Genomic DNA, 115,343 nt, shown 5'->3' with positions numbered 1-115,343 from the left:
GCCGTGGCCCGGCGGTGCATTCAGTGCGGCCAGTAGATCGGCGCTGGTCTGCAGGAAGCTGATCACCGGAAGCCATTGCGGCACAGGGGCGTCCACTCGCACCCCGCGGAGTTCGGGTGCGCGCCACAGCAGCGATGGCGACCAGTGCACCACCGGATCAGAGCTGTTGGCCAATACGGTCGCGCCCGCCCGGTGCACCTGACCAGCGGGCGGACCCGCCCAGAGGGTCGCGCAGGTACGGCGGTCCTGATCGGCGTCGTCGGCGAATATCGAGCTGCCGCCGAGTGCGCCGAGGCTCTGCCCGTAGACATAGAGCTTGGGCTTGTGATCGAGCGTGCCTACGCGGCGCTCCACGGCATTGAACAGCGCTCGCGCATAGGCGACCGCACCGTCGCGCCCGAAGACGAAGCTCACCCAACTGGGTGCGTAGGAGTACTGCATCCCGACGAGGGCGACATCACCGCCGAAGCGTTCGTAGAATCCGCCAACCGCATTCGCATCGATCCATCCGGACCCGGTCGGCACCGCGAGCACGATATTCGACCGTTCGAATCCGCCGGACCGCTCCAGTTCTCGAATGGCTAGGGCCACACGGGAATCGAGATCCGGTGCGGAATCGAGCCCGACATACACCCGAATCGGTCCGGCGGGCGCTCCGGTGACGAACTTACGTCCCTCCGCACCTAGTGATGTCCAGCTGATCGCGGATTCGGCGCTACCGGATCGGGCATACGAAACCGGTCGCACCAGTGCGGGATCGATCGTCGCATTCGCGGCGGCATAGGCGTTGCGTCGCCAGTCGACGACCGCGGGTACCCCGATGAGATAGAGCACCGACGCCGCCGCTACGCACACCGCAATACCGCGCGCCCAACCCAACTTCCGGACGAACAACCCGCTCGCTCGCGCGATTGCGACGAATACACCGACGATAACGACGGATACGAGTCCCCAGCGCAGCCAGTAATCCGGACCGATCAGCGCCGTACCCATCGCCATCCGCAACCGGTTCTGCCAATGGGTTGCGTGCGCGACCATGCCAAGAACCGCGACCGTGGTCAAGCCGAGCAATGGGGCACGGAATTGATTCGGCCGCCCATTGATATGGAAGCGCCGCAAAGCAAATCGAAGAACTCCCGCCACGGCCAGCGCGACAACGACGAGCAACCCGGTCACCATGGCCTGGGCGCTCGATGTGCGCGGAAGTAGGCTGGGTGCCAGCGACATCGTAGTGCCGAGACCGACTGCGAGCGTCGTGCCGATCCGCGGCCGCACAGCACTATGAAACCCTGTGGTGGTAAGCCTCTTCCAGTGGTGTCTCTGGCGAGTCGACCGACCCGTGTCATATACCTCACCGGATGGGTTCGTGCCCGGGGCCGACACCGGTCTGGTCGTGGTCAACGTGCTCATGCCTGAACCCCCACAACGCCTATACGATCCGAAACTCGTACCGAAGCACGACGACGATCCCGCGCACCCGCGATCCGCCGCCTGACCGACGGCAGGACCCCGGCCGCCCCGAGCGCGACCAGACCGCCACCGACGATGAAACCGCAATCCCCCGCCCCGAAACCGGGTTCGACAACCGGCACCCCATAGTCCTGCCGGCGCGAATTCAGTTCGACGAACGTATTCGCGATACTCGCCATCGCATCGCACCGGGCCCGCGAAAACCCGTCCTCACGAGCCGCGCACGCCTCGTGCATGTGCACGGCCAGCGTCGCATCAAGTGCCTGCCTGGCCCAACCTCCGAGTGGCTGACCGTGCGCGTCCGCGTAGCGCAGCAGGTCATAGCCCAAATCGTGTGCCTTACACGCAGTTTCGAACTCGCTGGGCAATGTCACCGGCGACGAACACTCTCCGTTCGGATCCACCACCAGCCCGTCGGCGACAGCAGGGCGATAGCCGAACCGTTCCGCGAAATCGGCGGGAATCGCATCGACGGACCCCGGCCCACCCGAGGTCAGCTCGACCACCGCCGCGCCGGCCGAGGCATTCTCCACCGGTCGCTCGACGGTGGCGGCGTGCGCGGCGGGCGCCAACATGAGAGCGGCCGCGAGGGTGGTCAGCGCGGCCGCGGTCAATGCGGCACAGCGTTGGGCGATGGGTTGGATTCGGGCGCCGGCATCGATGGTCGGTGTGCTCATGGTGCTCGACGCTAGAAATCCATCCCGCTACGCCACCTCACGCCGCAGAGCGGTTTACCGGCCCGTGCCGCTGGGGGAGCGCAGTCGAGTCCTCCCACTGCGGTACTGGAGCGGAATTCACCCGTGGGTATGAGGACCACGACCGCTCGGCTTCCTACTGTCGTAGCCATGAGGGAACAACGTCGTAGCTGGATCAAGGGGATGAACGCGCGGATGTGGTTCGACGCGTTCACCGTGCTGCTCGCGGTGATCTTCTACGCCGTCGCATGGCCGACACTGCACCTCACCCATCACGTCCCGGTCGCGGTGCAGCCGTTCATCGCCGCACTCGCCGCGTTCCCGATCCTGCTGATCCGGCTCAACCCGGCCCTGGGGTGGGCGATATCCGCTGGCTCGGCGCTGCTCATCGCGCTGGCCATCCCGAATCAGCCGGACAATGAGATCCCGATCCAGGTCGTGCACATCCTGTGTCTGTTCGCGCTGCTGTTCGCGGTGGCCCTGCGCGCCACGGTCCCGATCGTCGCGGTCGCCTGGGGTGCCACCTCGTTGCTGCTGGCCACCACGATGACCAGCGACGGCGATATCTCCGGCGCCGCATGGGCCTGGCCGATCGCCTTCGCCGCGGTCGTGCTGTTCGCGATGCTGGTGCGCTGGCTGGTGCAGTCGCGGCAACAGTTGCTGGCCCAGGAGGAGGAGAACGATCTGGAGCGGGCCCGGCGCGCCATCCTAGAGGAGAAGGCCCGGATCGCTCGTGACCTGCACGATGTCGTCGCCCACCACATGTCTCTCGTCGTGGTGCAGGCCCAGACCGCGCCGTACCGGGTCGAGGGCGTGAGTCCCGCCGCACGCGCGGAATTCGAATCCATCGGCTCGACCGCCCGCGAGGCATTGAACGAGATCCGCGGCATGCTCGGCGTACTGCGCAGCGATGGCCAACTGCCCGAACACGCGCCACAACCGAAGGCGGCCGATGTGCTCGGCCTGTTCGAGGGCGCCCGCCGGGCCGGTGTGCGCATCGACTGGACTGTCGATGGACTGCTCGATCTGGTGCCGGATTCGGTCGGCCTCGCGCTGTATCGGATCGTCCAGGAATCACTGTCCAATGCCTCCCGGCATGCCCCGGGCGCGCCGGTGCGGGTATCGATCGTGATCGGCGGCGACGCGCTGCGGTTGAGCGTCGGCAATGCGCTGAGTGCGACCGTCGCCCGTCCGGTCGGCAACGGCGGCCACGGCATTGCGGGCATGCAGGCACGTGCGCTCGCGGTCGGCGGTGAGGTATCGGCGGGCCCACGTGCGGACGGCGGTTTCGAGGTCGTGGCTCGGCTGCCGATCGCTTCGACTCCGGGACCGGGCTCCAGACCGGTGACACCCGCGGCAATGGGCGCTGCCAACGACGTCTGACCATCGGCACGACAACGGAATACCGGCATCTGCGCGACTATCTGTATTGTGACTCTTTGCCTATCGGGCAACTGATTTCGTTAGTGCATGGGTAACTCATCGGGTACGCCCGAACTGGTGCTGCACCTGCCGCAGGACCTGAAGGCTCCCGATCACGCGCCTGACTGATATGGCCTGAGTACGCGGAGAGGCGGACGAGCTGTCAATTACTGTTCTGATCGCCGACGACCAGGCCATGGTGCGCCAGGGTTTCGGCGCCCTGCTCGCCGCCCAATCCGATATCAGCGTGGTCGGTGACGCGCCGGATGGGAAGGTGGCAGTCGCGGAGGCGAAGCGGCTGCGCCCGGATGTGGTGCTGATGGATGTGCGCATGCCGGAGATGAACGGACTCGACGCCGCACGCGCCATCCTCGCCGCCGGTTTCGACCCGCCGGTGCGGGTGCTCATGCTGACCACCTTCGATATCGACGATTACGTCTACGAGGCGCTGAGCATCGGCGCCAGCGGCTTCCTGCTCAAGGATGCGCCCGCTGAGGAGTTGGTGCGTGCGGTGCGCGTGGTCGCTGACGGGCAGGCACTGCTCGCCCCGACGGTCACCCGCCGCTTGATCGCCGATGTCACCCGCCGCCGCACCGCGAGCCGGGTCAAGCCGACACCCGCGCTGGCGTCACTGACGCCGCGTGAACGTGAGGTACTGGAGTTGATCGCCAAAGGTATGTCCAATACCGAGATCGCCACCGCACTGTTCGTCGCTGAGCAGACCGTGAAAACCCATGTCTCCAAGGTATTTTCGAAGTTGAATCTACGCGACCGCGCGCAGGCCGTTGTGCTCGCCTACGAATCCGGTCTGGTCACCCCGGGCTAGCGCGGCTGCTGCTGGCACTTACCGCCGTTGAGATCGTCGAGGTGTCGTGAAAGCAGCCGGGCCAGCCGGTCGAGCAGCTCGGTCGCGTCCTCGAAGGTGCCCGACTCCGCCTGTGCCGCAAGCGCGACCGCGACACCGCCCGATCGCGTCGGCACGATGCCGAACTGGCGGACCGTGTAGACGCCGGTTTCGTCGTCGGGCCCCCAGCCGCCCTTGAATTCGGTGCCCTCGATGGTGCCCAGCCCCCAGCGCTGCTCCGGCGTGATCTGTTCCATCAGCTCGACCACGGTGGCGGATTCGGGCAGGCACGGCAACTGCGAGGCGAAACGCACCTGATTGGCCAGCGTCCATTCGGTCGCGCCGAATGCGTTGTAATCCAGATTTGTCTTCGGTCCGTACACATTGGTCAGCGCGTCACCGGCCTCGTCGAGGACCCCCTGGACCGCCCGCGCGGCCTCTTCACCGTCACCGAGCGACTGCCACAGCGCTTCGGCCGCATCGTTATCCGAGACGGTGATCGCCTCGTGCGCGTATTCGACGACGCCGGTCGGGTCGTGCCGCAGCGCCGCGATGGCCAGCGGCACTTTGATGGTGGACCAGGCGATGCCGCTGGTCCAGTCGCCGAAGATGGTCATCCGGCCGCCGCCGACCGGCATGATCGCCATCCCGACCTGTCCGAGCAGATTCGGCTGTAGCTGGGTGAAGTCGGCGGCCAGTGAATCGGGCCGTGAGATCGACCAACCGGGATGCCAGGAACCGGGCCGTTCGACGGGTAGCGCCGGCTCCGCGGGCGCGTCGTGCGTGCTGGGTAAGAGCGAACAGGAGGTGAGTGTGACCAAAACCGTGAGTGCCGCGCCGCGCAGCGCCACCCGATAATTCACCATCGTTGTTGTAGACCTCACCGCCGCGTTCTTCCCACCACCACAACCAGACACCCGTTGTTCCATCGGCGGTGCGAAAAACATCCTCGTCACACCCGCCCGGTCGGTGACCGGGCGTCGCGCGATCAACACCGGGTCGGGCCAGCGGCTGACACGGTGAAGACGCCCTGTTGATAGTTTCGCCGATTTTCCCGGAGAATTCGAAACGGCGTGGCCAAGGGGCTACCCGGTAGGCTCACAACTCTGTTTACGCGTTTGGACGACCGATGTCCGAGGGCCGCAGTCACCTGAAGGGGGTCGCGTTGCTGAACAGCGGTGAGGTGTTCGCCGGGTTCACCGTGGAGCGGCTGCTCGGCCAAGGGGGGATGGGCTCGGTATACCTGGCAAGACACCCCCGACTCGGTAAGCAGACGGCCCTGAAGCTGCTGAATCGGGAACTGTTCGCCGACGCGGAGGTACGTGCGCGCTTCGAGCGGGAGGCCGATCTGGCCGCGCATCTGGACCATCCGAATATCGTCGCCGTCTACGATCGCGGCTCCGAGGACAACCAGCTCTGGATTTCCATGCAGTACATCGACGGCGTCGACGCGGCGACCGTCGACCCGATGACGCTGCCGCCGGAGCGGGCGGTGCAGATCATCGAGGGAGTCGCGGCGGCCCTGGATTACGCGCACGGCATGGGCGTGCTGCATCGGGATGTGAAGCCCGCCAACTTCCTGCTGGCTCGCTCCAGCGGTGGGCAGGGCGAGCGGGTCTTCCTGACCGACTTCGGCATCGCCCGGTTGCGCGAGGACTCCACTCACCTCACCCAGACCGGCATGTTCAGCGCGACCCTGTCCTATGCCTCGCCGGAGCAGATGACCGGTGCCGAGCTGGACAACCGTACCGATCAATATTCGCTGGCGTGCGCACTGTACTGGCTGTTCACCGGCATGGCGCCATTCGACGCCCCCGATCCGAACGACATCATCCGCGGCCATCTGCAACACCTCGCCGCGCCATTGGCAGCCCGACGGCAGGGAGTGAATCCCGCACTGGACGGGGTGCTCGCCAAGGCGATGGCCAAACGTCCTGAGCATCGGTTCGCGACATGTGTCGAATTCGCCGCCGCGGCCCGCAAAGCATTGACCGCGCCGCCGGTCGCCACCGTGCAGGTGAATCCCGGCTTTCCCCCGGTGTATCAGGGACAGGTCGTTGGCTCCGCGCCGCCCGCACCGGGATTCGGTGCGCCCGCGGATCAGGCGGCCTTCGTACAGTCCACGCAGGCGGTCGGTCCTGCGGGATATGGTGCGCCGCAGGCCTATCCACCGGCACCGCAACCGGGGGCGCCGCAGGCAGCGGGTTACCCGGCGGCACCTGCGCAGCAGCCGGTGCCGCAGCCGGCTGCACCGGCGACGCAGGGGCCATCGGCGCAAGCAGCGGGGTTTCCGGCAGCTCCACTTCAGTCGGGGGCGCCGCAAGCTGCGGCATATCCGGCGGCACCGCAGCAGGCCGTTCCGCCGCAGCAGGGCGTACAGGGGCCAGCGGCGCCGGGGCAACAGATGCAGGGCGTGGCGGTCCACGGTCAACAGATGCAGGGCGCACCGGTACCGGGCCAGCCGATGCAGGCCCCAGCTGGGCAGGGCTCGCCGATTCCCGGCCAGCCGACGCAAGGACCACCGATTCCGGGTCAGCCGACGCAATCGCCGCCCGGTGCCGCGCCGACCCCCTTCGCACCGAATGCCGTTGGCCCGCAATCGACTCCGGACCACCGCCGGAGCACGGCGGTGCTGGTCGGCTGGATCGCCGTCGGCATCGTGGTCGCGGTGATCACGGTAATGGGCACGCTCGTGGTCGTCGGCTGGGAGTCGCAAGGTCCGTCCGATGTCGCCGTGCCGCCACCGGTTACCGCCACGACGGCGGCCGCTGCATCCGATGCACTTGCCAAGAGCCGTAGGCTGTTTCCGAATCTGGTACCACAGGGCAAGGAAGACTTCGGCGAGGCATATCAAGACGCGCGCTGCATGGCATCGGAGGCCGGGGAACCGCTGAGGATCGAGGACGAACCCCTGAAATCCAGTCCCTGGATCACCGCCTGGGAATGCCACCGCGAAACCCAGACCACCACCCAGATGAGCTACACCATCCTCGAATACGCCTCCGCCGCCGACGCCCGAGCCGTGGTCCAGGCCCTACCCGCCAATGTCGCGACGGCCGGCAAGAAAAGCGGAATCCCGGTCAACACGCACCGCTGGACCGTAGAAGACCCACCGGGCCCACTTCAGCCCTTCTACCAGACAGCCAAACTGGTGGTGAGTTTCGAATCCGACCCCGCCCGCGCGAATTTCCTGGTGTACGTGAGCAACCATGGCACGGTTGGAGGGGTACAAACCGTCCCGCCGACCCCAACTGCCCAGGACGCACTAACCGCATGGTGGGACGCAGCGCCGTTGTAATAACTTGCAGGACAGCTGAATTGCGTAAGTTATCGGGCCTCCGGAAAGAATCTACGACCCAGCCGGCTCAGTCGACCGCCAGCGCGTCCACGATCGGCATCCGTGCCGCACGCAACGCTGGCGGAATCGATCCGAGCAGCGCCAATGCCAATGCGGCGGTGCCGTACACCAGCAGCATTGGGCTCGGCTGGTACGTGATGTCGATTGTCAGGGCGTGCCCGACAGCGACGGTCGCCAGATATTGGATGGCCGCGCCGGCGGCGAGACCTATTGCCGCGCCGATGAATCCGATGCCAACTGCCTCGGCGAGCACCGAGCGCGTCAGGAATTTGCGGCTGGCGCCCATGGCGCGCAGGACGCCGAGTTCGCGGCGGCGTTCCAAGACCGAGAGCATCAAGGTGTTCAGCAGTGCCACCGTCGCCACCAACACCACGATCCACAGGATGGCGTAACTGATCGCCGAGCCCTGCCGCAGGCTGGAGGAGATGGCGACGACCGCCTGCGCGCCGGTGTCGACGTGGATATCCGCGGGCACCACGCGCCGCACGGCAGCCTGCACCGCGGACTTGTCCACGCCCGGTCGGAAATGCACCGCCAGCACGGTTTCGCCCGGTCGCTGGTACCACGCGCGCATCTGGTCGAGATCCATCACGACCACACCCGAGATGGCCGAGATGTAGGGAATTACGTCCAGCACCCGCACGGTGTGGTTGCCGGTCGGGGTGGGCAGGGTCAGTTCGGCCCCGGTGCTGACGCCGAGCGATCGCGCGACATCCCGCGATATCGCCACCCCTGCCCCAGTGGCAAAGTGGGCCATGACTTCTCGACTCACCGAGCCGGTCTCGGATTTGTCCGCCTCGCTCGGATAGCCCTGCAGCATCACCCGCCCGGTGCCGAGGGTGGCGAAGGCCATCTGCGCTGGCCCGACTTTCTCGACTCCGGGCACCTGGGCGATCTTCTCGCGTAATCCATTGGGCAGCAACGGTCCCGTCGGGAACTGCTCCATCGAGCTGGTGCTGACGAACAGATCGGTATCGCTGAAACCCGCGAAGGATGCGGTTGCCGAATCGACCATATTGCGCGAACTCCCGCCCATCGCGACGGTGGCGGCTACGCCGATCGTCACCGTCATCGCGGTGGCCCACACTCGTCGCGGTGCCCGTTCGAGGGTGGTGGCCCCGAGCGTGCCCGGTGCGCCGAAGCGTCCGGCGATCGCCGCGGCGGCCCGCACGATCGGTCCGGTGGCGGCGAAGCACAGCGTCACCGCACCGGCGAACGACATCGAGATCGAGGCCAGTGACACGCGTCCCAGATCCGCCTCGGCAATGACAATCGCGCCGACAATCAGCCCGACACCCAGCACGATCGAGGTCCAGCGCAGCGCCGCACTTGTCGTATCGGTGCGCGCCACTCCCACCGGCGCCAGCGCCTCGATCGGTTCGACCTTGTACACCTGCCGCGCCGCGATGGCGGCGGCCAGCACACTGGCCCCCATACAGGCGCCGATCGCCACCGGAATCGCGTACCCGGGCACCATATATTCGGTGCGTGCCTCCACCGATTGCATGATGGCGGTGGGAAGTCTGTCGATCGTGACGCCCCCCATGGCTGCCCCCACCGCCGAGCCACCGACACCGCCGAGCACGCCGAGCAGCGCCGCCTCGACCAGCAGATCACGCACCATCGGCCCGCGCTTGCCACCGATCGCCCGCAGCATGGACAGCACCGGCCTGCGTTGGGCGACGGCCATACTCATCGCGTTGTAGATCAGAAAGGCCGAAACGATCAGGGCGGCCGCCGAGGCCATGAGCGTCGAGTACCGCACGATCTGGATGGCACCACCGGCTTGCGCGGTGCGCAGTCCGGGATCGGCGACCACAGCGCGGCCGTCGACCACCGTGGTCAGCGTCTCGCGCAACTGGTCGGCATCGGTGCCATCGGCCGCGATGATCTGAATCGAGTCCAGCCGCCCGACGCGGTCGGTGAGTTTCTGCGCGAGCCCGAGCGGGGCGGCGATGATGTGGCCGCCATTGAGTTGCTTCGAGGTCTTTTTATCGAGAACTGCTGCGACGGTGACGGTTCCGGTGCCGAGCGGGAATTGTTCCCCTTCGGCGCGTCCCATCCCGGATCCGACCAGGACACCGTTCGGCACGGTGAGCATCTTGCTCGCCTGCGCGGCCATCGGCCCGCCCAGATCGCTGCCGAGTGCGGTGATGCTGGTGTCCGCGCCGATCAGCAGCGCCTTATCGGCACCGGAGCCGACCTGCGCGCGCAGCATCGGCACCGCCTTGTCGACGCCGGGAGTGGTCGCGATCGGTTGCAGTTCCCGCTGATCGAAGCCCGCATCGGTGATCCCGGTGACCTCCAGCACCGCCTTGCCGCCGAGACTGCGGGTGAGCCGGTCCACCGAACCGGTGACCGAACCGGAAATGCTGAACACCGCGACCAGCAGCGATGCCGAAATCGACATCACCGCCAGTGACATGAGGGTGCGGCCGCGGTGGGCGAGCAGTTCACCGATATTGAACAGCCGCAGCCGATCCCATGCCGCGCCGATCACGCGCGTACTGTCCGCGTGGCGTTATCGACCTTGTCATTGGCGCCGATTCGCCCGTCGCGCAACGTGATCACCCGGTCGCAATATTCGACCGCGCCCATATCGTGGGTCACCATAACCACTGAATTACCGTTGCCCGCGATGTCGCCGAGCAGTTTCAAGATGGACGCACCGGTCTTGGAATCCAGGTTGCCGGTCGGTTCATCGGCCAGGATCAGCGGCGGATCCATGATCAATGCCCGCGCTACCGCGACCCGCTGCATCTGACCGCCGGACAATTCGGCGGGCCGATGGGCGGCGCGATCGCTCAGCCCGACCAGGTCGAGCAGTTCGAGTGCGCGCGGTTTGGCTTTACGTAATCCGGTGCCGTCCAATAGCTTCGGGATCGCGACATTCTCCCAGGCGGTGAGGGTAGGCAGCAGGTTGAAGAACTGGAAGATGAAACCGACGCGGTGGCGGCGGAATTCGGACTGCCGCTCGTCATCGAGGTTGCCGATCTCCTCGCCTTGGAAGCGGATCGACCCGGAGTCGGGGGTATCGAGTGCGCCGAGCAGATGCAGCAATGTGCTCTTACCCGAGCCGGAGGGTCCGATGATCGAGGTGAATTCACCGGACTCGATGCGCAGGCTTATACCGTCCAGTGCGCGCACCGCCTGGTCGCCGACCCGATATTCCTTGGTGATCTCGGTCAGTTCCAGCATGGCCCGGTCCGACATGGCGGTCCCCACCCTCTTTCTCAACTATCCGATCTTGGATTGTGGCGCACCACAGTGTCGCACTGGCGCGTTACCGCGCCATCGCCTCGGCTGCTCGAACTCGGCGGCGATATTGCGCGTCCAGCACGGCGCGCAGGACAGGTTGTTCGGCGGCGAGTTCGAGATAGGCCTCCACCGCGGATTGGCCCTGCACCAGTGCCTGCTCCAATTTCGCGTCGAGATGGATATTCCACCGATATCGCAACGCGAGCAAGAGGCCCTCCGGTCCGCCGAACAACCGGTCCAGTTCCGGGATCTCCGCGAACAGGTCGGGACTTGCCGGATCGATCGCCGCGCGGGTGAGTACGGTGTGCACGATCTCGGTTCGACGGTGATGATCTTCCCATCCATTGCGACTGTTCGGTCCCTCGAAATGTTCGCCGTAGCGATTGTTCGCAGGCCGTTCGAAATGATCGGACATCGCCTATGTCCTTCCGTGATTTGGTAGATCTCACGCTACGGATGGCGAAATACGGTGTCTTCGTGCCAGGGACGCGAATCGATCTCCTACCGGGGTAGGAGCCGCGGCCCGCTCTGAGCACGATGCACCGGTTCCGACCTGGTGGCGCTGGAGACCGAGTGCTGGCCGGGTTCGTGCCGCGCGAGCGTCGCCGGGCTGTCGGACGCGACGATCAGCTCGGATGTGAACCACATCGAGCACACGCGAGCGTGGTCGGGTCGGCGCGGTCGCGGCGCGCTTTGTCAATGGATGTTAAAGATTTTTCGGTAATTCGAAAGGCCGCCGCTACGTCGGACTGGAGCTGGTCCAATCCTCGCGCCGCCACCAACAGCACCGAATCCGCAGAACAGGACACCACGTGCACAGCATTCACCGCCTGACCGACAACCGGATCAGCGGTGACCGCCCTGATACGGCACGCCCCCGCGGGCTTGACCGGATCGGCTCGGATCGATACCGTCGCGACCCACGATTCGATGGCGAAAAATCTTCGCTGCTCGCTATCTCTGACCCCGGAAAGTCGTTCATGGTGACCAACAATCCGATCGCGGACAGGCACACGACCGAGCCTGGCACGGGTTGGTATGGAACGGCGGCGAAGCTCGCGGCGTTACATGATCTGACAGCCCGGTCCAGATCCCCTGGAACACCGCGTGCAGTTGCCAGGCAACGTTCACGTGGCAAGAAGACTGCCAGGGAACGCATTGCACTACTGCTCGATCCTGGCTCCTTCGTCGAACTCGATGCCTTCGCACGGAACCATTCGACCGATTCGGATGTGGACGACCATCCGAACGGCGACGGCGTGGTCATCGGCCATGGCACCGTGGATGGCAGGCCGCTTGTGGTGTTCGCCCAGGACTTCACCGTCTTCGGTGGCACGCTCGGAAAGGCGCATGGCGAAAAGATCTGCAAGATCCTCGATCTGGCCGCCAAGGCGGGTTGTCCGGTGGTGGGCATCAACGATGGAGCCGGTGGGCGAATCCAGGAGGGGGTGGTCGCGCAGGCGCTCTATGGTGAGATCTTTTTCCGGAACGTCAGCATGTCGGGTGTCGTTCCGCAGATTTCGATCATCATGGGCCCGTGCGCTGGAGGCGCGGCGTACTCGCCGGCGCTCACCGATTTTGTCGTGATGGTGGACAAGACCTCACATATGTTCGTCACCGGCCCCGATGTACTGGCCGTCGCCGTGGGCGAGCGGGTGGGGCTCGAGGAACTCGGCGGCGCTCAGGTGCACAACTCTCGTTCTGGCAATGCGCACTATCTCGCCGAGGACGAGGAAGACGCGATCGATTATGTGCGGGATCTGTTGTCCTACCTACCAGGCAACAACTACAGTCTCCCGCCCGTCTATGCCGCGGGGAAGAGTCGGGCCGGGTCCACGCTGGACTCGCTGGTCCCCGACTCCGCGAACCAGCCGTATGACATGTATGCCGTGGTCGATGCCATCGTGGACGATGGCGACTTCCTCGAAGTACAGCAACTGTTCGCGCCCAACATCATCTGCGGTCTGGGCAGGATCAACGGGACTTCGGTCGGGATCGTGGCAAATCAGCCACTGAAATCCGCCGGGTGCCTGGACATAGACGCATCGGAAAAAGCCGCGAGATTCGTGCGGACCTGCGACGCATTCAATATCCCGATCGTCACACTGGTCGACGTACCCGGATTCCTGCCCGGCTCCGACCAGGAATGGAATGGCATCATCCGACGTGGTGCGAAACTGCTGTATGCCTACGCGGAGGCCACGGTTCCGAAGATCACCACGATTATTCGTAAGGCTTACGGCGGAGCGTACGTTGTCATGGGCTCCAAGCACCTGCGCGCGGATATCTGCTTCGCCTGGCCGACCGCCGAGATCGCGGTGATGGGCGCGGCGGCCGCAGGAAATATTCTGTACCGCGACCAAATCGTCGACGCAGCGGATCCCGAAGCTCTTCGCAGCAAGCTGATCGACGAATACGACCAAACCCATTGCACGCCTTATCGAGCCGCCGAACGCGGATATGTCGATGCGGTGATCGCGCCATCCGAGACGCGGCGGAATATTGCAGCCGCACTTTCCATCATGAACGACAAGCGCGAGCCATCGCATCCGAAGCGGCACGGAAACATACCACTGTAGAGAACCCCCCTGTTGCGCCGGTACCAGTCGGAGTAGTTGTTTGAAAGGAAATGCCGATGGTGATCGGTGACATCGCACATCTGCTGATGGACGAGCCGCGGCGACTGGACGAACCTATCGCGGTCGTTGGGATGGCCTGCCGCATGCCGGGTTCGGTCGAGTCGCCGGACGATCTTTGGCGGTTGCTCATCGAGAAGCGGGACCCGGTGCGTGAGGGCCCCTTCGACCGGTGGGACGTCGACGCCTTCTACGACCCGGATCGAGAGGTGCGAGGCCGCTCCAACACTCGTTGGTCGGCCACACTCGACGACATCACCGGCTTCGATGCCGCATTCTTCGGTATTTCTCCTGCGGAGGCCGCGTCGATGGACCCGCAGCATCGGCTGCTGCTGGAGGCCTCTTGGGAAGCACTGGAACACGCCGGCATCCCACCACGCGATGTCGCGGGATCCCAGGGTGGTGTGTTCGTCGGACTGTGGAGCCAGGACAACGCCGTGCGCCTCGGCACACACTACGACGCGATCGATGCCTATGCCGCGACCATCGGAAATGTGCACTGCACCGCGGCAGGGCGGGTCTCTTATGTGCTCGGGTTGCACGGCCCCTGTGTCGCCATCGACACCGCCTGCTCGTCATCGCTGGTCGCTACCCATTTGGCCGTTCAGAGCCTGCGAACCGGGGAATCCGATTTCGCGCTGGCCGGTGGTGCGAACATCATGCTGACCCCGGAGTTCATGCTCTCCGGAACGCAGTGGGGGATGTTCTCACCCACCGGGCGCTGTCATGCTTTCGACTCGCGCGCTGATGGTCTGGTGCGCAGCGAGGGCGTCGGAATAGTTGTCCTCAAACGGCTTTCGGACGCGCAACGCGACGGTGACCGGGTGCTCGCGGTCATTCGCGGCTCCGCGATCAACCAGGACGGACGGTCGCAGGGACTCGTTCACCCCTCCGAAGATGCCCAGCGCATGGTCTACGCTGCCGCGGTCGCACAGGCGGGCATCGATCCCGGCCTGGTGGGGCTGGTGGAGACCCACGGCCCTGGGACCCAGGTCGGCGATCCGATCGAATTCCGCGCGCTGACGCCGATCTACGGCAGCGGCGCGGGACGATGCGCGCTGGGTTCGGTGAAATCGAATATCGGCCATCTGGAATCGGCCTCGGGAATCGCGGGCTTCATCAAAGCCGTCCTCGCGCTCCAGCACGGTGTCATCCCGCCGAATCTGCACTTCCAGCAGTGGAATCCGAAAATCTCTCCGGACGGCACCCGCTTCTTCGTGCCAACCGAGCCGACCGAGTGGCCGGTAGACGCGCCGACGCGGCTGGCAGCAGTGTCGTCGTTCGGATTCAGCGGCACCAACGCTCATATTGTTCTGGAGGAGTACACGGATCCGTCCACCTCCGAGATGGCGACCGGCTCCACACCGCGTCCGGTCTTGGTGCCGCTCTCGGCGACGGCGCCCGGGATGCTCGGTGCGACCGCCGCGCGGCTGTCCCGCTGGCTCACCGACAACCGCGATGGGGTCGAACTGGGCGATGTGGTGCATACGCTCGCGGTGCGGCGGTCGCATCACCGGTCTCGGACGGGTGTGGTTGCCGAATCGGTGGACGAGCTCATCGACGGGCTGGACCGAGTTGCCGCGGGCGATGACCAGGATGATTCGCTCGGCGACACGGTTCGCGCCGCCGCCGCCGAAGGGGCGGTGTGGGTGTTCTCTGGTCAGGGTTCGCAGTGGGCGGGTATGGGACGTCGGCTGCTCGACGAGGATCCGGTCTTCGCCGCGACGATCGCCGAACTGGAGCCACTAGTAGCCGCGGAGGCCGGCTTCTCGGTGACCGAGACGCTGGGCGCCCCGACGGTGGTCACCGAGATCGACCGCGTGCAGGTCGCACTGTTCGCCACCCAGGTGGCGCTCGCCGCGGTGTGGCGGTCCCTTGGTCTGCGACCGGCGGCGGTACTCGGGCATTCGATGGGCGAGGTGTCGGCCGCGGTGGTCTGCGGTGCCCTGTCGATACCGGACGGCGTGCGAGTCAGCTGCCGCCGCGCCGCCCAGCTGGTCCCCTTGGCGGGCACCGGTGCCATGGCATCGGTGGACCTTCCGCACCAGGAGGTGGCGGAGGAACTGCGTCGGGTCGCCGACGTTACGGTGGCGGTCATCTCGTCACCGCGTGCCACCGTGATCGCGGGCGGCCCGGAACCGGTGCGACAGATTGTCGAGGACTGGCAGCAGCGTGGGCTCATGGCCAGATTCGTCGCGTCCGACGTGGCGGCACACGGACCGCATCTGGACCCCTACGCTCCTCAGCTGATCGGAGCGCTCTCCGATATCCGGCCGAAACGCCCCACTGTGCCGTTCTACTCCACCGTCACCGACGATCCGCGGCAAACCGTGCTGTTCGACGGTGCTTACTGGGCGGACAATCTGCGCAAACCGGTCCGGTTTGCCCATGCGGTGCAGGCGGCCGCCGAGGATGGGCATGCCGTATTCCTCGAAGTCTCGGTACACCCCATAGTCGGACACGCGATGCGTGAGACGCTGCAAGAGATCGACGGCGACGCGGTTGTCACGCATACCATTCGCCGCGACAACGACGACCTGCGCACCATCACCGGCCAGTTGGCCCGTCTGTACCGCGTGGGTGTTCCCATCGACTTCGGCCAGCGTCATGGGCACGGAACCCTCGTCGCAGCGCCGGCGACCACATGGAACAGGATCCGCCACTGGATCGATCTGCCGCTGCCGCACCCGGCGCGACGGCTGGCGGACGAGATTCGGCCACCGCTGCTCGGTATACACACAGTCGTTCCCGAGGCCGGGCGCAGGCATCTGTGGCAGGTCGATGTGGGTACCGGGGCGCAAGCATGGCTGGCCGATCACCGAGTAGAAGGCGTCACGGTACTGCCGGGAGCGGTGTACTGCGAGACGGCACTGGCAGCCGGAATCGAATTCTTCGACTGCACCGTAGAGCAGCTACAGCTGTCCGACATCAGATTCGTCCGGCTACTGCCGGTCCGCGAACACACCACGCTCCACACCTCGCTCAGTCCACGCGGTGATCACACCGCGATCGTGGAGATGGTCAGCAAGGGTGATGGCGACGACGAGTGGATCACCCACGCGACCGCCGAGTTGCGGTACCTGCCTCAGGGGATCGGTTTCGAGCCGGTCGATCCGGCTGCCCTGGATGCGGTCTACCCCGAGCACATCGACGTCGAGGGTCGCTATGCGGAACTTCGCGCGGACGGCTACCACCATGGCCCGGCGTTTGCCGGACTGGAAAGTCTGCGCCGCGCCGGGGACGGGAGGATGCTCGCGCGTGTCGCTGTACCGCCCGCCGCCCGTGCCCTCGCCGGCCCGGTGAGCCTGCATCCGGTCCTGTTCGACGCCTGCCTGCAGACTCTGCTCATCTCGGCAGTCGCTGCCACCGGCAGTGCGGGTACCAGGATGCTGTTCCCAGTGGGTGTCGGATCACTGCGGGTTTTCGCCGCAACCAGTGCGGCAGCATATTGCGAGGCGGCACTCGTTTCGGCTTCGGCGGACGGCGCGATCGGTCAGCTGCGAGTATTCGCGGCGGACGGCTCTGTGCTGGCCGAGGCAACCAACGTGCGGTTCGCGCCAATGGAGCGGAAGACCCCCACCCGCGGTCACGAGCGATTGTTCCATGAGATCCGGTGGACATCTGTGCCACTGGAAGGGAAGACCAGTGCACGCGGGACATGGCTGCTGCTCGGTGACGACGACAACCCACTGTCGGCGGCTCTGTCTGCCGAACTGACCGCGTCAGGAGCGACCGCGACACTGCTGAACGCCCGAGCGTCGGGTACGTCGTCGCCCGCGCCAGCAGTGACGAGCGCGCTCACCTCTGTGACGGACGTCGTCTTCCTCGCGACCTCATCGGCTTCAGCAGAGCCGGATATCGCGGACTTGTGCCGTGACGAGGTGATGCGTCTGATCGATCTGACCGTGCTGTTGTCCGAGTCCGAGACCGGCACACCTCGGCTGTGGATCATTACCCGAGGTGCGCAGGCGATCGCCGGAGACGAGGTGCCTACCCTCGAGCACGCTGGGTTGCGCGGTGTGAGCCGGGTGGCGATGTGCGAGCACCCGGGTCTGCGCACGACCTTGATCGACGTGGAGCCGGGCACCAGCGACCTGCGCAATCTCGTCGCCGAGCTGTTCGCCGACGGTCCCGACGACGAGATCGTATGGCGAGGCGGACAACGCTGGGCGGCTCGGCTGGTCAACGCTCGGATCAGCGACGAAACCTGGCGAACACGGCCACAGCGGATCCAGCGGTACGGTCGTGACCGGATCTCGCTCGACATCGCTCGCCCGGGTGATCTGGACACGATCGGCGTAGTCGCCCGACCGCGTCGCGCCCCGGGGCACGGCGAGGTCGAGATCCGGACCACGGCCATCGGACTGAACTTCGCCGACGTCATGCACATGCTCGACATGTTCCCCGACCTGCACGGCACCTCCGGCCGACTCGGCCTGGAATGCGCCGGCGTCGTCACCGATATCGGTCCTGGAGTGCACCACGTGCGGGTCGGCGATCGGGTCATGGCGTTCCACGACGGCACGGCCGACACTTTTGTCACCATGCCCGCGGAAGTTGTTGTTCCCGTGCCCGAAGCGATGACCGACATTCAGGCGGCCGGTGTGCCCGCCGCCTACCTGACCGCCTGGTACGCGCTGACCCGGATCGCCCGCCTCGGCGCCGGCGAGCGAATCCTCATCCACGCGGGCACCGGTGGAGTCGGCTTGGCCGCGATCGCCATCGCGCGCTCGCTCGGCGCGGAAGTACTCGCCACGGCGGGCAGCGATCGCAAGCGCTCCTACCTCCGCGAACTCGGCGTGCAGCACGTGATGGACTCCCGGTCACTGGACTTCGTCGACCAGACCCTCGCTGCCACCGGCGGCGAAGGAGTGGACGTCGTGCTGAATTCGCTATCCGGACCCGCACTCTTCGCGGGCCTGGAAGTGCTGAACCTCGGCGGGCGATTCCTCGAGATCGGCAAACGCGATATCTACGCCAACGCCAAGTTGGGACTGCTGGCGTTGCGCCGCAACGTCACGGTGGCCGCCGTAGATCTGGCCGTCCTCGGACGAGAACGTCGGCCGCTGATCCGGGATCTGCTCAACGAACTGGTGCGGGAGTTCACCGCCGGTCGTATCGACCCGCCGACCTGTACCGAATTTCCGTTCACCGAGGCGGCCACCGCGTTGCGATACATGGCCGCCGCCAAGCACATCGGCAAGCTGATCCTGACGGTTCCGCAAGAGGGCGAGATCGAGGTCGCGGCTGCGGAGGGCAGCACGCCGGTCGTGCGCGAAGGCGCGAGCTACGTCGTCACCGGCGGACTCGGCGGGCTCGGCCTGGAAATCACCCGTTGGCTCGCCGACCGCGGCGCCGGCCGGATCGTGCTCAATGGCAGATCGGCGCCTTCCGAATCGGCGCTCGCCGTGCTGGCCGACATTCGCGCGGCGGGTACGCAGATCGATATCGTCCGCGGCGATATCGCCGAACCTGGTGTCGCCGAACGACTCGTCACAGCGGCAACGGCGGACGGGCGGCGTTTGTCCGGGGTACTGCACGCGGCGACGGTCCTCGATGACAGTGCTCTGAGCCAGCTGAGTGCCGACCGGCTCGATCGGGTATGGCGGCCGAAGGCGACCGGCGCGTGGCGGTTGCACGAGGCAACCTGTGAGCTACCACTCGACTGGTTCGTGCTGTTCTCCTCGGTGGCCTCGCTTCTCGGCAGTCCAGGACAGGGCAACTATGCCGCCGCCAACGATTGGCTCGACTCTTTCGCCAGATGGCGACGAGCGCGCGGACTGCCAGCACAAGCCATCAACTGGGGCGTGTGGGGAGAGGCCGGCCGGGCAACGGAGCTGGGCCAGCACGGGTACGCGGCGTTCGGTACCGCCGAGGGTCTGCGCTGCCTGGCGGATCTGATCGACCACGAGCGGGCCAACGCGGGCGTCTTCATCTACGACCCCGAACACTGGTTCCACGCTTCACCCGGTGCGGCCGAATCTCGGTTCTTCGCCGACATGCCGGAGCGAGCGGCGGGGGAATCCGACGTGAGCGGCAACGACGGCATCAACTCCCGGCTGCGGACCGCCGCGCCCGATGAGCGGATCCGGCTCGCGCTGAGCTACCTCGGTGTGTGCATGCACACAATACTCGGACTCGGCAGTGCCTCGGTCGACTCGAAGACGGTGCTGTCCGACCTCGGATTCGACTCGCTGACTGCGCTCCAGTTGCGCAACCGGCTCGAAGCGGACCTGCAGGTGAAGATCCCCGCCACCATCGTGTGGACCCATCCCAGTGCTGGCGAGCTGGTCGACTATCTCTTGGAACGCCTCGATCTGGAGGCGGGGACAGACGATGAGCAGACGCATACCGTTCCTACCGACACCGTCGTCGCGGCCGGACGCTGGTTCAAGACGTTTGCGCCACGGCCCGACGCGGCGACCCGGTTGTTCTGTTTCCCACACGCTGGAGGTTCGGCATCGACCTACCTGCCGTGGAGTGATCTGCTTCCCGAGCATGTCGAGTTGCACGCCGTCCAATTGCCTGGACGCGAAGACAGGGCCGAGGAGGAACCACGGCGCGATCTGTTCGCACTGGCTGAAGAACTCGCGGCAATGATCGCGGCGGACCCGGATCGTCGTCCGTTCGCATTCTTCGGGCACAGCGGCGGTAGCCTGCTCGCGTTCGAGACCGCTCGTGCGCTGTGGGTTGGCCACGCCATCACTCCGGTGACGCTCGGGATCTCGGCCGTACCAGCACCAGACGGCCCAGGAATGGCCCAACTATCGGAACGCCTTTTCCGTCACCCGAGTCCGGAGGCTCTGGAGGCTTTGGCCTTCATACCGCAGGAAATCAGGCAGGAACCCAGTCTGCTCGAACGAGCCACACAGGCCTTGGGCTACGACTACACCATGTACCGCGGTTATCAATACACTGCCGCATCGGTTCCGCTCGACTGCCCTGTTGTGCTGTTCACCGGCGACGATGACCCGCTCTGCAAGCCCGAGCACCTGGCGGGATGGGATAAGCAGACGACCGGTCCCGTAACAACCTACGTCTACCAAGGAGATCACTTCTATCTCCGAAACCACCTTCCGGAATTGATCGAACAGCTGACGAAAACGCTCGAACGAAACCCGCTCCACGGCCGGGCCATCCGGGCCGGATAGCTGTTCCGGCGTTCGGTAGATCTCCCGCCACGGACGGCGAAATACGGTGTCTTCGTGCCAGGGATGCGAATTGATCTCCTACTGCGGTAGGAGCAGCGGCCCGCTCTGAGCACGATGCACCGTCCCCGACCTGGCGGTTAGCCTTACAGGATGGATGTGACCCACGCCATCGGCTCGTCGGCGGGCGCCCAATCGGCGATACCGTTCCGCGAGAGTGGGCGCGTCCGGGATCGGTTCGTGGCCTTCGTGCGCAACCCGGTCGCGATCTTGCGTCGCAATCTCGAAGAGCTGCCGTTCGACTATCCGCCGTCGGTCATGATCAGCGCTGATGCTGCCCTGCTCGTGGTCGGTGTCGGCGCGGTCATCCAGCGGCACGAATATTTTCCGACCGCGCTGCCGATTCTGGCGCTCATCCTGGTCTTTGTTTCGGTGCCGCTGTTCTGCTTCTTCGGTGTGGCGCCGAGTCCGATCCTGCTCGCCGTCTCCGGCCTGGTCGCGACGGCCATCATGCTCACTCAGCCGGTGTCGTCGGACTTCTCGCCGTTCATCCTGGTGGTGATGGTCGGCGAGGTCGCGGCCATCGTGCGCACACGCTTCAGCGCATTGTTCGCGGTGATCGCGGTGTTCGAGTTGACGGCCTTCGACGCGGCCGGTCACCTGATGTGGAGCGTGACCGGTGAGCGGTTGCAGGGCATCCAGATGTACATCGTCGGTATCGCACTGGGCTGGCTGGTCGGCGTGATGCTGCAGTACCAGCGCAAATTTCTCTATCAGGAGCGCCAGAGCCAGCAAATCCGGGCCGAACGCGCCGCCGACGCGGAACGCAGCCGAATCGCGCGTGAGGTGCACGATGTCATCGCGCATTCGCTGAGCATCACCCTGTTGCATCTGACCGCCGCCCGGCACGCGCTGCAGACCGACCGCGACGTGGACGAAGCAGTGGACGCACTGGTCGACGCCGAGCGACTCGGCAGGCAGGCCATGGCCGATATCCGCCGCACCATCGGCCTGCTCGATACCCGGCCGTCAAAACTCGTTCCGGAGCCCGGTATCCGCGATATCGATGACCTGGTCGGCGATTTCGCCGGGGCCGGATTGGATGTTCGCTACACCCGTACCGAGGATTTGTCCGCGGTATCCGCGGCGGTCGGGCTCGCGCTCTATCGGATCGGTCAGGAGTCCCTGGCCAATGTGATCAAACATGCGTCCGGCGCGACCGCGACCGTGCGGTTGGAGGTGGACTCGTCGATGGCCCGACTCATCGTGGACAACTCGCTGCCTAAGGGATTACCGCCGGATCCCGGCGGCGGGATGGGACTGTCCGGTATGCGCCAGCGCGCCGAACTGCTCGGCGGCCGCATCAAGACCGGCCCCTTCGACGACGGTTGGACGGTGCGGGCCGAATTCCCGCTGAGCAGCGCGCGGGCCTTGTCGATGTCGTGCGGTCTGCCCGAGGTGATCCACGGGGCCGCGAGTGCCGTGCGTGAGATGCGGCGCGACGGTGCGGTGGGGGAGGGCGCGTGACGGCAGAGGCTGGGGCCAGTGGCGAGCCCGTCACCGTGCTGGTCGTCGACGATCAGGAACTCGTCCGCGGCGGCCTGCGGCGCATTCTGCGCCGCCGCGACGGTTTCGTGGTCACCGAATGCGCCGACGGCGACGAGGTGCCCGCCGCGATCGCGGCCAACCGCCCCGATGTCGTACTGATGGATTTGCGCATGAAGCGTATCGGCGGCATCGACGCGACCCGCATGCTGCGTGCCCGCGACGGTGCGCCACCAGTGCTGGTGCTCACCACCTTCGACGACGACCAACTGCTCTCGGGTGCGCTGCGCGCCGGGGCGGCCGGATTCATTCTCAAGGATTCGCCCGCCGAAGATCTCATCCGGGCGGTCCGCACGGTCGCCGTCGGCGGAGCGTGGCTGGACCCGTCGGTGACCGGCCGCGTGCTCTCGGCATATCGGACGGTTCGCCCCGCCGTCACTCGCGACGACAGCCGACTCGCCGAACTCACGGCGCGCGAGTACGAGGTGCTCGAATTGATCGGGCGCGGCCGCGTCAATGCCGAGATCGCACGCGACCTCGGCATCTCGGAAGTCACCGTCAAGAGCCATGTCGGACATATATTCGGCAAACTGGAGCTGCGGGACCGTGCCGCCGCTATCGTGTTTGCGTTTGACCACGGGGTGGTTGCACCAGGACAATCCACGGGTTGACGGGCAGCCGGATCGCGCATACCCGGAGCTGGTGATGGGCGATTTTGCCCGGGATGTGGAGGAATGACGGGGTGGACGGACCTGGATGGAGAGTCGGCAGTCGGTTCGGGCCGTACGAGCTCAGAGCGCTGCTCGGCAAAGGGGGTATGGGCGAGGTCTACGAGGCGTACGACACGGTGAAGGACCGCGTGGTCGCGGTCAAACTGCTGTCCGATGAACTCGCCAGGGACCCGGTCTACCAGGTGCGCTTCCGGCGCGAATCGCAGGCGGCCGCCCGGCTGGCCGAGCCGCACATCATCCCGATTCACGACTGGGGCGTGATCGACGGTGTGCTGTTCATCGATATGCGGCTGGTGCCCGGCACCGACCTGCGCGAAATCCTGCGCGATCAGGGGCCGATGAGCGCCGAGCGCGCGATCGGCATCATCGAGCAGATCGCCGCGGGCCTGGATGCCGCGCACGCCGACGGTCTCGTGCACCGCGACGTGAAACCGGCCAACATCCTGATCACCGAGGCGGACTTCGCCTACTTGGTCGACTTCGGCATTGCCCACACCGAGGGCGACAGCGCGGTGACCCAGGCGGGCATGGCCATCGGTTCCTACACCTATATGGCGCCCGAGCGGTTCGATTCCGGACCGGTGACCGGTCGCGCCGATATCTACTCCCTCGCCTGCGTGCTGCACGAATGCCTCACCGGAGCGACACCGTTTCCGGCCGGAAGCATGAGCGTGCTGATCCGGGCGCATCTCACCGCGGCGCCGCCGCGACCGAGCGTGCGGCGGCCAGGGGTTCCCGCGGCGATGGACGAGGTGATCGCCCGCGGCATGGCCAAGGAGGCCGCCGATCGCTTCCCGACCGCGACCGATCTGGCGCGCGCGGCCAGGGCCGCACTCGCCACCGCGCCCGCCGCGAACACACCGACCTTGATCGTGCGGCCGCCCGATCCCTCGCGCGGACCCTCGGATCAGGCTGTGGTGCACCGCAGTCCGGCGACGCCCGCGGAGTCGACGGGAACGATTCCCGCGGTCATCCATCCAACCGCGCCGACGGTGGTCTCGCTCGCGGATCTGCAGTTCACGCCGTTGCCGCCGCAGCCGCCCGCCGGACCGCCGACCGGGACGCCCGGCCTTGGTCGGCCGGTGCGGCCGTTTCCGGATGCGCATTTGTACGAGGAGTCGCCGCCGGAGTCCCCGCAGCACTTGCCGTTACCGGGGTACCCGAGTGATCCGGCGGCTCCGCCGACTCGGCGGTATCCGGACCAGCCGCAGTACTCGGAGGCGTCGCGGGCCGAGCAGACTCAGCGGTATCCCGAGTCGCATTACTCCGCCGCCCGGTATCCGGAAAACTATGGCGCGCAACAGGATTCGTCCGCACCGGAGACACGCCGTGTCCCGCTACCGCAACCCTTCTCCGGCACACCGCCGTTCGAGCCGCCGCGCGGTCCGGCCCATGCGGCGCCCAATCCCTACCGGTCCTCGGCGCAACCCGCCGAATATTCGCCGCAGGGCTATGCCGCGCCCGACTACGAAGACGATTACTACGCACAGGATCCCGCCGCGGATCCGTATCGGCGGGATCGATCGGTCCTGTTGCCGATCATGGTCACCGTCTTCGTCATCGTGGTGCTCGCGGTCGGCGGCGCCATCGGCTGGCAAGTGCTCGGGTCCGGCAAGTCCGGGGATTCCACTGTGCAGGCGGGTGCGCAGGTGACCACGACGGCCGCCATCGGCACCTCCGGCCGTTCGACCGCGTCGCCGTCGACCTCGACCACCAAGGCCGCACCCACCTCGGTCACCCTGCCCGCTGGCGCGACGAACTGCACCAACGGTCAACCCATTTCCGGCAGCTTCACCCAATCGGCCACCGGATCATCGGTCACCAGTTGCGGTTTCGCGGAAGCCGTCCGCAAGGCCTACGCCGAATCCGCGGCCACGAACGTCTCGCGCTCATCACGCTCAGTAGTCGCGACAAGCCCTGTCACCGGCCGCAGCTACACCATGAACTGCGTCGCAGACGGACAATTGGTCACCTGCACCGGCGGTGAAAATGCGGTGGTCTACGTCTACTGACACAGCAGCCGCGGTGAACACGCAATGAGTTCGTGTCCATAGGATTCCCGCATTCCATCTCCTGTGCGTCCACGCTATCTCGGGCCCAGTGGACGTCGGCTATCTCGAGGTAGCGGGTGTGGTTCTCCGGTGAGTGCCGAGAGTTTTTCGGCGATCTCGACGATGCTGGATGCGACGTAGGTGAACGTCGTACGGGCGCGTGCTGTGCTTGTGCTGGTCCGGCGTAGGTATAGGCGATGGCGACGCCGAATTCCCGCTCGATCCACGTCAGGGTGGTGTGGCGCAACCAGTGCACGCTGAACTGGAGTCCGGCGGCCACAACTCAGGTGCGTGCGAAACGCGCAGTGACAGAGGTAGCGGCGGGAGTGTTCACTCGATGGAACCGTTTCGAAAGACGGTGCGTCCATTACTGATAGAAGTGCCTTAAGCCGACCGGAACTCAGGTCTCACTGCGCGAAGCGCCCAGCACGGACCGGCGACCTGAGCTCCTGGGTCGGCATGTACATGACCTTTTGTGAAGGAGAGTGTTGACTTGGCCGGGTTTCTGCAGGTGGACATCGATGTGTTGAGTAAGACAGTTCAGTCTCTACGCGGCGCCGAGCAGGTTCTCAACGATGCGATGAACGCGATGAAGGAGGGCGGCCACGGCGACATCGGGACCAAGACTCTCAACGACGCCGCCGACAGCTTCCAACGACGATGGAAGTTCGGCATCGAGCGGATCGGCGAGTCCGCCAAGGCAACCGCGGACGGTGTCGCGCAATGTCTCGATGCGTATCGACAGACCGACCAGGCATTCGCAAGGTGGTCGAGCAAGCCACGAACGTCGTCGACGGACAGCCGAGCACCTCGGTCACAGCATGAGCCAGAACCCGTACCCCTACCTCGGTTTCAACCCCGTTCCGGGCGCGCCTGACGACGTCGCAGGGCTGCGCGGGCAGATCAGCACAGCCGCGGAGGCGGTGAAGGAGACCAACCAGCTGTTGAACAGTCTGCGCAACAGCAACGAGAACGTCTGGCAGGGTGAGGGCGGCGACGCTTTCCGCGCCGACTTCGATGCCACGCTCGCCCAAGACCTCGGCTACGCACAGAACTCGCTCGAAAAGGCCGTTGGCCTGCTTGCCGAATGGCACACGGATCTGGTGGGTTTCCAGGGTGAACTCGGAGAATTTGCGCCTGCTATCAGGTCGTTCACTGAGGGAGCGCAAGCGCCGGGGATAGCAACGAAACTTATTGATGGTGTTCCGAATGTTGTCGATAAGATTCCGCTGATGCCGTCGGCCGTGAGCCGATCCATGGGCGACTTCACCAGCTTCTTCGAAGACTTCGGCCAGGCCAGCAAGTTGGAGGCGGGGACCTCGGCGGCTGGTATCGAACTGTTCTCGCGGGCCGGGAAGGCTGGCCTCGGGCTCTTCAACATTGGGAACATAGGAAATGGCTGAGACAACCGTAGACTGGATTCCGCACGGCTTCATGGCAATGCCGCTGACCGATATCGAGAGTCGGATAGGGGTGGCGCAAGAGATCGTTGGAGAAATGCGGCCGTCGACCATGAAATCCATGGCTCAGGCTATCTTACCCACTGCGGCAACGCTCTTTGCAGAACTGGCGCACAGGGATGCGAGGTATTGTGGCATAGGTCGGCACCTGACGTCGGACGGAAACCCGATCACATCATGTATCACCATTTGCGTGTATGAAACCGGCGGAGCGAAGATCAACCCACGCTTGGCCTTAAAGAATCTGGTCGAGTCCAGGGCCGAATCCGGCGAAACATACGATATCGAAATGGTGGATATGAACGGTCGGCCAATGATGTTCGCTGAACGAGTGACAGAGCTCCCGACGCCAGAGCTTCCGGGGAGGCCGTATGTGAGTAACACAACGGCCACGTACCAACTCGAAGCGGTAGTGCCGTCGAATGACGGGTCAGCCCTGGCTGCTGTCGAGTTATCGACCGCAGCGGTCGACTATGGCCCGGAATTCCGAAAGATGATGGTCGATATGGCGCAGTCGATCGAATTCCGGGCGCACCGTCGGTCGACGTCTCGCCCCTCGTCGCTGGACTTGTGAGGGCTTTCATCGTGGAAACATCATCAACGGCCGCATCCTGGCCAGCGACCCGCGCCGCGTTGCGAAAGGGCGCGCTTTTGCCGTGGATGGCGCTGGCCGTCGGGATCGTCAGCATTCCAGCATTGGTAATCTTCATAAGTATGGGCGATCCTGGCAACAGCCCTTGGGGCCACCGCCTGTCCGCTCCCGGGTGCATATTTTCGGTAATACTGTTCTGCACAGGGATTATCGGAGGGTGCATGGTGTGGATCAGGCGACGGACAAGGCGGATATTGCTGCGGCACCCCTGGTTGGAATACCGAGTCGGCCATGTTACCAACGGCCGGTACGAGTGGGTTGAGCTGAAAGACGCAAATGGCGCTCGGATCTCACAATTGATCGTCAGCAGTTGGGTTCATCAAATAGGAAAAGTGATCGATAATAGCTCTTCGGTAGTGTGGTTCGCAGGTGATCCGCGCAAATGCGGGGTCATCTCGACACCAGGCGGAGCAAATCTGCGATACGCTTATTATAGAGGAGATGTGCCAGCAGGACGTCAGCGTGCGGAAAATATAGAAACCAGCCAGTCGCGACACGGTGGTAAAGATGATCGCCGTTACCCATCGCCTCGTACGCTACGTCGAGTCTGTGCCTTCGTCATCGACTGGTCATTACATTTCGGAGCCGCCGCTGCAGTCGTCATTTTTGGTAAAGGTGTGATCCCGCTTGCCGGCGCCGCTGCGCTCGGCGCGTGGTTGACGGCCTCCTTTGCCAATCGAGTGATACTGCAAGGAGCGTTTCATACGACGGTCGGAAAAGCGCTGTTCGGTCTGTGTGTGATTCAGCCTGGTGACGGTTCGTTTCCGGCCTATGGCAGACTGACAAAAGTCTGGTTTATGACTTTGTATTTTTCCGTTATGCTACCCCTGGCATTATTCGGCGGGGACGGCCCTGGCCCCGACAATCTCAGTGACTACTTCCTGCCTGCAGTGCGTCGTCGCGACCTTCGTGCGCAGCCCTAATTCCAGTAGCAGTTCCGGAAGGGTGCGCCGAGTTGGGCTCGAACCCGTTTGCGTCCGGTCGGCTTGCCTCGCTGATGATCGGTGTCAGTCTGTTGCCCATGCAGGCAGGGGCTCACGTGCCGCCAACCATTGTTGCGGTATTCCGCGTATCGTGCCTCGACTTCCGATCCCGGTGTGTGCTGCCACGATTCCACCAACGATCGCGGCCGTGGTGTCCACATCCCCACCGGCCTCGATGCACGCGGTGATGGCGGCGGGATAGTCACAGAGATAGGTCGCGGCTGCCCACAGCGTGAACGGCACCGTGTCCTGGGCGCTGACCTGTGCGCCGTTGCCGAGTTCGTAGGCTGCTTCGGCTACCGATCGGCCGAGTAGATCTCGAGCTCGCCGGACACCGTCTGCCGTCCGACCATCAACCAGATACGGCTCTACCACGTGCAGCAATTCACTTGGTAGACAGCCTTTTCCACGAGTCGCCGCAGCATGGCTCGCCGCGACGGCCACCGCCATGGCGCCCACGATCGCTTCTGGGTGCCGATGGGTGACCTCGGCGGACAACGCCGCCTGTGCTGCAGCTCGGCGCAGGTCTCCAGCGAAGTACGCCCCGAGCGGGGCGACCCGCATCGCAGCTCCGTTTCCCCATGATCCGCGCCCGTCGAAAGCATTTGCGGCAGCTTCCTCCCAGGGGCGGCCGTCGCGGATCTCGTGCAGCACAACGACTGTGCCGCCGCCATAGCCGCGATACGGTTCGCAGCGATCGGCGAAGACGCCCGCTAGCGCGTCGCGGTCAACACCGCCGCGGCCGCGGATTTCCGAGTACACCGAACAGGCCATCTCGGTGTCGTCGGTCCACGGCCACGGGGCCGCTGGCGGTCGTCCGGCGAGCAGATCTCCGACGCGGTGGCCGGGCACGAAGTACTGAGCACCCAGCGCATCGCCGACGGACAACCCCTCGAGGCTGTGATACGCGGAATCAGAAACCAACGGCATACGGTGGCCAATACTGCCAACCACAATCAGCTACCGCAACACCCGGCAAGAGGTAACGGCACAGGTCCGGAGTCGCATTCCACAGCTGTTATTGGCCCGACGGCTCACCCGTGCCGGGGTACCAGCGGTGCGGAGTTGCGTGCGGCGGACCGCCCACCTCCGGCGATATCCAAGGGGCGGGGTCAGAATGCATCGCGGTGAAGACGGAGGCAGAGTGTCGAGAGGAACTACGTCGCCGTTGACTAGTTGTTCTGTCTCAGAGGATTTTTCACGAGGGTGATCTCGAAGGCGGGTTCTTCGGGTTGTCCGCGCTATTGATCGCGTACTGCGTAGTAGCGCGCAATGACCAGGGCGACAGCACCGATCCTGGTGTCGCAACGGCTCACGCCTGTGCGCGGTCTCCTTTCTGTAGAAGTGTACTTCTTAGAAGTATATTTCTATTCATGACTGCCTTGGTGAAGCCGGACCGGGTGTTCGACCGTGACCGCGAATGGGATGGATTGGTGCGGTTCGTGACGTCGCCGAGTCCGGATGTGCGGTTGGGGATCGTCAGCGGGCGGCGGCGGCAGGGCAAGACGTTCCTGCTGGATGCGTTGGCCGATGTGGTCGGGGGTTTCTTCTTCACGGCGACCGATGCGACGGAGGTCGAGGCGCTGGCGGGTTTCGGTGTGGCTGTGGCCGCGCATGCCGGTGGCGGCCGGTATGCGTTCCGGGATTGGGATGAGGCGTTCGAGCGGTTGTTCGCGGTCGTGGGGGACGGGCTGGTCGTCATCGATGAGTTTCCGTATCTGACCAAGGCCAGTCCGTCGTTGCCGTCGGTGTTGCAGCGTGCGCTCGACCCTCGCGGTTATGCGCGGCGGGCGGGTTCGCGGGTGTTGTTGTGCGGGTCGGCGATGTCGGTGATGGGGCGGTTGCTCGCCGGCAGTGCGCCGTTGCGTGGGCGGGCGAGTTTGGAGTTGATCGTCAAGCCGCTCGACTATCGGGAGTCGGCGCGGTTCTGGGCGATCGAGGATCCGCGGTTGGCGGTGTTGGTGCATTCGATCGTGGGTGGGACGCCGGCGTATCGGCGTGAGTTCGCCGCGGGTGATGCACCGGCGTCTCTGGAGGATTTCGATTCCTGGGTGTTGCGGACGGTGCTCAATCCGCAGGTGCCGCTGTTCCGCGAGGCCCGGTATCTCTTGGCGGAGGAGACCGAGATCCGCGATGTGGCCCTGTACCACGCGGTGCTGGGCGCGATCGCGGGTGGGCACACGACACGGGGTGGTATAGCGAACACCATCGGCCGCAGTTCCACCGACATCGGGCATCCGTTGTCGGTGCTCGAGGATGCGCAGCTGGTCATCCGGGAGGCGGATCCGTTCAATCGGGGCAAATCGGTGTATCGGGTGGCCGAGCCGCTGATCGTGTTCTACGAGGCGATCATGCGGCGGGAATGGACTCGGTTGGAGCGTGGGAATCCCGAAGCGGCATGGCGTAATTCGCGTGCGACGTTCCTGTCGCATGTGGTGGGCCCGCATTTCGAGGGGATCTGCCGGGACTGGGCGATGTCGGTGGGCCCAGAGGTGTTCGGCGAGTTGCCTGGGCATGTGGCGGCCGCGACAGTCAGCGATCCACGTGAGAAGCGGCAGATTCAGGTCGATGTCGCGGTGCTGGCGCCAGAGGAGACCGGACGGCCGCGGCGCATCCTGTCTTTGGGTGAGGTCAAATGGGACCGCACCATGACCATGGGGCATGTGGACCGCTTGCGGCGTGCGCGAGAATTATTGGCGGCCAAGGGATATGACACCAGTCGAACGATCCTGGCCTGCTATGGCGGAGCGGGATTCGATGAGAACCTGCAGGCTGTCGGCGTCGGCGTAGGGCGGTGGCCGAAGGAAGCCGACAGCCCCATGCTGGTCGACCTGAACACCGTCTACGCCGAGGTGTAGCAGCGGCGAGCGGTTCTGGTGGACCCGAGGGCGCCGACTCCGAGGCGCATTCCCACTTGGCGATTTCATCAGTGCCGCAGTGTGATTCACCGCGGCGCATTTCCAGGTGTGTGAGGTCGTGCCGTTATTGCGGCACTGCCGAACGCACGGCGGTCCGCTAGTTTGGTGTTCGATACCCGTTCGGCGATCAGGAGATACGGTGGAGTTCAAATCGGTGCTTCGGCCTGTTGCGCGCGGATTCAATGCGGGCGTCATGGCGTTGACCAAGGCACCATGGATCGGGCCTCGGGTGGGTCGGGCGATTACCGAAATCACTTATGTCGGCCGACACTCCGGAAACACCTTCAGTACACCGGTGGTCTTTCGACGCTCTGGCGACGAGATCACGATCGCGGTCGGCATGCCGGACCAGAAGACCTGGTGGCGCAACTTTCTCGGCACGGGTGGGCCCATCTCGTTGAAGCTGGACGGCGCCGAACGGTCCGGGCACGCCGTCGCCCGACGCGATGACAAGGGCCGTGTCAGCGTCATCGTGCACTTGAACGAGGTCGATTAGCCCATAGCAAACGGTTCCGCTGGGACCGCGTCGTCGACACTGCTGCGTTTCTATGTCGCTCCACGGCGGCAGACCGGTCGAGTAGTTGAATAGCTGCTGCCCTGTGCCGGTGCCCGGCTTGTGCGCGAATCACAACATCGACTGATCGGTCGGGATCGGCTCGGGCGACCGGCGTGGCGAGGGCAGTGCCATCGCGAGTTCTCCACGTCGGGCAGCCCGCCACCAACGCTGTCCGGAGTCGATGGCACGCCGGATCTTGCGCACAGTGGGTACCTGTGTGAGCAGGTGTAGCTGGTATCGCCACGGCATTTGTACGCCGTGCCGAGCCGCCATCGCATAGGCGAACTGCACGGCGCTGCGGTCGAGATACCGGTCGGCGTGTTCGAACCAGATCATGCTGGTACGGGCGGCGGCCTGGATCGGGCGCAGCGCGGCGCGCCGCTGGGCATCGTAGTTCTCCAGCGCGTCGGCGACCTCGGCATGCTCGTACAGGTTCTGTGCGAGTACGACGGCGTCGATGATTGCCAACCGGGTGCCCGAACCGATGGTGAAGTGCGTCGTGTGCGCTGCATCGCCGAGCAGCACCACGTTGTCGTGATACCAGGTCTTGTTGGTTATCTCGGGAAAGCGACTCCACCTTGCGAACTCGCCTCGGGTCTTGCTGATCAATGAGTGACCGTCGAGGGGGCGCGTGAATATGTTTTCCAGAACACGCAAGTTCTCCAGGTCGTCCAGGGAATCGAATCCCAGTGCATGCCAAGTCTGGGGTTGGCACTCGACGATGCAGGTGCTGATTTTCTCGGCGACCGATGGGTAGGCATGGAACCAGATCCAGCCGGCCGAGGTGTGTTCGAAGGCGAAGGTGAATCGGGTGAAGACCTTGTCCGTACCCAGCCAGATATATCGATTCTCGCCGAGTGTGATGGACGTGCCGAAATGCGGATTACCCAGTTGCCGTACCCGGCTGTTCGCGCCGTCGGAGGCCACGATCAGATCGGTGTCGTCGAAGCCGGACAGATCGTGGACCTCTCGTCCGTGCGCGACCTCTACGCCCAGGTCGCTCGCCCGTCGGGAAAGTACGTCGAGCAATGCGGCGCGCCCCATGCTGAACCCGTAGCCCGCGAAATGCGCGGTCTGGTTGTCGTGCACATGGATTGCCTGTTCACGCCATAGGACCGATCCGGCACGCACCGCTTGGGCGCTGTCGGGGTCATTCCGATACAGAAGGTCGAGCAGGTCGTCCCAGTACACGACGCCCCAGCCATAGGTGGACCCGGGAGGATCGCGGTCGATCACCGTGATGTCATGGGCCGGGTCGCGCCGCTTCATCGAAATAGCGAAGTACAACCCGGCCGGCCCGCCGCCGATACACACAATCTTCATCTCGCTACCAGCTCCAGCCCGGCTGGTCGATCCTGGCTCCACATGATCGATACCCGATGCGACCGAGCCCGGCACGCTGTGCGTGTCCGGGCTCGGTCACCGGCGCTAGAAGCTGCCCCAGCCACCCCAGCCGGGGTTCCACCAATTCCACCAGCCGGGATTCCATCCCCAACCGCCGCCGCCCCAGCCGCCGCCGTGACCCCAGCCGCCGCCGCCCCAGCCGCCGCCGCCCCAACCGCCGCCGCCCCAACCGCCGCCCCAGCCGCCGCCGTGACCGCCGCCGCCCCAACCACCGCCGCCGCCCCAACCGGGGCTGTCAACAAGTTGGGTTGCGGACGTGGACGTCGTTGCGTGCGCGGTAGGCGCTTGCACGGCGGCTGCGACGACCGGAGTCGCCGCAACTGCGGCTATACCCGCGGCAGCCGCCAACCGGGCGAACTTCGTGTGTGAATTCTTTCTCTCAGTCATGATAGGACTCCAAAATGCTGTCCCGACCTGCTGGAATTCTACGCGTTTTCGCCCAACTCCAGAAGCCGCCGCGTTGACTGATCTATAATCCCGCCACATTTCCCGCTGTTGCCCAACCCAAGGATGCCCGCGTAGTGCCTCTCCGTGCCCAGCGAGGGATTGTGACGGCCATCATGGGCGTCATTGTGTAGAGGACGTCTCCGTCTCAGGGACACGAGTGGCCACGACGGGCCGCGTAACACGGGAAGCATGGTGATCTACCGGATGGATCACGCCCGCGTTGCGATCAGAGAATCTCGCGGCTGCAATCGCGTTCTTCGTCGAGTTGGGCCTGGAACTAGAGGGCGAGGCGGCAGTCGAGGGTGAATGGGTGGCTCCGCTCCTCAGGCTGGACGGCCTTCGAGCCGACATTGCCGTCGTGCGGACCCTGGACGGCCACGGCCGGGTCGAGCTTCCAGGGGCCGCTTCGACCGAATGTGCTTCCAGCCCCGCGGTGCCTGAAGCAGGACCAGTCCATTAGTACTAATGTATCCTGTGGCCATGATGGTTCGGCCAGCACCCGGGCTCGGGGAACTCCTCCATTACGTCGGCGAGCTGGTCGATCGTGGAGCAGGGGAGGTGTACGACTCCTTGGGGATGTCGTATCGACCGCGGTACACGCCGGTCTTGCGGGCGATGAGTCTCGGGGCCACGACCGTTACCGACATCACCGCCCTCACGCACGTAACGCAGGGGGCTATCAGTCAAGCCGTTGGACTGATGGTTGCCGACGGCCTGATCGCGCGGGAGCAGCTACCGGACGGTCGCAAGAGCGGCCTGAGCCTGACCGTCAAGGGGTGCGAGCTGCTCGAGTTGCTCCAGCCGCATTGGGAAACCACCTTCGCCGCGATCGTCGGTCTGGAGCAGGAGGTCGGTTTTCCGCTGCGGCGAGTCCTCGGCGATGCCGCGACAGCGCTGGAGAGCAAGGGTTTCGCGGCGAGACTCCAAGAGGCGCGGCAGTTGCGAAACCAGCGGGGCACACCGCTGCTGTCAGCGGGCGCGGCGCCGGTGCGGAACTGGTTTGATCGCGGAGGTCAGACATACGCGCGTTTTCGTCCCGAGTATCCGGCTCGACTCTCGATGTTTCTCGCGTCGCTGGCTCCTTGTGCGGCTCTCGCAGTCGATGTCGGGTGCGGCAGTGGTCAACTGACCGCCCAGCTCGCTCCGTATTTCGATACCACGATCGGGGTAGACCCAAGCGGTGACCAGCTCGACAATGCGCGGCCGCGGGAACGGATCCGATACCTCCGGGCATCCGCCGAGGTACTCCCGGTTCCGGCTCGCAGTGCGTCTCTTGTCACGGCGGCCCAGGCAGCGCACTGGTTCGACCGACCCGCGTTCTACTCGGAGGTCCGCCGAATCGCGGTCCACAACGCGGTGCTCGCGTTGATCAGCTACGGGGTGATGCAGCTCGAACCCGACCTCGACGGACGGTTCGAACGTTTTTACCGCAGCGAGATCGGACCGTATTGGCCACCGGAACGCAAGCTCGTCGACAGCGGGTACGCCGATATCGACTTCCCATTCGACGAGTATCCGGCGCCCCCTATGCAGATCAGGAAGGACTGGGACCTGAACGAGCTTCTCGGTTACCTGTCGACTTGGTCGGCGGTTCGCCGGGCCGAGGAAGCCGGCAAATCCGAAGTCCTGCAAGCATTTGCGGCGGACCTGACCGACCTGTGGGGCGACCCCACAACACCACGGCAGGTCACCTGGCCTGTCAACATGCGATTGGGGATCATGTGACAACGCCGCAACGAGCACGCTCACTACAGTCAGGATTGACACACCGCGAGAGCATGATCGTCGCCGCACGCCACACCGTCCCCCGTGTGGTGCCGGACTGGCCTGGGTTTGTCGACATGCCGCCCGTGTTCGCGACCGCGATGATGATCGGATTCATCGAGCAGACCTGCATCAACGGATTGCGGCCGCACCTGTCGGATGCTCAGCGGACAGTCGGCACCCATGTCGATGTCAGTCATGTCGCCGCGACGCCGGAAGGCATGACTGTCACCGCGACCGTCACACTGGTCGAGGTCGACGGTCGAAACCTGCGCTTCGATGTGTCCTGCCATGACGAATCCGGTCTGATCGGAGCGGGAACTCACCGTCGCGCTGTTGTCGATTTCGACGCCTTCATGAGGCGCGTAGCCGACAAGACGGCACCCATTCCCACCAGAGACTGAGCTTGCCCCAGGACTCCGCGCTCGCCGGTTCAAGTGCGTGGCGAACGTTTCGCAGTGCGTGAAAACTGGTGGCACAACGGCATGCTGTGTTGGCTTCGTTGACGAAGCCTCCGTGAGGTCCTCTACGACGAACCGCGCGTCGTGCTCATGCCGGTGGACCATCGGTTGGCAGGCAAGGAATACGTCACCCTCGACGACATCGCCGACGAACCCGTGCCCCGACTACGGCAGTCGAACCCGGACTGGAATGCCTACTGGCGCATCGATCCCCGCCCCGACGGCCGCCCCGCCCCGACGGCCCGATCATCGACGCCCTCGAGGACAAACTCGAAGTCATCGCCGCCGGTGAGGCCATCGCCATCGCCGCCGGCCACCACCTAGCGGTGCGTCCCGACGTCACCGCGATCCCGCTGCACGGCGTCGACCCGGCTCACGTCGTGCTGGCCACCCGCCGCGACGACCGCAACCGCCTGGTCGCCGCATTCCGGAAATACGCCCGAGACCGGCTCACAGGCCCTGAGCCGGGCAGGCTCACCGATCCGTGATCCCAAGACAGAGCATGGCGGGCGTGGCGGGGGCTTTCTGGCCGGTCACCGATGAAATCGATCGCCCCGTGGCGTCGAAATCAGTGATCCACCGGAGAGGAGAGCGCGATGAACCAGTCCACCAACGAACTTCCCGCCGTTCACCGACGAGTTCGAAGTAGCGGACCGAGTGTCCGCAAGCATCGGCGATGCGCTCGACAGCGATGCGGCAGTGGCCACTCGCGCTCGCCGCCAAAGGATTCCTCGCCGATCAGGAGGGGAGGGTGTCGAGGTAGGCGCGGTAGGTGCCGAAGGGGAGAGTGGCGTCGTAGACGAGGTCGCCGGTGGGAGTGAATTCGGAGATATGGGGGGCCATGCCCCAGCAGACCAGGGTGTTGCCGTTGGGGAGTGCTTCGGCATTGCCCATCGCGAAGGAGACCAGGCCCTCCGGGTGTTCTTGGTTGCGCAGCAGGGTGGCACGGTTCGCGGCCAAGTCGATGTTGATCCATTCGACGCTGGAGTGACCACGGGATTCCGGGCCGTCGGAGTTGTTGTTGAACAGCCGCAACGTGGTGGCGTCGGTGAATTCGGCGTCGTGTTGGAAGGCGAATTCGACGCCGGGATCGGCGGCAAGGGTCGGGTGCTTGCCGCCCAGCTGCCAGCGGATATCCCCGGTGCGCGGGTGCACGTCGTACACAGCGGCGGTGTTTCGCAGGGACACAAGCAGATTCCCGGACGGATCGAGACTGATCGAGTTCATGTGGTACGGGTCGTACACGTCACTGTTCAGCTTGCCGGAGGTCTGCGAATCGGCCAGCGGCACATGCTCGGCCGCACTCCAGCGGAACAACTCCTTGCCCGAGGCCACATCCATCACCAGCGCGACGGTGTCGAACATCTTGCCGTTCTTCGGCCCTCCGATGGCGGTCAGATCGGCATCCACCTGGGGGTAGGAGGTGAGTAGCGCGTGGCCGTCCGGGGTCAGCCGGAACTCGTGCACATCCGCGCCAGCGCCACCCGGATCGACCGTGGTCAGCACGTTGAAGTTCTCGTCCGCGATGATCCCGACACCGAAACCGTGCCCGGCCACGGTGCTTCCCTGCCACCAGGTGAGCACCTTGCGACCCTGGTACGTCTGCGTCCGGAAGTTCGAAACATCTTGTCCCACAGGCGGTTCGTACCGCTGGATCGGCTTGCCGGACCGGTCGGCGATAACGTTCGCGGGCTTCCCGCCCGGCAGCGCCCGCGCCACCGCCCCAAGCCCCGGCACCAGCGCCGCCGCGCTTACCCCGACCGTGTAGTACAGATACCCGTCGCTCACCCCCGGCTTCTCCACGTTCACGGTGTAGGCCAGTCCGCCGAACGGCACGGTCGGCAGCACCGGCTCGGCGGCGGCGGATCCGCAGGCGGCAGCGACGAGCGTGGCCGTGGCGGCCAACGATATCGGCAGGTGACGCCGCATGATGGGTGAGGACTGTCGAACATCGGAGTCGGAAACGCCCGTGACCTTCAGAACAGCGAGCGGTCGGCGCCAACCAGATGTTTTTCCGCCGGGGGGTGTAGTCGGCGGAACGGGGGCATGATCGTCGAACACGTGAAGTGCTTGCGTCTCCGAATACACCGTCGCTAGTTTAGTACGGCACTGTTTCGTTTCATATTCGAGGGTTTCAATGAGCGACGACCAGGTCCAGCGCCCCCGCGTAACGCTTGATCGAGTTGCTCCACGCGGCGCTCGATGTCCTGCGTGCGGTTATCAACTGCTGCCTGAATTTTGGCAACATTGGGGACGTGGTCATGAACACCTTCGAATGCGATCGGTGACGAATTGACGATTGGACCGTAGGCAATCGGCACAACTCTGTCAACTTCCGACTTCCTTTCTTTAACCCCTTGCGGCTGAAGCCTTTTCATGACCTACAGCGGTTCGAATAATTTACCGAACTTGTTGTTCAATCTATTGCCGCTGGAGGGACCTTATGGCATGTGCGGGTTTCCGAGACTGTGATGAGTGGTGCGGTGCCTGCCTTCTGGAGCCGGGGCGACATCCGGAGCCCGGGCAGTGAGGTTTCGATATTTCAGCTGGTAGAGGGGTTTTCAACCCGCAGTGCCGCGGCGATACCGGACGTGCGGAACGCTGGAACGCGAAAAGTTGGCCTTTGGTTGGTTTCAGACAGTCCCAGGAGATCAGACGCCATCGCGCTACATGATCTGCAATCGGCATCATCACGCGCACACCGCTATTCAACTGGTCGGTCGCCGCCGCTTTTCGAGCAACCTACTGCTGCTAATGGGTTCACGCACGACATGGGTTTGTATTTCGATGTGGACACGATATCGAGGACTTTCACTCGAGCTCGCCGCGCCCCAGCACACACTCGTACGGGCTCGAAGATCCAGTAATCACCTTTCATGCTTGGACACCTGTATAGGTTTGCTGACTCGAAAGGAACTGTGATATGAGCGTTCTGGGCACTCCACTCAAAAAGATTGTCGCCACCAGTGCGATTATCGGTGGGACCGGCATGGCATACATCGGCCAAGCTTCCGCCGCTACCGATCAGCAATGGGACAGCCTCGCCGCGTGTGAGTCCGGGGGTAATTGGAGTATCAACACTGGCAACGGGTTTCAGGGCGGTCTGCAGTTCTCGCCGGGCACATGGGCCGCATATGGCGGTGCCGCGTATGCGCAGACCGCCGACAAGGCCACCCGTGAGCAGCAGATCGCCGTCGCCGAGCAGGTACTCGCCGCTCAGGGCTGGGGCCCGTGGGCGGGATGTTCGGCAGCGCTCGGCCTCCGGTGACACCACAGAGCTGTCCAGCGGGTACGACCGAGTCGTGAGACTGTCATCGTCCGGGTCCCCGTGCTCGACCCTGTCGAGGCCATGGTCGGAAGTGCTGTTCGCGGCAACAACAGTGGCGGTCGCGGGCACTGCGACATGGTCAACTGTCGGAAAGGACTCCGTCGACCACGACGCTGACCAGCTTTTCCGGAAGGTCCGGCGTTATCGGCCTACCCGTCAGGACGACCCGCATCTGGATCGTGGCGAATAATGGCTCGAGCACATCAATGGCGGCAATTCCGGACTGCACCTCACCGCGGGTGATCGCGCGTTCGACGACAGGCTCCATCGCCCGAAGGCGGGTATCGAAATACAGCCGTCGTGCCTCGCTCGCCGCCGGGTTGTCCGCCGCCGCGACACTCATTTGCAGAAGCGAACGTCCGACCGGGCTGCCGAGGTAATCACACGCCTGTTTCATGAGATCGGTCAGATCTTCGCGCAGCGAGCCGTGGTCGGGTACGACCAGCGATGCCTCGCTGCGCGTCGTCAGCGCGTCGAGGATCATACGTTCGCGCGTCTTCCACCGTCGGTATACCGATGTCTCGTGTATACCGGCGAGCCGTGCGACGGCCGCGACGGACACGGCGTGTACCGGGGTGCCGTTCATGATTTCCGATAGCACCGCGTTGCGCACGGAAGTAACGATGTCCGGTATGTCGGTGACCTGGGGCACGCTGAACTTGTCGGGCATTTTCGCAGTATAACGGCGCAAGTGCATTGTTCCCGCCGCTGGCATTCCATCGAGATTTCACACAATGGGCCGGAGCCGAGAGCACATCGAGCCGGATGCATTCGGATAAATCGTGGTCTCGAATTCGACTGCGGGGCAAGTCGATCCGAACGTATTGGGGAAGTCGTCGCCGAGCTTGTCGTGGCGCGTCCGATGCTCTGCGTCATCGTTCGGTCGGCTGGTGCTCGGCCCTGGAGGGCGCTCGGCGGTCGACGACCGTAGCGCTCTCGGCGAGCACTCGTGGTGTTGGTATCCGCGCGCGGCAGCCCGGGGATGTGCGGCGGCACCGGACCCATATGGCGGATCCGCTTCGCGGCCACCAGGTTTCACTCCCGTGAGCATGTGTCTTCGCGACATCTAACTATAGATTTCTATAGTTACAGAAACTCGTGTTGCGCAGTCGGGCGGACCCGATTATGGTCGTACGCAAGTCGACTTGCGCAGTGCCGGGCGGGGCCCGGTGATGGGGACCCTGAAGCGCTTGTCGTGTGTATATACGGTGACGATGCGGCGGGGAGTGCTGCGCCCAAAAGAAAGTCGACCAGAGCGCGACATTGCGGTCGCCGCGTTCGACAATGCTGTCGCTACGTGCATTGCAAATAACTGGCCCGAGGGCCGTTCTGCACAGTGAAGGGGATATCCAGATGAGCCTCGAAACGGACGTGTACGGCGATATTGCCGACTACCTGGAAAATCACTACAGCATCGAGGTCGATAAGGTAGACCCCGCCGCGACATTCGAGGAAGTGGGCTTGGATTCGCTTGGGCTGCTTGGCATTGCGGAGATCCTGGAACGCAAGTACACGATTTCGCTGAATGACGAGCGCATCGCAAGCATCAAGACGTTCGGAGAACTCGTCGATGCCGTGCGGTCACGCTCGGAGGAATCCAGCGCGAAGTCCCTATAACGGACTGAGCTACACATTCAACAGCATTGGAGTTTCCGGTGACCGCATATATCACCAGTACTGGCCGATTTCTACCAGGCGATCCGGTAACAAACGACGAAATCGAAGATTTCATCGGCAAAGCGGGCAACGCGAGTTCCGACCTTCGGGACACGATTCTTGCCAATAGTGGAATCAAGACACGCTATTACGCCTTGGATCGGGAACAGCAAACTGTGTTCTCGAATACGGAATTGGCCGCTCGGGCGGTGGAGGACGCCGTCGAACGATCGGAGATCGCTGCCGAGGATCTGCAGTTACTCGCCGCCGCCACGACGTTGCCGGACCTGATGGGGCCGGGTCACGCGAGTATGGTCCATGGCCGCCTCGCCTATCCGCCTTGCGAGATCGTCACCGCGCACGGCATCTGCAGCTCGGGAATGATGGCGCTGAAGAACGCCTACCTGCAGGTCGCGATCGGGGAGAAGTCGGCCGCCGTCGCGGTCGCCAGCGAGTTCGCTTCCCGTGGCTTCAAGAGCAGCCGATACAAGGCACTCGAGAGCCGGACGGAAGACGGTTCGCTGCCCATGGAGACCGCGTTTCTGCGGTATATGCTCTCCGACGGCGCGGGAGCGGCGGTCGTACAGGACAAGCCGAGGTCGAACGGGGTGAGCCTGCGCATCGACTGGATTTCGCTGACCTCGTATGCCAATACCGAGAAAGCATGTATGTATTTCGGCAGCGAGTCCAACGATGCCGAGAAGAGCTGGATGGACTACGCCGACGCCACCGAGGCCGCGGTAGCGGGCACTCTCGTTGCCCGCCAGCGCCTCTCGCTGCTGCCGCATCTGGTCAAGGTCGGCATCGACGAGTACGAGCGGCTCCTGAACGCGGGCAAATTCGACCCGACCACCTTGAAGTGGATTCCGGCGCACTATTCGAGCGAGCGCATGAAGTCGATGGTGCTCGGCGAGTTGTCGCGGCGCGACGTGCGACGACCGGGACCGGAAGTGTGGTACAGCAACCTCACCCGCGTCGGGAACATCGGTAGCGCAAGCATTTTCGTGATCCTCGACGAGATGCTGCGCGAAGAGCTCGTCACGCCGGGCGACACCATGCTCTGCATGGTCCCGGAATCGGGCCGTTTCGCGATTTCGTACATGCACCTCACGGCCGTGGACGGCGGCACGAGCGCATGAGTACCGCGCCAGCGGATCTACCCGTGCGGGAGGTCGGCGCTGAACCCGCCGTGATCGCGGTCTACTGGTACTCGCAGACCGGGCAACTGCGAGAGTGTCTCGAACATTTTCTCGAGCCGCTCGTTGCCGCGGGCAGCGAGGTCCGGTGGATCGAAGTCACCACCTCCGCTGACTTTCCGTTTCCGTGGTCACTCGGTCGCTTCTTCGGCGTGTTCGCGGAGGCCGCCGATGCCGAGTCGACCGTGGATATCTCCGTCGGAGACGGCAGTCGGCAAGTCGGCGATCACGTGGACTTGGTGCTGGTCGCGCACCAGGTGTGGTATCTGAACCCATCGATCCCGATGCGATCGTTGGTGCGGCGCTACCCCGAGCGGGTGACCGGTCTGCCGGTTGTGCAGTTCATCGCCTGCCGCAATATGTGGGTGTCCGCGGCGGTGAGTATGCGCAGCATGCTGACCGCCGCGGGTGCTCGCCCGGTCGGCGTGATCGCGGTGACCGATACCGCGAATCAGCTCGTGTCGTTGTTCACCACCCTGCGGTGGCTGCTGTTGGGACGGCGGGAGGCATCGTTCGGTCTGCGTGCCGCTGGTGTGCCCGATGCCGAGCATCAACGGCTACGCAGGCTCGGACAACAAGTGGTCGAGGCCGGCGCGGATACGGGGCATCGGGTCACCGCGGTGCTGCCCGAGGTGTTGGCGCAGGCCGAGTCGGCCCGCGAGAATGCCGCGGTTGTCGGTCCGGATCTGTTGGCGGGCATGGCTTTTCGGTTCGCATCCCGACTGATCCGCCGGTACACCGAACCGGGTGGTCTCGGCGAGAAATCAGCGCTGGCCGCTTTCGTCGGTGCGCTGGGTACGGGGATCGCACTCGGCCTGCCGGTGGCCACGGTGCTGCGCATCGTCTTCCGTCGGCGCGTGGACGCCGCCATCACAAGCTATCTCGACCGCGCGCTGTACGCGGTCGCCGACGACGCTGTGCCGGCCCGGCGCGGACACGAGGTGTCACCATGACTGTCGACCATTGCGAAGTATTGATCGTCGGTGCTGGTCCGACCGGCCTGATCGCCGCACATCTCTTGGGCCGCGCGGGGATTCGCACCCATCTGGTGGAGCGCCGATCAAGTGCGTCCACGCATCCGCGGGCCACGATGGTCAATGTTCGTACCGCGGAAATACTGCGCGACCTCGAGCTGCTCGGTCCGGCGCAGGAGGTCGGTACCAGTCTGGAGGCGTCCGGTCGGGTCAGTTTCCACACGACTCTGGTCGGTGCCGAGCTCGGCGAGATCGACATGGTGGGAGACGCCGAGAAACTCATGCGGACGGTGTCGGCGAGTCCGGTGCTGCCGCTGATCTGTCCGCAGAACGAGTTGCAGACGCTCTTGCTGCGCGAGTTGTGCAACTACCCCTCCGTCAGCGTCGAGTCGGGTGTGGAGATCACCGATCTGATCGTCGACCCCGATGGGGTCGGCGCGGTCCGAGCGGACAATTCCGCGCTACGCGCTTCCTACGTGGTCCTCGCCGAGGGAATCCACGGTCGGTTGCGTGAGCGCGTCGGCATCACAGTCCAGGCCTGCGCACCGCTCGGAACGATGTTGGACATCCATTTCACCGCTGATCTCGGCTCGGCGGTCGCAGGCAAGGAGAGCGCCCTGTACTGGGTCATCAACGATGACATACAGGGCGTGCTCATCACCGTCTCGCCGCAGCGCGGTACCTGGCTGCTCGAGCTGACCGGCATCGACGTCGACCCATCGGCGATGCCCGACACAAGCGAATGCGAGCGCCTGGTCCGAATGGCCATCGGCGCGGCCGACATCGACCTCACGATCGAGTCGGTCCGAACGTGGGCGATGGGTACGACGGCCGTCGACCGGTGGAGTGACGTCCACCAACGGGTATTCGTGGCAGGCGACGCGGCGCACAGCTTCCCGCCGACCGGTGGCTTCGGCATGAATACCGGCATCCAGGACGCGCACAACCTCGCGTGGAAGCTGCACGGTGTGCTGCGTGGCTGGTCGAGTCCGCGGCTGCTGAACACCTACGAAGCCGAGCGGCGGCCCGTCGCGGATTTCAACGCCGAGCGCAGCGTGCACAACGCCGTTGCCATGGACGAGTTCTTCACATCGGCACGGTCGCTGATCGGATCCGGAAACGGATCGGGCCCCCAGATCAGCGATGCCGCCGCACTGGCCGTCGGCATCGAACGACAACGGCCGCATTTCGACTTCTACGGTCAGGCAAGGGGATTCGTCTACCGCACCGACGAAGACAACCCGCAGCCGGTTGTCGCGGACGTGGTCGACTATCACCCCAGCGTGCTAGTCGGTGCCGTCGCACCGCACCTGTGGCTGGAAGAGGATGGCCGGCGCACGGCCGTCGCCGACCTGACCAACGGGGCCTTCGCGCTGCTGACTTCCGTCGAAGCCGCGCCCGAATGGCAGGATTCGTTCGGTGCGTGGGCGTCGGTGCTCGGTGACATACCGCTGCGGATATGGCCGGTGTCGCCGATACCGCGTCCGGACGCCTTACACGATTTCCGCGACGACGCCATCGGGGTCTTCGGTTTGTCCGACGCGGCGGCGGTCGTCGTGCGTCCCGACGGCCACATCGGCGCGATATTGCCCGGTGCTGATCCGCACGGCGAATTGGCCCGATACCTCAACTCGATACTCGGCGAGAAAGCGGTAACCGCATGACCGACATTTCCCAGGATGACACCTCCGGCGTCGATCCGCAGCTCGCGGCGGATCTGCTCAGCAATGACCGGGGTCGGGTCAAGCGCGCGATCGAGAGCATCTCCGCACAGCGGCTCGCGGACCATCTCGAGACCGACACCGGCACAGCGGGTCTGGTCGCGGCATTCGATTTGATGCCGACGTTCTATCGCGGCGGTATGCCCGAGCGTGCGGTGATTCGCTGGGCCGTGACCCGGCCCTCGCACGGCAAACTCGAACGCGACGTCGAGCTGACCCCCGACAGCTGCACAATCGGCGAAAAGGGCGCCTTCGCCACGCAACCGGCGGCGACACTTACCGCGCCCGCATCGGCGTTCGTCGCGCTGGCCTGCGGTGCGACGCGCGGTGTCGAATTGATGTCGCGGGGTGATCTGCGGGTGGCGGGCAACGTGCAGCTCGCCATGAAAATGGAGCGCCTGTTCGATCTCGAGCCGAATGCGACATCGTCATGAGCGCGCCGAGCCCGCCGCGCCCGGTGACCGCCCGCCGCAGGGTCGCCATCACCGGGATCGGTGTGGTGTCCCCGGTGGGAAACTATCCCGGCGTGCTGTGGGACAACCTGCTCGAAGGCCGCTCGGGCGTCGGTCCTGTCACCACGTTCGACGTCTCGAACAAACGGGTTCGGATCGCCGCGACGGTCGATGATTTCGCGGCGACGGACTGGATGGAGCGCCGGGATGCGATCCGGTTCGATCGTTTCTGTCAGCTCGCGATGGCAGCCTCCGACCTGGCACTCAAAGACGCCGGCGAGCTCAGCGCCGATCCGTGCGACGTCGCGGTCATCATCGCCAGCGCACTCGGTGGGGCCGACACGATTCGCGCCACCGTCGGCAATGACCCGGACGGTGAACGGATTCCACCGACCTTCATCCCGGTGTCGATGTCCAATGTCGCCGCCTCGGTGGTGGCCCAACGCCACGATTTCGCCGGGCCGAGCTACGCGCCGAGCAGTGCGTGCGCGTCCTCGGCCGACGCCGTCGGCCAGGGCATGCGGATGATCAGGGACGGATACGCCGACGCGTGCGTTGTCGGTGGATCCGAAGCTTGTGTCAATCCGGTAATCATGGCCGGTTTCGCCAGTATGCGGGCATTGTCGCGGCGCAACGACAGTCCCGAGCAGGCCGCGCGCCCGTTCGACGCCGACCGCGACGGATTCGTGCTGGGCGAGGGCGCGGCGGTGCTGATTCTCGAGGATATGGATCGTGCCCTCGCGCGGGGAGCGACCATATACGCCGAGATCGCGGGCTATGGTCAAACGAATGACAGCCACCATCTGACCGCACCGAGGGCCGATGGTTCCAGTGCCGCACGGGCGATTCGCATCGCGCTGCGCGACGCGGGTATCACGACAACCGATGTGGACTACGTCAACGCACACGGTACGGGCACGATTCTCAACGACCGCGCGGAAATGGCCGCGTTGCGTACTGTTTTCGGTGCTGATCTCGCGAAAACCATTGTGGCTTCTACCAAATCCATGACCGGCCACCTCCTCGGCGCGGGCGGCGCGTTGGAGGCCGCCATCGCCGCCCTGGCTGTCAAGACATCGATGATCCCACCGTCGGTCAATCTGGACCGAGTGGCCGAGGACTGCACGGGCGCGTCGTTCGTCTCGGCAGCGACCGAGTCCGATATCGCTGCCGTGCTGACGAATTCCTTCGCATTCGGCGGCCACAACTCGTCATTGGTCCTGCGCCGTAACGACCCTTACCGCACCGAGGAGTAGTCCATGGAATTGAAGTTCGAAGGTGAAGTCACCGCGTCTCTGCATCCTCCTCGCATGGTGGGCAACACCCCGCACGGAATTCGCATGTTCATCGAGGTCGGTGAGGGAAAGCTGGAGGGTGAGCGCATCAACGGGCGGGTGCTGCCCGGCGGTGGCGACTGGGTGCTGATCGGCACCGACCAGTGGGCGCGCGCCGATGTGCGCGCGCAATTCGAGACCGACGACGGTGCGATCATCTACGCGCAATTCGATGGGCTGATCGAGATGACCGACGCCGTGCAGACAGCGTTCGCGGACGGGGTGCCCACCGCATTCGAGGACCAATACTTCCGGGTGCTGCCGCGCCTGGAGACCGGTGATCCCGACTACGAATGGATCAACCAAACGCTTTTCGTCGGTGAGGGCCGATTCACCGAGGGCTTCGGTCTGCAATACCGCTTCTACCGGATCACCTGACCCGACTCGGCCGCCCCGCACAGTGTCACATCCTTCCACTGTCTGAAAGTGAGGTGATCGGCCCGATGAATTCCTCGGATGCCGACTCGTCGTCGCGTGCGATCGACGTCCGGTCGGTGACTGTGCGAAGGAGGCGGAAAACGATCCTCGACGACATCTCGTTCACCGTCGGCCAAGGCTCGGTGACCGGTTTGCTCGGGCCAAGCGGCTGCGGCAAGACCACCCTGATGCGCACCGTCGTCGGCGTGCAGAAGTTCTCGTCGGGCACGATCACCGTGCTCGGTCAACCGGCCGGGCATCGGCGGCTGCGCCGTGACGTCGGCTACGTGACCCAGTCGCCGTCGATCTACGACGATCTGACCGTTCGGCAGAATGTTCGCTACTTCGGGGTGATGTACGGGGCGAAGTCCGAGTCGGTTGATCGGGCCATCGAGGACGTCGGGCTGCTCACCTACCGAGACACGCTGGCCGCCAAGCTTTCGGGCGGACAGCGTGCACGGGTGTCGCTGGCGTGCGCGCTGATCGCTCGGCCCAAGCTGCTGGTGCTCGACGAGCCGACCGTCGGCCTCGACCCGGTGCTGCGCCGTGACCTGTGGGCCTCTTTTCACAGCCTGGCCGAGGGCGGCACGACATTGTTGGTGTCCAGCCACGTGATGGACGAGGCCGAACGCTGTGATCGCCTGCTGCTCATGCGAGAGGGCAGCGTGCTCGCCGATTCCGACCCCTCGGACTTGCTGCGGCGAACCGGAGCCGACACATTAGAGGGCGCTTTCCTGCGGCTGATCGAGTCCGGCGACGGAGCACGATCGTCCACCACCGTGAATTACGTTGCGACTCATCAGGTTTCCGAAGAGACCCGGCCGGAGGTTTCGCTGTGAATGCCCACATGCTGTTGCACACCACCGCGCGTGTGCTCACCCAGATTCGCCACGACCGCCGCACGGTGGGGCTACTGCTCGTGGTGCCGAGCGTGCTGCTCACCTTGCTGCGCTTCGTCTTCAACGGTCGTCCCGACATCTTCGACCAATTGGGCTTGATGCTGCTCGGCATCTTCCCGTATGTGTCGATGTTCATGGTCACCAGCGTCGCCATGCTGCGTGAACGCACCACCGGCACGTTGGAACGACTCATGAGCACGCCACTGTCGAAGATGGATCTACTGCTCGGCTACGGACTGGCCTTCGCCGCGGTCGCCGTGGTGCAGGCCGCGGTTGCGGCCACGGTCGCCTATCAGTTCCTGGGGCTCGAATCGCAGGGGTCCATCGCCGCAGTGCTGCTGATCGTCATCGCGACGGCTGTGCTCGGCTCGTCGACCGGTCTGCTGACCAGTGCGTTCGCGCAGTCGGAGTTCCAGGCAATGCAGTTCATGCCCGCGTTGGTGATTCCGCAGCTGCTGCTCTGCGGTCTTGTTTGGCCACGGGAGCAGATGAGCGGTTTCTTGCAGGGATTGAGCAACGTCGTGCCGTTGCGCTATGCCGCGCAGGGACTCACGGAAATCGGCACATACCCACACCCGACCACCACGATGTGGATCGATCTGGCTGTCGTGGCGGCCTTCGCCGCGGCCTCCTTGCTCACCGGCGCGGTAACGCTACGCCGACGCAGTTCGTAATCACCACTCGATCGCAGCAGGAGCTCCCACGTGACAGCACTTCGCGTTCTTCGCCGAATACTGCCCGTGCCCACCCGAGCCGACGCGCTGTTCGCGCGGCGCGGCTTCCCGACCTCGGCGCCGATAACCAACACGCTCGAACAGGTCGGCGTAGCGGTGATCCGGGGTTTCGAGATGGGCGCGGACATCGCCGACATCGACGACCTCGCAGCGGCCCTCGACCATATCGACCCGTTCTATCGCAGCCTGGCCTACGAAGGGGCGGTGACCGCGCTCGTCACCCGCGACGTCATCGGCCTTCGGCGGCGACATCTGGCCCGGCGATTCGTCGAGGGCCCGGGCGCCCCACACGCATATATGGCTTATGTCGGCTATGGGCTGTTGATGCCGCGCCTGCCGAGGTTCCTGTGGCGACGGTGCACGCCGAACCTCGGCGAGGATGCGGTGTTGTCGCAGCTGACCTGGCTGGCGGCCGACGGATTCGGTTTCGACGGCGCGTTTTTCCACACGGCACGATGGATCGATAGGCAGTGGCGGCCCAAGCCGTACTCGTGGGAGGGGGACAGTTCCTACTTCCTGCGCGCAGTCGATCAGGGCGTCGGACGAGCGTTGTACTTCGTCAACGACGCGGACTTGGCGGCGATCGCCGACCGGATCGACCGCATGGATCCACTCCGCCGAGCCGACCTGTGGAGCGGCATCGGCGCAGCCATCGCCTATCTCGGCGGAGTCGCGGAGTCCGACGTGCGCACGGCGCAGCGACGCGCCGGGCTCGCGGCCGCGGATATGGCGCAGGGTGCCGCGTTCGCCATCAAGGCCAGGGCGCATGCCGGGTACATACCGGAATGCTCGGTGTCGGCGGCACGAGTGCTCTGTGGTCGCGATGTCGATGCGGTCGTCGCGGTTGTCGACGAGACGAGCACCCAATCGTTCAGTGCCGGCGAGCCCGGCTATGAGCAATGGCGACGCCGGTTACGTGAGCGCCTCGCGCCACCGACGCTATTGCACGCGGTCGATCAACCACGAGGAGCTTAGATGTCGCGCTTTATCGATGACGTACTGTCCAACAGCACCTCCGACCGGGGCTTTTCCTACGGCGAGCCCGATGCGCTGCGCCGCAAGACGTGGTCGGAGTTGTTGCGGCACAGTCGATGTGCCGCGCAGTCGCTGACCGACCATGGTGCGTCCATGGGGTCGCGGGTCGCCATCCTCGCCGGTGAACCAGAGGACGTCGTGGTATCGGTCCTGGCCTGCTGGTTGCTCGGAGCCTCGGCCACCATGCTGCATCAACCGACGCACCGAACCGATCTCACCGTCTGGGCGCGTGACACCGTCAGATCCCTCGATGTCATCGACGCCAAACTGGTGTTGATCGGAACCCCTTTCGACAGCGCGGCGACCATACTCGCCGAGCACGATGTGCCGAGTGTGTCGATCGCGCGGCTCGGCGCGTCGACACCGTTGGAGCCTGCCGATGTTCCGGATGACACCCTGGCGCTACTTCAGCTGACCTCGGGGTCCACCGGTACCCCGAAAGCCGTTGCCATCACCCACGCCAACCTGTACGCCAGCGGCCACGCCATCGCGCGGGGCGCCGACATGGATCCGGCCAACGAGATCGGTGTGAGCTGGCTTCCGCTGTTCCACGACATGGGCATGGTCGGTTTCGTGGCGACGCCGGTGCAGTTCGGGGTCGAGGTCGTGTGCGTGAGTCCGACGCATTTCCTGCGTGCACCGCTGGTGTGGATGGATCTCATCACGCGGTATCGCGGCACGATGACCGCCGCGCCGAACTTCGCCTACGAGATCGCGGCCCGGCGAATGGAATTGGCTCCGGACGGGGCCTTCGACCTGTCGAGTATGCGGTTCGCATTGAACGGCGCCGAACCGATCGATGCGACAGCGATCGCGCGATTCATCGAGGCCGGAGCGCGCTTCGGCCTTTCCCCCGGTGCGGTGGTGCCCGCGTACGGTATGGCGGAGGCCACGCTCGCGGTGTCGTTCAGTCCGGTTGGTCTCGGTGTGCGAACCGATGCCGTGCGACCCGACTCCATCGAGACGGCGGGTTACGCGCAGCCGACCGACGATGCGGACGCGCGGATGTTCGTGACGCTCGGTACGCCGGTGCCCGGTGTCGAGGCACGAGTGCTGGACGACACCGGAGCACCTGTCGGGCCGCGTACGGTCGGCGAGATCTTCATCTCCGGTGCCGCGGTCACCGATGGCTACTTCACCGAAAACGGTTACAGCTCAGCACGAAACGACGCGGGATGGTTGCCGACCGGCGATCTCGGCTACCTGACCGAATCGGGAGAGATCGTCGTCTGTGGGCGCAAGAAGGACACCATCATCGTCGGCGGCCGCAATATTTTCCCCACCGACATCGAGCGCGCCGCCGCGACGGTGGCGGGTGTGCGACGCGGCAACACTGTCGCCGTGCGACTCGAACCCGGGGAAATCCGCGAAGGTTTCGCGGTCGCCGTCGAGTCCGCCGACTGGAACGACGACAAGCACGTCGCACGCATCCAACGGGAGGTGACCCGCGTCGTCCGCGACAGCGTGGGGGCGACACCGCGCTCGGTTGCCGTTGTCAGTCCGGGGTCGATACCGAAGACTCCGTCGGGCAAGGTGCGCCGAACGAACTCCGCCCACCTGATCCGATGACCGGCCGACGCGCCGGTATCGGCATCGTTGCGGCCGCCATGCTGTTGCTGCTCGGCGGCACCGCGTGTACCGCGGATGGCGGTCTGCCACGGCCCGCTCAGTTACTGCGCAACGCCGCCGCGGCGGCGCGTGCGACGACAAGCGCGCACGTCACCTTGCAACTCAGCGGCGCGCCCCTGACCGGAGTGAGTGTGCGGGCCATGTCGGCCGATGTGGTCCGTCACGGTGACGCGCGAGCGAAAGGACAGCTCGTGGTGCCGTCGGCATTCGGTGATGCCCGCTTCGATTTCGTCGAGATCGACTCGACCATCTACACCCGCGATGCCTCCGGGCGATTCGCGCCGGCGCCGCCACAGCAGAACGGGGCGGCCAATCCGTTGCCCACCACGCTGATCGACCCGCACCGAGGAGTCGCGAACCTACTGTCATCGATGACTTCCGTGCAGACCGAGGCCAGGGAGACGGTGGGCGACGTCGATGCGTTCCGCGTCACCGGACTCGTCGCCGCCCACGACATCGCGCAGGTGGTACCGAGCGTCATCACGGACGGCACATTGACCGTGTGGTTCAAGGTGGGTGGCCGACACGAGCCGGTCGCGACGCGGCTGGTCATCGGTCAGGGGGAGCCCGCATCGCAATCCGTGCTCGATGTGCGGGTCAGCGACGTCAACCGTCCCGTCCATGTCGCCGATCCGCGCAGCTAGCTCGACATCTCGACACGGCCATGAACACCGTCACAACGAACGCGCCGCAGCCATTCGGCGGCCGATGGAGGGAATCCGATGGACGACATCACCGAGATCGACCCCGCGCAAGTCTCGCCGGGCGAGTTCAAGAACCTCATCACCAGTACCTCCGATGAACAGTTGCGCGCCGCGCTGGCTGATCCGGAGTTACGAAGCACCATGCTCGACACCGTTTTCCTGCGCATGCCGGACCGATTGCGTATCGAGGAGGCACGCGGGGTCGATGCCACCGTGCTGTGGCGAGTAGGACAGACTCCCGACGAGTGGTTGGTGACGATTCGCAACGGTGCGTGCACCGTGACGAAGGCAACGGCAGGGGTCAAACCGACAGTGTCGTTGACGCTGGGCGATGTGCTGTTCCTGCGATTGCTGTCCGGGCAGGCGTCGGGAACGAAATCGATGCTTTCGGGCAAGCTGCGTGTCAAGGGTGACGTACTGTTCGCCAGGCGAGTGGAGAAGCTGTTCAACACGGATTAGTCGGGTGCGTCCGTCGTAATCAGCGTCCGGTCTTCCGGGTCAGTTCCGCTTCAGGGTGCCGACACTCAGCGATCCGCTCGCAGCGATCCGCGGCTTCTTCTCCGCTTCGCGGATATAACTGACGGGATCCTTGTCCACGGGCTGGACGCCGGCGTAGTTGCGCGCCTCGTAGGCGGCGAACGCGACGGCCAGCTGGTGGCGACGCGCCAGCCCGGCCAGGCGGCGGAAGTCGGTGAGGCCCTCGCGTTCTTCCTCGGCCATGTGATCGCTATTGGCCGCGTTGGCCGCCGCGACGGCCGCGTACCAGCCATCGGTGCCGACCTGATGATGCGCCACTTCGGCGATCGCGTCCCTGATCTGGTTGTGGTCGTGGATGGCGTCGAGTGTTTCGTCTTCCACCCCGCCCGCGCGCCGGGCCGCGATACCCGCCTGGAGCAGCGCGGGATAGAAGATCTCTTCCTCCGCCTGCGCGTGCAGCTCGAGGAAGGCGGCAAGCCTGTCCCAGATCGCGGAAAGCGCCCCGGTCTCCGCGCGATCAATCTGCTCCAGGATCGCGAACAGCCGCCGCTGTTCATGGTGGTCATCGAGGATCAGCTCGGTAATATCCACAATTCCTCCCTGATTCCGCATTGCAGGTCAGTACTGAACGTCAGGACAGACTGCCTTCGAGCAGCTGGCATATCCCTTAGGGAGCCGACGATAACGCACCTCCGAGACGCCCCGCTGCTAACGCACCAACGTGCCGTCACGCTATCCGCGTCGGCCGCACCGTCCAGGGATCGAGTGCCCACCGGCAGACCAATGCGATGGATGCAGTACTGCGACATCCACGACATGTCGCCGGCGCGCTTGACATTGTCACTGTGTGAAGGCCTTCACTGGCTGCCGGAGGTGGTCCCCATTAATTCGACACACAGCAATCCCCAGGACATGCGACTGCTCGACGCATTGGCGGCTGGGAACTCGTCGACACGGCTCGCGGCGGCTCTGGCACTCGGCACGCGGCCCGAGCCCGGTTTCATCGATGCGCTGGTTGAACGGTGCGCGATCGAGCCGGACTTCTTCGTGCGCGACATGCTCACATGGGCCCTGACCCGTCTTCCGTCGCAGCTCACGGTCCCGAAACTGCGCGCGGAACTCCGTTCCGAACGTGCACAGGCCCGCAGCCAAGCGTTGCACACGCTGTCCAAGATCGGGGACAGGGACGCATGGTCGGCAATCACGCGGTCATTGCTGCAGGACGCCGACGACGAGGTCGCGCGGAGCGCATGGCGCGCTGCTGTGGTTCTTGTGCCCGACCCGGAGAAGCACGGGCTGGCCACGCAGCTGGCCACCCAATTCGGCCGCGGTGACCGGGAGGTACAACTGAGTCTGAGCCGTGCCCTGGTCGCGCTCGGTGACGTGATCGAGCCGGTGCTGCGCAAGGCGATGGCAAGTCACGACCCGACGGTGCGTGCGCACGCGAATGCTACCGACAGGCTCCTGAGTGACCCGGATGCCGGATTCGACCTCGCCGTCGGTGCGGCGAGACGGGTCGTCGCGCTGGGGCCGGACCGGCAGGAGACAACTGCGTGCTGATCGGCGAGGTGGCGCACCGCTCGGGAGTCAGCGCCCGGATGCTCAGGCACTATGACGCCCTCGGGCTGGTACGACCGACCGGCCGCACCGTGGGTGGCTACCGGGAATACTCTCCCGAAGACATCCGGCGGATTTTCCATGTGGAGGGGTTGCGCTCCCTGGGACTGTCACTGAGCCAGATCGGACGCGCGCTCGACGGCCCCGGCTTCACCCCGTCCGGACTGGTCGGCGACCTGATCCGAAAGACCGAAGAACGATTGAGCCGCGAGCGAGAACTGCTCGAGCGCCTCCGTAGGGTCGATGCAGCCGAGCCCTCCGACTGGCAAGACGTCTTGCGCATCGTCGAGCTTCTACACGGACTCGGTTCGCAGAGTGCGGCCCGGCGGCAGCAGGCCGTCCTGGCATTGGCCGACGATGTGCCGGTGCCCGCCGAGCTGCTGGCCGAGGCGGTTCTCACCGAATCCGATCCCAACGTTGCCGGGGCCCTGCGGTGGGCCCTCACCCGGGCCGGTGGTGACGGGGTGGCGAGGGTGGCATCCGGCATGGCCTCGGAGGATGTCGACGTCCGGCGGCGCGCGGTCCTGGCGCTCGCCGAGCTACCGGGTGACGAGGCGACCGCGGTGCTCACCGACGCGCTCGAGGACCCGGACGCGACGGTCCGTAGACATGCTGCCCTCGCACTGGGTGCGCGGGGCGTGACCCGGGCGGTGCCCGGACTCGTCGGCACCGTGGTCGAGGGTCCGAACGATGTCGAGGCGGCCGAGCTCTTGGGAACGTTGGCGCGGGACGCGGACTGGGCGGACCGGATCATGAGCGCACTGGTCGACGAGTTCACCGCACACGCAGCGAACTCGGCGGTGCGGATACGACTGACCCAGGCACTCGCCGAGATGCCAGGAACCATCGCGCTGGATACCCTGCGGCAACTGGCCCACGACGATGATCGCGCCGTCGCCCTCATCGCCTCTGCCCTCGTGGAAACGCTCGAAGCACGGTCCGACGATGGCGCGTCGTCGCCTCACCGCTGCGGGACGCTGAGCGCTCCTTACTCCGATCCGCGCCCACTCCGGCCTTCTGACGCGACCGGTGAGGGCGGATAGTCCTCGACGGTCATCGAGTTGTAGAGACGTGCGCTCTTGGTGGCGAGGCGGACGAAGGCGCGGCTCGGCCCTGCGGGCAGGGCGGAAATCAGGCGGGTGGCCTGGACCAGCCCTGACACGCCGAGGCGGGACGTGGGGATCAGGGTCTTCGCTGCGCTCAGTGCGACCGCGTGGCTGCCGCGCACGTGCTCGGCCATCCCGCGCTCGTAGGCAGGGAAGGCGCGCTCGTGGTCGCCGCCCGCCCGCGCCAGCTCCCCGGCCAGGACGTACGCGCCGACGACGGCCAGGGTGGTGCTGCCGCCGACGGCGGGGCCCGGACAGTAGCCCGCGTCGCCGACGAGCGTCACCCGCCCCCGCGACCATGTGTCCATACAGAGCTGGGTAATCGAGTCGAAGTAGAACGCCGGGGTGCGTTCGAGCTCATCGAGCCAGTGGTCCACCTCGGCGTTCATGCCGCCGAACGCATTGCGCAGCAACTCCTTCTGCCGGGGCACGTCGCGGTGGTGGAAGTCGAGCTCGCGATCGCTGCGGAACAGGAACAACGCCCGCGCTTCGCCGAGGTGCCGCGCGCCGTACATACCGGCGGTGCGGCCGACACCGACGTGCATGCGGAGCTCCCCGTCGAGACCGAAGCCGTTGGGCAGGGTCAGCACCCCGAGGTATGCCCCGATGAAGGCGCTGAAGCGGGACTCGTCGCCGAAGACGAGGCGGCGCACGTTGGAGTGCAGGCCGTCAGCGCCGACGACGAGGTCGAAGCGGCGCGGCGCGGCGTTCTCGAACCGCACCTCGCCCTCGGGTGAGATCGCGGTGATCGAGTCACCGAAGACATACTCGACGTCCTCGCGGGTGGTGTCGTAGTAGATCTCGCTCAGGTCGTCACGCATGATCTCGACGTGCCGGTCGGAGGTGGCGCCGAAGATCTTGGCCACATCCACCCCGACGGGACGCCGTGCGCCCTCGCGGTAGAGGGTCATCCGTTTCGTGCCGGTGGCCCGCTCCTCGACACGTGGGAGCACGCCCATCTTCTCCGAGATATCCATCGCGGGCCGGAACAGATCGACCGCGTGGCCGCCGGTCTTGCGCAGCGCCGGCGCGCGCTCGACAACGGTGACCGAAAAGCCGTGCCTGGTGAGCCAATACGCCAACACCGGACCGGCGACGCTGGCACCGGAAATGAGAATCCGCATGAGCAGTTTCCTTACTTGACCAGAATTCTTGATCGACGGATGTGCCGCGGTTCTTGCCATCACGGCGCTCGATCCGGGCTCAGGAGATCTGGATGCCCGTGAAGGACAACAGGATTTCGGCGGTTCGGGTGGGATCTTCGACCAGGGGGGAGTGACCGACCCCCGGCACGGTTACCACCGTCGCGCCGGGAACGGTGCGGTATGCGGCGGTGGAGGTGGAGTAGCGCCACCGGCGATCCTGTTCACCGAAGATCACCAGCAGGGGTTTGCCGAGGGCGGTCAGCCGGTCCGGAAGGGTGCGCTGGTTCAGATAGTCGCTGCTGGCCGCCGCGGTCGCGGTCAGGGCGTGGTAAGTCATGCCACTCAGGTCGTCGACGAACTGCTGCGGGATCGGGAAATCGTCGGTGGCGAAGGCGTTGGTCATGGTTTGACGAAGCAGGCCGTCGGTGCGTAACCGCCACAACGCTTCCCCGACAGCCGGAGTCGTGAGCAGCCGACTGGCGGGAGTTTCGGAAATGTCGTCGCCGAGGGTGGGGCCGGTGCCGATGAGCGCCAACGCCGTCACCAGGTCGGGGTGTTGTTCGGCGAGGGAGGTGGCGACCGCGCCGCCGGTGGAGTGGCCGATAACGATGGCGTGTCGGATACCGAGCTGTTCCAGCACCGCGGCGACTCGGTTGGCGTGCTGCGGGATCGAGTAGTCGTCGCCGTAGGGTTTGGCCGAGCTGCCGTGTCCGAGCAGGTCGATGCGGATGACCTGGTAGGAGTCGGTCAGCAGCGGTACCAGCCGGTCCCACCAGTGAGTGGATGCGGCGAGCCCGTGGATCAGGACCAGGACGGGGGCGCCGGCGGGTCCATCCTGGCTGACATGGATGTCCTGACCGTCCACGGTCAGTGTCGATTCGCCGGTGGCTGCGGCGCTCTGGTGCGCCGTCAGCACCGAGTTACCCAGCAGCAGCACGACAATCGCGCCGACAATCGCCGCGGCGACGCAGCGGTGCCTTCGGCGTTTTCCTGCGTGCCGGTGGGTGTACGAATGGCCGTCCAGTACAGGTGAAATCACCCTTCGACTGTCGCCCCTGGTGGGGGACAGTGTATTGAACAAATGTTCCCGAGCGTCCAGCATATGGGGGTGCGCTTCACACGGCCGGAACCTGTGTGGGATGTCGTCTGTCCGTCGCGACCCAGCCGGATACCCGGCGTCGTTATGGCCGGATTCCGCGATCATGGGGTGAATCCTGTTGACCAGCGGACACTTCCGCATCCCGCTGCGACACTTGTGCTGGACTTCGGTGCGCGTTCGCCCATCGTGGATGACAGCGCCGGACAGTGCCGGGGCAGCCTCGCCACCGGTCTCGGAGCCGGGACGCGGCGCGTGCGCGGCGAGCAGATCGAATGCGTGCAAGTGCGGTTGTCACCGTTGATCGCGGGTGCCGTGCTCGGCGCCTCCCTCGCCGAATTGACCGATGCTGTTGTACTTCTGGACGACCTGTGGGGCCGGGAGGCAGCACGGATCCGCGAGCGGCTGGCCGAAACCTCTTCGTGGACAGAGCGTTTCGCGCTCGTCGAGGCGCTGCTCGCGCGCCGCCGCGGCGCCGGACCGGCACCCGATCCGGAAGTGGTCCTGGCCTGGCGGCGGATCCGGGCCGGGCACGGCCTGGTCCGGATCGATACGTTGGCCGACGAGGTCGGTTGGAGCCGCAAACGACTGTGGTCCCGGTTCCAAGCGCAAGTCGGTTTGGCGCCCAAGCGAGCGGCGACGCTGATCCGCTTCGACCGAGCCGTCCACGGCCTCGCCGCAGGCATCGACCCGGCCCGGGTCGCGGCCGACAGCGGTTATGCCGACCAATCCCACCTGCACCGCGATATCGTCGCATTCACCGGCGTCACACCGACGGCCGTGGTCGGCGAATCCTGGCTGGCCGTCGACGACATCGCATGGCCGCCACGTGCTGACGTGCCTTCGACCCATTGACCGAGCCGATGACCGGCAGTCCGGGCGGTGCTCAGCACGAGCGGGCGAGTACATGACCGGGCGGCGATAAGCAGGTATCCGGGGCGGTGCTCGCGCCGGGGTCAGCATTGGTTCAGGCTGGTGCGGATCGCGTCCACCGTTGCGTTGAGCCGGACCTGATGCGAGCCCTGCCAGTAGATCCGCCCGCAGTCGCGGCACTGGCGAAACGTGTCGTAATGGCGGCGGGTGAGTGGTTGGAGTCGATCTTCGACTTCGGCTTTGGCGACGGCGACGACGGCGCCACCGCAGCGCAGGCAGCGGGTGAACGGCGCCAAGCGTTCGGCGAGGTCCAGCCGTCGGATCAGCTCGACGATCTGGTCGAGCGGCCGGTCCGACCGGATGTAGACGCCGTGCGTTATATTCCGCCGCTTCAGCAGTCCACGGTCGCGGGTCAGCAGGATCCGGTGCTCGGCCGCCGACAGCTCGGCGAGCGCGGCATCGTCGGCGTCCCATCGGCAGTGCACGTCCAGGCCCATCAGCCGCATCAGCTTGGCGAGGCCGCCGAGATTGACATCGGCGAGGAAGCGCGGCTCGCGCAGTGGGTGTGGGCGCACCCTGGTGACCCGGCCGATGTCCAGGGTCTCGAATACGGGATAGGCGGTGATCCGGTCGTCGTCGCGCGGGTGTTGGCCGAAGGTCACCGGTTGGCCGTTGACCAGCACCAGGTCGACCTCGGTATGCGGGATGCCGGCCGCCTCGATGACGTCCTTCACGCTCTGGTGCGGACGGTACGGTCGACGCAGTAGCGTGTACTGCTCGTCGGGCCGGAGGAAATCGTTCAGCTCGGCATAGACCCGCAGGTCGACGCTCATTCGACGAATACCGCCATCGATGCGGTGAATCCGTGCAACGCATTGCGGCCGGCGATGGGGCCGATCTCGCCCGCGGCGAAGATGCCCGCCAGCGGTATGCCGTCGAGCAGGTCCTCGATCGCGGCGGCGTCGTGGTTGGCGACCCCGAACATCCGGCGACCCCGTCCGTTGCAGGTGAACAGCAACGCACCCGCCGGGCGTCCTGGCAGCTCCGAACCCACTCGGACGAGGGCAGCACGCAGATCTTCATCCGCCCCGACCGCGTCGCGGACCTGGAACTGTACGGTCGTGCCGACCTCGACGAGCTCGCCGATCTCGATCGCGCCGCTCGTCGGGTCGGCACCGATGAGGCCGCGGATGAGGAAATCGCCCTGCCCGGGTACGGCCAGATGCTCGTCGACCACGATGCCGATCTGCAACCCGTTTGCCACGAGTTCCTGCTGGTCGAACGGCAGCATCTCGACGATATCGCGCAACCGCGCGATCGGCGGCCGGCCGCCTAATTCGGTGATCAACGCACCACGCGCGCCAGTGACGATATATGGATAGCCGATCGGTCGGCAGCCCTGCGACACGATGGGAACACCGTGCAGTCCGGGAAGTCGCACGCCGACCGCGCCGGAGGTCAGCACATCGTGGTCGTGGAACAGCCTGCAGCCGCCCGGCCCGCGCGCGCCGCTCACGAGACCGCCCATCACGGTGATACCGGGCAGATCGGTGTTCAGGTGCTCGAGCAGAATGTCGGCCGGGAACGAGAACGGGTCGGGCAGCAGCAGATGGAAGTCGCGTGCGGCCTGGTCGAAACGGTAGCCCGCGAGCAGCCCTCCGGTCGCCGTGCGGACGAAGTCGAGCTGGAATGTCTCGGCGGCGGGCAATCCGGATGCCAGCCATACCACCACGGCGGGCTCGTCCTCGATCTCACGGCGGCCCGCCACGATCGCCTGCGCCACACATCCGACGAGTGCGGGCACCCGGACCGTCTCGTGGACCGCGGCGAGCACGGCCCTGGCATCGTCGGTATGTGCTCGTGATGCCAACAGCACAGCAAGCGACGGCGACTCGCCCGCGATCTGATCGCGTGCGTGCGCTGCGGCTTCCACACCTGCCTGCCACGCTCCCGGCGCGGTGGAGAGCCCTACTCCGATCCGCACCTCTCCATCGTAGCGAACCCCGCTGCGAGCGCAGATAATGTTGCTGCACAAGGTATTTCAGAGGTAGTAGGGCAAAACGCGCCGTCAGAGCGGTGGATGTGGAGATCGCAGGCGTGTGCATCGATAGGCGACCCCGCGTCTCCGGCTGATCTGGCGCGATTCCGCGTCCCGCAGCTGGTTCCGGTCTCACAGTTCGGAGGGTGGGGACCGGACGCGGTCGCAGAGGTCGCCGCGCGCTGCCAGCGCGCCGGGGATTACCGGGTTCTCTGTGCCGGGCTGCAGACTGGTTGGCAATGAAACTCCCCGAACTTCCCGATCTGCCGGTGCGCGGCGCGCTCGATCACATCGTCGCGACATTGATCGAGCGTGGCACCGCCGTATTGCTCGCGCCTGCGGGAACCGGGAAGACGACGTTGGTGCCGTTGGCGTTGGCGACGGTCGGGCGGGTTGTGGTGGCCGAGCCGCGGCGGCTGGCGGCGCGGGCGGCAGCTGGTCGGATGGCCGCGTTGTTGGGTGAGCCGGTGGGGGAGACGGTGGGATATTCGATCCGCGGAGATCGGCGGGTAAGTGCCCGGACCCGGATCGAGGTGGTCACATCCGGGTTGTTGGTGCGCAGGTTGCTGGGCGATCCCGAGTTGGCGGGCGCGGATGTCGTTGTCCTCGACGAATGTCATGAGCGCCATCTCGATGCGGACCTGCTTTTGGCGTTGCTGCTGGATGCCCGGGCCGGTTTGCGGCCCGATCTACGGGTGCTTGCTACGTCGGCAACCGTTGCGGCCGATCGTCTTTCGGCGCTACTGGGTAGTGCGCCGGTGGTGGAAGTGCGGGGGCGGGCCTATCCGGTGCAGACGGCGTACGTTCCGCCGTTGCCGAGGGAGCGCAGCGAAGCGCAGGTGGCCCGTGCGACCCGGGCGGCGCTCGCCGGGGTGGACGGGGATGTGCTGGTCTTCCTACCCGGAGCAGCCGAAATCCGCCGGACCATGGATCTGCTGGCCGATGTAGAGGTTGATCTGATTCCGTTGCACGGCAGGCTTTCCGCTGCTGGTCAGGATATTGCGTTGCGGCCCGGTTCACGGCGGCGTGTGGTGTTGTCCACGGCGGTGGCCGAGTCCAGTTTGACGGTGCCCGGTGTGCGTGCCGTGGTCGATTCGGGGCTTGCTCGGGTGCCGCGCATCGATCGCGGGCGCGGGTTGTCCGGCCTTGCGACAGTTCGGGTTTCGGCCGCGGTGGCCGAGCAACGCGCTGGGCGCGCGGGACGTGAGGCGCCGGGGAAGGTATGGCGCTGCTGGCCGGAGTACGAGAACGGCACGTTGCCTGCCTACCCGGAGCCGGAGATTCGTTCTGCCGATCTGACGCGTCTGGCATTGGAACTCGCCTGCTGGGGCACCCCCGATGGCCACGGCCTCGCATGGTGGGATGCACCGCCGCAAGGTGGACTGGCTGCTGGCCGAGATGTGTTGCGCGCGTTGGGTGCGGTGACCGGATCAGGAGAGGTCACCGAGCGCGGGCGACATATGGCGCGAGTCGGATTGCATCCCCGATTGGCGCGAGCGCTACTGGATGGTGCCGCCGAGGTCGGCAGCCGGTCCGCCGCGGAAGTGGTGGCGGTCCTCGACGATGACACCCTAGTGCCCGGTGTCGATCTCGTCGCCGGTCTGCGCGCGTTGCGGCGTGAGCGGCCGCCGCGCTGGCGACGCGAAGTCGAGCGCCTGTCGCGGTTGGTCGCCGTGACGGACGGCGGCGACGATCCGGCTTTCGTCGTCGCACTTGCGTATCCCGAGCGTCTGGCACGGCGGCGCAGTCCTGGCTCGACAAGCTATTTGATGGCCGGGGGCACGGCGGTGACCCTGCCGGCGGGTTCCGGGTTGGGTGATGCGGAATGGCTGGCAGTCGCGGTGGCGACACGGGATCCGGGGCGTTCCGAGGGGCTGATCCGGTTGGCCGCGGTCGCCGACGAAAAGCTTGCCCGCCGTGCGGTGTCGAATCTGCTCGAGATCGCGGATGAGGTGGATTGGGACGACGGTGACGTGGTCGCCAGGCGGGTCGAACGACTGGGTTCGATTGTTTTGTCGGAGCGTCCTATTCGCGATCCGGATCGCCAATTGCTCAGCGCGGCCCTGCGACGCGGGCTGAACTCGATCGGACTCGCTCTGCTGCACTGGGATTCCGACGCGATCGCCCTCCGTCAGCGCCTCGACTTCCTGCACCGCACCTTCGGGGCGCCCTGGCCACCGGTCGACGACGAATCGCTGCTGGCCGATGTCGACGCCTGGCTCGGCCCCGAACTCGCCACCGCGCACCGCCGCGCCGACCTCGCCCGCATCGATGCGGGACAGGCGTTGCGTCGCCTGCTGCCGTGGCCGGATGCCGCGCGCATGGACGAGCTCGCGCCGGAGCGCCTGCCGGTGCCCTCGGGCAGCCGAATCCGTCTCGATTACTCGACCGACCCGCCAGTGCTTGCCGTCAAGGTGCAGGAAGTGTTCGGCTGGACGCGGACACCGTCACTGGCAGCTGGACGAGTGCCGATCGTGCTGCACCTGCTATCACCCGCCCAACGCCCGGTCGCGATCACCGCGGATCTGGCGTCGTTCTGGCGCACCGGATGGCCGCAGGTACGCAGTGATCTGCGTGGTCGCTACCCGAAGCATGCGTGGCCGGAGGACCCGACGAGTGTGCCAGCTCACCGTGGTACCGCCCGTAACGCCGGCTAAGGGATCAGTCTGGCGAGTTGGATTCTGTCGCAATCCATTTCGCGAGAACGGCGGCCTGGCTGTGGTCGACGTCGCGGGTGGCGGTCAATAAGGTCACCGGATGTGCGCGAGCAATCTCACGCAGTTGCGCGACGGCCGCGCGGTGCTGGTTATCGCGCAGTTCGGCCAGATATCGGCGACGGAATTCGGCGAAGCGCTCGGGCTGGTGTCCGTACCACTTGCGCAGTTCGGTCGACGGTGCGATATCGCGCATCCACTCGTCCAGGTGCGCGTCCTCCTTGCGGATTCCGCGTGGCCAGACCCGATCGACGAGTACGCGAGTCCCGTCCGACGAAATCGGTGCTTCATAGATTCTGCGGTAGGTGACGTGCTTGCTCATCATGCTCCCGTCCTGAGCTGGTCTTTTCTCCTCGCGTGGAGCTGTAGAGATAGCTCCCATGCTAAGCCTGTCGTAGTTCGCCCATCATCGATTCAATCAGTGATTGAATCGATGATGGGAACGTGGTTGACTACGGTCATGGTGGAACAGGCGGCCGCGGCGGGCACACGTGAGCGGCTCTTGCTCGCGGCCGAGCGGCTCTTGCTGACCGAGCGGTACGACGATGTCTCGGTGCGAGCGATCTGCGCGGCAGCCGGGGCCAATCCCGCTGCGGTGCACTATCACTTCGGCTCGAAGGAAGCGCTGGTGGCGGCCCTGCTGGAGGATCGGCTCGGGTCATTGTGGGCCGAACGGCTGACCGAGGTGACGGCTGCCCACGGCTCGGTATCGATGCTGGTGGATGCGGTGATCGAGCCGTTCATCGGATTGGCGGCCGATCCTGTCGGGCGGCTGCATCTGCGGCTGCTCGCCCAATTCGTCCTCGGTCGGCACCCGACGATGTGGCGTCGGCACTGGTTCCGCATGGACGCCTGGATCGGTTTGCTGCCGGAACTGAGTGAACGCGAAAGTCGGCGGCGCTGGGGATTGGCATTCGACTTGATCATCGTGCAGTTCGGCGGCATCGGCACCGGGGAGCGCGAACTGTCCGATGAGGCGGTGCGCACACTGCGCGATTTCGTGGTCGCCGGACTGACCGCGGCGGGAGAGAAATGATGAACGAAGTATTCGCACCAACTGAGCTCGGCCCGATCACCTTGCGCAACAGAGTGATCAAGGCCGCCACCTTCGAGGGACGAACACCAGATGCACTGGTCACCGATGACTTGATCGATTTCCATCGGGAAATCGCAGCTGGCGGTGTGGGTATGACGACGGTCGCCTACTGCGCGATATCGCCGGGCGGCCGCACCGACCGGCACCAGATCTGGATGCGCCCGGAAGCCGTTGCGGGACTGCGCGAACTCACCGACGCCGTGCATGCCGAAGGTGCCGCGGCCAGCGCCCAGATCGGACATGCGGGCCCGGTGGCCAATGCCGCATCCAATCGCGCACCCGCGCTGGCGCCGAGCCGAATGTTCAGCCCACTCGGTATGCGTCCCATGCATGTTCCGGACATGTCCGAAATCGCCACGGTCATAGCCGATTACGCGAATGCCGCGCGACTGGCCGAGCAGGCGGGCTTCGATGCGGTGGAAATCCATTTCGGCCACAACTATTTGGTGAGTTCGTTCCTGAGCCCGCTGCTGAACCGGCGCAAGGATCGATACGGTGGATCGCCGGTCAACCGCGCTCGGCTCGCCCGGGAGGTCGCACTGGCCGTGCGGGAGGCGGTCGGCGACCGCTTGGCCGTAACCGCGAAACTGAATATGGAAGACGGTGTGCGCGGCGGACTTTCGCTCCCGGCGTCATTGCAGGTGGCCACCTGGCTGGAATCGGACGGCGCACTGGACGCCTTGGAACTCACCGCGGGCAGCTCACTGCTCAACCCGATGCTGCTCTTCCACGGCGACGCCCCGCGCAAGGAATTCGCGAAAGTCCTTCCAGCACCGGCACGCTGGGGCTTCCGCCTCCTGGGCCGCGCCTTCCTCCGCGAATACCCGTACCGCGACGCCTACTTACTGGAACGCGCCCGCGAGTTCCGTAAAGAACTGTCGATGCCGCTGATCCTGTTGGGCGGCATCACCGACCTCGACACAATGCGCACGGCAATGGCCGAGGGTTTCGAATTCGTAGCCATGGGTCGCGCACTCCTGCGTGAACCAGACCTCCTGCTGCGAATCCAAGCCGACCAAGCCACCCGCTCGGCCTGCATCCACTGCAACGAATGCATGCCCACCATCTACACCCGCACCCACTGCCCGCTCGTCTGACAATTGGCCGAGGATGTATTGGTGGCGGACCGCTCTCGAAATCCACCGCCACCGCTACGTGGGTGTTCGGGGTGTCCCAGGACTGCTCGCGCCCAGAATTGACCCGCTGGTGCTACAGCTTGTAACCGATTTGCCGCAGTAGCTGTTTGCGGGCTTCTTTGTCGCTGGATCCTTCGACGCCGAGTGGCGCACCACCGTCGACAATTCCGATGATTCCGCGCCCCAATTCGGTTTCGGCAATCAGGACCTCGACCGGATTTGCCGTGGCACAGAAGATTCCACAAACTTCGGGAACCTGTCGTATCGCATTGAGCACATTTACTGGATAACCTTCACGCAGGAAGACGATGAACGAATGTCCCGCGCCGATCGCGACGGCGTTCTTGGTGGCGAGCTCGGTTAGATCCTCGTCATTGCCGGAGGTTCGGATCAGTCGCGGCCCGGATGCCTCGGCGAATGCCAACCCGAAACGCAGATGCGGACTGATCCCGACCAGTGTCTCGTGCAGGTCCTCGACAGTCTTGATGAAGTGTGCCTGCCCGATGATGACATTGAGATCGTCCGGTTTATCGATGTGTACCGAAGTCAGCTCCATCGAACTATCCTGCGCCGCCTTCGAGGCTGCGCGCCAGGGTGACACGCCCGTCCCTTCATGACGCGCAGTACCTCTGGTACCAGGAAAAATGGGCTGTGCCGGATTTGTCGAGTACGTTGCGAAGCGATGTACACAAGAAGTTCGCGGATGAGGGCGGCAGCGCGCGGTCGTGCACGACCAGCGGCGCCCGGTGGGCACATTACGGTGTACATGCCGGTTGACCTCGCTGTAAGCCGTTGTCGCTGTTCAAGGTTCGGCGGTGTCGGCGCGGTTGCGGTGGGCGGTCGGTATCAATGCCAAGTACGGTGTCGGGATGCCGTGTTGACATCGGAACCTGGGCGAGTTCGAAACGAGAATGTGTCGAAGTATGTATTTTGAGCTATCCCGGCGCCTGCGCAAAGCGGTCGGCGGTACCGCGCTGGCCGGACTTCTCATGGTGGTCGGCTGCGGCTCCGACGCGGACAAGCATTCCGCGGAGCCCAGCATCACCGCGGCCGCCGCGCACACCGACCAGCAGCACCTATCGATCACGGTGCCCGGCACACTGGCCGCCGGTTTCCAGGAACTGCAGTTGAGTCTGCACGCGAAGCTCGGCATGGCGATCATGCCGGTCGGCGGCGAGAAGATGGTGACCTTCGGCGATTGGACCACCGGACCCGCCTGGTCGACGATGAAGGTGCCGCTGGTCATCGCTTCGCAACGCAAGAGTTCGGCGACCTCGAATTACGCGGCGACAGCGGCGATCACCCAGTCCGATAACGCCGCCGCCGATACGCTCTGGCAGTCCCTGGGCACCGCTCAGGACGCCGCCAAGGCGGTCGAGGCCGTGCTACGCGAAGGTGGCGATACCAAGACCACGGTGCCCGCCACCAAGACCCGCTCCGATGCCTCCGCATTCGGACAGGCCGATTGGGCGCTCACCGAACAGGTTCGGTTCGCCTCCCGGCTGCCATGCCTGCAAGAGAGCTCGAGTGTGATCGACCTGATGGAGCAGATCACGTCGAGTCAGCGCTGGGGACTCGGCGAACTCACCGGCGCGGAATTCAAGGGCGGTTGGGGGCCCGACACCTCCGGCTCCTACCTCGTCCGCCAATTCGGTCTGATCCAGGGGCCGGGCGGTCAGATCGCGGTCGCCGTCGCCACTCAACCCGATTCGGGCACCTTCGCCGACGGCATCAACATCCTCGACAAGCTCGCCACGGTGATCTCCCAGCATCTGGACGAACTCTCCGGCGGCAGCTGTTCCTGATCCGAGTCCGCGCCCACGGGATCCCGTGGGGGCACACTTGACCGGGTAACAGTGGCACCCGAGAATCCCGACTAACGGGTGAGATCGCAGGACCACGCCTGTGCGGCGGTTCGGCGAGGTGGAGGTAACGGGGTGGACGAAACGCAGTCGCGGGCCGGTACGCGATTCGGCCCCTACGAATTGCGTGCACTGCTGGGCCGCGGCGGGATGGGGGAGGTCTACGAGGCGCACGACACGGTCAAGGACCGGGTGGTCGCGGTCAAACTGCTGCCCATGGCGCTGGCCGATGATCCGCGGTTCCAGCAGCGATTCCGGCACGAGTCGCGGGTCGCCGCGCGGTTGGCCGAACCGCACGTCATCCCGATTCACGACTGGGGCGAGATCGACGGTGTGCTCTATATCGATATGCGGCTGGTCCGTGGCAGCGATCTGCGCTCGGTGCTGCGCGACAAGGGCCCGCTGAGCCCCACCCGCGCGGTCGGCATTATCGAACAGGTCGCGGCCGCGTTGGATGCCGCGCATGCCGAGGGTCTGGTGCATCGCGACGTCAAACCCGCCAATATCCTGGTCACCCCTTCGGATTTCGCGTACCTCGCCGATTTCGGCATCGCCCGTTCCGAGCGCGACCCCAGCGTGACCGCGACCGGCCAAGCCATCGGCTCCTACAGCTACATCGCGCCGGAACGATTCGACACCGCCCCGATCCGCGGTACCGCCGACGTCTACTCCCTCGCCTGCGTACTGTTCGAATGCCTCACCGGCACACAGCCTTTCCCACCCGACGGAATGAGTTCGCTCATCCGAGCCCACCTCTCGACCCCGCCACCCCGCCCGACCACCAAACGAGCCGGACTACCCGGCGCACTGGACGAGGTCATCTCCCGAGGCATGGCCAAGGAACCCGCCGATCGCTATCCAACAGCCGGTGCACTCGCGTCGGCAGCCAGAGCTGCCGTGTCGGGCACATCATCCCTCCCGAACTCGGACTTGCCCACCGCCCAGATCTCCAAGCACACCCCCGCCCCAGCGACCATCATCTTCCCGACGTTCGGACCGGAATCGCCGGTCGGTCCGCAATCGGCGAACTGGCCACAGCAGTCGGGCGGGTCGCAGTCAGCAGGCGGGTCGGAGCAGGCGGGTGGATCGGAGCAGACGGGTCCGCCGCAGTCGGCAGTTGGGCCGCAGCAGTCGGGGCACGAGCAGCCGGGTGGTCCGCGGCAAGCAGGCGGCCGGCCAGGGGCGCATGGTCCACTGCAGCCGGATGGGTCGCAGTCGGCGGGTGGTCTGCGGCAGTCGGGTGGCGAGCCCGGGACGGGCGGTCCGCAGCGGGAGAGTGGTCCGCCGCAGGCAAGCGGGGCGCCGCAGGCAGGTGGTCGGCAGCAGTCTGATGGTTCGCAGCAGTCGGGTGGTTCGCCGTCGGCGAGTGGGCTGCAATCGGGGAGCCCCCAATCGGTAGGCGGGCCTCGGCATTCAAGTGACCAGCACGAGTCGGCCGGCTCGTGGCAGGTGGGCGGTTCGGCGTCGGCAAGCCGTCCGCAACGGGCAGGTGGGGCGCCCGCGGAGGCGAGCGGTCCGCGATCTAGGGGTGCCCCGCCGCAGGCGGGCGGATCGCGGTTGGCGAGTGGGCCATACCAGGTAGGCGGGTCGCAGTCAGCGGGCGGGCCGTACCAGGTAGGCGGGTCGCAGTCAGCGGGTGAGCCGTACCAGGTAGGCGGGTCGCAGTCAGCGGGTGAGCCGTACCAGGTAGGCGGGTCGCAGTCAGCGGGCGGGCCGTACCAGGTAGGCGGGTCGCAGTCAGCGGGCGGGCCGCACCAGGCAGGCGGGTCGCAGTCAGCGGGCGGGCCGCACCAGGCAGGCGGATCGCAGTCAGCGGGCGGGCCGCACCAGGCAGGCGGATCGCAGTTGGCGGGTGGTCCGCAGCGGGCGGGCGGCCAGCTGCACACCAGTCGCCAGCCGCAAGGGAGTGGTTCCCCACTGTCGAATAGATCTCAATCGCATGTCGGGCAACAGTCCACCAGCGGACCGCAGCAGGTCACCGGGCTGGAGCCGACGTTCGTACCCCGGCACCCATCGGATCCGATGCGCAGCGATATTCCACCGCATGATGCGACCACCGAGTCATTGTCGAGAACCATCGGCATGCCGATGCCGCGACCCGACCCACCGTATCCGCCTGATCCGACGCCCGTGCCCGCGCGTCGATCGATCCGAATCGTCTGGATCGGCGTGGTGCTTGTGGTTGTGGCGATCGGGGGCATTGTCGGCTGGCAGGTGCGCAACAGCGCCGAGCATTCCGGCCAACCGACAACCACCATGCCCGCACATCTGCCCGCCGGTGCGAAACCTTGCGCCCAGGTGTATCCGGCGCTCGGCCGCTTCACCTCGTCCGCGATCGGCACCACGGTCACCAGTTGCGCCTTCGCCGAGGAGGTGCGCAAGGCGTATGCCAATGGCGGTGACAGCGCCATTACCGATCGATCGGTAATGGCGCACAGCCCGATCAACAATCGGGATTACAAGATGAATTGCACGGCCGGTGATCAATTCGCGACGTGCAGCGGCGGGGAGAACGCCATCGTCTACGTGTATTGAGTCGTAGCCGTTACCCGGTGTTCACGGGGGTGCGGCCACGTCATCGCGCGAAGCGGGGCAAGATATGCGCCATGCGCATCGGAGTCTTGACCGGAGGCGGCGACTGTCCAGGACTGAACGCGGTCATCCGTGCCGTCGTTCGCACCGCGAACGGACGCTACGGCGACGCGATTATCGGCTTCCAGGACGGTTGGCGCGGACTACTCGAAGACCGCAAAATCACCATTCAGAACGACGATCGCACCGACCGCCTGCTCACCAAGGGCGGCACGATGCTCGGCACCGCACGCACCAACCCCGACAAACTGCGTGACGGACTCGACCAGATCAAACGCACCCTCGACGACAACGGGATCGAGGCGCTGATCCCGATCGGCGGCGAGGGCACGCTCACCGCCGCGAGCTGGCTGTCCGATGAGGGCGTCCCCGTGGTCGGTGTCCCGAAGACCATCGATAACGACATCGACTGCACCGACGTCACTTTCGGCCACGACACGGCACTGTCCATTGCCTCTGAGGCCATCGACCGGCTGCACACCACCGCCGAATCGCATCAGCGCGTCATGCTGGTCGAGGTGATGGGCCGCCACGCGGGCTGGATTGCGATCAACTCGGGCATGGCTGCGGGCGCACACCTCACGCTGGTACCCGAGGAGCCCTTCGATGTGGACGAGGTGTGCACGATGATCAAGCGCCGCTTCCAGCGCGGCGATAAGCACTTCATCTGCGTGGTCGCCGAGGGCGCGCACCCGGCCCCCGATTCCGGATTCGCGCTGCGCGAGGGCGGTATCGACGAATTCGGCCACGAACGGTTCACCGGTGTCGCACAGCAACTCGGCACCGAAATCGAGCGCAGGATCGGCAAGGAGGTCCGCACCACCGTGCTCGGTCACGTGCAACGCGGCGGCAGCCCGACCCCGTACGACCGGGTGCTGGCCACCCGCTTCGGTCTGCATGCCGCCGAGGCGGTGCATGCCGGACGATTCGGCCAAATGGTTGCTCTGCACGGCACTGCCATCGAATTGGTTCCGTTGTCCGAGGCCACCAAGCAGCTCAAGCGGGTCCCCACCGCGCGCTACCGTGAAGCGGAGGCATTTTTCGGCTGATTCCGGCGGTTGTTGCACAATCGAGACCTGCCGAATTCCTTGTCGCACAGCTAGTCTGGTCGTCGTGGCTCAACTCCAGGTATCCGACCTGCCCACCGATGCTGTTGCCGTGTTCCGCCGCCGTGCTCGCATCGCGGGCATATCGATCGAGGCTCAGGTCCGTCAGGAACTGATCGCGATGGCGCGCAGGCGAACGTCCGTGGACACGATCGTGGAATTCCTGGAAGCCCAGGGCCGCGATCTGACTCCGGAATTCGACTCCGACGCGGTAACCCTCATCCAGGTCTACGATCTGCCCGCCGATGCCCTCGGCATGTTCGGCCGCCGCGCCCGCGCCGCCGAACTCCCCCTCGGCGCCTACGTTCGCCGGGAACTTCTCGCCATCGCCCGCCGCGGCGGCGTGTCCGACGCAATGCTGGAATTCCAAGAGGCCGAAGAAGACGACCCGACCCTCGAACTCGATATGGACGCAATCGCCGCCGCGGTCCGATACGCCCGCGGGGCCTAACCGTCAGCTATCCGTTGGAAGCGTTCGGGCTGCCGAAACGGCGATTGCCTGGATCGAATGGAGCGATTGTCGCGTCGGTTCGACACGCGTGATGGGTATCGGCATTGCCCCGCATTCCGTCCGTCCGGGCTGCCCGTCTCAGGATGGTCGAATGGCGGGTCAAGATCAGAGAACGACCATATGACTGCTATCGGCGGGCGGGACGACTGCGCAGGCGGGCGACAGTGGTACCGGGAAGTGGCGGGAATGCTGGTGTGGACCGGACCGTTGTGCGCGTCCGAGTTTCGTTCGAAATGTCCGCGCGGATCGGTAGTGTTGCGGCATGCGCACTGGGCGATGGCTCGTCTCGGTTCTGGTCCTGATCGTTGCGTTGGTTGCGGGGTGTTCGTCGGATAAAGGCGAGACGCGGTCGCTCACCGGGGATTGGCACGGGGCCATCCCGGTGCCCGGCGCACCGTTGGCGGTGGGGGTGAGTTTCGCCGATAACGGCAGCGCCACCATCGACATCCCGTCCCAAGGCGTGAGCGGCGCACAGCTGAAAGATGTTTCCGCCGAAGCGGATCGGGTGGCCTTCGCGATTCCGAACACTGCGGGCGATCCCGTGTTCGAGGGCAAATTCGACAAGGGTGCCAACCGGATCAGCGGTGAGTTCCGGCAAGCGGGCCATAGCCTGCCGTTGACGCTCGAGCCAGGAAAGATCGGGGCGTCCGCGCATCCGCAGGAGCCGAAACCGCCGTACCCTTACCGCTCCGAAGACGTCACCTACCGCAACGGTGATATCACCATCGCGGGCACGCTGACCCTGCCCGAGGGCAACGGTCCCTTCCCGGCGATTCTGATGATCTCCGGCAGCGGCCCCCAGGACCGCGACGAAGAACTCATGGGCCACAAGCCTTTCCTGCTGCTGGCCGATACCTACACCCGCGCGGGCTACGCCGTGCTGCGCACCGATGACCGCGGCGTCGGCGGCACTGGCGGCAAACTCGACGACGCCACCTACAACGATCTGGCCGAGGACGCGGCCGCTGGTGTGCGCTTCCTGCGTGCCCGCCCGGATATCGATCCCGCTCGCGTCGGACTGTTCGGTCACAGCGAGGGCGGTTACCTCGCCCCGCTGGTGGCATCGCGCCCGGACAGCGGTGTCGCCTTCGCGATCCTGATGGCTGGCCCCGCGGTACCGGGTTGGGATGTGCTCCTCGAGCAGAACCGCGCACTGCTCACCGCGTCCGGCGCACCGCAATCCCGAATCGATGATCAGGTCAGCTACATCACCGACTGGACCAACCTGATCCGCTCCGGTGACCTCGCGGCGGCCAGGGATCTCGCGAACCGCCACAACGAATCCCTCCCGCCGGACCAGCGCGCCTCCGCGGAAACCCTCGACGCTTACAACACCACCTATATGGCGTCTTTCATCACTTACGACCCGGCCCCCGCGCTCTCCGCCCTGCGTATCCCGGTCCTCGCCTTCTTCGGCACCAAGGACAAGCAGGTCCTCGCCACCCAGAACGAACAACCGATGCGCGACCGCCTAGCCGCCGACCCGGATGCCACCGTCCACGTCTTCCCCGACCTCAATCACCTCATGCAACCCGCCAACTCCGGCCTCCCCAGCGAATACACCGGCATCGAAACCACCATCGCCCCCGATGTCCTCACCTACACCACCACCTGGCTCACCCAACACGCCCAACCCCGCTGACCGAACCGCCCGGCCAGAGCGCTAGCGCATATCCAGTGCGCGCCGCGCAGAAGTTCCACCTGCTGCGCGGCGCGCACTGGATATGCGCCAGCTCAGCCGTCACCGGGCCGATGCGGTCGTGACAGGCACGGCGGGTGCGACCGCTTGGCGGGGGCGGCGGACGGGTCAATAGACTGATCGCTATGAGTGCACCCACCGTCGACTTGATGGACTATGCCGATGTCATCGACCGGTTCGAGCCGGTGCTCGGCATGGAGGTTCACGTCGAGCTGAACACAGCCACCAAGATGTTCTGCGGTTGCCCGACCGAGTTCGGCGCGGAGCCGAATACCCAGGTGTGCCCGGTGTGCCTCGGTCTGCCGGGTTCGCTGCCGGTGGTCAACGAGCAGGCCGTGGAGTCGGCGATCCGGATCGGGCTGGCCCTGAATTGCGCGATCACCCCATGGGGCCGGTTCGCGCGCAAGAACTACTTCTACCCGGACCAGCCGAAGAACTACCAGATCAGCCAGTACGACGAGCCGATCGCCACCAATGGCCACCTCGATGTGGTGCTCGATGACGGCAGCAGCTTCCGCGTCGAGATCGAGCGCGCCCATATGGAGGAGGACACCGGCAAGTCCACCCACATCGGTGGCTCCACCGGCCGCATCCACGGCGCGAGCCACTCGCTGCTGGACTACAACCGGGCTGGTGTGCCGCTCATCGAGATCGTCACCAAGCCGATCACCGGTGCGGGGGAGCGCGCGCCGGAGGTGGCGCGCGCCTACGTGACCGCGCTGCGTGAGGTCCTGAAATCACTGCAGGTCTCCGACGTCAAAATGGAGCAGGGCTCGCTGCGCTGCGATGCCAACGTTTCGCTGATGCCCATCGGCGCAACGGAATTCGGCACCCGCACCGAGACCAAGAACGTCAACTCGCTCAAGAGTGTCGAGGTCGCCGTTCGCTTCGAAATGCGCCGCCAGGCCGCCATTCTCGCCGACGGCGGTTCGATCGTGCAGGAGACCAGGCACTTTCACGAGAGCGACGGCACCACCTCGCCCGGCCGCCGCAAGGAGACCGCCGAGGACTACCGCTACTTTCCCGAGCCGGACCTGGAACCCGTTGCGCCCGATGAGGATTGGGTTGAGCAGCTGCGCGGCACGATCCCGGAGTACCCGTGGCTGCGCCGCGCGCGCATCCAGTCCGACTGGGGGCTGTCCGATGAGGTTATGCGCGACCTGGTGAACGCGGGCGCACTCGATCTGATCATCGCGACCGTCGATGCGGGTGCCCCGGCCAACGAGGCGCGCTCGTGGTGGGTTGCCTACCTCACCGAAAAGGCCAAGGAGCGTGAGGTTTCGCTGGAGGAGCTGCCGATCACACCCGCCCAGGTAGCGGAGGTGATCAAGCTTGTGGAATCGAAGACGGTCAACAACAAGGTCGCCAAGCAGGTCGTGGATTTCGTCCTGGCGGGTGAGGGTGATCCGGCGAAGATCGTGGAGACCAAAGGCCTCGGCATGGTCAGCGACGAGACCGCGCTGCAGGCGGAGGTGCGCAAGGCGCTCGAGGCCAATCCCGACATCGCCGAGAAGATCCGCTCGGGGAAGGTGCAGGCGGCGGGCAAGATCGTTGGTGATGTCATGAAGGCCACACGCGGCCAAGCCGATGCGGCTCGCGTGCGCGAGCTGGTGCTCGAAGCCTGCGCCTGAGTTCCGCACCGGCGACTACCGAACTGAAATGGGCGGGTCCCTGAGGACCCGCCCACTTCGTTATCGGCGCGATTAGTCCGGCCCGGTGCCCTGCGACGGCGGCGGGATCTTGATCACCCGATCGTCGAATGGCCCGTGATTATCGTCATTATTGACGGTGGTCGCCCAGATGGTGCCGTCCGCACCGGCCGCCGCACCGCCGAGCCTGCCGTACTTGTCCTGCACGGTGAACGTCGGCGCCGCGGTGATCGCATGGGTGTTCGCATCCGGATTCGCGATCGCCAGCGCCTTCGCCCCGGACATCGCGATCGCCACCACATCGGGTCTGGCCGCGCAGCCACCGACGCCGGGCCGATCCGGCCAGGTCCACGCGGTGGTGATCGATCCGTCCCGGCCCAGGCGCTGCAGACGATCCTCGGTCGGCGTGCGATCGGTGATCCAGACGCTGTCCTTACCGTCGTCGCACAGATCGCCCGCCGTGCCCAGGCCCGACACCACGACGTCCGGACTGGCTCCCGGCGACGGCGAATTGATCCGCAAAACCTTGCCCGCCAGCGACGATGGCGCACTGGCCAAGCCGGGATTGCCCGCATCGCCGGTCAGCACCAGCAGCTCGGTCGGCGAAATGAATTCCAACGCACCATGATTGCCGACCGACCCCTTCGGAATTCCGGTCAGGATGGCCTTCGGCGGGCCGTTCTCCGCGATGCGCACGACCCGGTTGTCGGATCCGGTGGTGATGTAGGCGTAGATGAGTCCGTCCTCGCGGTAGGTCGGCGAGAGGGCGATGTCGGAGATGCCGCCGTCACCTGAGCTGTCCACGTCCACCTGACCGACCAAGATCGGCGGCGACTGCGGATCGCTCGGATCCACCGCGACAGTCTTGTAGATGCGTCCGGTGCGTCGCTCGGCGACCAGCGCGTCCTCGCCGAGGGAGATGATGCCCGCGGTGGAATCCAGGCAGGTCGTGATCACATTCGGGTCCGGATCGATGCACGGTCCGGTCGGACGCGGGCGCTGCGAGGGGCCCTGCTGCGGCGATTTGGGTTCGGCGGGGTTGAAGGTCGGTTCGGGTGTGAACGGGCTGGAGGCGGAATCGTCGAACCGAGCGCAGCCGACCAGCGCGACGGTGCTGAGCGCCAAGCTCAGGGCGATACGCCCCGCGACAACCAAACTCATGGTTCAGACGTTACGGAAACCGCGGCCGATGTGCCGCTCCGGGTCGATTAACGGACACGCCGTCGCGTCGAGACCGCACACGCGCGGGCGCGGCCGCATAGGGTATCGACCGTGACCGAAGAGCCCAAAGACACATCCGTGCCCAAAACCGAGGGCGCGGCAACGTCCACGGAGGAGCAGTCGGCGGTGTCGTCCACCGGTCGTGGCGTGACCAGTCCCTATGATTCACCCACCGGCGTGCTGCCCAGAATGTCCTCCGATACCGCGCCGAGCGGCCCACAATTAACCAAGGATGTGCCGCGCACCGAGGAGGAACTCGGCCTCGATCCGGAGATCCCTTCGGTCGGTGAACAGACCAGGGCGAACGAAGCAGCGGCCTACGCCTACGCCAGCATCCCACCCGCCCCGAGCGCATCCGGCGAGCCGAGCCGTCCCCTGCGCCGTCGCAATGGCGACACCCGCCGCGGCACTCTCGATCTCGGCCTGTTCGTGCTGCGCCTCGTCGTCGGTGGCACCTTCATCTACCACGGCTTGCAGAAGCTCACCGGCTGGTTCCACGGAGCGGGGCTGGACGGCACCCGCGACATGATGGCGGCTGGTGGCTGGGATCACGCGACCCTCTCGACGATCCTGGTCATCGCCGGCGAAGTCGGCGGCGGCGCACTGCTGGTACTGGGCCTGGCCACCCCGCTCGCCGCGGGCGCGGTGCTCGCGGTGATCATCGACGCGTGGCTGTGGAAGCAGGGCATGATCCCCGGCCTCCAATACAAGTCCTCGGTCAAGAGCGGTGTGGAATTGGAGTCCATCCTCGCGGGCACCGCCGTGGTCCTGCTCCTGACCGGCCCCGGCCGCCTCTGCTTCGACCGCAACCGCGGCTGGGCCACCCGCCCCGCCTACGGCTCCTTCGTGGTCCTCATCCTGGCCATCGCCGCCGCCATCGGCACCTGGTACTGGCTCCACGGCGGCAACCCGCTAACCGGTATCGGTCCCTTCAACTAACCTGCCCCCAAAACAGCCGGCGCCCTTCAGTATCGGAGGGCGCCGTGCGTCTTTCGGGTCAAAGTTTGGTGAGGCACAAGGCATGCCACGTCTGGCGCACCGGCGCCGTCACACCGTCCGACAGTTATCCACCGGCGCGCAGCGGTGCGGTGGAACGGAAACGGCGTCCCTCATGTGGTCACGAGGGACACCGTTGGTGTTCATGACGGGACTAGGGCACCTGGCGAACGGCGCCCTTATCGGCTGAGGTGGCCAGTGCGGCATACGCGCGCAGGGCCGTGGTGACCGGGCGGACGCGATCGAGGGGCTGCCAAGGCCGTTCGGAGGCATCCATTTTCGCGCGACGCTCGGCCAGGATCGCGTCGTCGACCAGCACCTCGAGGGTTCGAGTTGCAACGTCGATGCGGATCTGATCGCCGTCTTCGATGAGTCCGACGGCACCACCCGCTGCGGCCTCGGGCGACATGTGGCCGATCGACAGGCCGGAGGTGCCGCCGGAGAAGCGGCCGTCGGTGATCAGTGCACACTGCTTACCGAGTCCCGCACCCTTCAAGAATGCGGTGGGGTGCAACATTTCCTGCATGCCTGGCCCGCCCTTGGGGCCCTCGTAGCGAACCACGATCACATCGCCCGGCTTGATCTTTTTGCCGAGGATCGCCGAGACCGCCGCCTCCTGGGATTCGACCACGACGGCTGGGCCCTGGAAGGAGAACAGCTCCTCATCGATGCCCGCCGTCTTCAGGATCGCGCCGTCGGGGGCGATGTTGCCGCGCAAGACAACCAGGCCGCCCTCGACCGTGTAGGCATGCGCCTTGTCGCGGATGCAGCCGCCCTCGGCGTCGGTGTCGAGTGAGGACCATCGGTTGTTCGTGGAGAAGGGCTCGGTGGTGCGCACGCCACCGGGCGCGGCGTGGAACAGCTCCAGCGCCTCATCGGATGCCTTGCCGGAGCGGATATCCCAGGTGTCGAGCCATTCGTCGAAGCTCTTGGTGTGCACAGTGGTGACGTCGGTCTCGAGCAGTCCGGCGCGGCGCAGCTCGCCGAGGATCGCCGGAATGCCACCGGCGCGGTGCACATCCTCCATGTGGTAGTCGGAGTTGGGGGAGACCTTCGACAGGCACGGCACTTTGCGAGAAATCTCGTCGATGGTGCTCAGCTCGAAGTCGATCTCACCCTCCTGTGCGGCGGCTAGGGTGTGCAGCACCGTATTGGTGGAACCGCCCATCGCGACGTCCAGTGCCATCGCATTGCGGAAGGCCTTGGCATTGGCGACATTCCGCGGCAGCACCGACGCATCGTCCTCGCGGTACCAGCGATTCGCGATATCGACGATCACCGTGCCCGCCTTCTCGAACAGGGCGTGGCGGGCGGCATGGGTGGCCAGCGTGGATCCGTTGCCGGGCAAGGCGAGTCCGAGCGCCTCGGTGAGGCAGTTCATCGAATTCGCGGTGAACATGCCCGAGCAGGAGCCACAGGTCGGACACGCGCTGCGCTCGACCTCGGACAGGCCGTCCTCGCTGACATTCATATTGGCACTGGCCGCGATCGCGGTGATCAGATCGGTCGGCGCCTGTGCCACACCGCCGACGACCACGGCCTTACCGGCCTCCATCGGACCGCCGGAAACGAAGACGGCCGGGATGTTCAGGCGCATAGCGGCATTGAGCATGCCGGGTGTGATCTTGTCGCAGTTCGAGATGCACACCAGCGCATCGGCGGTGTGCGCGTTCACCATGTATTCGACCGAATCGGCGATGATTTCGCGCGAGGGCAACGAGTAGAGCATGCCGCCGTGGCCCATCGCGATGCCGTCGTCGACCGCGATGGTGTGGAATTCCCGCGGTACACCGCCCGCGGCGCGCACCGCGTCCGCGACGATCTCACCGACATTCTTCAGATGCACGTGGCCCGGTACGAACTGGGTGTAGGAGTTCGCGATGGCGACGATCGGCTTACCGAAGTCGGAGTCGGTCATACCGGTGGCGCGCCAGAGTGCGCGCGCGCCCGCGGCATTGCGGCCGACGGTGGTTGTGCGTGAACGAAGCGGTGGCATGTGGATCCTCGGGAGGTCGCGGGGGCTGATGTGCGACTGCGCGGATTTCGCTCATCGAGCGAAATCAACGACCGCCCACGTTACTCCCGCGCGTCGGCGGGGCTTTCGCGGCGGTCGACGGCGCTGATCGCCATCGGTCGGTTCGGGATGGTGTCGCCGCGAGGGTGGTCGTCGGCGCGGACGGTGTCATCGGTCGTGTCGGTTCCGGCACCGTCGGTATCCACTGGTCCGGTGTGTGCGGGCGGGGATTGTCCGTCCGACGCGGTCACCGGATCGCGCATCCGGCGCCGAGCCTACCGGCGACGGTTGCTATCCCCATCACCGGTGAAACGCTACGAGTGCAAGTCGTGCGCTTCGGCGTCGGAGTCGCGCCCGTCGGTGGAAGGTGCCTCGGCATCAGCGCTGGTCCCCGCCGCTCCGGCATCCGCTGTGCGCGGTTTCGTCCTGGTTTCGGTCTCGGTTGCTTTCGACTCGGCTTCATCGTTAGTCGATTTCGCCCCGGCTTCTGCCTTGGTCGGTTTCGTCCCGGTTTCGGTCTTGGTCGGTTCCGTCCCAGCTTCGGCCTTGGTGACCTGGGTCTCGTCCTCACCCTTGCGCGCCTCGTATTCCGACTCCCGAGCCGCCGCCTCCGCCGCGAACAGATCCGGAATCCGACCGTTCGACGCGCGGATCAGATCCCGCAACCGGTCATAGCTCACCGCGGGCAGCTTCACCTCGGTGTCATCGTTGAGATGCGCGCGCACGAACCCGCGCTTCGGAATGCTGACTCCCGCTACCTGCCCCCAGTCCAGGTGCCGCGAACCGAAAACGGTGCGCAGATCCAGTCCATCTTCGGACACCGTGGTACGCGTGCGTTCGATCCACACCGCTGCCGCGACCGGGAGCAGCAGCAGCCACCACAGCCCGATCGGCCAGCCGACGAAGGCGAAGAAGACACAGAACAGCAGTACCAACACACCGAGGTGGGCCATCTGGGTAATGCGGATGACCTGCACCGTCTGCTTCGGCTCGGATGGTTGCGGCGAACTACCCGTCTCCGATCCCGCCTCGGACGTGTGGGACGATTTAGCCGGTGGCACGGACTGATGCGGTGATGACACACCACCATCCTCGCATCATGGTGAACGGACTCGAGCACCCGCTCGGTCTCACATAATGAGACCTGTTTGACTGATCGACTCGCGCACACATACCGTCATGCGCGTGAATCGAAACGAGTTGCTCGTAATCGGCCGGCGCGTCCAGCGTTGAGCCTGACTACCTGAGTCGAATACGTCAGCTCGCGTTGCGACGCGCCACCCTCGAACAGCCATGCGCTGTCGGGGGCTTTTTTGTGTTCGGGACAAAAGTCCTGGCATGTGGCCGCTTCGCAAGGCACCACGTGCAAGCACAGTTGTCCGGGGTCTAGTACGAGCAGTTAGGAACGAAGACGGTGAGTGCACCAACCGCACGGCCCGGGCCCTCGGCCCGCAGGCCGGCGCCTTCGGCGAATCAGCAGGCCGCGCCCGCTGGCGGTCCGACAAACGCGGCGAACCGCCGCCAGGTCCCGCCCGAGCGGGTCACCGGCGCGCAGTCCGTCGTCCGCTCCCTCGAGGAGCTCGGCGTCGACACGGTATTCGGCATTCCCGGCGGCGCGATTCTCCCGGTCTACGACCCGCTCTTCGATTCCACCAAGGTCCGTCACGTCCTCGTCCGGCACGAACAGGGCGCAGGGCACGCCGCGACCGGTTATGCGCAGGCCACCGGCAAGGTCGGTGTCTGCATGGCCACCTCGGGTCCGGGCGCGACCAACCTGGTCACGCCGATCGCCGACGCGCAGATGGACTCGGTTCCGATCGTCGCCATCACCGGTCAGGTCGGGCGCGGACTGATCGGCACCGACGCCTTCCAGGAAGCCGATATCTCCGGCATCACCATGCCGGTCACCAAGCACAACTTCCTGATCACCGAGGGCATCGACATCCCGCGCATCATCGCGGAGGCCTTCTATCTGGCCTCCTCCGGACGTCCCGGCGCGGTGCTCGTCGATATCCCCAAGGACGTGCTGCAGGCGCAGACCACCTTCAGCTGGCCCCCGGAGATGCGACTGCCCGGCTACCGCCCGGTGACCAAACCGCACGGTAAGCAGGTGCGCGAGGCCGCACGGATGATCTTGGAGGCCAAACAGCCGGTGTTGTATGTCGGCGGCGGCGTGATCAAGGCCGACGCCTCGCCCCAGCTGCTGGAATTGGCCGAGCTCACCGGCATCCCAGTGGTCACCACCCTGATGGCACGGGGTGCGTTCCCCGACAGCCACCAACTCAACATGGGTATGCCGGGCATGCACGGCACCGTTGGCGCGGTCGCCGCCCTGCAGAAGTCCGATCTGCTGATCACCCTCGGCGCGCGTTTCGACGACCGCGTCACCGGTCAGCTGGACTCCTTCGCGCCCGACGCCAAGATCATCCATGCCGATATCGACCCGGCCGAGATCGGCAAGAATCGGCACGCCGACGTCCCGATTGTCGGCGATTGCCGTGAGGTGATCGTCGAACTGATCGAAACGCTGAAGGGCGACCCGTCCGGCGCGCCGAAGCTGAAACTCACCGACTGGTGGCAGTACCTCGACGGCATCCGCAAGAGCTACCCGCTCGGCTGGTCGACACCCAGCGACGGCTCACTGTCGCCGGAGTTCGTCATCGAGGCGCTGGGCCGCCTCGCTGGACCCGACGCGGTCTACTGTGCGGGCGTCGGTCAGCACCAGATGTGGGCCGCGCAGTTCATCAAGTACGAAAAGCCACGCACCTGGCTGAATTCCGGTGGTCTCGGCACCATGGGCTACGCCGTACCGGCGGCCATGGGCGCCAAGATGGGCGTGCCGGAGAAAGAGGTGTGGGCGGTCGACGGTGACGGCTGCTTCCAGATGACCAACCAGGAGTTGGCCACCTGCGCCGTCGAGGGCGTGCCGATCAAGGTCGCGCTGATCAATAACGGCAACCTCGGCATGGTCCGGCAGTGGCAGACCCTGTTCTACCAGGAGCGATACTCCAACACCGATCTGGGCACGCACACCCTGCGCATCCCCGATTTCGTCAAACTCGCCGAAGCCCTCGGCTGCCACGGCATCCGAGTGGAGCGCGAGGAAGACGTGGAGGCCGCGATCCGCGAGGCGCAGTCCATCAACGACCGTCCTGTGGTGATCGACTTCATCGTCGGCAAGGACGCCCAGGTGTGGCCGATGGTCGCCGCGGGCACCAGCAATGACGAGATCATGGCCGCGCGCGGCATCCGCCCACTCTTCGACGAGGACGAGCAGGCCGCCGAGCCCGCCGTCATCCACGAGGCGATGGCGCACGACAAGAACAAGGGGACCGAACAGTGAGTACGACTCACACCCTCAGCGTGCTGGTCGAGGATAAGCCGGGCGTGCTGGCACGGGTCGCGGCGCTGTTCTCCCGCCGCGGCTTCAATATCGAATCGTTGGCGGTCGGCGGCACCGAGATCCCGGAGATCTCGCGGATGACCATCGTCGTCACGGTCGAGGATCTGCCGCTAGAGCAGGTCACCAAGCAGCTCAACAAGCTGGTCAACGTCATCAAGATCGTCGAGCAGGACGCCGACACCTCGGTCGCCCGCGAACTGATCCTGGTGAAGGTGCGTGCGGACGCCAGCGTGCGGACTCAGGTCATCGAGGCCGTAACGCTCTTCCGGGCGAAGGTGATCGACGTTTCGCCGGACGCGCTCACCGTCGAGGCGACCGGGACCCGGTCCAAGCTCGACGCGCTGCTGCGGATGCTCGAGCCGTATGGCGTCCGGGAGATCGTGCAGTCCGGTGTGGTGGCCGTGGGCCGCGGGCCGAAATCCATCACAGCGACTCGCTGACGCTCGCCGCTGTGGCGCTGTGCTTCCGACCAGCCCGAAAGCGGGCTGGTCGGCTAGCTGCTGATCCTTCGATCGTGGCGACCAGCTAGTCTTGCTGCGATCGACGGTCGGCGTGCCGCGCTCCCCGCGCACGTGGGGGACCCGATTTGATCCGAATTTTGCAAACTCATCACCTGTGCCGAACAGGTGTTCCCCGCCGAGGCGGGGATGATCCGAAGGGAACCTACAGTGGCAGTCGAGATGTTCTACGACGACGACGCCGACCTGTCGATCATCCAGGGCCGCAAGGTCGCTGTCATCGGCTACGGCAGCCAGGGGCACGCGCACTCGCTGAGCCTGCGCGACTCCGGCGTCGAGGTCCGCGTCGGCCTCGCTGAGGGTTCGAAGTCGCGGCCGAAGGCCGAAGAGGCGGGCCTGACCGTCGGCACCCCGGCGGAGGTTTCCGCGTGGGCCGACGTGATCATGGTGCTGGCCCCCGACACCGCCCAGGCGTCGATCTTCACCAACGACATCGAGCCCAACCTGAAGGACGGCGACGCGCTGTTCTTCGGCCACGGCCTCAACATCCACTTCGGCCTGATCAAGCCCCCGGCCAACGTGACCATCGGCATGGTCGCGCCGAAGGGCCCCGGCCACCTGGTGCGTCGCCAGTTCGTCGACGGCAAGGGCGTTCCGGCGCTGATCGCGGTCGAGCAGGACCCGAAGGGCGAGGGCCAGGCGCTGGCGCTGTCCTACGCCAAGGGCATCGGCGGCACCCGCGCCGGCGTCATCAAGACCACCTTCAAGGAAGAGACCGAGACCGACCTGTTCGGTGAGCAGGCCGTGCTCTGCGGTGGTACCGAAGAGCTGGTCAAGACCGGTTTCGAGGTCATGGTCGAGGCGGGCTACGCGCCGGAGATGGCGTACTTCGAGGTGCTGCACGAGCTCAAGCTCATTGTCGACCTGATGTACGAGGGCGGCATCGCCCGCATGAACTACTCGGTGTCCGACACCGCCGAATTCGGTGGGTACCTGTCGGGTCCGCGGGTTATCGACGCCGACACCAAGAAGCGCATGCAGGACATCTTGCGCGACATCCAGGACGGCACCTTCGTCAAGCGCCTCGTCGCCAACGTCGAGGGCGGCAACAAGGAGCTCGAGGCCCTGCGCAAGGCGAACGCCGAGCACCCGATCGAGGTCACCGGCGCCAAGCTGCGCGGCCTGATGAGCTGGGTCGACCGCCCGATCACCGAAACCGCGTAATACGCGCGAACGCCACAGTGGCCCATCCCGATTGCGTCGGGGTGGGCCATTGTGGTTTCGGCGGGCGCGCAATTACCGCGAACCTGAGCAATATCGGCCTCGACCGAAGCTCGTAAGAGCGGAGTCCGGAATCCCACGTCTCGGTGTTCAGCTGGGTTCGCGGCCGTCGCGGATCGGCGTTTCTGGTCGGGATTCACGGAAAACCGATTCTCCTGCGGATACCCTCACTATCCGATCTAGATGCCATGGGTACGCCCAAAATCGCAGGAAGGATCGAAATCGTGCGCAGCCGAATACTTGGAATGGCCGCAGCTTTGACGGGAACCCTGATTGTGGTCGGAGGCGGGACGGCTACCGCTCCATACGCATGGACGCAACCGCCGGGGGAACACCCGGTTGCGGAGGCCGGTGATTTCTACTTTCCGCCGCCGTCATTGCCGGACGCGCGGGGCGCTATCGTTCGCGCCGAACCGGCGCCGTTGGCGATGTCGGCGCCCGGCCAGCCGGGAATCGTCCCCGCGGCGGCGACACGCTTCATGTACGTCAGCAGTGATACCCATGACGCGCCCACCGCGGTGGTGGGCACGTATCTGCAGCCGAGCGTGCCGTGGACCGGCCCGGGCGAGCGTCCGCTGATCGCGTACGCGGGCGGCACCAAGGGACAGGGCGATCAATGTGCGCCCTCGAAGTTGATGTCGCAGATTGTCCAGGCCGATCCCTCGCCGTTGGACATAATCTTCGAATACGACCTGGTGGCAATCCGTTCGCTGCTCAACCGCGGTGTGGCGATAGTGGTGACCGACTATCACGGCCTCGGCACACCCGACGTGCACGACTATCTCAACCGGAAGTCGCAAGCCTACGCGGTACTGGACTCCGCGCGCGCTGCCCTGCAGTTGCCCGGCACCGGTCTCAACCCCGGCACGCCGGTCATTCTCTACGGGTATTCGCAGGGCGGTATGGCCTCTGCCGGTGCGGCCGAACTGCAATCGAGCTACGCCCCCGATCTGAATGTGCGTGGCGCCTACGTCGGTGGGCCGGTGGTGGACGACGAATACTTCATCGGATACAACGACGGCCGGCCCGATTTCGCACCGGCAATCGCCTGGACGCTCAACGGCATTGCCGCCGACTACCCGGAGACTCGGCCCGTGCTCGACGCTGAACTGAATGACCTCGGCAAGGCGATCCTGCAGGAATCCCTTGGTAAATGCGCGGTCCCGACCGGACTTGCCCAGGAGCATCTGCGCACGTCCGAGTGGACCAACAGCGGCGAGCCGATTACCGCCGTTATCGATCGGTCCCCGGCGTTGCGGTCGGCATTTGCCGAGCAGCGTCTCGGCACCCGCGCCCCGGCCGTTCCGGTACTTGCCGCATCGGCCGTGAACGACCAGGGAGCACCATTTGTGCCGGTGCGTGAAATGGCCGTCGGTTGGTGTGGTGGCGGAGTGCCCGTTCAGTTGGAAGCGAACGCCGAAATTCCGCCCTCCTCAGGACTCGTGGGCACCCATGTGACTGCCTTCTTCCCGTCGCTGGTGGCCTCGCAGCAGTGGTTGACCGATCGGTTGGCGGGCATGCCAGCCCCGTCCAATTGCGCGGCGCTGCCGTAGCAGTGTGATTTTCGGTGCGTAATACCCGGCGGGCGGGTTCCAGGGCCGAAACCCGCCGCCGGGCACGCTGATCGAGTACCGCGTTCGATCTCTGAGCGCGGCACCCACGCACGTGGCGATTATGCGCCCATCGACTGAAGGCAAGACTCCAGGTCAGAACGCTGATTTCGACAGATCGCTGGCAGTTGGCGCGGGCACAGCTATTCTGGAGCGACAGTTTTACCGCAACGGATTTCGGCGGCCCCACCCCCTGTCAGTGTTGTTCTGTTGGAGGCCCGAGGCACCTATGTCGATCTTCGAAAATACGCAAAGACGCGACCCCAAACGGTATCTGTGGATACTGGGACTGATCGCTCCCACTTGCTCGGTACTTCCCTCACAACTGGTGGTCCATACGGGCCTCGAAATATTCTGGTGGATCGGCCCGATCATTGTGCTCGTGGTGATCCCGCTGCTGGACTGGGCGATAGGGAATGACGGGAGCAATCCGCGCGACGAGGATTACGAGTCCTTGTCCAACGATCGCTACTACCGTTGGTGCACTTACCTTTTCCTGCCGCTACAGTTCGTCGGCCTGCTCATCGCGGGATACCTGTGGGCCAGACCGGCGCTGAGCGTATCGGACAAGCTGGGTTTGGCCGTGACGCTCGGGTTCGTATCGGGCATCGGAATCAACGCCGCCCACGAACTCGGTCATCGAGTCGAGCGCCTCGAACGGTGGCTGGCGAAAATCGCGCTGGCGCAATCAGGATATGGGCACTTTTTCGTCGAGCACACCCGCGGCCATCACGTGCGCGTCGCGACGCCGGAAGATCCGGCCAGCGCCCGATTCGGCGAATCGCTGTGGGAGTTCCTGCCGCGCAGTATGTTCGGCGGCTTCCGCTCGGCCATCGCTTTGGAGCGCGAACGCCTGTCCCGCAAGGGAAAGCGGTGGTTCAGCTGGGAGAATCATCTGCTGCAGGCATGGTCGATGAGTGTCGCGCTGTTCGGCACGTTGATCCTGGTCTTCGGGCCCGCGGTGATCCCATTTCTGGCACTGCAGGCGCTGATCGGCGCGGGGCTGCTCGAGACGGTGAACTATGTCGAGCACTACGGCCTGCTTCGTCAGCGCGGTCCCAATGGCAACTACGTGCGCTGCTCCCCGCGTGACAGCTGGAACAGTGACCGTCTGGTGACGAACCTATTCCTGTTCCACCTACAACGTCACAGCGACCACCATGCGAATCCGGGCCGGCGCTATCAGACCCTGCGCAGCTCTGAGCAGGCGCCACAGCTACCTGCCGGCTACGCAAGCATGATCCTGTTGGCCATCGTCCCGCCGATCTGGCGCGCGGTCATGGACCGTCGTGTGCTGGCCCACTACGGCGGCGATCTCGAGCTCGTCAACACCAAAACCCGAACCAGACGGCATCTCCTCTCGCTCCGCCGGATACGTCCAGTGACCGCCACATCGGCGGAGCTGACTACTCGCCCGTAGCGGTGCGGTTGCCTATTGTCTGGCGAGGACAGCGGAGTCGAACCATTGTCAATCGAACAGATCGTGAGTCGTGAGCATCTCATCCAGCACCCTTGTCCCCGGGTCCGTTCCGAGTTCGGCTTCGGCCGGTCGCCGAGCCGAGGCTATCCACCGCTTTCTCGTCAAACCCGCCGATGCGGGCATCGCCGGTTCGGTCGACGGCGGCAAGCTACTCGAATGGATCGACAAAGTCGCCTATGCGGCGGCGGCTCAGTGGAGCGGTTGCTACTGCGTTACCGCATATGTCGGGAATATTCATCTCGACCGTCCGATCGCCGTCGGTGAGCTGGTCGAACTGCATGCGAATCTCGTGCACACCGGGCGCACCAGCATGCATATTCTCGTGAGCGTCTATTCGACCGACCCCACGCGACGCAAGCCGGTGCAGACGGCGCAGTGCCTGACGATCTTCGTCGCGATCGATGACAATCGGCGGACCGTCGAAGTGCCGCAATGGAATCCGACGTCGATTCTGGAACTGGAGCGGCATCGGCAAGCGCGAGCGCGGGTTTCGGTTCGCAAGCGCATCGAGGAGGCCATGGCCGCGCAGCAGTACACGGCGGCGGGTACGGCGCCGCGGTCGATTTTGCGATTCCTGGCCGCGCCTTCGGATATCAATTGGGGCGGTAAGGTGCACGGCGGCCGCACCATGCAGTGGATCGATGAGGCGGCGTATATCTGTGGTGCCGATTGGGTTGGGCAGCATGTGATTACGTCGTATTTCGGCGGGATCCGGTTCTACCGGCCGATTGTCATCGGACATATTGTCGAGGTGAGCGCACGGCTGATTCACACCGGGCCGCGGAGTATGCATGTCAGCGTGCATGTGACGTCGACGGATACGCATTCCGATGAACCGGCGCTCGCCGCGCACGGTCTCGCGGTTGTCGTCGCCGTCGATGAGAACGGTAAGGCGCGACCGGTGCGCCAATGGGTTCCGGTTTCCGCCGAAGATGAGGCGCTCGATGCGCACGCGCGGCATCTCATCGAATTGCGTGCCGAGGTGGAGCGGTTCACGCAGGCCAGTGATGTGCCCGCGGACGCCGAACCCAACCATTTCCGGGTGCCGATGCCGTGACATGCGGTGGCGGCTGCCTGGCATGCGGATCCGCCGTGGTCCGGTCTGGCTGAGGTCGGACGACCCTGGTGTGCGGATCCGCGGTGGTCCGACTCGGTTGCGGCCGACCACCGCGGCACGGCCTAGCTGTTATTGGGTCTGTGCTGGTTGCGGGGGTTCATCGGGCTGTTCGGGTTGGCTGGGTTGTTGGGGTTCAGCGGGCTCATCGGGTTCGCCGGGTTATTAAGGCTGTGCTCCCACTGGTATTGCGGGTTGGCAGGGCTGTTGGGGTTGGCCGGGTTGTTCGGGTTCAAGGGGCTCATGGGGTTGGCCGGATTGTTCAGATTGTGCGCCCAGTCGCGAGCTTCCCTGTCCCGACGGGCCTGCTCGTCCCGCCACGCCTGCTCGCACTCGTCCCGGTGCTCAGCACTTTCGCAGTCATCCGTCTGCCCCGATCCTGCGGACCCCGTTGCCGGTGCGGCCGACGCCGGAATTGCCGAGGTGGTCAAGGGAACCGTGATGAGGGCGGCGGCCACGGCCACTTGGGCCAGGATCCGGCGTGGCGTCATTGTCATTCTTTCACTCTTGCCTGTGCACGCCGAAAAATCGCCTGCCACAGTGGGATTCAGGGTAATTTCAGTCGAAAGTATGAGTCGTGATGGGACTGACGTAGGGGTGTCGCCCGAGTCGAATCGATCCGAAGTCGGTTGCTTCTCGGCGGGTCCGGGCGACAGCGGCCCGGCACCTGTGGTGCCGGGCCGTTTGCTCTCGATCAGCTGCTGCCGAAGGTCCCACTGGGGAACAGGTGGCGGGGGAATCGCCACGGGTCGTTCCAGCGGCCCGGAAGATCGCAGTCGTCCCAGCGGCCGGGACTGTGGTTCCAGTCGTCGAAGAAGCCGGGGCGGTCGCAATCCCAATCGTTATTGTGCGGATGCCGCACTTCGGTCACGCCGGGGTCGCTGGCGGCAGGGTCGGCCGAGGCGGGAACGGCCAGTGCGGTCAACGGGACTGCGGCGAGGGCGCCGGCCATGGCCACCCGGGTCAATCGGCGGGAAGTCGTTCTCGAGAACACCGTGGATCCTTTCTATCTGCGCGTCCGCGAAGACGCCGTCGCTGCCCGCCGGATAGCCCGGCGACGCAACGATTTGCACGTTCACACTCGGCCGCGCCCGGTCGAATGGCAATGGTGTGAGCACGATTTCAGGAAGATTCATCCTTTGGTATGACGAGTCCCCGAGACGGTGGGTTTCGGCCTCAGGGATGGAGTGGAAATCCGCTGGTTCTAGACTGTTACCGATGAGTAAGTTCTTTGGCTCGGTCGACGAGGTGACGCGGCGGCTCACCGACGCCGGATACCTGCCCTCCGCCGACATCGCCACCGCGGTGTTCCTCGCCGGTCACCTGGGCAAGCCCCTGCTGATCGAGGGCCCGGCCGGTGTCGGCAAGACCGAGCTGGCCAAGGCGATCGCCACCGCCACCACCTCCGACCTCGTACGCCTGCAGTGCTACGAGGGCATCGACGAGGCTCGCGCGCTCTACGAGTGGAATCACGCCAAGCAATTGCTGCGCATCACCGCCACGGACAACGAGGGCTGGGACAGCACCCGCGACCACGTCTTCACCGAAGAATTCCTGCTGCAGCGTCCGCTACTGGCGGCTATCCGGAATCCGCATCCGACCGTGCTGCTCATCGACGAACTCGACAAGGCCGATATCGAACTCGAAGGACTGCTACTCGAGGTCCTGGGCGACTATCAGGTCAGCATTCCCGAACTCGGCACCGTAACCGCCGTCCGCAAGCCCTTCGTCATCGTCACCTCGAACGCCAACCGCGACCTCTCCGAAGCGTTGAAGCGCCGCTGCCTCTACCTCCACATCGACTATCCGACAGCGGATTTGGAGCGCGCGATCGTCCGCATGAAGGTCCCCGAGCTCGACCGAACCATGGATGAGCCGGTAGTGCGAACCGTCGCCGCCCTGCGCGAACTCAGTCTCCGCAAACCTCCCTCGATCGCCGAAACCGTCGACTGGGCGAGAACTCTCGTAGCTCTGGGTGCCCGCGACCTCACCGGCGCCATCGTCCGATCCACCCTCGGCGTACTACTCAAATACCAAGCCGACCACCGCATAGCCATCGATCGCCTCGAGCTTCCCGCGGTCGATCCAAGCGAACGCAGACCGTCATGATCGCGGCTGAGCAGGCCATCGACACGATGACCGATCGCCTGGTCGAGTTCGTCGGATTGCTGCGCGACCACGGAATCTCTGCTGGCCCGAGCGAAACCATCGACGCCGCCGAGGCAATGCTCGCGCTCGGTCTACACGACCGGAACCGCCTGCGCTCCGGCATGGCCGCCTGCCTTCTGCGACGCAACGGCCAGCGCGCCGTCTTCGACCAGCTCTTCGATCTCTACTTCCTGACCGCGGAGCAACCGACAACCTCGGCGCCTCTCGAATCCACCGATGACCTTCGCGACCGATTGGTGGACGCACTCGCCCGAGATGACCGCACCGCCGTCGCCGAACTCGCCCGTCAGGCCCTCACCGCACTGGGCGGCTACGGAGGAGTCGGGACGGGCGAGCCGTCGAGTCCGGTCACCACCGCATCGGGTGCCGGGTGGTCTTCCTATCTGACCATGAAATCCCTACGGCCAGAAGAACTTATCGATCGCGTCGTCGAGCGCATGAGCGGCGATCTCGACCCCACCGTCCGCACCATCGAAGCCGACCGCCGCCTGCGCGAATTCCGCACCGCCGTCCAAACCGAGGCGCGCCTGCGCTCCGCCCAACTCCGAGGCACCGAGTACATCGCCCGCCGTGGCGTCGAATCCAGTACCGACCAGGTCGACTTCCTCGGCGCTCGCGCCCAGGACCTCGCCGAAATGCGCCGTCTGGTAAACCCTTTGGCCCGCAAGCTCGCCACCCGCCTCGCCGCTCGTCGCCGCAAAGCGGTTCGCGGCCAGATCGACATGCGTCGAACTCTGCGCCGCTCGATGGCAACAGGGGGTGTGCCGATCGACCCGGTCCTGCGCGCCCGCAAACATGGCCGCCCCGATCTCGTCGTGCTGGCCGACTTATCCGGCTCCGTAACGGGTTTCGCCGAATTCACCCTGCAACTCGTCCAGGCGCTACTGGACCAATTCAGCAAGGTTCGCAGCTTCGGCTTCATCGACACCTGCGACGAAATCACCGGTTTCTTCACTCCCGGCGAACCCCCTGCCGCTGGCACGGCCGCTCGAATAGTCCGTGATTCCAATGTCGCTCGCTTCGGCAGCAGCAACTATGGCGAGGCCTTCCAAGGTTTCGTAGACAACTATCTCGACGCCCTCGGCCCGCGTACCTCGTTGTTGATTCTCGGCGACGCCCGCACGAACCGCACCGACCCGAATCTGCCCGCTCTGCAAACAATGGCGGACCGAGCCAAACACGCTTACTGGCTGAACCCCGAACCCGCCCGCTCCTGGTCCACCGGCGACTCGGCCGCGCACGTATATGCCGACCTCATCACCATGCACGAATGCCGCAATGTGAAACAGCTCGCCGAGGTGATCGGTCGGCTGCTGCCGGCTTGAAGGCTCCGTTCGACGAGCGGACCGCGCGATCCATCGCCCGGCCCCCGCCGTGTTGGACGCAGCGGACCACGGACCCGGCCCAACATCTCCGAGCCGACCGCGCCGTTATCTGGCGCGATGACGGTGTCAGCGGAAGATCGGCATAACCGTGTCGACGACGGATTCCGGTGTCGGCAGTGCCGTGACCACGTCGGGTGGGCTCAGTTGACGTTGCAGCGCCCGTTGATGCGCCGCACCAACCAAGAGCACAGCGACAGCCCGCAGATCCACCGTGGCGGGCACGCGCTGGTCGGCATGCGGCATTGACAGATGCGCGACGACCGCGTCGACCGCACGATGCGGCCCGATATCCAACTCACGGCTGCGCTGCGCGAACTTAGCGCGCAACTCCACATCCGACTGCACCGCGGCCATCACCGGAATGGCATCCAAGAAGAACTCCTCCAATGCCTCGACAAGTGCCACCAGCCCCGCCCGCAACTCGGGCCGCTCCTCGACCGCACCGAGCACATCCTTGACCGGTCGCAAATGCCGCTGAATCACCGCCTGCAACAACCCCATTCGATCCCCGAAGTGATAGAAGATGCTCGACTCGGCCACTCCCGCCCGCTTCGCAACCTCCTTCGTGGACAACCGAGCCACCCCCGCCTCCAACAGGATCTCCTGCGCCGCGACCACAACCGACTCCCGCACCCCCGTCGAAGGCCGCCCCCGCCGCCCTCGCGCACCATCCGCAGCCGTCACCACCGCAACCTCCGCTCCGCACCGATCAACCCCTTGCAGTATGCCCCACGCGGACGTATTTTCTGAGTATCAACTCAGTAATTATTCGACCAGCGGAGCCATCCCCATGACCAGCACCAAAACCCCCACCACCCAATCCCGCATCCAACGCATCGGCGACACCATCGTCCGCTTCATCCTCCGCTCCCCACTACACCCCCTACTCAGCAAAAAGCTCCTCATCATCACCGTCTCCGGCCGCAAAACCGGCCGCGAATACGCCAACCCCGTCGGCTACGCCGAATACGAAGGTCACCTCCTGATCGGCACCGCCGCCACCTGGCGCCACAACCTCATCCCCAACATCCCCGTCCGAATCCTCCTGCGCGGCACCAACCTCCAAGCCACCCACGAAGTAATCACCGACGAACCCCGAGCCGCCACCCTCTACCGCGAAATCCTCACCCAAAACCCAACCCACGGTCGCTTCGCCAAGATCCACCTGGACCCCGACGGCACAGTCAACTCCGCCGACCTCCGCGCTGCACTGTCTCGAGGCACCGCCATAGTTCGCCTACGCCCCCTATAACCAGGCGAGCCGATGCGGTCGGGCTGGAGTGGGTGTTGGTAATACGCGACCCGCGTTATCGGATGCCGCCGACGAACTCGATCGGAAACACCCTTAGATCCACAGTCCTGATCGAACCCGGGCCTTCTACTGCATGACGGGGAGGGCGGTCAGCGGCCGGTGTGTTTGTGCTGCCAGGCGGCCAGGGCGAGGCTGGCTACTCCTAGTAGGAGAAGGAGGACGCCGGAAGTCATTAAACGGGTGGAGATTTGGGAGAGGCGGGTGGAGCGGGAGCGGGTGCTGAAGTAGGCGTCGGTGGGGAGGTTGTCGCCGATAAAGCAGGACTTGGCGGCTTGGGTTGCTTTGCTGGCGAGGGAGTCGGTGGCTACGGATGCGGTCAGGGCGGTGACTGCGGCGGTGATGCAGAGGATCGAGATGGTGACGAGTGCGGCGAATGGCATGAGATCCCCCGGGTTCGGCTTGTAGAGGTCAGTGGGTGGTCGCGCTGACTACAAGCAGTGTCGCAGTGGGGTCTGACATCTTCTGCGGTACAACAGGTTCGTGAGTGAGCGTCGGTTCGTGCGGTTCCAGGCGGTCAGCCCGAACCGGCATGGGCGGTATCCGGGCGTGTTCGGGCTGGTCAATGGGTTGGCGCGGACGGGGGTGCTGACGGGGGTGCAGGAGCGGTTTCGGCGGGTCAACAATGATTGGTACAACGGGAATCTCGTTGATCCGAGTGAAGTGGACCCTGAGGTTTACAACCGTGCTGTTCATCCAGGAGCGGCGTCGTGGTTCAAGGCGGCGGCTGTGGCGATGATCGAGCGGGTGGAGGGATATCTCGCGATCCTCGAGGCGCACAGCGTGCCGTGGGTGCGGTTGGATTCCGACGCGCCAGGGAAGATCCTCTACGAGGATCCGAATCAGGTAGTCGCAGTCCAGCATGCCGGCGCCAGAACCCCCTAACTCGCCGGATCAAGATCACCGGGAACTGGTGGCGGTCCTGCTCGGGCGATGCCGCCAAGGATTCCCCGTGATCATCGGTCCAGTTGGGTGGGAGCCCAGTGGGGGCGGGGTGTCAGCGGCGGAGTTCGGCTATGGGCACTGGTCGGTTTTGGTGTCGGGAGAGTTCGCATGCCTCGGCGATATAGAACGCTTCGAGTGCGTCGGTGGGTGTGCAGGGGTTGGCGAGTTCGCCGGATACCACGGAGAGGAACGCGGCGAGTTCCTCGGTGTATGCCCGACGGAACCGTTCCATGAATCCGGGGTAGGCGGGGAGACCTGAAGGGACGTAGTCGGGTTCGACAGACCTCAGAGGGGCTCGGTCGTCCAATCCAACGACAGCATTCCCGAGGGAGCCCAGCGCTTCCAGGCGGACGTCGTAGCCTGCGCCGTTGTAGCGGCTGAGTGAGACTGTTGCCAGGGTGTCGTCGTCCAGCCGTAGCAGAACCGCGGCGGTGTCTACATCGCCAGCTGCGGTGAAGAATTGGGCGCCTCGGTTGGTGCCGGTGGCGTAGACCTCGACTACTTCGCGGCCGGTTACCCAGCGGATTATGTCGAAATCGTGAACCCCGCAGTCGCGGAACAAACCTCCGGAACGCGGAATGTATTCGGCCGGTGGGGGCGACGGATCCAGTGTGGTCGCCCGCAGGCTGTGCAGCCAGCCGAGGGAACCGGAGGTGATGGCGGCTCGGGCGGCGCGGTAGCCCGCGTCGAAACGGCGTTGGAAGCCGATTTGGACTGGGACGGTCGAGTTTTCGAGGCGGGTGATGACGTCGAGGGTGCCTTGGATATCGGCGGCTACCGGCTTTTCGCAGAAGACGGGGATACCCGCGTCGACAGCGCGGGTGATGAGTTCGGGGTGGGAATCGGTGGCGGTGGCGATGATCAGGCCGTCGAGTGGGGCGGCGAAGAGTGTGTCGATGTCGGGGACGGCTTGAACGCCGAGTTTGGTGGCGGCGGCGTGGGCGCGTTCGGCGTCGGCGTCGGCGACGATGACGGTCTCGACGCCGGGTAGGTGTTTCAGTGTTTCGACATGGGAGGTACCGATCCGGCCGGTGCCTGCCAGGCCCAGCGTGACGGTGTGTGCTGATGTCATCCGCTCTCCTCCTGGTGAAACGCGATGGTTATAGAAAAGCGTCAGTTGCGCGGCGCTGCGGTCGTCGCGCGAACGACCAATGAGGGTTCCAGGCGACGGCGCACTGGGTCGGTACGGCCGTCGCGGAGGCGTTCGATCAACGCCTCGATTGCCAAGCGGCCCATCTGAGTTCGCGGCTGATCAACGGTGGTAAGGGAAACGTGGCGCAGTGCGGCCAATGAGGTGTTGTCGTAGCCGACGACCGAAACATCGTGCGGCACCGAAAGTCCGGCCTCTTCCAGTGCCGACATCGCGCCGACGGCATTGAAGTCGTTGCCGCACACCAGTGCGGTGGGGAAGTTATCCCGAGAGAACAGATTCAGCAGTTTCTGGACCGCCGTGATGCCTCCCGAGTCGGTGTGCTCGCTGGCGATGATCATGGGCTCCAACCCTTTTCGGGCCATCGCGGCACGGTAGCCGCGACGGCGCGCGGCGGAGGTGAATGCCCCACCGCCGTCGAGATGCACGATTCGGCGGTGGCCGAGCGAGACCAGATGATCCACGGCGAGTGCGGCGCCGATCTCACCGTCATCATTGACGGTATCGACGTCCGCAATGGTCGAGCTGCGCGAGATGAGCACGATCGGGCACTTGTCGGCGGCGTCGCGAATGGCCGCCACCGGTAGTACGGGTGAGAGCAAGATTATTCCGCCGGGGCGGAAGGACAACAGGCTCTCCAGCGCGGTGCGCTCGCGCGCGGCGCTGCGGCGTCCGGTGTTGAGGACGAGTTCCAGGCCCGCGTCCTGCGCGGCCGCGTCCATACCCTCCACCACATCGGCGAAGAAGGCATTGCGCAGGTCGGAGACCATGACGCCGATGATGTTGGAGGTCCGGCTGGCCAGCGACCGCGCCATGATGTGCGGCTGATAGCCGAGATCCTTCGCGGCCGCGAGCACCGCGCGACGACGATGTTCGCTGACCTTGGGGGAGTTGCGCATGACAAGGGAGACCAGCGCGCGGGACACCCCGGCGCGGGCGGCGACGTCCTCCATGGTCGGTCGCGCCATCTCGCCTCCGTTCCGCATCCCACCGTGCTCCTGCAGTGTCGGACGTTACAAGGTCGGATAGCGCTTATCAATAGAGCGCTCTAATCCGACATTTTTCCCACCGCGAGCGTCGGCTATTTGCCGTGGAAGAACAAGTTTTCGCAGGTAATAGCGCAGAACCAGCGACCGATGCAGTACTTGACACGCTATGACCTACGTTACATAGTTGGAGCGCTCCAATAGCGCCAGACACCGAAGGTCGGAGAGCCCGGATGACCCAACCTCGCTATCCGCTACGCATCGCCGCTGCACCGATCTCGTGGGGCGTCTGTGAAGTCCCCGGTTGGGGTCATGTGCTCGACGCGCGGACCGTACTCGCGGAGATGTCCGCCCTCGGCATCTCCGCGACGGAACTCGGCCCACCCGGTTACCTACCGCGGCATCCAGCCGAATTGTGCGCGCTGCTCAATGATTTCGGCATCACCGCGGTCGGTGGCTTCCTCGCCCTTCCACTGCACCGCGACCCGGAGCAGGCAATCGAGACCGCCCGCGCGAACGCCGCGCTATTCGCAGCGACGGGTGCCGACGTGATCATCCTCGCGGCCGCGACCGGACTCGGCGGATATGACACGCGCCCAATACTTTCCGGTAGCGAATGGCGGACTCTGATCGAAACCGCCTCCGCCGTCCGGGATCTCGCCGCCGAATTCGGATTGCGCACCACCCTGCATCCCCACATCGGCACCTACGTCGAGAGTGAAGCCGAAGTCGGCAGGTTCCTAGCCGATTCCGACCTGGACCTCTGTCTGGATACCGGCCACTTGCTCATCGGCGGCACCGATCCGGTGCGCCTCGCACAGCGCCATCCGGATCGAATCGGACATATCCATCTCAAGGATGTGCGCAACGCCATCGCCGACCGAGTACGCAGCGGTGCAATGGAATACAGCGATGCCGTGCGCCGCGGCATCTACGTCCCGCTCGGCGACGGCGATATCGACATCGAGGCCCTGGTGCGCAGCGTGCAGGCCGCAGGCTATCGCGGCTGGTATGTCATCGAACAGGACACGGCATTGCGCCCGGAGGATTCGGCCGAACTGCCGAGCCGCGACGCCGCCCGCAGTCTGATCCACCTTGCGGGCATAGCTTCCGCGCTGGGCTCAGTTCGAATCTAGATGGGAAGTGATGACCACGATGTCGCTGAAAATAGGCACGGCGTGGTGGCGGCGATCCCGCCGCATGCTGCCGTGGCTGGCCGCGGCCAGCCTCCTCGCCGCGTGTACGGGTCCGGGTGCGGACGTACCGGCACCGACCCAATCCCCGGTCGCGCAAGGCAAATTGAGGTCTGTCGCGGTGGTGACCCACGGCAGCCCCGGCGACGCCTTCTGGAATGTCGTCAAGAACGGCGCGGAGGCCGCTGGCAAGGATCTCGGTGTCCGCGTCGAATACAACTCCTCGGGTGATCCGGGTCAGCAGGCCGAACTCATCGATAACGCGGTCGCGCAGGGCGTGGACGGTCTCGTCGTATCAATGGCGAACCCTGAAGCTCTGCGACCCTCGGTCGAAAAGGCGGTTGCCGCAGGTATTCCGGTAGTGACCATCAATTCGGGTGAGAGCGAGAGCGCCGAGTTCGGCGCGATCGGCCATGTGGGACAGAGCGAAACGCTGGCCGGACAGGCCGCGGGCAAGCGCCTCGCCGACGCCGGCCGCAAGAAGTTGCTGTGCGTGATCCACGAGGCGGGTAATATCGGTGCCAATCAGCGCTGTGACGGCGCTACCAAGGCCTTCGGCAATGGCAGCACGCTGCAGGTGGATATCAACAACCCCACCGACGCACAGTCCCGCATCAAAGGCGCTTTGCAGGCCGACAGGTCCATCGACGCCGTGCTGACGCTGAATTCACAGGTCGCCGCCCGCGCGGTGGACGCGGTGAAGGAATCGCAATCGTCCGCGACGGTCGCGACCTTCGACCTGAATACCGATGTGGTCGAGGCGCTCAGGGCCGGCAAGCTGCTATTCGCGGTGGACCAGCAGCAGTACGAGCAGGGCTATCTCCCTGTCGTGCTGCTGCAGTTGTATCGGACGAATCTGAACTCGGTCGGTGGTGGCGCACCGGTGCAGACGGGCCCCGCCTTCGTCGACAAGAACAACGTCGAAGCCGTCGCGGCCCGTGTGGCACTGGGCATGCGCTGAGGGAGTGGATGAAATGACTATTGCCACAAAAGCTTCCGAGGTCGCTCCGAGCGCACCGTCCGACGGGCCGTCGCTGTTGCAGCGAATGGTCGTGCGCCCCGAGATAGGCGCACTGCTCGGCGCCGCATTGGTCTTCGTATTCTTCTCGATCATCACCGACCGCTTCCTCAGTTCACTGGGTGTCGCGACCTGGTTGGACGATTCGTCCACGCTGGGCATCATGGCGGTCGCGGTCGCGCTGTTGATGATCGGCGGCGAATTCGACCTCTCGGCCGGGGTCATGACCGCTTCCACCGCACTGGTCACCGCATTACTCGCGGTGCACGCAGGGTGGAATGTCTGGCTCGCGCTGTTGATTTCACTGCTGTTCGCGCTCGCAGTCGGTGCCTTCAACGGCTGGCTCGTGATGCGAACGGGGTTACCGAGCTTCATCGTTACCCTCGGCACTTTCCTTGCGCTGCAAGGCCTCAACCTCGGCGTTACCCGCCTGGTCACCGGAACCGTTCAGATCTCGGGCATTCGAAGTGCCGCCGGATACAACTCGGCGGGCTGGGTCTTCGCATCGACATTGGATATAGGTGATACGCACTTGCAGGCGTCGGTCGTCTGGTGGGTGGTGCTGACCGCGATAGCCGCACTGGTCTTGGTGCGCACCAAGTTCGGCAACTGGATCTTCGCGGTAGGCGGTGCGCTGCCGAGCGCGCGGGCCGTCGGCGTCCCCGCCGATCGGACCAAAATCCTGCTCTTCATGACCACCGCCTTCGCCGGATGGGTTGTCGGATCGTGCAGCATCCTGCGGTTCTCCAGCGTGCAAGCGAATCAGGGCGTCGGGCTGGAACTGCACTACATCATCGCGGCCGTGGTCGGCGGCTGCCTGCTGACCGGTGGATTCGGTTCGGCGATCGGCGCCGCGATCGGTGCGCTGATCTTCGGCATGGCGCGGCAGGGCATTGTTTTCGCGGGGTGGGACAGCGACTGGTTCATGCTGTTCCTCGGCGTGCTGCTGCTGGCCGCGGTGTTGGTCAACAACATATTCAAGAAGCGAGCCGAAAGGGTACGCCGATGAACACAGCATCGCACAGCGATTCGATGGGGGGTGGTGGTCGGGTGACGGGTGGGCCAGCCCTGATCGAGGCGATCGATATCGGCAAGAGCTACGGCGGTGTCGTCGCCCTGCGTGAGGTCTCGACCGTGGTGAATGCGGGCCAGGTCACCTGCATCCTCGGCGATAACGGTGCGGGCAAATCGACCCTGATCAAGGTGCTCGCCGGAGTGCATCAGCACGACCGCGGTGAACTGAAGTTGGACGGCCAGCCGACCCGGTTGGCCTCGCCTCGCGAGGCTTTGGACCATGGCATCGCCACCGTCTACCAGGATCTCGCCGTGGTGCCGCTGATGAGCGTCTGGCGCAACTTCGTACTCGGCTCCGAGCCGACTGTCGGTTACGGTCCGTTGCGACTGCTCGACCGGCGCAAGGGCCGCGATATCGCACGAGGGGCGCTGGCGGATATGGGGATCGAGATCCGCGATATGGAACAGCCGGTCGGCACGCTGTCGGGCGGACAACGCCAGTGCATCGCGATCGCCAGGGCGGTGCACTACGGGGCCAAGGTGCTCATCCTCGACGAACCGACCGCCGCTCTCGGCGTGAAACAGGCCGGTGTCGTACTGAAGTACGTTGTGCAGGCCCGGGATCGCGGGCTAGGAGTCGTCCTCATCACGCACAACCCACACCACGCCTATCCAGTCGGCGATCGCTTCCTACTGCTCAAACGCGGTTCGACGCTCGGCTCGTACGAGAAGTCGGAGATCGACCTGCCGGAGCTGACCAGACAAATGGCCGGTGGCGCCGAATTGGACGCACTGCAGCACGAATTGCAGCGCGTGGTGACGCCGTGAGGCTGACAACGGCGCAGGCACTGGTCGGCTGGCTGGTCGCCCAGCATTCGGAGACCTTCGATGGTCGCGAAGTACCCCTCTTCCCGGCTGCTTTCGCGATATTCGGGCACGGCAATGTGCTCGGCCTCGGCACCGCGCTGTCCGAGCGTCGCGATGAAATCCCGGTCTGGCGTGGACATACGGAGCAGGGCATGGCGTTGGCGGCCATCGGCTTGGCCAAGGCGACTCACCGCCGCCAAGTCGGAATCGCGACGTCTTCGATCGGTCCCGGCGCGCTGAATATGGTGACCGCCGCTGGCGTGGCACATGCGAATCGCCTTCCATTGCTGTTGCTTCCGGGGGATACCTTCACCAACCGGGCACCGGATCCGGTACTGCAACAGGTCGAACACTTCGGTGACCCAACCATTACCGTCAATGATGCGTTCCGGGCGGTCAGTCGCTATTTCGACCGCATCACCCGACCGGAACAACTGATTGCCACGCTGCCGCAAGCGGCCAGGGTACTGACCGATGCGGCCGATGTCGGCCCGGTGACCTTGGCATTGCCACAGGACGTCCAAGCCGAGACCTATGACTTTCCCGATGCGCTTTTCGAACCGGTCGTACACCGAATCATGCGTTTGCGCCCCGACTCTCGGACGCTGACCGAGGCAGCACGGGCACTGCGCGCGGCGCGACGTCCACTGCTGGTCCTCGGCGGCGGTGTGCGCTACTCGGGTGCGGGTCGACTGGTCCTCGAATTCGCTGAGCGGCATGGCATTCCGATCACCGAGACGACCGCTGGTCGCACACTTGTACCGCACGACCACCAGTTGTATGCCGGTCCGCTCGGCATAACCGGCTCGGCATCGGCCAATGCCGCTGCGGCACAGGCGGATCTGGTGTTGGCCATCGGCACCCGACTTCAGGACTTCACCACCGCCTCCTGGACCGTCTTCGCTCCCGACGTCCGGCTGATCACCGTTAATACGGCCCGATTCGACGCCGTGAAGCACGGCGCACTCGCCGTTGTGGGTGATGCTGATGCGGCAGTCCGCGAATTGGCTGCGCTACTGACGAATTGGCGTGTCGATGCCGAATGGTCCGAGCGCGCGGAAGGGCTCCGCACCACCTGGGATACCCACGTCGACAAGCTGCGCGCTCCGACACCGGGTACCCCGACCTACGCCCAAATCGTGGGCGTTGTCAATGAATTGAGCGCGCCCGACGACTACGTCATGACGGCGGCGGGCGGTATGCCCGGCGAGCTGATCGGCGGATGGCGGGCCACCGGCACTGTGCCGACCATGGACGTCGAGTACGGGTTCTCCTGCATGGGTTATGAACTCGCGGGCGCTTGGGGTGCGGCCATGGCGCACGTGCACGGCCTGGTCACCACGTTGCTCGGCGACGGCTCCTATCTGATGCTCAACTCCGAGCTGTTCTCCGCGGCCTTCGCTGGCCACCGGTTCGTCGCGGTGGTCTGCGATAACGACGGCTACGCGGTGATCGCCCGACTCCAAGAGGGGCAGGGCGGCGACCCCTTCAACAACTTCTACGCCGACTGCCGCACCAACCACGTGCATCCGCCCCGCGCTGACTTCGCCAGCCACGCAAGAGCATTGGGCTGCGCAGTCTTCACCGCGGCGGATGTGACCGAATTCCGCGGCGCGTACGCGCGGGCCAGGGCAGCGGCCCTGAGCGAGTCCCGCCCGGCCGTTGTGGTCGTGCGCACCCAGCCGTCCGCTTGGACCGATGCGGGCGCGTGGTGGGAGGTCGGTGTGCCGGAGTACCTGGCGGGCCGCGCCGCCTACGACGAGGCGAAAGCGGCGCAGTTGCGTTACCTGAACAGAGCCGAATCGGCGGAGTAGCTGTTCGTGCCTGCGGCCCGAAATTTCCTCGTATGACGACCACGTGGCACACTTGGTCACGGCCGCATAACTGAAAACCGACCGCTTAGTGCACATTCGAGCTCGAACTGATGCATTTTCTTTGCGAATTCTTAGGTCCGGTGCGAGGCGTGTCACGAGCGGGGTTGCTGGGATTTCGGCACAGCCCCCACGGGTAGCCGAAAGTGTGCGCTGACCGGCCGATCTATGTTCCGTGTCCGCTGTTGATCAGGGTAGCCAGCCCTTCGCAACCGATGTTGCGTTCGCGGCCACATCGCTGCGCCAACGTCGATTTGCTCACAACTACCGCTGCTGGATGTGGCCGAATTCGTCGGATGATGGCATTGTTGATCGCGAGATCGGGCTCATCGAAGTGATTTGCTCGGCTCATCAACAGGAAGTAAGAAGTAAAGAACATGGCTCAAGGCAGTGTGAAGTGGTTCAACAGCGAGAAGGGCTTCGGCTTTATCGCTCAAGACGGAGGCGGCCCTGACGTCTTCGTGCATTACTCGGCCGTTTCCGGCTCGGGTTTCCGGTCCCTCGAAGAGGGCCAGCGCGTGGAGTTCGAGATCGGCCAGGGCCAGAAGGGTCCGCAGGCCCAGGACGTCCGCGCTATCTGATTCAGCGTGACTTAGGAGGCTCGCACCCGGCAGGGGGTGCGGGCCTCTCGTCGTTTCAGGGGATAATTCAGGCGCTCTTGGTAAAGGTGACATGGGTGACCGCGGGGGAGTGCACCGAACTGATCTCATAGCCCGACAGCGTGCCGAGATCCTCGTAGAGCCGCTCGCCCGCACCGAGCAGAATCGGGACAACCGCGAGATGCATCTCGTCCACTAGACCGGCGCGCAAGAATTGCCGGATCGCCGACGAGCCGCCCGCGAGCCGTACATCCTGACCGTCCGCGGCCTTGAATGCTTGACGCAGAACCTCTTCCGGCGGTTCGTTCACGAAATGGAACGTCGTGCCACCTTCCATCGGCAGTGACGGTCGCGTGTGATGGGTCATCACGAAGGTGTCGTGGTGGTAGGGCGGGTTGTCGCCCCACCAACCCTTCCATTCGTGATCGGTCCACGGACCGCGGATCGGGCCGAACATATTGCGCCCCATGATGGTTGCGCCGATGCCGGCATCGCCCGCGATCATGAAATCGTTGTCGATGCCCGTCTCGCCGGCATCAGTGCCGTCCCACTGGTGTGCGTAGCGTGTGGCCCACACCCAGTCGTGCAGCCGCAATCCACCCTCTCCGAGTGGGTTCTCGGGTCCCTGATTCGGTCCGGCGATGTAGCCGTCGAGCGATATCGCGATGTTGTGTACGCGCAACCTGGCCATGATTCCCTCTTTTCGGATCTGCTTGCATTTTGCAATCGCTTGTGGACAGCCTAAGTGCAACTGGTTGTAGAATGCAAGCAGAAATATCGACGGAAGGAGCGCCGCATGCGTGACGAGGGACGTTCGGGCTGCCCGATCAACGCGACCATCGAGGTGATCGGTGATCGGTGGACGCTGCTGGTGCTGCGTGACGTGATGTTCGGCAATCGCCGCCACTTCCGTGAGCTGCTTGCCGGATCGGAGGAGGGGATCGCATCCAACATTTTGTCCGACCGGCTCAAGCGCCTGGTCGCGGCCGGACTGCTCAGTCGCGAGGACACGCGTCCGGGCCAGAAGGCTGAGTACCGGCTCACTGAGCCCGCGATCCAACTGGTGCCGATCATGGCTCAGTTGGGCGCATGGGGGCTGCGGCATCGCCCGACGACGAAGCACCTGCGCGTACGCGCGGAACTCCTCGAGGAGGGTGGACCGCAGCTGTGGGCCGAGTTCATGGACGAACTGCGCGAGTCGCACCTCGGGATTCCTCGCCATGATCCGGACGCCCCGACTGCCACCGACCGGTTGGCGCGCGCTTACGCCGCCGCGGTCGCCGAGGTGTGACGGGCCGATCGGTGCCCTCTCGATGACATCCGTTGTCTGCCAAGGCGACACAGGTAAGCGACAGCTGATTCGCGCCCGATGTGTGACGATGAGCGCCGTGCCCGATTGGACCTATCACCCGTTGCGCCCGATGGCGAATGCCTTGCTCGGGGAGCGTCGCGCGCAACTTCTGGCACTGCGATTGCTGGCGGGTGTGATCGCACTGCCGGGCGGCGGGCGGGCGATCGAGCACGTTTTCGACCATCCGCAGTTGCCCGCCGAATGGGCCGAGCGATTCGGTGCACGGGTTCCGGTCGAGGTCGCGCGGGACGCCATCCGGGTGCTGCCCGTGCAGGGCGCTGGCGTCGTCGAGGTCGGGCCGGTGGGCCGCGACGATATCGCGGCCGTGCGTGCCGCCGCACTGGATCGCCGTTGCCGCGTCATCGCGCTGGTCGACGATCCGGAGGTGGGCGAGGCGCTGGAGTCGCACGTTGACCAGGTCATCGTCGGCGGACCTGTTGATCGGCACTACCTGACCGAACTCGATACCGCCGCGGCGGTGACGGCCCTGGCCGATCCTGCCGCCATCGTGCTCGCGACACCCGGGGTGCTGATCGCGGCCGGACCCAGCTGGTTCAACCGCGTCATCGAGGCCGCGCAACCGACCGCACCACCGCCACCGACGCTGCGCGACGTGCCGCTGGACCCGCGCCGCTGGCCTGCCTGGTGTTGGGGCCTGCTGGTCGGCATTGGCCTGATCGTCGCCGGAATCGGCGCGGCGGCAATCACTTTGGGTCCGATACTGCTCTGGTACGACCGCGACTACCTCGGCACGGATGTGGACGGACTGCGCGAAATCAACCACCACGTGGTGCATTTCCTGCAGCACGATCGAATCACCATGGCGGGCAATATGATCGCCATCGGCGTACTGTACAGCGGTCTGGCCTGGGGCGGCATCCGGCTGGGTCGGGTCTGGGCCCGCAATGCGTATCTGCTCTCCGGGCTGATCGGGTTTCCAACGCTGTTCTACTTCTTGGTGATCGGCTTCGTCGAGCCACTGCACGTCACGGCGGCGGTGGTGCTGTTCCCGATGTTCCTGCTCGCGGTGTGGCACAAGCCGACCACGCCGTATTGGACGGTGCCGCCGGAATGTCCCGAGCGGATCAGGCGGCGCGCACTTGTGGGCCAGCTTCTGCTGATCGCGACCGGGGTTGGCGTATTCATCGGCGGCTTTGTCATCTCGACCGTTGGACTCACCTTCGTCTTCGTACCGACGGATCTGACGTTCATGCATACCGATGCCGCCACGCTGGAAGCAGCTAACCCACACCTGCTCCCGTTCATCGCCCACGACCGCGCCGGATTCGGCGGCGCGCTGATGGCGACGGCGGTGGCGATCGTGGGGCTCGGGCTGTGGGGCTGGCGACAGGGCGAGGCGTGGGTGTGGTGGACATTGCTCGGTGCGGCCGTCGCGGGCTCGGCCAGCGCGCTGGTGATCCACTTCTTCATCCATTACACCGCGTTCATCCATCTGCTGCCGGTGTATTTCGGTAGCGCCATGCTTGCTCTGGCGTTGATCTTGGCGCGTCCGTATCTGGCGTATCGCGCCGATTAATACCATTGCCTCGCGATATGGCGGCCATTCGCTCTGTCCGTCCGAATGTTGCCGAGGTCGTGCGGGCCCTATCTCGGATAGATCTCAGGCCGTGTCGTGCATTCTCTTAGGGATCTCTTAGAAATCGTCTTTTGCTGAGCTAACTATAGTTGGAAAAGGCGCATCCGACCTGCGCTAATGCAGGTATGGCCTGATCAGAGGCATGTTGGACGATTGTTCAGATCACAATGCAAAGCGATATGTAGTCTGCGTCACAATTCGACGGAATTTCGTAACCGGATTTATCCGGGCTCCGATGTGCCATGTGTCAGCCAGTTCGACTGGATTAGTTTCGACGAAGAGGAATTTCATGATCCCCGTTATCATCGACACCGGTTCCGCCGCCCTGAACGGGCTGTTCTCCACCGGTAGCGCTGCTCTGCACGGTATTCTCAACACCCTGTGGACGGGTTCTTTCGGCGGCTGATAGTGCTGTCTCGGTCGACTGATTCGACCGCGCCGCCGCCACCGTGACGGCGTGCGACGAGGGAAGGCCTCGCACTGATGGTGCGGGGCCTTCCTTCATGTTGAGGCACCCGCCTACCGGGGGGTAGGCCGCGGCGGAATCCGGCCAACTAAGCTGGTGCGCGGTAATTGCCGACCCCTTTCCTTCCAGGAGTACCCCACAGTGAGCCAAGCAGGCCGTCCTGTTGTTCTGATCGCCGACAAGCTCGCCCAGTCGACCGTCGACGCGCTCGGTGACGGTGTCGAGGTCCGCTGGGTCGACGGCCCGGACCGTCCGGCGCTGCTGGCCGCGGTGCCCGAGGCGGATGCGCTACTCGTCCGCTCGGCGACCACGGTCGACGCCGAGGTGCTCGAGGCCGGGAAGAATCTGAAGATCGTCGCCCGTGCCGGCGTCGGCCTCGATAATGTCGATGTCCCCGCGGCTACTGAGCGCGGCGTCATGGTCGTCAACGCGCCCACCTCCAACATTCACACCGCCGCCGAGCACGCCGTCACGCTGCTGCTGGCCGCTGCCCGCCAGATCCCGGCCGCCGATTCCACCCTGCGCGAGCGGACCTGGCAGCGCAGCAAGTTCAACGGCGTCGAGATCTTCGACAAGACCGTCGGTGTGGTCGGCCTCGGTCGCATCGGCCAGCTGTTCGCCGCGCGTCTGGCCGCCTTCGAAACCAAGGTGATTGCCTACGACCCCTACGTCTCCCCCGCCCGCGCCGCCCAGCTCGGTATCGAACTGCTGAGCCTGGACGAGCTGCTCGAGCGCGCCGACCTGATCTCGGTGCACCTGCCGAAGACGCCGGAGACCAAGGGCATCATCGGCAAGGAAGCGATCGCCAAGACCAAGCCGGGCGTCATCATCGTCAATGCCGCACGCGGTGGGCTGGTCGATGAGCAGGCGCTCGCCGACGCCATCAAGTCCGGGCACGTGCGCGCCGCCGGTCTGGATGTATTCGACACCGAACCGTGCACCGACAGCCCGCTGTTCGATCTGCCGCAGGTCGTGGTGACCCCGCACCTGGGTGCATCCACCGCCGAGGCGCAGGACCGCGCCGGCACCGACGTCGCCAAGTCCGTACTGCTTGCCCTGGCCGGTGAGTTCGTGCCGGGCGCGGTGAACGTCACCGGTGGCGCCGTCGGCGACGAGGTCGCGCCGTGGCTCGAGATCGTGCGCAAGCAGGGGCACCTGCTCGGTGCGGTGTCCAACGAGCTGCCGGTCAGCGTCGAGGTGCAGGTGCGTGGCGAGCTGGCCGCCCAAGATGTCGCGGTGCTGGAGCTTTCGGCGCTGCGCGGCATCTTCTCCGCGCTGGTCGAGGACCAGGTCACCTTCGTCAACGCTCCCGCCCTGGCCAAGGAACGCGGCATCACCGCCGAGGTCACCAAGGTTTCGGAGAGCCCGAGCCACCGCAGCGTCGTCGACCTGCGCGCCGTCTTCGGCGACGGCAGCACCCTGAATGTGGCTGGCACGCTGACCGAACCGCAGCAGGTGCAGAAGATCGTCAACATCAACGGCCGTAACTACGACATGCGCGCCGAGGGCCTGAACCTCGCCGTACTGAACTATGACGACAAGCCGGGCGCGCTGGGCAAGATCGGCACCAAGCTCGGTGCGGCCGACATCGATATCCTCGCCGCTCAGCTGAGCCAGGATGTCGACAAGGAGGGTGCGACCGTGATTCTCCGTGTGGCTCGCGAAGTCCCCGCCGACGTCCAGGCCGCGATCGCGGAATCCGTCGGCGCCGCCAAGATCGTCCAAGTCGACCTCTTCTGACCGCTATCGGCGCCGCGCACACCCCAATCCGTGCGCGGCGCCGTCACATGTGCTGCGCTCGAATTGTCCGCCGCGCACGTGATTGCCGGAAAACAGTGCGCGGCATGCGAAAACGTGCGCTGCGACGTCCGGCAGCGTCGAGGTATGCGGGGCGAAGTACGGTGGCGGTTGGCATTACTGAACGGAGCATTGGTGTTATGAAGCTTGCTGTTATTGCTGGGGATGGGATCGGGCCCGAGGTGATCGCGGAGGCGCTCAAGGTGCTCGACGTGGTGCAGCCGGGGGTGGAGAAGACGCAATACGACCTGGGCGCCCGGCGCTATCACGCGACCGGTGAGGTTCTGCCGGATTCGGTGCTGCCCGAGTTGAAACAGCACGATGCGATCCTGCTCGGTGCGATCGGTGATCCATCGGTGCCCAGCGGCGTGCTCGAGCGCGGACTGCTGCTGCGCACCCGGTTCGCGCTGGATCACCATGTGAACCTGCGTCCGTCGAAGCTGTACCCGGGCGTGACCAGCCCGCTCGCGGGCAATCCGGATATCGACTTCGTGGTCGTGCGCGAGGGCACCGAAGGCCCCTACACCGGCACCGGCGGAGCGATCCGGGTACAGACACCGCACGAGGTCGCCACCGAGGTGAGCACCAATACCCGCTTCGGCATCGAGCGTGTCGTCCGCTACGCCTTCGCGAAGGCCCAGGCCCGGCGCAAGCACCTCACCTTGGTGCACAAGAACAATGTGCTGGCCTTCGCCGGTTCGCTGTGGCAGCGCACGGTAGACGAGGTCGCGGCGGAGTTTCCGGAAGTGCAGACGGCCTACCAGCACATCGATGCCGCCACCATCCACATGGTCAACGATCCGGGCCGCTTCGATGTGATCGTCACCGACAACCTCTTCGGCGACATCATCACCGACCTCGCGGCCGCGGTCAGCGGTGGTATCGGCCTGGCGGCCAGCGGCAATATCGATGCCTCCGGCACCAATCCGAGTATGTTCGAACCGGTCCACGGCAGTGCCCCCGATATCGCGGGTCAGTCCAAGGCCGATCCGACCGCCGCGATTTTGTCGGTGTCGTTGCTGCTCAACCATCTCGGAAATACCGAAGGCGCCGCCCGCATCGAAGCGGCGGTCGCCAAGGATCTCGCGTCGCGCACGGATGCGGCATCGACCGTCGAGATCGGAGATCGGATCGCCGCGGCGGTCTGAGGTGTTCTGTCCGGGGCCCGCGCTCGAGCGAGTTCGAGTGCGGGCCTTTCGGATTCGGAAGAACGTGAGGGAGTCCGATGACCGAGCGTCGGGGACCGTATACCGATGTGGATCTGCGTGCTTTGTCGGACGGCGGTAAGGGTTTCGAACTCGAGGACGGCTGGTTGATCGCGGTCGCGGGCGGTGCGCGTCACGATTTCGTGGTGCAGCGACTCGGGCGGCTCATCGATATCGCGGCCGGAGGGGCCGCGGTGCATGTATTCATCGGTGGTGGTTGGGAAGTCAACACGCCCAGCGGCATTCGTAAGCCCGATATCGTGGTGCTTCCGAGAGATGTCGCGCGGGCTGCGGTTGTCGCCGAAACACCGAGACTGGTTTCCGGTGCGCAGGTGCTGCTCGCTGTGGAGGTCGTCGCGCCGGGCGATGGCAGCGAACGCACCGATCGGGTCAGGAAGGTGCGCGAGTACGCGGCGATCGACATTGCGCAGTACTGGATAGTGGAGCATCATCCGGAGGTCCGGATCCACCGAATGCTGCTCGCGGACGGCGCCTTTCGCGCCCGTCCAGTGGTGACGGCAGGAACTGTATTCAGTGCGGCGATCCGCGCCGACCCACCGTTCGAAGTGAGTTTCGATCCGGCCGTCTTGATCGAGATCTGAACAATCGGTCAGTGCGCCACCACCCGCCACGGCGGTGTCCCGAATCGACTCGTAGACGGCATCGGTGGTGCGTGCTATCCGCAGGGAAGGTACTGCGCGCCAGGGGCACTCGCTGAGCCGGGAACTGCCCAGCCGTGCGGAGGTGGCGGCCAATTGGGCGCGGCCGGTGGGCGTGGCGGTACCGGAGCGAACATCGGAGGTGTTACCCAGTGGGGCGACGGGGTCGGCCAACCGTAGTCAGGCCAGGGCGGCGGCGGAGGCGGCCAACCGAATTGCGTGCGGCCAGGCCGAGAAGGAGTTGGCCAACCGAGTGCCTTGGAAGAATCCGGCGGCGTCTGCCAGCCGGGCGGCGCTGTTGGGATCGGCGCGTCGGGCGGGTGGCGGATGGCATTGGAGTCTTGGGGCACGGTTATCTCCTCTGTTGTAAGGGAATTCGGGGTAGCGGGGATCACTGGGTCGGCGGGGCCGGGGGCTTCGGCAGGTCGGGTGGGGTGGGCATCCGGGTTGGGCCGGGTGGCATGGGCATGCGCGGTGGAGTGGGGAATCCGGTCGGCGGAGTGAGGAATCCGGGTGGAGTCGGGGGAACCTGCGGAGTCGGGGGAACGGGTGGTGTCGGGGGTGTGAGGAACGGGCCCATCGGGGGCATTGGGCCGCTGAAGCGTTGGAAGGCCGCTTGGCGGGAGGTGCCGAGGAGGTCGCCGATCTCGGCCCAGGTGTGGCCTTCTTCGCGCGCCTGTCGAGCCAGGGTGTGCAGGATGTCGTCGACGAGTCGACTGAGATTTCGGGTCGCGGTGAGCGCGGCGAGCACCGGCACGCTGGGTTTGCCCTCCTCCGGGCGTAGGACTCCCACGACCAGTTCCGCATTGGCGGACAACAACTTTCCGAGCATCGCCCGCTCGTCCTGCGGGTCGACGCGCTGCTTTTCGTCGGACATATGTAAAGACTGACTTGACATGCGCGGCCTGTCAAGGCTCGGTTTACATCCTGGGTGGAGCAGGTGATCTTGCCGTGCCAGCAAGCAGACCCGATCGGCGTGCGAGGTTCGCGAGTACGCGCCAGCAATAGTCCACCATCCATGGCGGCAGCCATCCCGAGTCGCAGTCCGCAGCGGAGGAGTATCCGGATACCGGACCGGACAAGTTGATTCTGGAGGCTTCCGGTCGACCGAGGGGCGGTGCCGTTGGACCAAGACGTTCGAGTCCATCTCTCGGTTCTCGACGGTGACGCCTACTCCTGAGTCGTCCGGCGAGGCGGACAAGCCTCCGTGGTCGGCTTCGATCCAGTCGCACTGCTCACGCTGAGTCCCGGTTCGCGCGAGAAGGTGGTGTCGAGTGTCTGGCGTACATGCATCGCGCCCGCCGCGGCGAACCGGGACGGGCGCGAATTCCTCAGGGCCCGTTATCCAGTTCGTCGATGAACAGGAACCAGCGGAACCGCTGCCATCGCCAGCACGGCGGCCAACAGATAGGCGGCAGAGAAGCCGCTTGCCGTGATCAACGCGCCGAAAACCGGTGGTATTGCGGCCATTGCGAGGTTCTGACCAGTGTTCTGAATACCGAGTCCACGTCCGCTCCAGAACGGTCCGGCGATCTCGGCGACCGCAGTGAACGCCAAACCGTTATCGGAGACCGTGATGACCGACGCGGCGATCAGTAGCGGAATAGCCGCCCACCACACCTGCGTCCATGCGGCAAATGCCAAAGCGCCCATCGAGATAACGGCGGCGATGGCGACGGCGCGCAGCGGTCCCAGTCGGCTGCCGACGCGGTCGGACCAGGCGCCAGCGCCGATTCGCCCTAGGGCGCCGAGGAATTGGGTTCCGGTCACCAGAGCACCTGCTACGGGTAGTGACCAGCCAACGTCATTGTGCAACCACAATAATGCGAAAGTCCATACGGTCCCTTGGGGAATGCACAGCAGCACCGACACCGCATGGATGCGCCACAGTGTGGAATCGCCGCGATAAGGATTGGCCCGGTCTGCCGCGGCACCCGCGGGCCGTGGCGGATCGATGATTCCGATCAGACAGCCAAGCGCGGCAATCCCCGCCATCACCGCGGGCACCAGGATGGCCGCCGAGACACCGTGCGCGGCCGCGACAGCCGGAATGCTGAGCGCGCCGATTCCGACACCGATGGGTTGGGCGGTCTGTCGAATTCCCATGGCCAGTCCGCGTCGCTGCGGTGGGAACCATCCGACGATCACCCGCCCGCTGGCGCCATTCGTACTCGCCGCGCCGACCCCACCCAGGAACAGCAATGCGCCGAGCAGCACGTAATCGGAGACGGTTGCCGCCGCGATGCCCGCGCCGAACATCAGCAGCGGCCCGCTGACCAGCACCTTGTGCTCACCGATCCGGTCGACGACATATCCCCAGGCGATCAGCGTGCACACCAACCCGACGGTTGGCATGGCCACCAGCAGGCCCGCGGTGGCCAGCGGCATGCCATCGGCCGTTAGCGCGGGCAGGAGAAATGGCACCCCGTGGATGAAGACGGCGCTGGAGGCCTGGGCGAATACGCCGAGGCCGAGCATCGACCACCGTCGCATGTCGGGCATCTGCGTCACGGTCGTAGTCACCGGCCTCACCTCGAAATCTCAAAATGTGGGAATGAGTTCTCATTGTGTGAACGTCGCGTCTCACCGTACACCCAGTGCGCAAGTGGATTCCGCTGTGGTTCTGTCGAACGGCTCGGATCGCGGGCCGTCGAACCGGCCGCCCAGAACGGTTCCGGACCGCTCGGTCGGGCGCGTTCGAGCAGGTCGAGGGCGGTCGATAGACTGCGGTGCATGCGTCTAGGTCGAATCGCCAGTCCCGATGGAGTCGCTTTCGTCAGCATCGAAGGGGAGGGGAGCGAGAGCGTCGCCAAGGAGATCGCGGAACATCCGTTCGGTACTCCCACATTCACCGGGCGGAGTTGGCCGTTGGCCGATGTGCGCCTGCTCGCGCCGATTCTGGCCAGCAAGGTGGTCTGCATCGGTAAGAACTACGCCGCGCACGCGGCCGAAATGGGCGGGGTCGCACCGGCGGATCCGGTGATCTTCATGAAGCCGAGCACCTCGATCATCGGCCCGAACGCGTCGATCGTATTGCCGCCCAGTTCATCCCAGGTCGACTACGAGGGCGAGCTGGCAATCGTCATCGGCCGCCCGTGCAAGGATGTGCCCGCAGCCCGCGCGCTCGATGTGGTGCTCGGCTACACCGTCGCCAACGATGTGACCGCGCGCGATCAGCAGAAGCACGACGGCCAGTGGACCCGAGGCAAGGGCTACGACACTTTCTGCCCGCTCGGACCGTGGATCGAAACCTCGCTGGACCCTTCGGATCTGGAGATCGTCACCGAAGTCGACGGCGAGGTCCGCCAGCGCAGTCGCACTTCGCTTCTGCTGCACGATATTCCGAAGTTCATCGAGTGGGTTACCACGGTGATGACGCTGCTGCCCGGCGATGTGCTGCTCACCGGCACCCCGGAGGGCGTCGGCCCGCTACAGGCCGGGCAGAACGTCTCCGTGACCGTCGAGGGCATCGGAACCCTCACCAATCCTGTTGCCGCCAAACGCTAGTCGAAAGAGAGCCATGACTGAAGTACGGGTCCGCTTCTGCCCGTCACCGACCGGAACGCCGCATGTCGGCCTGGTCCGGACGGCGCTGTTCAATTGGGCGTACGCCCGCCACACCGGCGGGAAGTTCGTCTTCCGCATCGAAGACACCGATGCCGCACGCGATTCCGAAGAATCCTACGGTGCCATCCTGGACGCGCTGCGCTGGCTCGGCCTCACCTGGGACGAGGGGCCGGAGGTCGGTGGGCCCTATGCGCCTTATCGGCAATCGCAGCGACGCGAGCTGCATATGGAGGTCGTGCGGAATTTGCTGGCCGCCGGCGAAGCCTATGAATCCTTCTCCACGCCCGAAGAAGTCGAGCAGCGCCACCGCGCGGCGGGCCGCGATCCGAAACTCGGTTACGACAACTACGACCGCGATCTCACCCCCGACGAGATCGCGGCCCATCGTGCCGCCGGACGGCCGGCGGTAATCCGGCTCCGAATGCCCGACGAAGACATCACCTGGCACGATCTTGTGCGTGGTGAAACCACCTTCAAAGCGGGTACCGTGCCCGATTTCGCACTCACTCGCGGTAATGGCGATCCGCTCTATACGCTGGTTAACCCGGTCGACGACGCATTGATGAAGATCACCCATGTGTTGCGCGGTGAGGACATTCTCTCGTCCACTCCACGTCAAATCGCGCTCTATGCGGCTATGCGCCGGATCGGCGTCGCGGAGTTCACTCCGGAGTTCGGTCATCTGCCGTTCGTGATGGGCCAGGGCAACAAGAAGTTGTCCAAGCGCGATCCGGAGTCGAATCTGTTCGTCCATCGGGATCGGGGATTCATCCCGGAGGGTTTGCTGAATTACCTGGCGCTACTCGGCTGGGGCATCGCGGAAGATCGCGATGTTTTCTCGATGGCGGAGATGGTAGCGGCCTTCGATATCTCGACGGTGAATTCGAATCCGGCTCGTTTCGATCAGAAGAAGGCCGACGCACTCAACGCCGAACACATCCGATTGCTGGAGCCGGGTGATTTCACGCACCGCTTGCGTGAGTTCCTCACCGAACACGGCCACATCGGCGCCGACATCGACGACAAGTTGTTCGCCGCGGCCGCCGAACTGGTACAGACCAGGATTGTGGTGTTGTCCGACGCGTGGGATCTGCTGAGTTTCTTGTTCGCGCCCGCGGAACAGTTCGCGATTGATCCGGCAGCGGGGTCGAAAAACCTCGGTTCCGAAGCGACGCCGGTATTGGATGCCGCCATTGCCGCGCTGGAGCCGCTGACTTCCTGGACCACCCCCGCTATCGAGGATGCGCTCAAAACTTCGCTGATCGATGATCTGGGGCTCAAACCGCGCAAGGCGTTCGCACCAGTGCGAGTGGCAGTGACGGGTTCGCATATCAGCCCGCCGCTGTACGAATCACTGGAGTTGCTCGGCCGCGAGACGAGCCTGGCACGGCTGCGCTCGGCGCGGGAGTGGACCGCGCCGGCCTGAAATTCCCGCTCTGACCGAAAAACAGGGCGTTGACCAGCCGATTTGTAGTAGACCGTATCCGGTTTGGTACTCTACTTCTCGGCTCGGAACAAGGCCTCGGGTCAGCCGGACACGAGGTCGAACGTCCTGGTCATTGGGGTATGGTGTAATTGGCAACACAGCTGATTCTGGTTCAGCCATTCTAGGTTCGAGTCCTGGTACCCCAGCGGAAATGTTGTTCTTCTCTCGGCGCGCGACCGAAAGTTGTTCAGCATCCGGCGATTTGGTCACCGAGCTTCGGTCGGCTAAGCTAGCCGAGCTTCCACTGATCGAAAGATCAACCGGAAAGATCACCCACTGAAATGTGGGCGATCTAGTCCTGGCCCCGTCGTCTAGCGGCCTAGGACGCCGCCCTCTCAAGGCGGTAGCGCGGGTTCGAATCCCGTCGGGGCTACGCAGAATGGGAGGCCCATGCTCATGGAGAGCATGGGCCTTTTTCTGCTTCGCATTGTTTGTGGGGGTGAAACCCCCACACCCCCACCCGGAGGGCTTCGCCCCCGGACCCCCGAGTTTGGCCGGGGGCTTCGCCCCGGAATGGCAGGTCAGGGGCCGTT

The 115,343-nt window shown here is 65.2% G+C and carries 96 protein-coding genes, 2 tRNA genes and 2 pseudogenes (1 of these 100 running past the window's edge); 68 read left to right on the top strand and 32 right to left on the bottom strand.

All coding sequences use genetic code 11. The features are described 5' to 3' along the window. Window positions 1-1,275: the 5' portion of an alpha/beta-hydrolase family protein gene (locus tag ACIBG0_RS14655; protein WP_397032585.1), read on the bottom strand. 45 nt of this gene lie to the left of the window's left edge; only the first 1,275 of its 1,320 coding nucleotides appear in the window; the start codon lies at window positions 1,273-1,275; its stop codon lies off the left edge, out of view. Window positions 1,276-1,406: 131 nt separating this feature from the next. After that, window positions 1,407-2,147: a hypothetical protein gene (locus ACIBG0_RS14650; RefSeq protein ID WP_397032584.1), complete on the bottom strand. Its 741-nt coding sequence runs from the start codon at window positions 2,145-2,147 to the stop codon at window positions 1,407-1,409. Window positions 2,148-2,315: 168 nt separating this feature from the next. Here ACIBG0_RS14650 and ACIBG0_RS14645 point away from each other — a divergent pair, with 168 nt between their 5' ends. Beyond that, a complete protein-coding gene (locus ACIBG0_RS14645) occupies window positions 2,316-3,548 on the top strand; it encodes a sensor histidine kinase (protein WP_397032582.1) in 1,233 nt (410 codons plus the stop codon). A 199-nt stretch (window positions 3,549-3,747) separates the two neighbouring features. Further along, entirely contained in the window at window positions 3,748-4,413 is a 666-nt protein-coding gene (locus ACIBG0_RS14640) for a response regulator (RefSeq protein WP_397032706.1), read from the top strand. On the opposite strand, the gene ACIBG0_RS14635 is transcribed toward ACIBG0_RS14640, so the two are convergent. After that, a complete protein-coding gene (locus ACIBG0_RS14635; protein ID WP_397032581.1) occupies window positions 4,410-5,297 on the bottom strand; it encodes a hypothetical protein in 888 nt (295 codons plus the stop codon). The two genes, ACIBG0_RS14640 and ACIBG0_RS14635, sit on opposite strands and share 4 nt — an antisense overlap. Window positions 5,298-5,560: 263 nt before the next feature. Here ACIBG0_RS14635 and ACIBG0_RS14630 point away from each other — a divergent pair, with 263 nt between their 5' ends. Then, window positions 5,561-7,729 (top strand): protein kinase, encoded by a 2,169-nt coding sequence (locus ACIBG0_RS14630; protein ID WP_397032579.1) that lies wholly within the window; start codon window positions 5,561-5,563, stop codon window positions 7,727-7,729. A 67-nt stretch (window positions 7,730-7,796) separates the two neighbouring features. Here the strand turns inward: ACIBG0_RS14630 and ACIBG0_RS14625 are convergent, their stop codons facing one another. The 3 genes from ACIBG0_RS14625 to ACIBG0_RS14615 form a co-directional block, all read right to left on the bottom strand. Beyond that, window positions 7,797-10,289 (bottom strand): FtsX-like permease family protein, encoded by a 2,493-nt coding sequence (locus tag ACIBG0_RS14625; RefSeq protein WP_397032578.1) that lies wholly within the window; start codon window positions 10,287-10,289, stop codon window positions 7,797-7,799. Further along, window positions 10,286-11,002 (bottom strand): ABC transporter ATP-binding protein, encoded by a 717-nt coding sequence (locus ACIBG0_RS14620; protein ID WP_397032705.1) that lies wholly within the window; start codon window positions 11,000-11,002, stop codon window positions 10,286-10,288. Before ACIBG0_RS14620 ends, ACIBG0_RS14625 begins: the two co-directional genes overlap by 4 nt. 70 nt (window positions 11,003-11,072) lie before the next feature. Then, complete coding sequence (locus ACIBG0_RS14615; protein WP_397032577.1) at window positions 11,073-11,462, bottom strand: hypothetical protein; 390 nt, start codon at window positions 11,460-11,462, stop codon at window positions 11,073-11,075. A gap of 565 nt (window positions 11,463-12,027) precedes the next feature. Between ACIBG0_RS14615 and ACIBG0_RS14610 the strand changes: the two genes are divergently transcribed. From ACIBG0_RS14610 to ACIBG0_RS14590, 5 genes are all read left to right on the top strand, one after another. Beyond that, entirely contained in the window at window positions 12,028-13,626 is a 1,599-nt protein-coding gene (locus ACIBG0_RS14610) for an acyl-CoA carboxylase subunit beta (protein WP_397032576.1), read from the top strand. 56 nt (window positions 13,627-13,682) lie between these two features. Next, window positions 13,683-20,834, top strand: a complete 7,152-nt coding sequence (locus ACIBG0_RS14605) for an SDR family NAD(P)-dependent oxidoreductase (protein WP_397032575.1) — start codon at window positions 13,683-13,685, stop codon at window positions 20,832-20,834. A gap of 150 nt (window positions 20,835-20,984) precedes the next feature. After that, window positions 20,985-22,358: a sensor histidine kinase gene (locus ACIBG0_RS14600; protein WP_397032573.1), complete on the top strand. Its 1,374-nt coding sequence runs from the start codon at window positions 20,985-20,987 to the stop codon at window positions 22,356-22,358. Between the two features lie 35 nt (window positions 22,359-22,393). After that, complete coding sequence (locus ACIBG0_RS14595; RefSeq protein ID WP_397032703.1) at window positions 22,394-23,047, top strand: response regulator; 654 nt, start codon at window positions 22,394-22,396, stop codon at window positions 23,045-23,047. 71 nt (window positions 23,048-23,118) lie between these two features. After that, a complete protein-coding gene (locus ACIBG0_RS14590) occupies window positions 23,119-25,119 on the top strand; it encodes a protein kinase (protein WP_397032572.1) in 2,001 nt (666 codons plus the stop codon). 586 nt (window positions 25,120-25,705) lie between these two features. On the opposite strand, the gene ACIBG0_RS14585 is transcribed toward ACIBG0_RS14590, so the two are convergent. Then, window positions 25,706-25,882, bottom strand: coding sequence for a hypothetical protein (locus tag ACIBG0_RS14585; RefSeq protein ID WP_397032571.1), 177 nt, complete (start codon window positions 25,880-25,882; stop codon window positions 25,706-25,708). Between the two features lie 97 nt (window positions 25,883-25,979). Between ACIBG0_RS14585 and ACIBG0_RS14580 the strand changes: the two genes are divergently transcribed. From ACIBG0_RS14580 to ACIBG0_RS14570, 3 genes are read left to right on the top strand one after another with little or no spacing between them, the layout of a single operon-like run. After that, a complete protein-coding gene (locus tag ACIBG0_RS14580; protein ID WP_397032570.1) occupies window positions 25,980-26,561 on the top strand; it encodes a hypothetical protein in 582 nt (193 codons plus the stop codon). Then, window positions 26,554-27,192, top strand: a complete 639-nt coding sequence (locus tag ACIBG0_RS14575) for a hypothetical protein (protein ID WP_397032569.1) — start codon at window positions 26,554-26,556, stop codon at window positions 27,190-27,192. The genes ACIBG0_RS14580 and ACIBG0_RS14575 overlap by 8 nt, the downstream gene beginning before the upstream one ends. A gap of 11 nt (window positions 27,193-27,203) precedes the next feature. Continuing rightward, a complete protein-coding gene (locus ACIBG0_RS14570) occupies window positions 27,204-28,193 on the top strand; it encodes a hypothetical protein (protein WP_397032567.1) in 990 nt (329 codons plus the stop codon). A gap of 84 nt (window positions 28,194-28,277) precedes the next feature. Here the strand turns inward: ACIBG0_RS14570 and ACIBG0_RS14565 are convergent, their stop codons facing one another. Next, window positions 28,278-29,183 (bottom strand): ADP-ribosylglycohydrolase family protein, encoded by a 906-nt coding sequence (locus ACIBG0_RS14565; protein WP_397032565.1) that lies wholly within the window; start codon window positions 29,181-29,183, stop codon window positions 28,278-28,280. Between the two features lie 443 nt (window positions 29,184-29,626). Here ACIBG0_RS14565 and ACIBG0_RS14560 point away from each other — a divergent pair, with 443 nt between their 5' ends. Together ACIBG0_RS14560 and ACIBG0_RS14555 are read left to right on the top strand one after the other, a co-directional pair. Continuing rightward, a complete protein-coding gene (locus tag ACIBG0_RS14560; protein WP_397032563.1) occupies window positions 29,627-31,111 on the top strand; it encodes an ATP-binding protein in 1,485 nt (494 codons plus the stop codon). 199 nt (window positions 31,112-31,310) lie between these two features. Beyond that, window positions 31,311-31,667: a hypothetical protein gene (locus ACIBG0_RS14555; RefSeq protein WP_397032561.1), complete on the top strand. Its 357-nt coding sequence runs from the start codon at window positions 31,311-31,313 to the stop codon at window positions 31,665-31,667. Between the two features lie 129 nt (window positions 31,668-31,796). Here ACIBG0_RS14555 and ACIBG0_RS14550 read toward each other — a convergent pair whose 3' ends face one another. After that, window positions 31,797-32,996, bottom strand: coding sequence for an FAD-dependent monooxygenase (locus ACIBG0_RS14550; RefSeq protein ID WP_397032559.1), 1,200 nt, complete (start codon window positions 32,994-32,996; stop codon window positions 31,797-31,799). Window positions 32,997-33,155: 159 nt separating this feature from the next. Continuing rightward, window positions 33,156-33,518: a hypothetical protein gene (locus ACIBG0_RS14545; protein WP_397032558.1), complete on the bottom strand. Its 363-nt coding sequence runs from the start codon at window positions 33,516-33,518 to the stop codon at window positions 33,156-33,158. 540 nt (window positions 33,519-34,058) lie between these two features. On the opposite strand from ACIBG0_RS14545, the gene ACIBG0_RS14540 reads away from it, so the two are divergent. From ACIBG0_RS14540 to ACIBG0_RS14530, 3 genes and pseudogenes are all read left to right on the top strand, one after another. Further along, window positions 34,059-35,303, top strand: a complete 1,245-nt coding sequence (locus ACIBG0_RS14540; RefSeq protein WP_397032557.1) for a methyltransferase domain-containing protein — start codon at window positions 34,059-34,061, stop codon at window positions 35,301-35,303. 116 nt (window positions 35,304-35,419) lie between these two features. Then, window positions 35,420-35,746 carry a thioesterase family protein gene (locus tag ACIBG0_RS14535; RefSeq protein ID WP_397032555.1) on the top strand — a complete coding sequence of 109 codons (327 nt, stop codon included), beginning with the start codon at window positions 35,420-35,422 and terminating at the stop codon, window positions 35,744-35,746. Between the two features lie 117 nt (window positions 35,747-35,863). Then, a pseudogene (locus ACIBG0_RS14530) lies at window positions 35,864-36,291 on the top strand (LysR substrate-binding domain-containing protein); the annotation flags it as partial. Window positions 36,292-36,541: 250 nt separating this feature from the next. Here ACIBG0_RS14530 and ACIBG0_RS14525 read toward each other — a convergent pair. Next, window positions 36,542-37,732, bottom strand: a complete 1,191-nt coding sequence (locus tag ACIBG0_RS14525; protein WP_397032553.1) for an arylsulfotransferase family protein — start codon at window positions 37,730-37,732, stop codon at window positions 36,542-36,544. A 994-nt stretch (window positions 37,733-38,726) separates the two neighbouring features. Here ACIBG0_RS14525 and ACIBG0_RS14520 point away from each other — a divergent pair. After that, window positions 38,727-39,065: pseudogene (locus tag ACIBG0_RS14520) on the top strand (transglycosylase family protein); the annotation flags it as partial. A 145-nt stretch (window positions 39,066-39,210) separates the two neighbouring features. Here ACIBG0_RS14520 and ACIBG0_RS14515 read toward each other — a convergent pair. Further along, a complete protein-coding gene (locus tag ACIBG0_RS14515; RefSeq protein WP_397032551.1) occupies window positions 39,211-39,801 on the bottom strand; it encodes a TetR-like C-terminal domain-containing protein in 591 nt (196 codons plus the stop codon). A gap of 683 nt (window positions 39,802-40,484) precedes the next feature. Between ACIBG0_RS14515 and ACIBG0_RS14510 the strand changes: the two genes are divergently transcribed. The 13 genes from ACIBG0_RS14510 (at window position 40,485) to ACIBG0_RS14450 (ending at window position 52,341) form a co-directional block, all read left to right on the top strand. After that, on the top strand, window positions 40,485-40,748 hold the full coding sequence (locus tag ACIBG0_RS14510; protein WP_397032549.1) for an acyl carrier protein: 264 nt from the start codon (window positions 40,485-40,487) through the stop codon (window positions 40,746-40,748). A gap of 38 nt (window positions 40,749-40,786) precedes the next feature. Then, window positions 40,787-41,926, top strand: a complete 1,140-nt coding sequence (locus tag ACIBG0_RS14505; RefSeq protein ID WP_397032547.1) for a 3-oxoacyl-ACP synthase — start codon at window positions 40,787-40,789, stop codon at window positions 41,924-41,926. Further along, window positions 41,923-42,936, top strand: a complete 1,014-nt coding sequence (locus ACIBG0_RS14500) for a hypothetical protein (RefSeq protein WP_397032546.1) — start codon at window positions 41,923-41,925, stop codon at window positions 42,934-42,936. Before ACIBG0_RS14505 ends, ACIBG0_RS14500 begins: the two co-directional genes overlap by 4 nt. Beyond that, window positions 42,933-44,621 (top strand): FAD-dependent monooxygenase, encoded by a 1,689-nt coding sequence (locus ACIBG0_RS14495; protein ID WP_397032544.1) that lies wholly within the window; start codon window positions 42,933-42,935, stop codon window positions 44,619-44,621. The genes ACIBG0_RS14500 and ACIBG0_RS14495 overlap by 4 nt, the downstream gene beginning before the upstream one ends. After that, complete coding sequence (locus ACIBG0_RS14490) at window positions 44,618-45,112, top strand: SCP2 sterol-binding domain-containing protein (RefSeq protein WP_397032542.1); 495 nt, start codon at window positions 44,618-44,620, stop codon at window positions 45,110-45,112. The genes ACIBG0_RS14495 and ACIBG0_RS14490 overlap by 4 nt, the downstream gene beginning before the upstream one ends. Beyond that, window positions 45,109-46,386 (top strand): beta-ketoacyl-[acyl-carrier-protein] synthase family protein, encoded by a 1,278-nt coding sequence (locus ACIBG0_RS14485; protein ID WP_397032540.1) that lies wholly within the window; start codon window positions 45,109-45,111, stop codon window positions 46,384-46,386. The genes ACIBG0_RS14490 and ACIBG0_RS14485 overlap by 4 nt, the downstream gene beginning before the upstream one ends. 3 nt (window positions 46,387-46,389) lie before the next feature. After that, window positions 46,390-46,842 carry a DUF3237 domain-containing protein gene (locus tag ACIBG0_RS14480; RefSeq protein ID WP_327100626.1) on the top strand — a complete coding sequence of 151 codons (453 nt, stop codon included), beginning with the start codon at window positions 46,390-46,392 and terminating at the stop codon, window positions 46,840-46,842. A gap of 65 nt (window positions 46,843-46,907) precedes the next feature. After that, window positions 46,908-47,720, top strand: coding sequence for an ABC transporter ATP-binding protein (locus tag ACIBG0_RS14475; protein WP_397032538.1), 813 nt, complete (start codon window positions 46,908-46,910; stop codon window positions 47,718-47,720). Beyond that, window positions 47,717-48,454 carry an ABC transporter permease gene (locus ACIBG0_RS14470; protein WP_397032536.1) on the top strand — a complete coding sequence of 246 codons (738 nt, stop codon included), beginning with the start codon at window positions 47,717-47,719 and terminating at the stop codon, window positions 48,452-48,454. The genes ACIBG0_RS14475 and ACIBG0_RS14470 overlap by 4 nt, the downstream gene beginning before the upstream one ends. A 30-nt stretch (window positions 48,455-48,484) precedes the next feature. After that, window positions 48,485-49,489: a DUF1702 family protein gene (locus tag ACIBG0_RS14465; RefSeq protein ID WP_397032534.1), complete on the top strand. Its 1,005-nt coding sequence runs from the start codon at window positions 48,485-48,487 to the stop codon at window positions 49,487-49,489. Next, window positions 49,490-51,118, top strand: a complete 1,629-nt coding sequence (locus ACIBG0_RS14460) for a fatty acyl-AMP ligase (protein WP_397032532.1) — start codon at window positions 49,490-49,492, stop codon at window positions 51,116-51,118. Next, entirely contained in the window at window positions 51,115-51,822 is a 708-nt protein-coding gene (locus tag ACIBG0_RS14455) for an LppX_LprAFG lipoprotein (RefSeq protein ID WP_397032530.1), read from the top strand. Before ACIBG0_RS14460 ends, ACIBG0_RS14455 begins: the two co-directional genes overlap by 4 nt. A 78-nt stretch (window positions 51,823-51,900) precedes the next feature. After that, window positions 51,901-52,341 (top strand): SCP2 sterol-binding domain-containing protein, encoded by a 441-nt coding sequence (locus ACIBG0_RS14450; protein WP_397032528.1) that lies wholly within the window; start codon window positions 51,901-51,903, stop codon window positions 52,339-52,341. 39 nt (window positions 52,342-52,380) lie between these two features. Here the strand turns inward: ACIBG0_RS14450 and ACIBG0_RS14445 are convergent, their stop codons facing one another. Further along, on the bottom strand, window positions 52,381-52,950 hold the full coding sequence (locus tag ACIBG0_RS14445) for a hemerythrin domain-containing protein (RefSeq protein WP_397032526.1): 570 nt from the start codon (window positions 52,948-52,950) through the stop codon (window positions 52,381-52,383). Window positions 52,951-53,271: 321 nt separating this feature from the next. Between ACIBG0_RS14445 and ACIBG0_RS14440 the strand changes: the two genes are divergently transcribed. Together ACIBG0_RS14440 and ACIBG0_RS14435 are read left to right on the top strand one after the other, a co-directional pair. Then, the gene (locus ACIBG0_RS14440; protein ID WP_397032524.1) at window positions 53,272-53,919 is read left to right on the top strand and encodes a HEAT repeat domain-containing protein; all 648 of its coding nucleotides are present in this window, start codon (window positions 53,272-53,274) and stop codon (window positions 53,917-53,919) included. Further along, window positions 53,913-55,019: a HEAT repeat domain-containing protein gene (locus tag ACIBG0_RS14435; RefSeq protein WP_397032522.1), complete on the top strand. Its 1,107-nt coding sequence runs from the start codon at window positions 53,913-53,915 to the stop codon at window positions 55,017-55,019. The genes ACIBG0_RS14440 and ACIBG0_RS14435 overlap by 7 nt, the downstream gene beginning before the upstream one ends. Here ACIBG0_RS14435 and ACIBG0_RS14430 read toward each other — a convergent pair. After that, window positions 54,965-56,206: an FAD-dependent monooxygenase gene (locus tag ACIBG0_RS14430; protein WP_397032521.1), complete on the bottom strand. Its 1,242-nt coding sequence runs from the start codon at window positions 56,204-56,206 to the stop codon at window positions 54,965-54,967. The two genes, ACIBG0_RS14435 and ACIBG0_RS14430, sit on opposite strands and share 55 nt — an antisense overlap. Window positions 56,207-56,285: 79 nt before the next feature. Further along, window positions 56,286-57,266 carry an alpha/beta fold hydrolase gene (locus tag ACIBG0_RS14425; protein WP_397032520.1) on the bottom strand — a complete coding sequence of 327 codons (981 nt, stop codon included), beginning with the start codon at window positions 57,264-57,266 and terminating at the stop codon, window positions 56,286-56,288. 168 nt (window positions 57,267-57,434) lie between these two features. Between ACIBG0_RS14425 and ACIBG0_RS14420 the strand changes: the two genes are divergently transcribed. Then, complete coding sequence (locus tag ACIBG0_RS14420; protein ID WP_397032519.1) at window positions 57,435-58,178, top strand: helix-turn-helix domain-containing protein; 744 nt, start codon at window positions 57,435-57,437, stop codon at window positions 58,176-58,178. Between the two features lie 101 nt (window positions 58,179-58,279). Here the strand turns inward: ACIBG0_RS14420 and ACIBG0_RS14415 are convergent, their stop codons facing one another. Together ACIBG0_RS14415 and ACIBG0_RS14410 are read right to left on the bottom strand one after the other, a co-directional pair. Further along, window positions 58,280-59,029: a Mut7-C RNAse domain-containing protein gene (locus ACIBG0_RS14415; RefSeq protein WP_397032518.1), complete on the bottom strand. Its 750-nt coding sequence runs from the start codon at window positions 59,027-59,029 to the stop codon at window positions 58,280-58,282. After that, window positions 59,026-60,180 (bottom strand): FIST N-terminal domain-containing protein, encoded by a 1,155-nt coding sequence (locus ACIBG0_RS14410; RefSeq protein WP_397032516.1) that lies wholly within the window; start codon window positions 60,178-60,180, stop codon window positions 59,026-59,028. Before ACIBG0_RS14410 ends, ACIBG0_RS14415 begins: the two co-directional genes overlap by 4 nt. Window positions 60,181-60,473: 293 nt before the next feature. On the opposite strand from ACIBG0_RS14410, the gene hrpB reads away from it, so the two are divergent. Next, on the top strand, window positions 60,474-62,891 hold the full coding sequence (hrpB, locus tag ACIBG0_RS14405) for an ATP-dependent helicase HrpB (protein WP_397032514.1): 2,418 nt from the start codon (window positions 60,474-60,476) through the stop codon (window positions 62,889-62,891). 4 nt (window positions 62,892-62,895) lie between these two features. Here hrpB and ACIBG0_RS14400 read toward each other — a convergent pair whose 3' ends face one another. After that, complete coding sequence (locus ACIBG0_RS14400; RefSeq protein WP_397032512.1) at window positions 62,896-63,273, bottom strand: DUF488 domain-containing protein; 378 nt, start codon at window positions 63,271-63,273, stop codon at window positions 62,896-62,898. A 135-nt stretch (window positions 63,274-63,408) separates the two neighbouring features. On the opposite strand from ACIBG0_RS14400, the gene ACIBG0_RS14395 reads away from it, so the two are divergent. After that, on the top strand, window positions 63,409-63,984 hold the full coding sequence (locus tag ACIBG0_RS14395) for a TetR family transcriptional regulator (RefSeq protein ID WP_397032510.1): 576 nt from the start codon (window positions 63,409-63,411) through the stop codon (window positions 63,982-63,984). Then, window positions 63,984-65,141 carry an NADH:flavin oxidoreductase gene (locus ACIBG0_RS14390; RefSeq protein ID WP_397032508.1) on the top strand — a complete coding sequence of 386 codons (1,158 nt, stop codon included), beginning with the start codon at window positions 63,984-63,986 and terminating at the stop codon, window positions 65,139-65,141. The genes ACIBG0_RS14395 and ACIBG0_RS14390 overlap by 1 nt, the downstream gene beginning before the upstream one ends. Before the next feature lie 112 nt (window positions 65,142-65,253). Here ACIBG0_RS14390 and ACIBG0_RS14385 read toward each other — a convergent pair whose 3' ends face one another. Next, window positions 65,254-65,736 (bottom strand): adenosine-specific kinase, encoded by a 483-nt coding sequence (locus ACIBG0_RS14385; protein WP_397032506.1) that lies wholly within the window; start codon window positions 65,734-65,736, stop codon window positions 65,254-65,256. 367 nt (window positions 65,737-66,103) lie between these two features. Between ACIBG0_RS14385 and ACIBG0_RS14380 the strand changes: the two genes are divergently transcribed. The 6 genes from ACIBG0_RS14380 to gatB all read left to right on the top strand — a co-directional run bounded on the left by ACIBG0_RS14380 (window position 66,104) and on the right by gatB (window position 74,581). Beyond that, window positions 66,104-66,985, top strand: a complete 882-nt coding sequence (locus ACIBG0_RS14380; RefSeq protein ID WP_397032504.1) for a hypothetical protein — start codon at window positions 66,104-66,106, stop codon at window positions 66,983-66,985. Between the two features lie 132 nt (window positions 66,986-67,117). Next, window positions 67,118-69,577 (top strand): protein kinase, encoded by a 2,460-nt coding sequence (locus ACIBG0_RS14375; RefSeq protein WP_397032502.1) that lies wholly within the window; start codon window positions 67,118-67,120, stop codon window positions 69,575-69,577. 71 nt (window positions 69,578-69,648) lie between these two features. Then, on the top strand, window positions 69,649-70,683 hold the full coding sequence (locus ACIBG0_RS14370) for an ATP-dependent 6-phosphofructokinase (protein ID WP_397032500.1): 1,035 nt from the start codon (window positions 69,649-69,651) through the stop codon (window positions 70,681-70,683). Between the two features lie 64 nt (window positions 70,684-70,747). After that, window positions 70,748-71,191 (top strand): hypothetical protein, encoded by a 444-nt coding sequence (locus tag ACIBG0_RS14365; protein ID WP_397032499.1) that lies wholly within the window; start codon window positions 70,748-70,750, stop codon window positions 71,189-71,191. 322 nt (window positions 71,192-71,513) lie between these two features. Beyond that, window positions 71,514-72,893: an alpha/beta hydrolase family protein gene (locus ACIBG0_RS14360; RefSeq protein ID WP_397032497.1), complete on the top strand. Its 1,380-nt coding sequence runs from the start codon at window positions 71,514-71,516 to the stop codon at window positions 72,891-72,893. 182 nt (window positions 72,894-73,075) lie between these two features. After that, window positions 73,076-74,581 (top strand): Asp-tRNA(Asn)/Glu-tRNA(Gln) amidotransferase subunit GatB, encoded by a 1,506-nt coding sequence (gatB, locus tag ACIBG0_RS14355; RefSeq protein ID WP_397032495.1) that lies wholly within the window; start codon window positions 73,076-73,078, stop codon window positions 74,579-74,581. Window positions 74,582-74,653: 72 nt separating this feature from the next. Here gatB and ACIBG0_RS14350 read toward each other — a convergent pair whose 3' ends face one another. Further along, window positions 74,654-75,760 carry a PQQ-dependent sugar dehydrogenase gene (locus ACIBG0_RS14350; protein ID WP_397032493.1) on the bottom strand — a complete coding sequence of 369 codons (1,107 nt, stop codon included), beginning with the start codon at window positions 75,758-75,760 and terminating at the stop codon, window positions 74,654-74,656. Between the two features lie 111 nt (window positions 75,761-75,871). Here ACIBG0_RS14350 and ACIBG0_RS14345 point away from each other — a divergent pair, with 111 nt between their 5' ends. Continuing rightward, window positions 75,872-76,759 carry a DoxX family protein gene (locus ACIBG0_RS14345; protein WP_397032491.1) on the top strand — a complete coding sequence of 296 codons (888 nt, stop codon included), beginning with the start codon at window positions 75,872-75,874 and terminating at the stop codon, window positions 76,757-76,759. A 211-nt stretch (window positions 76,760-76,970) separates the two neighbouring features. Here ACIBG0_RS14345 and ilvD read toward each other — a convergent pair whose 3' ends face one another. The 3 genes from ilvD to ACIBG0_RS14330 form a co-directional block, all read right to left on the bottom strand. Beyond that, window positions 76,971-78,812, bottom strand: coding sequence for a dihydroxy-acid dehydratase (gene ilvD, locus ACIBG0_RS14340; protein WP_397032490.1), 1,842 nt, complete (start codon window positions 78,810-78,812; stop codon window positions 76,971-76,973). A gap of 80 nt (window positions 78,813-78,892) precedes the next feature. After that, window positions 78,893-79,093 (bottom strand): hypothetical protein, encoded by a 201-nt coding sequence (locus ACIBG0_RS14335; RefSeq protein ID WP_397032488.1) that lies wholly within the window; start codon window positions 79,091-79,093, stop codon window positions 78,893-78,895. Between the two features lie 51 nt (window positions 79,094-79,144). Continuing rightward, entirely contained in the window at window positions 79,145-79,912 is a 768-nt protein-coding gene (locus ACIBG0_RS14330) for a PH domain-containing protein (RefSeq protein WP_397032486.1), read from the bottom strand. Window positions 79,913-80,244: 332 nt separating this feature from the next. Between ACIBG0_RS14330 and ACIBG0_RS14325 the strand changes: the two genes are divergently transcribed. From ACIBG0_RS14325 to ACIBG0_RS14300, 6 genes are all read left to right on the top strand, one after another. Further along, window positions 80,245-82,173: an acetolactate synthase large subunit gene (locus tag ACIBG0_RS14325; RefSeq protein WP_397032485.1), complete on the top strand. Its 1,929-nt coding sequence runs from the start codon at window positions 80,245-80,247 to the stop codon at window positions 82,171-82,173. Next, entirely contained in the window at window positions 82,170-82,673 is a 504-nt protein-coding gene (gene ilvN, locus ACIBG0_RS14320; RefSeq protein WP_063042942.1) for an acetolactate synthase small subunit, read from the top strand. Before ACIBG0_RS14325 ends, ilvN begins: the two co-directional genes overlap by 4 nt. A 240-nt stretch (window positions 82,674-82,913) precedes the next feature. Next, entirely contained in the window at window positions 82,914-83,915 is a 1,002-nt protein-coding gene (ilvC, locus tag ACIBG0_RS14315; RefSeq protein WP_174566238.1) for a ketol-acid reductoisomerase, read from the top strand. 302 nt (window positions 83,916-84,217) lie between these two features. Continuing rightward, window positions 84,218-85,525, top strand: coding sequence for a lipase family protein (locus tag ACIBG0_RS14310; protein WP_397032482.1), 1,308 nt, complete (start codon window positions 84,218-84,220; stop codon window positions 85,523-85,525). 286 nt (window positions 85,526-85,811) lie between these two features. Beyond that, the gene (locus ACIBG0_RS14305; protein ID WP_397032480.1) at window positions 85,812-87,002 is read left to right on the top strand and encodes an alkane 1-monooxygenase; all 1,191 of its coding nucleotides are present in this window, start codon (window positions 85,812-85,814) and stop codon (window positions 87,000-87,002) included. A 145-nt stretch (window positions 87,003-87,147) separates the two neighbouring features. Next, the gene (locus ACIBG0_RS14300) at window positions 87,148-88,119 is read left to right on the top strand and encodes an acyl-CoA thioesterase (protein WP_397032701.1); all 972 of its coding nucleotides are present in this window, start codon (window positions 87,148-87,150) and stop codon (window positions 88,117-88,119) included. A gap of 122 nt (window positions 88,120-88,241) precedes the next feature. Here the strand turns inward: ACIBG0_RS14300 and ACIBG0_RS14295 are convergent, their stop codons facing one another. After that, entirely contained in the window at window positions 88,242-88,673 is a 432-nt protein-coding gene (locus ACIBG0_RS14295) for a hypothetical protein (RefSeq protein ID WP_397032478.1), read from the bottom strand. 197 nt (window positions 88,674-88,870) lie between these two features. Continuing rightward, window positions 88,871-89,170 (bottom strand): hypothetical protein, encoded by a 300-nt coding sequence (locus ACIBG0_RS14290; protein WP_397032476.1) that lies wholly within the window; start codon window positions 89,168-89,170, stop codon window positions 88,871-88,873. 224 nt (window positions 89,171-89,394) lie between these two features. On the opposite strand from ACIBG0_RS14290, the gene ACIBG0_RS14285 reads away from it, so the two are divergent. Then, window positions 89,395-90,285, top strand: a complete 891-nt coding sequence (locus ACIBG0_RS14285; protein ID WP_397032475.1) for an AAA family ATPase — start codon at window positions 89,395-89,397, stop codon at window positions 90,283-90,285. Continuing rightward, complete coding sequence (locus ACIBG0_RS14280) at window positions 90,282-91,670, top strand: VWA domain-containing protein (protein ID WP_397032473.1); 1,389 nt, start codon at window positions 90,282-90,284, stop codon at window positions 91,668-91,670. Before ACIBG0_RS14285 ends, ACIBG0_RS14280 begins: the two co-directional genes overlap by 4 nt. Window positions 91,671-91,796: 126 nt before the next feature. On the opposite strand, the gene ACIBG0_RS14275 is transcribed toward ACIBG0_RS14280, so the two are convergent. Continuing rightward, entirely contained in the window at window positions 91,797-92,414 is a 618-nt protein-coding gene (locus ACIBG0_RS14275; protein WP_397032471.1) for a TetR/AcrR family transcriptional regulator, read from the bottom strand. A gap of 106 nt (window positions 92,415-92,520) precedes the next feature. On the opposite strand from ACIBG0_RS14275, the gene ACIBG0_RS14270 reads away from it, so the two are divergent. Further along, window positions 92,521-92,982 (top strand): nitroreductase/quinone reductase family protein, encoded by a 462-nt coding sequence (locus ACIBG0_RS14270; protein ID WP_397032469.1) that lies wholly within the window; start codon window positions 92,521-92,523, stop codon window positions 92,980-92,982. Window positions 92,983-93,131: 149 nt separating this feature from the next. Here ACIBG0_RS14270 and ACIBG0_RS14265 read toward each other — a convergent pair whose 3' ends face one another. Next, entirely contained in the window at window positions 93,132-93,422 is a 291-nt protein-coding gene (locus tag ACIBG0_RS14265) for a hypothetical protein (protein WP_397032467.1), read from the bottom strand. 100 nt (window positions 93,423-93,522) lie between these two features. Between ACIBG0_RS14265 and ACIBG0_RS14260 the strand changes: the two genes are divergently transcribed. After that, a complete protein-coding gene (locus ACIBG0_RS14260) occupies window positions 93,523-93,924 on the top strand; it encodes a hypothetical protein (protein WP_397032465.1) in 402 nt (133 codons plus the stop codon). A 112-nt stretch (window positions 93,925-94,036) separates the two neighbouring features. Here ACIBG0_RS14260 and ACIBG0_RS14255 read toward each other — a convergent pair whose 3' ends face one another. Together ACIBG0_RS14255 and ACIBG0_RS14250 are read right to left on the bottom strand one after the other, a co-directional pair. After that, entirely contained in the window at window positions 94,037-95,056 is a 1,020-nt protein-coding gene (locus tag ACIBG0_RS14255) for a Gfo/Idh/MocA family oxidoreductase (protein ID WP_397032463.1), read from the bottom strand. Between the two features lie 41 nt (window positions 95,057-95,097). After that, window positions 95,098-96,102 carry a LacI family DNA-binding transcriptional regulator gene (locus ACIBG0_RS14250; protein WP_397032461.1) on the bottom strand — a complete coding sequence of 335 codons (1,005 nt, stop codon included), beginning with the start codon at window positions 96,100-96,102 and terminating at the stop codon, window positions 95,098-95,100. 251 nt (window positions 96,103-96,353) lie between these two features. Here ACIBG0_RS14250 and ACIBG0_RS14245 point away from each other — a divergent pair, with 251 nt between their 5' ends. The 6 genes from ACIBG0_RS14245 to ACIBG0_RS14220 all read left to right on the top strand — a co-directional run bounded on the left by ACIBG0_RS14245 (window position 96,354) and on the right by ACIBG0_RS14220 (window position 102,664). Continuing rightward, complete coding sequence (locus tag ACIBG0_RS14245; protein WP_397032459.1) at window positions 96,354-97,256, top strand: TIM barrel protein; 903 nt, start codon at window positions 96,354-96,356, stop codon at window positions 97,254-97,256. 19 nt (window positions 97,257-97,275) lie between these two features. Continuing rightward, window positions 97,276-98,274 carry a sugar ABC transporter substrate-binding protein gene (locus ACIBG0_RS14240; protein WP_397032457.1) on the top strand — a complete coding sequence of 333 codons (999 nt, stop codon included), beginning with the start codon at window positions 97,276-97,278 and terminating at the stop codon, window positions 98,272-98,274. A gap of 13 nt (window positions 98,275-98,287) precedes the next feature. After that, window positions 98,288-99,340, top strand: coding sequence for an ABC transporter permease (locus tag ACIBG0_RS14235; RefSeq protein ID WP_397032455.1), 1,053 nt, complete (start codon window positions 98,288-98,290; stop codon window positions 99,338-99,340). Then, window positions 99,337-100,173: an ATP-binding cassette domain-containing protein gene (locus tag ACIBG0_RS14230; RefSeq protein ID WP_397032453.1), complete on the top strand. Its 837-nt coding sequence runs from the start codon at window positions 99,337-99,339 to the stop codon at window positions 100,171-100,173. Before ACIBG0_RS14235 ends, ACIBG0_RS14230 begins: the two co-directional genes overlap by 4 nt. Then, window positions 100,170-102,026, top strand: a complete 1,857-nt coding sequence (gene iolD / locus ACIBG0_RS14225; protein WP_397032451.1) for a 3D-(3,5/4)-trihydroxycyclohexane-1,2-dione acylhydrolase (decyclizing) — start codon at window positions 100,170-100,172, stop codon at window positions 102,024-102,026. The genes ACIBG0_RS14230 and iolD overlap by 4 nt, the downstream gene beginning before the upstream one ends. 434 nt (window positions 102,027-102,460) lie before the next feature. Continuing rightward, window positions 102,461-102,664 carry a cold-shock protein gene (locus ACIBG0_RS14220; protein WP_040693519.1) on the top strand — a complete coding sequence of 68 codons (204 nt, stop codon included), beginning with the start codon at window positions 102,461-102,463 and terminating at the stop codon, window positions 102,662-102,664. Window positions 102,665-102,731: 67 nt separating this feature from the next. On the opposite strand, the gene ACIBG0_RS14215 is transcribed toward ACIBG0_RS14220, so the two are convergent. Beyond that, window positions 102,732-103,373: a dihydrofolate reductase family protein gene (locus ACIBG0_RS14215; protein WP_397032449.1), complete on the bottom strand. Its 642-nt coding sequence runs from the start codon at window positions 103,371-103,373 to the stop codon at window positions 102,732-102,734. Window positions 103,374-103,478: 105 nt separating this feature from the next. Between ACIBG0_RS14215 and ACIBG0_RS14210 the strand changes: the two genes are divergently transcribed. From ACIBG0_RS14210 to ACIBG0_RS14190, 5 genes are all read left to right on the top strand, one after another. Then, window positions 103,479-103,973 carry a winged helix-turn-helix transcriptional regulator gene (locus tag ACIBG0_RS14210; RefSeq protein ID WP_397032447.1) on the top strand — a complete coding sequence of 165 codons (495 nt, stop codon included), beginning with the start codon at window positions 103,479-103,481 and terminating at the stop codon, window positions 103,971-103,973. Between the two features lie 97 nt (window positions 103,974-104,070). Beyond that, the gene (locus tag ACIBG0_RS14205; protein ID WP_397032699.1) at window positions 104,071-105,570 is read left to right on the top strand and encodes a hypothetical protein; all 1,500 of its coding nucleotides are present in this window, start codon (window positions 104,071-104,073) and stop codon (window positions 105,568-105,570) included. A 667-nt stretch (window positions 105,571-106,237) separates the two neighbouring features. Then, the gene (gene serA, locus ACIBG0_RS14200) at window positions 106,238-107,836 is read left to right on the top strand and encodes a phosphoglycerate dehydrogenase (protein ID WP_397032445.1); all 1,599 of its coding nucleotides are present in this window, start codon (window positions 106,238-106,240) and stop codon (window positions 107,834-107,836) included. Between the two features lie 197 nt (window positions 107,837-108,033). Then, the gene (locus tag ACIBG0_RS14195) at window positions 108,034-109,041 is read left to right on the top strand and encodes a 3-isopropylmalate dehydrogenase (RefSeq protein WP_397032444.1); all 1,008 of its coding nucleotides are present in this window, start codon (window positions 108,034-108,036) and stop codon (window positions 109,039-109,041) included. 77 nt (window positions 109,042-109,118) lie between these two features. Then, window positions 109,119-109,700, top strand: a complete 582-nt coding sequence (locus ACIBG0_RS14190) for a Uma2 family endonuclease (RefSeq protein ID WP_397032442.1) — start codon at window positions 109,119-109,121, stop codon at window positions 109,698-109,700. 448 nt (window positions 109,701-110,148) lie between these two features. On the opposite strand, the gene ACIBG0_RS14185 is transcribed toward ACIBG0_RS14190, so the two are convergent. Further along, the gene (locus ACIBG0_RS14185; RefSeq protein ID WP_397032440.1) at window positions 110,149-110,634 is read right to left on the bottom strand and encodes a hypothetical protein; all 486 of its coding nucleotides are present in this window, start codon (window positions 110,632-110,634) and stop codon (window positions 110,149-110,151) included. 464 nt (window positions 110,635-111,098) lie between these two features. After that, on the bottom strand, window positions 111,099-112,259 hold the full coding sequence (locus ACIBG0_RS14180; protein ID WP_397032697.1) for an MFS transporter: 1,161 nt from the start codon (window positions 112,257-112,259) through the stop codon (window positions 111,099-111,101). Between the two features lie 231 nt (window positions 112,260-112,490). On the opposite strand from ACIBG0_RS14180, the gene ACIBG0_RS14175 reads away from it, so the two are divergent. The 4 genes from ACIBG0_RS14175 (at window position 112,491) to ACIBG0_RS14160 (ending at window position 115,183) form a co-directional block, all read left to right on the top strand. Beyond that, window positions 112,491-113,264: a fumarylacetoacetate hydrolase family protein gene (locus ACIBG0_RS14175; RefSeq protein ID WP_040693506.1), complete on the top strand. Its 774-nt coding sequence runs from the start codon at window positions 112,491-112,493 to the stop codon at window positions 113,262-113,264. A gap of 13 nt (window positions 113,265-113,277) precedes the next feature. Further along, window positions 113,278-114,750, top strand: a complete 1,473-nt coding sequence (gene gltX, locus ACIBG0_RS14170; protein ID WP_397032439.1) for a glutamate--tRNA ligase — start codon at window positions 113,278-113,280, stop codon at window positions 114,748-114,750. A gap of 134 nt (window positions 114,751-114,884) precedes the next feature. Beyond that, a tRNA-Gln gene (locus ACIBG0_RS14165) sits at window positions 114,885-114,956 on the top strand. A gap of 154 nt (window positions 114,957-115,110) precedes the next feature. Next, window positions 115,111-115,183: transfer RNA gene (locus ACIBG0_RS14160), tRNA-Glu, on the top strand. Window positions 115,184-115,343 lie beyond the last annotated feature (160 nt).

Source organism: Nocardia sp. NPDC050630 (genome assembly GCF_044457245.1).
Lineage (GTDB): Bacteria > Actinomycetota > Actinomycetes > Mycobacteriales > Mycobacteriaceae > Nocardia.
The sequence above is the reverse complement of the archived record's forward strand: the minus strand, read 5'-3'. Positions and strand labels throughout refer to the sequence as shown.

What these genes read in the sequence shown, in the direction of transcription:
- ACIBG0_RS14650 (WP_397032584.1), bottom strand. Translation starts at nt 2,147, where the DNA reads ATGAGCACACCGACCATCGATGCCGGCGCCCGAATCCAACCCATCGCC.
- ACIBG0_RS14645 (WP_397032582.1), top strand. Translation starts at nt 2,316, where the DNA reads ATGAGGGAACAACGTCGTAGCTGGATCAAGGGGATGAACGCGCGGATG.
- ACIBG0_RS14635 (WP_397032581.1), bottom strand. Translation starts at nt 5,297, where the DNA reads ATGGTGAATTATCGGGTGGCGCTGCGCGGCGCGGCACTCACGGTTTTG.
- ACIBG0_RS14630 (WP_397032579.1), top strand. Translation starts at nt 5,561, where the DNA reads ATGTCCGAGGGCCGCAGTCACCTGAAGGGGGTCGCGTTGCTGAACAGC.
- ACIBG0_RS14620 (WP_397032705.1), bottom strand. Translation starts at nt 11,002, where the DNA reads ATGTCGGACCGGGCCATGCTGGAACTGACCGAGATCACCAAGGAATAT.
- ACIBG0_RS14615 (WP_397032577.1), bottom strand. Translation starts at nt 11,462, where the DNA reads ATGTCCGATCATTTCGAACGGCCTGCGAACAATCGCTACGGCGAACAT.
- ACIBG0_RS14610 (WP_397032576.1), top strand. Translation starts at nt 12,028, where the DNA reads ATGGTGACCAACAATCCGATCGCGGACAGGCACACGACCGAGCCTGGC.
- ACIBG0_RS14605 (WP_397032575.1), top strand. Translation starts at nt 13,683, where the DNA reads ATGGTGATCGGTGACATCGCACATCTGCTGATGGACGAGCCGCGGCGA.
- ACIBG0_RS14600 (WP_397032573.1), top strand. Translation starts at nt 20,985, where the DNA reads ATGGATGTGACCCACGCCATCGGCTCGTCGGCGGGCGCCCAATCGGCG.
- ACIBG0_RS14580 (WP_397032570.1), top strand. Translation starts at nt 25,980, where the DNA reads ATGAGCCAGAACCCGTACCCCTACCTCGGTTTCAACCCCGTTCCGGGC.
- ACIBG0_RS14575 (WP_397032569.1), top strand. Translation starts at nt 26,554, where the DNA reads ATGGCTGAGACAACCGTAGACTGGATTCCGCACGGCTTCATGGCAATG.
- ACIBG0_RS14565 (WP_397032565.1), bottom strand. Translation starts at nt 29,183, where the DNA reads ATGCCGTTGGTTTCTGATTCCGCGTATCACAGCCTCGAGGGGTTGTCC.
- ACIBG0_RS14560 (WP_397032563.1), top strand. Translation starts at nt 29,627, where the DNA reads ATGACTGCCTTGGTGAAGCCGGACCGGGTGTTCGACCGTGACCGCGAA.
- ACIBG0_RS14550 (WP_397032559.1), bottom strand. Translation starts at nt 32,996, where the DNA reads ATGAAGCGGCGCGACCCGGCCCATGACATCACGGTGATCGACCGCGAT.
- ACIBG0_RS14545 (WP_397032558.1), bottom strand. Translation starts at nt 33,518, where the DNA reads ATGACTGAGAGAAAGAATTCACACACGAAGTTCGCCCGGTTGGCGGCT.
- ACIBG0_RS14540 (WP_397032557.1), top strand. Translation starts at nt 34,059, where the DNA reads ATGATGGTTCGGCCAGCACCCGGGCTCGGGGAACTCCTCCATTACGTC.
- ACIBG0_RS14535 (WP_397032555.1), top strand. Translation starts at nt 35,420, where the DNA reads ATGCCGCCCGTGTTCGCGACCGCGATGATGATCGGATTCATCGAGCAG.
- ACIBG0_RS14525 (WP_397032553.1), bottom strand. Translation starts at nt 37,732, where the DNA reads ATGCGGCGTCACCTGCCGATATCGTTGGCCGCCACGGCCACGCTCGTC.
- ACIBG0_RS14515 (WP_397032551.1), bottom strand. Translation starts at nt 39,801, where the DNA reads ATGCCCGACAAGTTCAGCGTGCCCCAGGTCACCGACATACCGGACATC.
- ACIBG0_RS14510 (WP_397032549.1), top strand. Translation starts at nt 40,485, where the DNA reads ATGAGCCTCGAAACGGACGTGTACGGCGATATTGCCGACTACCTGGAA.
- ACIBG0_RS14500 (WP_397032546.1), top strand. Translation starts at nt 41,923, where the DNA reads ATGAGTACCGCGCCAGCGGATCTACCCGTGCGGGAGGTCGGCGCTGAA.
- ACIBG0_RS14495 (WP_397032544.1), top strand. Translation starts at nt 42,933, where the DNA reads ATGACTGTCGACCATTGCGAAGTATTGATCGTCGGTGCTGGTCCGACC.
- ACIBG0_RS14490 (WP_397032542.1), top strand. Translation starts at nt 44,618, where the DNA reads ATGACCGACATTTCCCAGGATGACACCTCCGGCGTCGATCCGCAGCTC.
- ACIBG0_RS14485 (WP_397032540.1), top strand. Translation starts at nt 45,109, where the DNA reads ATGAGCGCGCCGAGCCCGCCGCGCCCGGTGACCGCCCGCCGCAGGGTC.
- ACIBG0_RS14480 (WP_327100626.1), top strand. Translation starts at nt 46,390, where the DNA reads ATGGAATTGAAGTTCGAAGGTGAAGTCACCGCGTCTCTGCATCCTCCT.
- ACIBG0_RS14475 (WP_397032538.1), top strand. Translation starts at nt 46,908, where the DNA reads ATGAATTCCTCGGATGCCGACTCGTCGTCGCGTGCGATCGACGTCCGG.
- ACIBG0_RS14460 (WP_397032532.1), top strand. Translation starts at nt 49,490, where the DNA reads ATGTCGCGCTTTATCGATGACGTACTGTCCAACAGCACCTCCGACCGG.
- ACIBG0_RS14455 (WP_397032530.1), top strand. Translation starts at nt 51,115, where the DNA reads ATGACCGGCCGACGCGCCGGTATCGGCATCGTTGCGGCCGCCATGCTG.
- ACIBG0_RS14450 (WP_397032528.1), top strand. Translation starts at nt 51,901, where the DNA reads ATGGACGACATCACCGAGATCGACCCCGCGCAAGTCTCGCCGGGCGAG.
- ACIBG0_RS14440 (WP_397032524.1), top strand. Translation starts at nt 53,272, where the DNA reads ATGCGACTGCTCGACGCATTGGCGGCTGGGAACTCGTCGACACGGCTC.
- ACIBG0_RS14430 (WP_397032521.1), bottom strand. Translation starts at nt 56,206, where the DNA reads ATGCGGATTCTCATTTCCGGTGCCAGCGTCGCCGGTCCGGTGTTGGCG.
- ACIBG0_RS14415 (WP_397032518.1), bottom strand. Translation starts at nt 59,029, where the DNA reads ATGAGCGTCGACCTGCGGGTCTATGCCGAGCTGAACGATTTCCTCCGG.
- hrpB (WP_397032514.1), top strand. Translation starts at nt 60,474, where the DNA reads ATGAAACTCCCCGAACTTCCCGATCTGCCGGTGCGCGGCGCGCTCGAT.
- ACIBG0_RS14400 (WP_397032512.1), bottom strand. Translation starts at nt 63,273, where the DNA reads ATGATGAGCAAGCACGTCACCTACCGCAGAATCTATGAAGCACCGATT.
- ACIBG0_RS14395 (WP_397032510.1), top strand. Translation starts at nt 63,409, where the DNA reads ATGGTGGAACAGGCGGCCGCGGCGGGCACACGTGAGCGGCTCTTGCTC.
- ACIBG0_RS14390 (WP_397032508.1), top strand. Translation starts at nt 63,984, where the DNA reads ATGAACGAAGTATTCGCACCAACTGAGCTCGGCCCGATCACCTTGCGC.
- ACIBG0_RS14385 (WP_397032506.1), bottom strand. Translation starts at nt 65,736, where the DNA reads ATGGAGCTGACTTCGGTACACATCGATAAACCGGACGATCTCAATGTC.
- ACIBG0_RS14380 (WP_397032504.1), top strand. Translation starts at nt 66,104, where the DNA reads ATGTATTTTGAGCTATCCCGGCGCCTGCGCAAAGCGGTCGGCGGTACC.
- ACIBG0_RS14370 (WP_397032500.1), top strand. Translation starts at nt 69,649, where the DNA reads ATGCGCATCGGAGTCTTGACCGGAGGCGGCGACTGTCCAGGACTGAAC.
- ACIBG0_RS14360 (WP_397032497.1), top strand. Translation starts at nt 71,514, where the DNA reads ATGCGCACTGGGCGATGGCTCGTCTCGGTTCTGGTCCTGATCGTTGCG.
- gatB (WP_397032495.1), top strand. Translation starts at nt 73,076, where the DNA reads ATGAGTGCACCCACCGTCGACTTGATGGACTATGCCGATGTCATCGAC.
- ACIBG0_RS14350 (WP_397032493.1), bottom strand. Translation starts at nt 75,760, where the DNA reads ATGAGTTTGGTTGTCGCGGGGCGTATCGCCCTGAGCTTGGCGCTCAGC.
- ilvD (WP_397032490.1), bottom strand. Translation starts at nt 78,812, where the DNA reads ATGCCACCGCTTCGTTCACGCACAACCACCGTCGGCCGCAATGCCGCG.
- ACIBG0_RS14335 (WP_397032488.1), bottom strand. Translation starts at nt 79,093, where the DNA reads ATGCGCGATCCGGTGACCGCGTCGGACGGACAATCCCCGCCCGCACAC.
- ilvC (WP_174566238.1), top strand. Translation starts at nt 82,914, where the DNA reads ATGTTCTACGACGACGACGCCGACCTGTCGATCATCCAGGGCCGCAAG.
- ACIBG0_RS14310 (WP_397032482.1), top strand. Translation starts at nt 84,218, where the DNA reads ATGGCCGCAGCTTTGACGGGAACCCTGATTGTGGTCGGAGGCGGGACG.
- ACIBG0_RS14305 (WP_397032480.1), top strand. Translation starts at nt 85,812, where the DNA reads ATGTCGATCTTCGAAAATACGCAAAGACGCGACCCCAAACGGTATCTG.
- ACIBG0_RS14295 (WP_397032478.1), bottom strand. Translation starts at nt 88,673, where the DNA reads ATGACAATGACGCCACGCCGGATCCTGGCCCAAGTGGCCGTGGCCGCC.
- ACIBG0_RS14285 (WP_397032475.1), top strand. Translation starts at nt 89,395, where the DNA reads ATGAGTAAGTTCTTTGGCTCGGTCGACGAGGTGACGCGGCGGCTCACC.
- ACIBG0_RS14280 (WP_397032473.1), top strand. Translation starts at nt 90,282, where the DNA reads ATGATCGCGGCTGAGCAGGCCATCGACACGATGACCGATCGCCTGGTC.
- ACIBG0_RS14270 (WP_397032469.1), top strand. Translation starts at nt 92,521, where the DNA reads ATGACCAGCACCAAAACCCCCACCACCCAATCCCGCATCCAACGCATC.
- ACIBG0_RS14265 (WP_397032467.1), bottom strand. Translation starts at nt 93,422, where the DNA reads ATGCCATTCGCCGCACTCGTCACCATCTCGATCCTCTGCATCACCGCC.
- ACIBG0_RS14255 (WP_397032463.1), bottom strand. Translation starts at nt 95,056, where the DNA reads ATGACATCAGCACACACCGTCACGCTGGGCCTGGCAGGCACCGGCCGG.
- ACIBG0_RS14250 (WP_397032461.1), bottom strand. Translation starts at nt 96,102, where the DNA reads ATGGCGCGACCGACCATGGAGGACGTCGCCGCCCGCGCCGGGGTGTCC.
- ACIBG0_RS14245 (WP_397032459.1), top strand. Translation starts at nt 96,354, where the DNA reads ATGACCCAACCTCGCTATCCGCTACGCATCGCCGCTGCACCGATCTCG.
- ACIBG0_RS14240 (WP_397032457.1), top strand. Translation starts at nt 97,276, where the DNA reads ATGTCGCTGAAAATAGGCACGGCGTGGTGGCGGCGATCCCGCCGCATG.
- ACIBG0_RS14235 (WP_397032455.1), top strand. Translation starts at nt 98,288, where the DNA reads ATGACTATTGCCACAAAAGCTTCCGAGGTCGCTCCGAGCGCACCGTCC.
- ACIBG0_RS14230 (WP_397032453.1), top strand. Translation starts at nt 99,337, where the DNA reads ATGAACACAGCATCGCACAGCGATTCGATGGGGGGTGGTGGTCGGGTG.
- ACIBG0_RS14220 (WP_040693519.1), top strand. Translation starts at nt 102,461, where the DNA reads ATGGCTCAAGGCAGTGTGAAGTGGTTCAACAGCGAGAAGGGCTTCGGC.
- ACIBG0_RS14215 (WP_397032449.1), bottom strand. Translation starts at nt 103,373, where the DNA reads ATGGCCAGGTTGCGCGTACACAACATCGCGATATCGCTCGACGGCTAC.
- ACIBG0_RS14210 (WP_397032447.1), top strand. Translation starts at nt 103,479, where the DNA reads ATGCGTGACGAGGGACGTTCGGGCTGCCCGATCAACGCGACCATCGAG.
- ACIBG0_RS14195 (WP_397032444.1), top strand. Translation starts at nt 108,034, where the DNA reads ATGAAGCTTGCTGTTATTGCTGGGGATGGGATCGGGCCCGAGGTGATC.
- ACIBG0_RS14190 (WP_397032442.1), top strand. Translation starts at nt 109,119, where the DNA reads ATGACCGAGCGTCGGGGACCGTATACCGATGTGGATCTGCGTGCTTTG.
- ACIBG0_RS14185 (WP_397032440.1), bottom strand. Translation starts at nt 110,634, where the DNA reads ATGTCCGACGAAAAGCAGCGCGTCGACCCGCAGGACGAGCGGGCGATG.
- ACIBG0_RS14180 (WP_397032697.1), bottom strand. Translation starts at nt 112,259, where the DNA reads ATGCCCGACATGCGACGGTGGTCGATGCTCGGCCTCGGCGTATTCGCC.
- ACIBG0_RS14175 (WP_040693506.1), top strand. Translation starts at nt 112,491, where the DNA reads ATGCGTCTAGGTCGAATCGCCAGTCCCGATGGAGTCGCTTTCGTCAGC.
- gltX (WP_397032439.1), top strand. Translation starts at nt 113,278, where the DNA reads ATGACTGAAGTACGGGTCCGCTTCTGCCCGTCACCGACCGGAACGCCG.